Source organism: Synechococcus sp. A15-62 (genome assembly GCF_014280075.1).
Classification (GTDB): Bacteria; Cyanobacteriota; Cyanobacteriia; order PCC-6307; family Cyanobiaceae; genus Parasynechococcus.
Window position 1 is genome coordinate 1,141,364 of the sequence record NZ_CP047950.1, and the last position, 108,378, is coordinate 1,249,741.

Here is a 108,378-nt window from a genome sequence, read left to right on the forward strand (position 1 = left end):
GAAGTCGCGCAGGCCTTGGGCGACGAAATTGCGCACTTCCTGGCGTCTGCTGGCAGGGGAGATGAAGTCGTCAAGAGCCACCAACTCTTCAATGGCGGATTGATAGCGGGAGAGACGGAAGAAGAGGTTCTCCTCATCGCGCCATTCCAACGGCTTGCGGTGGATCGGACAGGAGGGCGACTCCGCCTCGGCCGGATCGTCCTTGTATTCCTCGCAATCGACGCAGTACCAGCCCGTTTGTTTGCCGACAACGATGTCGCCGGATGCCTTGACCCGTTCATAGAACTCCCCCACCAACTCCAGGTGACGCGGGTTGGTGGTGCGCACGAAGCGATCTTCGGAAATTCCCCACTGATTCCACAGATCGCGGTAGCGGCTGCTGACGCGATCGCAGTGGTCTTGGGGGCTCAGCTGCTGACGTTCTGCGGTGCGTTGAATCTTCTGGCCATGCTCATCAACGCCGGTCACGAAGGTCACCTTCTCCCCCAGGAGCCGCTCGAAACGAGCCAGGGCGTCACAGGCCAAGGTGGTGTAGGTGCTGCCCAGGTGGGGACGGTCGTTGACGTAATAGAGCGGAGTCGTAAGGGTGTAGGGCATCAGAAAAGTTCGAACTCCGCTGCACCGCAGCGACGACAGACTCTAACGAGCATGCCCAACACGCTCCACGCCAACCCCCCCTCGCAATGACGCATCGCGACGTGGTGGTTTGGGGTGGTGGTTGCGGGGGCGTCGCTGCTGCACTGCAGAGCGCGAGATCAGGAGCAGAAACGGCACTGTTCACCCCTGGGCGCTGGCTCGGGGGCATGGTGAGTTCGGCAGGAGTTTGCGCGCCGGATGGCCATGAACTGACCTGTTGGCAAACCGGGATCTGGGGCGCCTTTCTGCGGCAGCTGGAGCTTGAGGAGCCGAGCGGGCTTGACCACAACTGGGTGAGTTGTTTCGGATACAGGCCGCAAACGGCCGAACGGATCCTGCAACGCTGGGTGGCAGCCGAGCCCAGGCTGGAGTGGCGTCCCCACTGCCGCTTGGAGCAGGTTCACGGCCAGCAGGGACGCCTCCACTCCCTGGAGATCCTCAGCGTGAAAGGCGTTGAAACTTTCTCAGCCGATGTGTTTGTGGATGGCAGCGACCTGGGAGATCTGCTTGCCCTGTCGTCGGTTCCCTGCCGCTGGGGTTGGGAAGCCAAGGAGATGTGGGATGAACCCAGCGCCCCCGATCAGTCCCGGCTCGAGAGCGACGCATTCTTTGAACAGCAACCGATTCAGTCACCCACCTGGGTGGTGATGGGTCAGTTGCGTGGGGAACTCGCTCCGCAGCGTGCCGCTGGGATCCCGCGGTTTCCATTTGATCGGAGCACCGACAGCTTCGGCCTCGAGAAAACCATCACCTATGGCCGTCTGCCCAGCGGCCTGGTCATGCTGAATTGGCCCCTGGAGGGCAACGACTGGCACAACGGCCTCGATCGATGCCTCAGCGCTGATGGTCAGGTTCGTGCGGAGCTGGACCAGGAGATGCAGCGGCACAGCAAGGATTTCCTGGCGGCGCTGGAGGAATGCAGCGACGGTTGGATCACTGCCGGCAACGCCTTTCCGGGTGAAGACCCCAGCCTGGCGTTGATGCCTTACTGGCGGGAAGGTCGGAGGCTGATGGGTCGATCAACGGTCACGGAACGTGACCTCCTGCCGATGTCCAGAGGAGCCCTGCGGGGACCGCTCCCGATCGATGCCCAGGGACGCTGCACCAGCATCGCTGTGGGCACTTATGCCAATGACCATCACTACCCGGGTGAGGACTGGCCCCTCGCACCGAAAAGTGTGCGTTGGGGTGGACGTTGGAGCGGTACGCCCTTCTGCATCCCCTTCGATGCCTTGATCTCAGACTCGATCCCCAACCTTGTGATGGCGGATAAAGGCTTCAGCGTCAGCCACATGGCCAATGGAGCCACGCGGTTGCAGCCTTTGATCCTCAATCTGGGCCAGGTGGCGGGTCTGGCGGCGGCCATGGCCGTTCGCCAGAGCTGTGACCTTGGCGATCTTGAAGTTGAGTCGATCCAGTCAGCCCTGATCCACGAGCCCAAGGCCCCTGCAGCAGTTCTCCCGATCTGGGACTGGCCGCACTGGCATCCGCACTGGGTCACGGCACAGGAGCAGGGCTTGGCTCAGCCTGAACACCTGGACGCCATGGGCTGCCTTTCAGGTTCTGAGGCCAGCATGCTGATGCCTCCTGGCATGAACCAGGCGCCACACCAGTCCCATGAGGTCGGTCTCAGTGGCGTGCTCACAGGCAACCTCCAGGAGGGCTACCAGCTGCAGACCTCTGAAGGGATCTGGCCTCTGATCACCCTGGAACCGGCGATCCATCACTGGCTATCCGAACAGGATCACTCGGGCCAAACCCTGAACCTCCGCGGCATCAAAAACCCCTGGGGGCCTTGGGTCCGGGTCACCGGGGTTCTGGATCAAGCCAACTGAAGCTGAAGCTCACCGCGTACCGGGTCAGCACGACCCACCTTGAGTTCAAGAACGTCGCCAGGGGAAGGGTCGTCTGCAGAAACACAACCCACCAAATCCATGGCCAGATCGCTCACATGAACCAGGGCCAAGCGATCCTGCGGGCGCAACCAGCGCAGGAACACGGCCGTCCAGACGGTGTTGTGATGCTCGGCGAACCACACCTGCTGCCAGTGACGCTGATCCTCCCGGCTGATCTGAATGGATTGGCGCAATGGATCATCAAGATCGTCAATCACTTCCCCAAGACGCTCTTCATCCATCGGTTCAAGCGCCGACAGCTGGGCAATGATCTGCCGGTGGGCGATGAGATCGGCGTAGCGTCGAATCGGTGACGTCGCCTGCACATAGGCCTCAAGGCCGAGACTGAAATGGGGCATGGCCCGCGTACCCTGCACGCCACGGCTCAAGCAGCGCTTGATCGCCGCATCACGGGCTGGTCCCTCGGGGATTCGATCGAGTTCATCGCTTGAGGGCAGCTCCGCCGCAGGCTGACTGCGGAACGGCAGAGGCAGGTTGTGCTCTTGCCCAAAGCTGGCCACAACAGCACCCATCAGCAGCATCGCTTCACTCACCATTAGGCGCGACGGTGACGGGTCAATCACCTGCAGCGTCAAGGACCCATCGCTGCGGCGGAAGCGCCCTTCAGGCCGGTCAAACATCACGGCTCGTTTGGAGCGTCGCCAGCGCATGCGCTGCATCAACAGTCCCGAAAGATCCGAAAGGGCCTCATCTCCTGGAGGTGCCAACTCGATCAGCTCGTCGCCATCGCCGTACGTGAGGCCATAGCGGGGTCGTATCCAGCTGCGAGCAATCCGTTGCTCCACCACAGCACCATCGGCATCGAGGTGAACAGCCACACTCAGGGCTGCACAGCGCTGCCCAGCTCGAAGGCTGAGGGGACCGGCAGCCAGTTCCAGAGGGAGCATGGGCATCACACCCTCCGCCAGATACAAGCTTGTGGCCCGACGTCTGGCTTCCTGATCCAGGGGGGAGTCAATGTCGATCAGACGGCTGGGATCAGCGATGTGGATCCAGATCCAATTGACGCCATCACGACTCTCCAGCGAGAGCGCATCATCAATTTCGCGGGTGCCTGCATCGTCCAGGCTGTAGGTGGCCAGGTGGGTGAGGTCGATGCGTTGCTCATCCCCAGGCAGTTCTTCTTCCGAAAGAGCAACAAGGCGATTCGCTTCCTCCACCAGATCAGAGGGAAAACGGCGCGACCAGACGCTGCCTCTCAGGCCAATGGGCTCGTTGGGATCGAGCAACTCACGCACGATCAACCACTGCCGCAAATCGGCGGCATCCGATCCAATCGACAACGCTGCCGACCACTGCTGGAGATCAAGATCGGAACCCACCGCAGCGGGATTGTCTTTCAGCAACTGAATCCAGTGGCTGAAGCGCTCATCCCAAACCGGGTCCAGTTCCAGGCGTTCATCGTCGCTGAGGGCTCGCTCAGCTCGAAGTAACGCGAGCTGTCGTTGTTGATGCTGTTGCGCCTGCCGCTCAGCTCGGCGTTGGCGCCGCAGGCTGTCCCTTTCCTCGCGGGGGAGCGGTTGGATCAGACGGTCGCGACGCCAGCGGAACAGCTGTTGGTTCCCATGAAGCCAGGCCCACAACGCTGCCAGCCCAGCGAGGTTGAACGGGGTTAACACCAACTCGCCAAACTCCCAGAGACTTAATCGAGCCAATCCCCCCGGTTGATCCGTTTCCAACAGCTGCCAAGCCTCCACGACGGCCCGTGCTGATGGAGCGCTGTCCTGCACCTGCTCAGGAGCCGGTAAAGCACTGTTCTCGAAGCGATGCTCGGGATCAATGGCAATCAGGTCGCGCAGGGGCAGGCCCTGGTCACGACGTTGACCACCAAAAGAAAGAACCGCCTTACTGCCCTTGATGGACAGAAGACGGCCGAATAGAGGAGAACCCTTGAGAACAACCGCGACGGTGTCTCCGGGTTGGATTGAGTTGTTCAACGCCCGAGGATCAACCTTCGGGGTTCACAAAGGGCAGAAGGGCAACGATGCGGGCACGCTTGACGGCGTTGGTGAGATCGCGCTGCTGCTTGGCGGTGAGGCCGGTGAGGCGACGGGGAAGGATCTTGCCGCGTTCTGTGATGAACTTCTTGAGAAGATCCACATCCTTGTAATCGATGGGATCACCGGGCTTGATCGGCGAAAGACGCTTCTTGAAGAAGGAGCTGGACATGACTCAGGAACGGATGGAGGAAAGACGGACCTGCAAGGTCACTTGATCTCCTTGTGGAGCGTGGACTTGTTGCAGTGGGGACAGAACTTTTTGATCTCCAGCCGTTCGGTGGTGTTCCGGCGGTTCTTTTCCGTCGTGTAGCGAGACACGCCGGGTGAACGCTTGGCGGGATTGGACCGGCATTCGGTGCACTCAAGAGTGATCACGATCCGGACGCCCTTGTTCTTGGCCATAAAGGACGTTGCGCCGCAGGTGCGAAGCGAATTGACAAACATCGAGCTTACCCCCTGACCCGACAGGCCTTGGGCAGCTCTCCAAAGGGGACTTCCTAAGATCGCGCCCTGTCTGGCTTAGATCCGATGCGGGTATCCATCTCCTGGCTGAAGCAGCTGGTCCAGGTGAATGAGTCCGTGGACGATCTCTCCGAGCGTCTGTCGATGGCAGGCTTTGAGGTGGACGACGTTGACGACCTCAGCGCCCAGGCCCAAGGCGTGGTGGTTGGTCATGTGCTGGAGCGGGAGAAACACCCCAACGCCGACAAGCTGAGCGTTTGCAAGGTGGATGTCGGAGCTCAGGATCCCATCCAGATCGTTTGTGGTGCCGGCAACGTTCGTGCCGGGATCCATGTTCCGGTGGCCATGGTCGGAGCCACCCTCCCCGCCGTGGGTTTGACGATCAAAGCCGGCGAGTTGCGGGGTGTAGCCAGCAACGGAATGATCTGCTCCCTGACCGAGCTGGGTCTGACGGAGCAATCCGACGGCATCGCCATTCTGGATGAGCTGGATGAATCGTTGCCGCCCAACGGGTCGCCTGTGGCGCCCCTGCTGGGTCTCGACGACACCGTTCTGGAGCTGGCCATCACCGCCAATCGCCCCGACGGCCTCTCGATGGTGGGTATCGCTCGCGAGGTGGCGGCCTTGACCGGTGGCAGCTTGAGCCTGCCCGAGGTGGATCTGAATCCCAGCACCAATCCGCTGACCACAGAACTGGACGGCTGCTTCTACACGATCACCAGGATTGAGGGTGTGGACGGCTCCAAGCCCTCACCCACCTGGTTGCAGCAGCGCCTTGAGCGAGGTGGCGTGAACAGCGTCAATGCGGTGGTTGACGTCACCAATCTGGTGATGCTCGAACAGGGGCAACCCCTCCACGCCTTTGATGCCGATGCGCTGGAACAACTGACCGGGCAACCGGTGGACGCCAAGAGTTTTGCGGTCCGTTCCGCCCGCGATGGGGAAATCTTCGTCGGTCTGGATGATCAGAAGCGAACCCTCGACAGCCGTGTGCAGGTCGTCACCTGCCATGACCGGCCTGTCGCCGTCGCAGGTGTGATGGGGAGTCTCGAGAGTGGGGTGACCGCCAGTACCCGGAACATCTGGCTGGAATCCGCCCTGTTTGCTCCGCCGAGGGTTCGCCAGTCCGCCCGGGCCTTGGGCTTGCGCACCGATGCCAGCAGCCGGTTCGAAAAAGGGTTGCCTGTGGAAATGACCCTGCCCTGTTCGGCCCGTGCTTCGGCCTTGTTGAGTCAGGAGTTTTCCTGCTCTGAGAGCGGCCGTTGGGTGGGCGGCACCGGTCCTGCAGAAGCGGGACCGGTGCTGTTGCGGCGCAGTGCCCTGCATCACCTGCTTGGCCCCCTCGATGCTGCCGATGGCCCGGAGGATCTGGATGACACCAGCATCGAAAACTGCCTGACAGCCCTCGGTTGCCAGCTCTCAACCCATGAACAGGGGTGGGAGGTGATGGCGCCCCCATCGAGACGGCAAGACCTGCAGCGTGAAGTTGATCTGATCGAGGAAGTGGCTCGTCTTGTTGGTTTCGACCGATTCGGGGCTCATCTGCCGGATCCGCTGGAGCCCGGAGCACTCACACCGCGCCAGCAGGCGGAACGGCGTCTACGGCAGCTGTTATGTGCCACAGGGCTGCAGGAGGTCACCACCCTGTCTCTCGTGCCTGGTTCAGAGAAGGAACAGCGCATCGCCATCAGCAATCCGTTGTTGGCCGACACAAGCCATCTGCGCACCAACCTCTGGGAAGAGCACTTGCAGATCTGTGTTCGCAATCTGAAGGCGTCGCAGCGGGGTTGCTCCGTCTTTGAGATCGGCAACACCTACAGCGGATCCCCGGAGGCCGTCAGCCAGACAGCGGTTCTGGCTGGTGTGATCTGCGGAGATCGACGCCTCTCCACCTGGGCAACCAGTGGCAAACCCCAGGCGCCCAACTATTTCCAGGCCCGTGGCGTTCTCACCCGGGTGATGGAGGCCCTGCAGCTGGAGCTGTCCGACCGTCGCCTGACAGACGACGCACGACTGCATCCAGGTCGGGCCGCCACCCTGGTGTTGGAGGGACGCCCCTTGGGCTGTTTCGGACAACTGCACCCAGCCATAGCTGAGGAGCTCGATCTTCCTGAAGCCACCTATCTGTTCGAACTCGACCTTGCCCGACTGCTGGATGCCGCTACCCGCAGCAACCGCTGGACGCCGTCCTTCAAGCCCTTCCCAACCGTGCCGTTCAGCGAGCGGGATCTTGCCGTCATCGTCGACCGATCCAGTGCCGCTGCCGATCTGATCCAAGCCATCCGCAAGGCGGGCAAACCTCTTCTGGAGCAGGTGGAACTGGTGGATCGCTTTGAGGGCGAGCAGCTGGGCGACAACAAAGTGAGCCAAGCCTTCCGTCTGCGCTACCGCGGCAAGAACGAAACCCTCACCGACGACAAAATTCAGCCCGTTCACGACAAGGTGCGTGCTGCTTTGAGCAAGCAGTTTCAAGCTGAGCTCAGGAGCTGACCCGTTTCAGCAGCGCCAACGACTCAAGGTGCGTTGTCTGGGGGAAGAAGTCCACGGGCTGGAGCACCTCCAGCTCGTAGGAACCTGATGGAGCGAGCAGAGCTTTCAGATCCCGTGCTTGCGTGGCGGGGTCACAGCTGAGGTAGGCCACCACGGCAGGAGGCTGCTCAAGGATGCTGTCCACCACGCGTCGATCCAGACCCCGGCGCGGTGGATCCAACACCAGCGCCTGACAGTCGTCCAGATGCGCAGCGAGGAGGTCTGCCACATCACCGGCATCAAAGGCACAGCGGGAGGAAAGGCCGTTGTGCATGGCATTCAGCCGGGCCTGCTCCACCGAGTCGGAATTGAGTTCCAGACCCTGAACATCAAAACCGGCCTTGGCCAGGGGCAGGGCAATGGTTCCGACGCCGCAATAAGCGTCGACCACCCGTGCGCCGGCGCACTGATTCAAGAGCCAGTCGGTGAGCCGCTGAACGATCCGTTCCGCCTGTGGCGTGTTCACCTGAACAAAGGTGGTGCTGCTGAGGGCGAGCTTGATGCCGCAGAACTGTTCCTCGATGGTGGGGACTCCAGCGAGGCAATGGGTGATGCGACCAAGCACGAGGTTGTTGGCCTTGGGTTGCAGGTTGAGGCAGACCCCTTTCACCTCAGGCCAACGCTCCACCCAGCTCTGAGCGAGATCCTCTAGGCCTCGAAGCTGAGCATGGCTGCTGATCAACGTGATCAACACGTCTCCCGTTGCGCTGGCCAGACGAAGTCCGAGATGGCGCAGACCCTGGGCTTCAAGCAGGTCATGGTCCGCCGGCCACCCCCCTGCATCGAGGTCTTGCTTGAGAGGCTCCACCAACGCGTCCAGGCGTGGATCGAGCACCGGGCAGTGGTTCAGATTGACAATCTTGTGGGTCTTCGGTCGGAAGTAGCCGGCCTTCAGGCGTCCGTTCTGATCCCGCTTTAGAGGGATCAAGGCCCTGTTGCGGTAACCAAAGCAGCGTTCAGCATCAACAAGGGTGGCCGCAGGGGCAACATCAATGCTCCCAATGCGCTGCATGGTCTGTTGAAGCTGCTGGGCTTTCCAACGGGTTTGGGCAGAGTCGTCCAGACGTTGCAGAGTGCAACCACCACAGTCATCGGCAAGGATGCAGGGAGGGCGACGCCGCTCTGCGGAAAACGAGATCTGGTCCACACGACGGCTCAACCAGCGCGACTTCTGACGTTGCTGCAGCTGAACGGTGGCGCGCTCCCCAGGCAAAAGATCAGGAACGACGATCACCCAGTTGTTCCAACGGGCCAGACCCTTGCCCTCGCGATCCAGGTCAACAGCCTCGAGCTCGATCGTGAGCCCGGGCCGCGGTTCAATGCTGTGCGGGCTGTCGACTTTGGTCATGCTCTCGGTTCCCTGCCATTGCAATGGCGTAACACCCGGGCGGAGATGGGTCTGGTGAACGGGTCGAGACCACTAAACTCCACGAAGCCTGCCCAGTTCCATGAGCGTTGTCCGGGATCTCATCCTCCAGGCCGATGACGATCTGCGGTATCCCACCAGCGGAGAACTCCGCACCATGGTGGATTTCCTTGACCAAGGCGCCATGCGCGTTTCTGTGGTCAAGGTTCTGACCGAAAACGAAAAGAAGATCGTCGACGAATCCGCCAAGCAACTGTTTGGTCGCAAACCTGAATACGTCGCACCTGGCGGCAATGCCTATGGTCAGCGCCAGCGGGCCCAGTGCCTGCGCGACTACAGCTGGTATCTGCGTCTGATCACCTACGGAGTGCTGGCCGGCAGCACCGAAATGATCCAGGAGATCGGCCTGGTGGGTGCTCGTGAGATGTACAACAGCCTCGGTGTTCCGATGCCTGGCATGGTCGAAGCGATGAAGTGCATGAAGGAGGCGTCCCTGTCGTTGTTGTCTGAACAGCAGGTGAAGCTCGCGTCTCCATACTTCGACTTCTTGATTCAGGGCATGCAGACGTCGACCTGATTCAGAGAACGACATCAGCAAAGAGCCGGGCCTACAAGCCCGGTTTTTTATTGCCAGCTATCTCAAATAAGATCAGTAACAAGACTCATAACAAGTCCCATACAAGATCAGCAATTCATCTTACGGATCTCAACGAACCAAGGCGAGACCAGGGATGGGTCCTGGAGCAATTCCCATGCGATCAATCCGAGACTCAGCCAGGCTCAAGCAGCAAGGGCAGAAAAACTGTGGATCTGACTGCGTACCTGTGTCTACTGCAGGTACGCCGACTCAAAAATGTTTATATCCACTGGTTTTTGAAGGCTCAACATGCTCCCTGGACTGGCCTTGGACTACAGCAAAAAGCAGCAAACAGTGATTTTTTGCATGAGATCGGAACAGCAGAGGAATTCATGGATGCTGCAAACAAAACAACGCAAGATCTGAATCTTGAGAATTAGCGCTTATCTCAGTCGAGACAAGTTTTAAGTCTTGTTCTGCGTATCACCCAAGATCTGCAATTGTGATGATCAGACTATGCCCGATGGGTTGATTGAGTTGAGCCATGGCCGCGCGATGGATTGAACGACGGTTTGAGCGGCTGATCTGGAAATTCCGGCTAGTCAGCATTGTTCCGGTGGTGTTGAGCCTGCTCGGAAGCGTTGGCTGCTTCGTGATTGGGGCGATCGAAGTCATCAATGCCTTTTTCGTGATCATGCTGCTGTCGTTCACGACCAAGAGCGTTGCCGCCAAGACAATCGCTCAGATGGTTGGAGGGGTTGATTACTTCGTGATCGGCATCGCCCTGCTGATCTTTGGCTATGGCATCTATGAGCTTGTGATTTCAGACCTGGATCCACGCCTTGAGGGTGGGGAAGAGCAGCACACCAACATCCTCTCGGTGAACAGCCTTCAAAGCCTGAAAAACAATCTGTCCAATGTGATTGTCGTGGGCCTGATTGTCGCTGCGTTCAAAAAGACCATTGGCTTCGAGGTGAACAACGCCACCGACCTGTTGGCGCTGTGTGGGTCTGTGGCAATGCTGGCCCTCAGTGCCTGGTTGATTGTTCGTAGCCACGGCACCGAACACGAACACTGACTCAGACAAATCAGGCAAGACTCAATTAGAGTCCAATAAGGCGTCTTAACTGGGATAAGTGATCAACGGTTTCGGTACAACTCGCGCAGCAACCGATAAGCCTCATTGAGTCGCCGCATCGCATCGGTGGAACCACCCGCATCAGGGTGTTCTTCAAGTGCCCGTTGCTTGTAAGCATCCCGGATGGAGCTCAGGGTGACCGAGGTGCCTGCCTGGGTCGACAACCCCAAGAGCTTGAGCGCCCCGTGCACCGTCATCGTTGACTCCAAAGTTTCGAAGGAGGTGACCTGCCGGCTGCGACGGAAGCGGTTCACAAAGCGACGGATCAGGGTCGGCATGCGCTCCGCCAATGAAGACGTGGCAAAGGGATCCTCAAGAGCTCCGGCCACCACCATCACACGTCCCAGCGATGGATCGCCTGACTCCCAGCCGGCACAGAGCGTTTCAACGGCCGCATTCGCAGCCGACCAGGTGAATGGACGCCCATCACTGGCATCGGTGCTGGACCAGACATCACGGGCCAGCCAGGTCATGGCGGCTTCAATCACGGTTGGGCCCGGTGGTTGGCCGTACAAGGACCTCCAGTGTTCTTCAGCAGCAGCACTGGCCTCTCTGAGATCAACGGAATCCACCGTTGAGACAAGCGGCTCGTTCTGTGCAGAATCGCGCTGCTGCGCAGAGCGAAGGGTCGCTTTGAGCTGACTGGTGCGCTTGCTCACGAAGCCCGGCAGATCAATGCCCGAGGCAGCCCCCCCCGTGGGAACCACAGATGCTGAGGTTGGAATCTCTTCAACACCCTGTAGATCGTTGCCCGTTGAGATCAGAACGAGACTGGTGACCTCATCAGATCTGCTTGTTGCTGCTGGTTCAGGATCATCCTTGATGGGTGCGATCTCGGGATCCGATGCCGCATCCCCAGGGTCGAGCAGATCCTGCAGGAGCATTTCAAGCACTCGTCCACGGGAACGTGCTCCGTATTCACCCTTGAGCTGGTCAATCAACGCGACCATGGGCTCTGACATCTCCACAGAGATGCGTTGACGTTTTGAGTCCTCGCCGCTCAAAAGTTCAATCCACCTTCGGGAAGGTTATCGACCCTGAAGCTGGAGCAACCATTGCTGCTGAGAACGAATCACATCGCCATAACGGGGACTGGCCACGGGAATCACGGCAGGAATCCCTGGGGCCGGCTTCAACGTTGCTGGCATCACTGGTGCAGGGTCCACAACAACAGGCTTGGCTTCTGGAGGAGGAGGAGCGCTCTTCGGCCCCACCTTGCGGGATTTGGAGTCTGCAAGTTTCAACTGGGCATCTCGCTGTTGTTGCTTGCGTCGATGAAGCATGGCCAGCTGCTGCACGGGAACGACGCTGAGGAGATGGCCTGGTGTGGCATCAGCTGGATAAACCAGACTCACCTTCACCGCCTTACGGGTGCCTGGCACCAGGTTGAGATCAGCCAGGGCCAGGCTTTCCCCTGAGCGCATGCCCACGTGAACCTCCTGAAGGGCTCGATCCTGAACAATCTGCAGGGATCCACGAAAAGCTGTGAACGTCTTCTTGCCAGAGACCACAGGGTGACTGAGCACCAGTTGATGGGGGCCTGCACCGGAAACATTGAGGGTCACGTCGTAGCGAACCCCATAGGTGCCGACGTTGTTCAGAGCGGAGTCAATCATCCGTGTGGTCAACGGATTGACCTGAACATCGCTGGTGCCGAAGTGATGCCGCTTTGTGCTGGTCAGAGGAACATGCAGTGGACCCTGGTTGAGGTCATGGCTGATCTGAGCCTTGTAGGCATCGCCCAGGGCGACGCCGGCCACCCGGGAGAAAACACGACCCAGCTGGATCTCGCGAATCCGGTTGAGATAAATCCTCCCCGGAGCCAGTCGCCCGGACTGCAGCACCGCGAAGAGATCGGAATCCTGTGCTGATTGCTCGGCCGCAACAACAGCCATCGTGAAAGGACCATTGCTGCGTCCACTCAGCAATCCGTTGGCAATGCCACGGGCAGGAAGCACGGTACGCACCACAACCTTCTGCCCACCTGCCGGGATCACGACCTGTTCGGGTAATTTCCGGTCCAGTTCGCCGCGCAGGAGTTGAACAGCGGTGGCATCGCCAGGTCCTGTGTTCCAAGGACGCTTCCCGAGGGGTTTGACCCCCATCAAACGATTCGGGTGATAGGGCGCTTCAAAACTGTTTTTGACGGAGCCTCGCTCAAAATTGAGCGTGATCGGGCTTGATCCGGGATTCGTCGCGATCAGAGACAGGGTCATCAAGCCCCTGGATCGACTCCCCCCCAACTTGGCTTGGTCTTGGGGGTAATACTTGTGGTGCATATGAACGCCGAATTCACCGTTGAAGGTGTGGGCGGCGTTACGAAGCGGCTGGTTTGACTCTGCGGCGATGGCCGAACCCGAAGCTGTGTTCACCAGGATTCCTGGCCCGGTGACGATCTCCGGTTGATTGGAGTGAAGAACCGGAACGTTGTTGAAGGTGCCGTTGAGAGGTCGAGCTTTTTGACCTGCCATCAGGGCGACATACGCCTCAGCGCTGCGCCGAAGGCCAAACTCAAGACCCGCAAACGAGACGCAAGTCAAGACCAAAATTGGGATTCGCCTGAGACTCATGCGGCTTATGGTTGTGGTGTTCGAAGCAACGTCGACACCACGATGTGGATGCTCTGAATTCTCACCGTAGTTCCACCTTCTGAGACAGCCAAGTGATCGGTGAATCACACCACGCTTGAAAATCGGTCAGCATGCGAGAAGAGCCGACGCTGACATGCTTCCTCCCTTCTGCTGCAGCCCCAGCACCGATCACACGACCCTGCGTCGCCAACATCAGGAACGGAAGATGTCGATGCTGAGGTTCTGGCGTGATAGTGCTGAACGGCAGCTGTCGGCCCTCAATGCCGCCATCCAAACGCTTCAAGATCAGATGGATCGCGACGCTCAGGCGCCCAGCTGAGCAGCTTTCAGCTCGTTCGCGAGGGTGTTCAGGCCGCGTTTAACGCGCCTCTGAACAGTCATTGCCGAAACGTCGAGCTGTTGCGCTGTTTGCCGCAAACTCATTCTATCGAGTACGACCATCTGCAGAGCGCGTTGATCGTCTTTTTCAAGATTGCGGAACAGCTTGTTCACTCTGCTCCAAGCCTCTGAGCGTTCGATCAGATCGATTCCCTCCGGTCGGTCATCAAGGAGGTCGTCATTGAATTCCACCCAGTGCTGCTTGCTGCGGTAGTGGTCCACCGCCAGGGCATCGGCTGCGCTGAGAGGAGTGCCTTCCGGGTTGCGCATCATCTTCGTGGCCCGCTCCTCGACGGCCCTTGGGAGTCGGACCAAACCTGCTCTATCGCGAGGGAATGAAGAATGGCTCCCCGGATGTGCGGCTTGGCGAAGCTTGGAAAGGGTGCCCCCCGCTGCGCCTCATAGCGGTTGTATGCCTTGATCAGGCCGAGACATCCCACTTGCAGGAGATCGTCGCTTTCGAGGCCTGTCTGCTGGGCGTAGTGACGGGCAATGGGTCGAACCAGATGCAAGTTGTCCTGAATTTGTCGGTTCTGACGCTTGAGGCAGGTCTTGTCCAATGAATGCTTGTTGGCTGCATCTCCAGCCTTGGCAGAGAGAGGCACGCCACGGCATCTGTGCCATCACTGAACTTTTCAGCTCTGCCCGCTAACAACGGCTTGAAGCAGAGCTTCTGGCCCCGCATGCTGAATCCATTGCCGATCGGAGACCTCGGTGCTCAACAAGGATCCTGCGAAGCCGAGGGCGTTGACACTGAAGCCACGAATCCCCTCCCTTCCGCGGCGAACCATGGCCATCCACTGGCGTGAGAGCAGCAGGTTGTAAGCCGCGCGAGGGCAGTCGTCGGTGGTGGGGTGCCCCAACCCGAGGTCTGCAGCCAGAGCGAGATACAACTGATGAAGCATCTCGGCCGTCAGTGTTGAACGGATCGGCGCGACCTGTGCACTGTGCAACAGAGGATCCTGATCAGACGTTGTTGTGCCCTCCGCACAGCGCTGGAACCAATCCTCACGAGCACAGATCCGCTCCCCTGCTGAACGCGGTAACAACTGCAGATGTCGATGGGGCTGACTGGCGCCGGCATCAGGCCCACTGTTGAAAAACCACAGCCCCGTCGTCATTGCATCGACCCGGGCGAGGGAGCGCCAATCCTCCATCGATAACCAACCGGTCTGGGGTTGCCAGTCCTGGGTGATCAGCAACATGTGCGTGGTCTGAACGGGATATTTGTTCAGGATCACGACGTGGGACTCACCGATCCGATCAACCTCCAGACGTTGGTCCCAGGGGAGAAACGGATTCGGCTTCGGTCCTGATGCTCGAAGGTGTTTGGGTGTGGCGCTGAGCAGATGGCGTAACTCAAAGCGACTTCCTCCATCCCCCATGAGGTGGGTCAACGAGGTGTCAAGCGGCACCAGCGCCCCGGATGAGGTCGCTGCAACCGTTACCTCGATCGCTTTTTGAAGCAGTTCACTGGTCATGCCATGTCAACCGCGCCAGCGAGGCTCCTGCGTAGTATTTGCCGAGAATGGCATTGAAGGGAAGTCCCTGACGGGCAAGGCTCTGAGCACCGGTTTGACTCATGCTGGCGCCGAGATGGCCATGGGCTTCAGCACTCACTTGCGCGTTCGACGCATAAAGGCTTTCCACAATGCCACCGCTGTAACTGAGGATGATCCCGCGGGTCTCCCGTGTGGCTGAACGACTGGCCGTGGTGGTGCTTTTCTCCCCTGCAAACACCTGCCAACGGGTTGTGTCACCCAGGTGGTACACCGTCGTTGCCGGTCGGGCGAGATGCGCCATCGCGTAGGAGCGGGCTGCAACGGCCTGCGCTTTCAGTGCTTCCCGATGCCATGTGCTGGGCATTTCAGCGCCAACCACTGAAGCCACATAAGTCTCCAGGTCAAGTGAGACCACCGGGAGCCAATCACCTTGGCCTTTAAGCAGGGATACATCGCCTCGATAGTGCTGCTGGTTGATCTGAACAGGTCCACCGGAGCAATGAATCTCAGGCTGAGTGGACGCAGCAAGCCTGTTCAGCAGCTGTTGAGCAGGAATTACAGAGCTGTGCTGGTTGCGGCAGAGCACGTTGGGTCCTGGCCGGAAGGCGGTGATGGGGCTCTGGCTGACCAAACCGACGCGGATCGCCAGGGGCACATGATCAGAACCCGGCGGCACCCTTGGAACAAAACGAGAACCAACAGGTGCGTCGTGATCGAGCAGCGCAAGCAAGCTTGAGCTCGGCTGATCAGACCGCTGGGGGAGTGGCCGAGCCAACCAGCCGATCAACGCAGCCATGAGCAGGCTTCCGAACACGGCCGGGGGCCAGAAATGACGGCGAAAGGGCACCAGAACCGCTCAACAGAGCCTCCAGCCGATGATGCCTGATTTCCGCTAGACGGTCTCTTCTCCGCAGCAAGATCACATGGTCGAAGCAGCCTCAACCACTTGGGTTGGCTTGGCCCTGGTGGTTGGCCCCGGCGGGATCGGATTGGCAGTAGCAGCAGAACTGAAGCGCACCTGCCCTGATCTGAAGGTGCTGACCGCTGGACGTCATGGACCGCCGGCATCCTCACTGCAACTGGACATCGAGAACGACAGTGATCTGGATGGGCTGCGCGCAAGCCTGGAGGCCGAGGGGCTCCCCCTGCGATTGGTGTTCAACTGCAGCGGTCGACTGCACGGTCCTGGGCTGCAACCGGAAAAACGTCTTCAACAGGTCGATCGATCCCAGTTGGAGCAGCAATTCGGCATCAATTCCATGGCTCCGATCCTGCTGGCCAAGGCGATCGAACCTCTGCTGAAGCGCGATCAACCCTTTCATTTCGCCAGCCTCAGCGCTCGCGTGGGAAGCATCGGCGACAACCGAACCGGGGGCTGGTACGGCTACAGGGCAGCCAAGGCGGCTCAGAACCAGCTGCTGCGCTGCCTGAGCATTGAATGGGCCCGCCGCTGGCCGTTGGCCACCGTGAGCCTGTTGCATCCCGGTACTACAGACACAGACCTGTCTCGTCCGTTTCAGAGCTTCGTGGCAGCGGACAAACTTTTCTCTCCAGAACGGGCCGCGCGTCAGCTGGTTGAGGTGTTGCTGCAGCAGACCCCGGAACAATCAGGGGCCTTTCTCGCCTGGGACGGTCAGTCGATCGATTGGTGAGCGTGCTGCTTGAGCTGGTCAAGGCTGACGACCGTGAGGGCGGTGTCTTCCGTGGCCTCCAGGCGGACAAGAGGTGCCACGCCATCCTCGTAGGCCTGCTTCCAGCGCGGTGCACAGACGCACCAGTGGTCCCCTGGTTTCAAGCCTGGGAACTGAAAAGCAGGCATCGGCGTGATCAGGTCATTGCCCTGGGCTTTGCTGTAACTGAGAAATTGCTCGGTCATCACGCAGCAGATGCTGTGCTGGCCGTGATCCGATGGATCTGTTTGACAGAGACCATTGCGATACCAACCCGTCATCGGCTCACAACTGCAACTCTGAAGTGGGTCACCAAGAACGTTCTTGGCCGGCGGAAATTCGGGGCTACTGCTGGACATCTGAGCGCTTAATCGAGGGGGAGTCTGCCCAAGGACTGGCACATTTTGACTTCAGACGGTTGACGAACCCCTGGGGGAGCGGGTTAAAGGTCATTCAGTCATGTCCACTCGATGGATTGGGAGTTCACTGAAGACGCTGCGTTTCTGGCGCTCTGCGATGCGTTTCGCGAGAGCGGCGAGAGCTCGGCGATCGAGTTCCTTGCCAATGGAGAGGGAGCCTTTCATTTCCAGGACCTGGCCCAGAACGCCGCTGGCGAAGGTCTTGATTTGAGCGAGTCCAGTGCCCTGGAATCATTCCAGCAAGAGGTGATCGAAACGATGGAGAAGCTCTGCCAGGACTGAGTCCGGCAGCGCCTCTCCGTCACAAGGAGATCACCCGTAGAAGAAAGCGATCTCCTTGTCCTTCAGACCGTCCCATCCGGCCTCCAGGAGCCTCTGATTGAGGGTGTCCTGGTCGAAATGCTTGGCTCCGGTCTTGACCACCCGATTGCGCATCGATTTCAGAACACCACTTCGAGCGCGCTGACTTTCCAGATCCATCACCTGGTTGTAGAGGGCGAGCATCGCTTCAGGGATTGGACTCCCATCGAGATCCACACCCGCTTTGATGGCGGCATCAACACCGTCCGGTCCGGCAATGGCCATGGTGAGCAGAAACAAGGCGTCTCAGGCTATGGGACGCCACTCAGGGCTCAGGCGCTGAAGTAACGAGCCTGGGAGTGGAGAGCCACCAATGCTGTGGTGCTCTGCTCAGGCTCGAGCTGGTCACTCGCGTCCATGCTCAAGCCGATGCGCTCAGCTCCGAGCCAATCCAGCTGCTGCCTGGAATCAGCCACATTGGGGCAAGCGGGGTAGCCGAAGGAGTACCGGCTGCCGCGGTATCGCTGCGCCAGCACATCCCGCAGGGCCATGCCGTCGGGATCAGCGAAGCCGAGCTCCGAACGAATCCGTGCATGCACCCATTCGGCCATCGCTTCGGCCATCTGCACCGCAAGACCATGGAAGTACAGGTAGTCGCTGTAGCGATCGCCCTTGAACAGCTCCTGAGCCACCACAGAGGCCTTCTGGCCCATGGTCACCGCCTGCATCGGCAGCACATCCGTCGGACGTCCCTCAGCGTCCAGATCGTTGAAGAAATCGGCAATGCAATAGCGGTTGCCAGACCGTTGACGGGGAAGCTCAAAACGCCCGAGTTCCCGCGTGCCGTCGGCATCGAACACCCGAAGGCTGTTGCCATCGCGTCCCACAGGGAAGTAGCCGTAAACCGCCCGGGGGGTCAACAGCGACTCACCCATGCAGCGCTGCATCCACTCCTTCAGCACCGGCTCTGCCTTCTCCGCCAGCATCGCCTCATAGTCGTCTCTGCTCTGCTCCTTGGTTTTTCGGAGCATCCACTGGCCTGCAAAAAGGGCATTGCGGTCGAGGTAGTGGAAGACCTCAGCGATATCGATGTCGGCCTCAGTGATCACCGCAGAGCCGAGGAAGGGAGCCAGCGGTGCGGCTTCAGCGGGAACGGCGTCGGATCGATCTGAACTCACCGGCGGCAGATCCGCTGCCGGAGCATCCGTTGCGGAGGCGGAGGTCTCCTCAGCCTTGTCGGAGGTTGTCGACTCTTCATCCAGGCCAACCCCTTGGGGAGCATCAGCAAGAAAGCCCTTGGGGTTGGTCCAGTTGTCGCTGCGCTTCGCATCCATCAAGGCATCCATGAAGCGCAGATCAGCGAAGGCATCACGGCCGTAGATCACCTTGCCGTCGTACACCTCGCGGCAGTCCTTCTGCACGAAGCGTGGCGTCAGGGCCGCACCGCCGAGGATCACAGGAACATCAATCCCCGCATCGTTGAAGGCTTGAAGGTTGTCCTTCATGAAGGCCGTGGATTTCACCAGCAGACCGCTCATGGCGATGCAATCGGCCTGATGTTCGCGCTGGGCCTCAACGATGGCTTCACAGCTCTGCTTGATGCCGAGGTTGATCACTTCGTAGCCGTTGTTGGTGAGGATGATGTCCACCAGGTTCTTGCCGATGTCATGGACATCGCCCTTCACCGTGGCGATCAGGAACTTGCCCTTGCTAGTGCTCTCGCCCTCGCTTTTTTCCATGTGCGGCTCGAGGTGAGCCACGGCGGATTTCATGGTCTCGGCGCTTTGCAGCACGAAGGGGAGCTGCATTTGGCCGCTGCCGAACAATTCACCCACCACCTTCATGCCATCCAGCAGGAAGGTGTTGATGATCTGCAGAGGGGGATAGGTCTGCAGCGCCTCGTCCAAGGAGGGCTCAAGCCCGATGCGCTCGCCATCAATGATGTGCTGCTTAAGCCGTTCCTCAATCGGCAGATCCGCCAGCGAGGGGCCCGAGGCACGGGCTTCCTTGGTGCTGACTCCCTCGAACAACTTGGTGAGTTCGGTGAGCGGGTCGTAGACGCAGATGCCGTCCTCGAAACGGCGGTTGTCATTGATCAGATCACGACACACCGTCTGGTGGTCATCGCTGATCTTGATCAACGGAAGAATCTTGGCGGGGCTGACGATGGCCGAATCCATGCCGGCTTCACAGCAGTCGTGGAGGAAGACCGAATTCAGCGTGATCCGTGCTGCCGGTGAGAGGCCGAAACTCACATTGCTGACCCCGAGCACCACGTGCACACCGGGAAGGTTCTCCCGGATCATCCGGATGGCATCCACAGTGGCGCGACCATTCAGCCGGTCTTCCTCAATACCAGTGGAAATGGGAAGAGCCAGGGGGTCGTAGAAGATCTCGTGGTCGGGGATGCCGAACTCCAGAGCATCGCGATAGGCCCGCTGGGCGATGGCGAACTTCTTCTCGGCCGTTCTGGCCATCCCTTCTTCGTCGATCGTGCCGACCACCACAGCGGCGCCGTAGCGGCGAGCCAACTCCAAAACCTTGAAGAAGCGCTCGTCACCGTCTTCGTAGTTGGTGGAGTTGAGGATGCACTTGCCCCCGGCCACCTTGAGGCCCGCTTCCATCTTCTGCCACTCGGTGGAATCGAGCATCAGGGGCAGGTTGACGTTGGTGACCAGACGGCTCACCAGCTCGTGCATGTCCCGTTCGCCATCGCGACCGACGTAGTCGACGTTGACGTCGAGCACGTGGGCATTCTCCTTCACCTGGCCCCGTGCCACCGACACCAGACCATCCCAGTCTTCTTCCGCCAGCAGTTCGCGCACCTTGCGGCTACCACTGGCATTGAGCCGCTCACCAATGATCAGGAAGGAGTTGTCCTGGTGGTAAGGCGTGACGCCATAGATCGATGAGGCGGCAGGCTCGTAATTGAGGCTGGGTCGCACATCCTCTGCGCTGGCGCGATCCCAGCGGGAGGGGCGTTCAGCCGGTTTGAGCTCCTGCGCCAGTTCCGCCAGGCTGCCGATGTGGGCGGGGGTGGTACCGCAGCAGCCACCGATCACCTGCACGCCGAGGTCTTCAACGAAGTGCATCAGCTGCATCTTCAGCTCCACCGGCGTGAGTCGGTAATGGGCAACGCCGCCAACGTTTTCCGGCAGACCGGCATTGGGAATGCAGCTGACGGTGAAAGGGGAATGCTCGGAGAGATAGCGAATGTGCTCCTTCATCTGCTCCGGACCGGTGGCGCAGTTCAGGCCGAGGATGTCGATCGGAAACGGTTCAAGGATCGACACCACGGCAGCGATGTCCGTGCCGACGAGCATGGTGCCGGTGGTTTCCATCGTGACCGACACCATCAGAGCCCGCCGCTCACCGGTGGCGGCAAAGGCCTCTTCGATGCCCTGTAGCGCTGCCTTGATCTGCAGCACGTCCTGACAGGTTTCGACGATGAACAGGTCGACGTTGCCGGCGATCAGTCCCTCAGCCTGCTCGCGGAACGAATCCCGCATCGTGTCGAAATCGATGTGGCCGAGGGTGGGCAACTTGGTGGTGGGTCCCATGGAGCCCGCCACGAAGCGGGGCTTTTCAGGGGTGCTGAATTCATCAGCCATTTCCCGGGCCAGCTCCGCAGCCCGCTTGTTGAGCTCGAAGGCCTTGTCTTCCAGGCCGTATTCCGCCAGCACGATCGATGCAGCGCCGAAGGTGTCGGTCTCGATGACATCGCAGCCCACCTCGAGGAACTGGCGATGCACGGCCTTGACAGCATCCGGTTTGGTGACCGCCAGGTTCTCGTTGCAGCCCTCCAGGTCAGGACCACCGAAATCATCAGCGGTGAGCTCCAGCCCCTGAAGGCTGGTGCCTGTGGCGCCATCGAATACCAGCACAGGACGCTGCGGTCCATGCAGGTGGTCGAGAAATGCAGAGGTGGTGACTTGCCGATCTGCCTGCGTCACCATCATCCGTACACCCCCTGAGAGGAACTGATCTTAAGAAAAGCTCAGAGCAAACTTCAGCCGTTTCGATCAGGCAATGGAAATGCGGGTCACCCAGTGCTCATAGGCGGGGTCCCGTCCTTCGGTGATCGCCACCAGCTTGGCTTTCAGCGCATCCATTACAGGACGCTTGGCGTTCAGCACCGTGGATTCGATCTGACGGATCGGCGTAACTTTGGCGGCCGTGCCGGAGAGGAACACTTCATCGGCGATGAACAACTCGGTTTTGTCCACCGGACGTTCAATCACAGGAATGTCCATCGCTTTGGCCAGCTCAATCACGCTGGCGCGGGTGATGCCCTCGAGGATGTCCTGATCCACTCCAGGCGTGATGAGCTGGCCATCACGCACCAGGAACAGGTTCATGCCGCTGGCTTCACTGATCTTGCCGCGACTGTTCAACAGCAAGGCTTCGTCGAAACCACTCTGCACGGCTTCCGTCTTGGCCAGGGAACTGGTGATGTAGGCGCCGGAGATCTTGCCGCGCAGCGGCAGAGAGCGATCCTCCTGGCGGGTCCAGCTGCTGATCCGGCAGCTGACCCCCTCCGGAGACAGGTAATCCCCCAAGGGGAGTCCGTAGATCAGAAAATCGGTCTCGATGTTGTGCAGGCGCGGAGCAATGCCCAGATCGCTGGTGTACACAAAGGGCCGCAGATAGATCGGCTGGTCAGGCTTGTTGGCCTGCAGCATCGCGGTGAGAGCTGAGAGGATCGTCTCCTCACTCAGATCCGTGAGCAGCAACCGGGCGCTCTGGCTGAGACGCCGGGCGTGCCGATCAGCACGGAACAGCAGCATGGTGTTGCTGTTCTGGGGATCGGGAATGGCGCGCATGCCCCCAAAGGCACCGGTGCCGTAGTGCAAGGCATGGGTGGCAATGGAGATCCTGGCCTCCTCGAAGGGAACGCACTGGCCCTGGAACCAGGCATAGGGCAGGAACTGATGCATCACCGTGATGGATCCGATCGCTGAATCTTCTCACCACCGGGCACCGCAACACGGAGAATGGGGCCATGCACCGCCTTGCCACCTGTCCGGGTCTGGACCCACCGGAAGATGTGGTGCTCGTGGAGCAGCCGGGCGCGGATGTGCTGTTCCTCACCAGCGCAGGCACAGACATCAGCTGTCTGGACGCCAGCCTGCCGAGCAACCCGGCCTGGAACGAGCGGATCCGGGCGTTGCCCCTGAGCTGCCTGGAGCACCCAGCGCAGCTGGACCATTACCTCAACACCACCGCCCAGGCGGCGCACTTGATCGTGGTGCGCCTGCTCGGCAGCCGTGGGCACTGGAGCTACGGCCTCGAGCAACTGCAGCGCTGGTGTGCAGACGACACACAGCGGCAACTGCTCGTCCTCGCCGGAACGGCTGATCAGAGCAACGAACTGCATGGGCTGGGCTCCTGCAGTGCTGAACTGGCCGATCAGCTGTCGGCACTGCTGCGGGAAGGGGGCATCGACAACATGGGGCGGTTCCTCGGAGCTCTCGAGGCTCTGCTGGAGGGAACCCCCGTATCACCCGACAGCGTTGCGGTGGTGCCTTGCCCCGATCCGATGGCCTGGGATTGGCGCGCTGAAGCGGGGTCTGCGGTGGGCGTGGTGCTCTATCGGGCCCAGTTTCAGGCCGGAGACCTTGGCCTGGCGGATGCCCTCACGGCCGCCCTGCGGCAAGAGGGGCTGCGGCCCTGTCTGCTCTGGGTCAGCAGCTTGAGAGACCCGGCAGTGCAAGCCGGCGTTCACGACCTGTTGCAGCAGCAAAACGCTGAGCTGGTGATTGCGGGCACGTCCTTTGCCTCGGTGCAGACAGAACAGGCCGGCCTTGGCAGCCCTCTCTGGGATCGGCTCGATCGACCGGTGTTGCAGCTGCTCAGCAGCAGCCGCAGCCGAGCCCAGTGGCTGGAGAGCAGCCAGGGGCTGAATCCGATGGATCTGTCATTGCAGGTGGTGATGCCGGAGCTGGATGCTCGGATCACTACGCGGCCCTGCGGTTTTCGTGACCACCGGCAGACCATTGGCCCCCTGGCCACGGCCATTCCCTGCCTGCAGCCGGATTCATCTGGACTCGCGTGGCTGGCAGAGCACAGCCGTCGCTGGGTGGAGCTGCGACAGACCCCCTGTGTCAAGAGGCGCATCGCGATGGTGCTGGCCAACTATCCCGTTCGCGACGGTCGTGTGGCCAATGGCGTGGGCCTTGATACGCCAGACAGCACGGCGCGGATGCTCCGCTGGCTGGCTGACGCCGGCCATGACCTCGGTTCGGGAGCCTTGCCGGATTCAGGCGATGGCCTGATGCAACAGCTGTTGTCCGGTCGCACCAATGCACCGGAAGGACAGCACCGCCCAGCGCTGGATCATCTGCCCCTCACCACCTATCAGAAGTGGTGGACCAGCGTTCCGGAATCGGCTCGACGCTTGATCGAATCCCGTTGGGGACCTCCAGAAGCGGCCTGCGATCTGGATCCAAACAGGGGCTTTGCCATTCACGGCCTGCGCTTCGGGCATGTGGTGGTGCTGATCCAGCCGGATCGCGGCTACGACGCCGATCAGATCGCCGATCTCCACTCACCGGATCTACCGCCACCGCACAGGTATCTGGCCCAGTACCTCTGGCTGCGCAGCGTGCATCAGACCCAGGTGATGCTGCATGTCGGCAAGCACGGCAGTGCGGAATGGCTGCCGGGCAAGTCAGTGGGGTTGAGCGATGCCTGCGGCCCCGAGCTGGCCCTGGGCCCGATCCCCCACCTTTACCCCTTCATCGTCAACGACCCTGGCGAAGGATCTCAGGCCAAGCGTCGCGGTCACGCCGTGGTGCTGGACCACCTCACACCGCCATTGGGGCGGGCTGGGCTGCACGGACCGCTGCAACGCTTGGAGGGCCTGCTCGATGAACTGGTGGAGGTGCGGCAGCTGGGGGGGAAGCGGGCCCGGGTGCTGGAACAGGCGGTGCATTCCAGCCTGCTGTCCCTCAACTGGCCCGGAATCCCCAGCCGAGAAGCCATTCGCCGCCAACCGGAGCTGCTGGAGACCTGTCTGGACCAGGCGGAGACCTATCTCTGCGAGCTGAAGGAATCGCAGATCCGCACGGGCCTGCATCGGTTCGGTGTAGCGCCATCGGCAGAAGCCGCCGATGAGCTGCTGATCGCCCTGGCCCGCCCCCCCAGGCAGGGGCAACCAGGCTTGCTGCAGGCCATGGCCCTGGAGGCAGAAATGGACTTTGACCCCTGGCAGCAGGACGAAGGCGACAAGCTCTCGGAGGCGGATCAGACCCGCCTGAGGTTGCTGAGTGGCGCGAACTGCCGACGGGTGGGGGATGGTTGCGCCTGGCTGGAGCAGCAGGCCCAGCTGTTGATCCGACGGATCATCCATGGGGAACAGGCCGAAGGACTGGCGGAACCGTTCCGGACCTGGAGCCGGGAGGATCCCTGCCTACAGAACCTGCAGGGCGATCTCTGGCCCCGCTTGAACGGTTGTGCTGCCGCCGAAAAAGAGGCCTTCCTGCGGGGCATTCAGGGGCAGCGCATCGCTGCGGGGCCCTCAGGGGCACCGAGTCGCGGTCGGCCCGATGTGCTGCCCACGGGCCGAAATTTCTATTCCGTCGATCTGCGGGGCTTGCCCACGGAAGCCGCCTGGGACCTGGGGCGACGCTCGGCAGAGCAGTTGCTGGATCTGCATCTGCTGGAGCAGGGGGAACCGCTGCGCCATCTGGCGTTGTCGGTCTGGGGAACAGCCACGATGCGCAATGGCGGAGAAGACATCGCCCAGCTGCTGGCCCTGATCGGTGTTCGACCGGTCTGGGATGGGCCCACCCGAAGGTTGGTGGACCTGGAAGTGATTCCAGCCCGTCTGCTGGGGCGACCGCGGGTGGATGTGGTGCTGCGCATCTCCGGGCTGTTTCGCGATGCCTTTCCCCAGTTGGTGGGCTGGGTGCATCAGGCCCAGTCGATGGTGGCGGCCCTTGATGAACCGGATGAACTGAATCCCCTGGCTGAGCTCACCCGTCAAAGCGGGCCCCAGGGCCGAATTTATGGATCCGCCCCCGGTGCCTACGGAGCCGGACTACAAGCCCTGATCGACAGTGGCGCCTGGGACTCCCGAGCAGACCTTGGCCAGGCCTTCCTGAGTTGGAGCCAATGGTCGTACGACGGTGCCGCCGCCCCCAGCCTTGATCGTTCCGGCCTCGAGCAGGCCCTGGGCAGGGTGCAGGTGGTGCTCCACAACCAGGACAACCGCGAGCACGACCTGCTCGATTCCGACGACTACTACCAGTTCCAGGGGGGCCTTAGTGCAGCGGTGGAAGAGGTGTCAGGAGCACGGCCGCAGCTTTGGTTCGGAGACCATTCCCGCCCCGAACGGCCTCGCCTGCACCGGCTTGAAAAGGAACTCGACAAGGTGATGCGCAGCAGGATGCTCAACCCCCGCTGGATCGAGGGAATGATGCAGCACGGCTACAAAGGTGCCTTCGAAATGGGGGCCAGCCTTGACTACCTGTTTGCTTACGACGCCTCCACCGATCGCGTTCCCGATTGGTGTTACGGCGCGCTGTGCGACCAGTGGCTGAGCCAGACGAAAATCCTCGATTTCCTGGAGGGGAGCAATCCCTGGGTGCTCAGGGACATGGCCGAACGACTGCTGGAGGCCTCGAATCGAGGCCTTTGGACGTCAGCGACGAAAGACCAACTGCTTCACCTGCAACAACTGGTGAACAGCAGCGAAGCCCAGATTGAACGAGGGAGCCCTATTTGTTGAGGTCGCGAACCATCTGACGAAACGGATCGATCGATCCAGGTTTGGAGGACGGCGCAGCGGAACCCTCCTTGGCCACAAGTTCCTCCTTCGGCTTCAACTCTTCTTTGCGGCCGACGGGAGCAGCATCTGCGGGGGCAGGGGTGTTCACACCCGTGATGGCGGTGCCCTTGAGGCGCTTGCTCATCTCCTCGGTGCTCACCTGCGTAGCGAAGGTTTTCTTCACCGGTGTAGGAATGCCCGCGTTGAGGCTGATTGATTCTTCCTTCTTGACCACACCACCGAGGCCTTCGCTGCGTTTCTCCAGCTTCTCGGTTTCTGCAGCCACCTCCATGATCTGTTCCTTCGTGCCGGGGCTTGCAGCCGTGCCGGGGAAGGTGCGGCGAATCGTCTTCGACTCGCGCATGTAGTTCACATCCCCCAGGGAAGAAGAAGCATCAGCATCAAGGAAGAACTCGGCCGGCTTCTCCTTCGCTGGCTTGCGCGGCTGAATCGTGGAGTCGGAATCTGCGGAATCCTTTTTCAGCAGACGATCCAAGAAGCCCATGTCGACCGGAACTGAGATGGAATGAACTTAGCGGCCGCAAAGGTCAAATCCATGGGTATCGGTGCCACACGTACGCAAAAGGCCAAGGTTGCTCAGCTGATGATCGATGGCCTCACAGATCAACGGACTGGCGGACCAGGTTGGTTGCATCTCGTAGTCGTACCAGGCCTCACCACCATCGAACCCGAGCCGGGCTGCCTCATCGATCAGCACGTCATGGCCAAGGCGGTACCGGGCAGGATGGGCCAACACCGCCAGTCCACCGGCGAGATGGATGGCTTTAACCACCGCCTCAGCCCTTAACGGTTCACCGACGACGGAATCCCCACGGTTGTAGGGCTGGAGCGCAGGGTGGTTGAGCTCGAAGCCAAGGGCGAGCACATGAACAAGACACCCCTTCAGCAGTGCACTGATTTCCATGCCACTCCAGACGGTGGGGACATCAACACCGCTGGCGCGCTGCTGATCCAGCCAGGCCTGGATCTCCCGGTGAGCATGGCTGCTGTGGTGATCCGTCACCGCCAGGTGCTTGAGCCCCCGCTCGGTGGCCTGCCGAATTAGGTCCAGCGGTTCAAGGCTGCCGTCACTGCAGACGGTGTGGCAGTGAAAGTTGTGCGTGGTGGGACAGCTCGATGGCCCCACCTGTTCGAGGACGGTTTTGAGCGGGTGGGTCATCTCAACCCTCATCTCAGGCTTTGGCAGAGGCTTCGGCCCGCAGGCGGCGCCAGCGGGCATAGAACTGAATTGACGCTGCCATGAACACCACCAGGGCGACGATGAACCAGGTCGCGGCGCTGGTGGGGAACTGCGTTTTGAACACCACCAGCATCACCACGATCACCAGCAGCAACGTGGGCAGCTCATTCAGGGCACGCAGCTGCTTGCCCGACCAGGCACAGGTGCCGGCATGGAGTTGACCCATCAACCGGTAACAGAACAGGTGGTAAGCCAGCAGGGCAGCCACAAAACCGAGCTTGGCGTGCATCCAGCCCTGTTGAAGCCAGGAGGGCTGGGCAAGCAGCAACCCGATGGCCATCGACACCGCCACAGCCATCCCCGGCGTGGTGATGATGTTGGCGAGGCGTTTCTCCATCAAGGTGTATTGATCGCGAAACGGCTGCTGCAGTTCCGGCGCCAGCTCCTCGGTTTCAACGTGATAGATGAACAGGCGAACCAAATAAAAAAGGCCCGCAAACCACACCACAACCCCAACGATGTGCAGGGTCTTGAACCAGAGGTAGGCCTCGGGCGAAAACGTCATCAACACGACTGATCTGGAGCGACCTTACGCAGGGTTCAGGTAAGCGCGTCAAGAAAATCGCCGGCCCGGCGCTGATGGGCCAACAGAACGTCGGGAGCCATGCGATCCAGGTTGCGGGCCATCATCGCCAGCCGGTATTGGCGCCGGAAAAAGTCCTGATGGCGATGGATGAAGGTCCAGAACAGGCCATCCCAGGTGTCACACCAGTCGCCTTTGCGGTAATCCGACATCTTGCGCACGTAGTTCGAGCCAGAGAGGTAGGGCTTGGTGGTGAAGATGCCACCGTCAGCGAACTGACTCATGCCAAAGACGTTGGGCACCATCACCCAGTCGTAGGCATCCACAAACAGCTCCATGAACCAGGTGTAGATCCGGGTTGGATGGAATCCGCAGAGGAGCATCACATTGCCCAGGAGCATCAGGCGTTCGATGTGATGGCAATACCCGGTCTCCAGGGCATGACGGATGGCGTCATCGATCGGGGCCAGACCCGTGGATGCGGTGTAGAAGGCGGAAGGGATCGGTCGGTCGTCGAAGCCCCAGAAATTGCCGTTGCGCATCTCCACCCCATGGCGCCGGTACATCGCCGCCATGAACTCCCGCCAGCCGACGATCTGACGCAGAAATCCCTCCAAAGAATTGAGGGGGATGTCGCCGGCCTCAGCCCGCTCCAGCATTCGATCCAGCACCTGCTGCGGCGTAAGCAGACCAATGTTGAGCATCGGCGTGAGCACGCTGTGCCACATCACCTGGTGCTGGGTGCTGATCGCATCTTCGTAAGCCCCGAACTGGCGCAGGCGTTGTTCGAGGAATTGATCCAACCAACGGGCTGCATCGCCATGGGTAACGGGGTAATGGAACCCGTCCCAGCTGCCGATGCCGGCCACCCCCTCCCCGATGAGCTGCTGCCGAGCAGCCTCGACGAGGGCCACCGAACCGCTTGAGCGTTCGGCCGGGGGCTCTGGAACAAGGATTCCCTTGGGGAGCTTCTTGCGGTTGTCGGCATCGAAACTCCAGCGGCCACCAACAGGGCCACCATCAGGATCGATCAGCAGATCCAGTCGCTTGCGCTGCATCTCGTAGAAGCGACCCATCAGGGGCTTCTTGCCGGAGGCGAAATGGTCCCCGATGACGGCCTCTGGGGTGAGCAGCATCGGGGTGGCGACGATCTCCAGACCGCAGCCGTGGCGCGATGCGAAGGCGGAGATCCGTCGGGTCAGAACATCGTCCACCGGATCCGCCAGATGAAAGGCCCGGTAGCCCTGATCGAGCAGATCACCGAGAATCGCAGCGGTGCTGGCCGCCTGCCCCTGGAGCACCCGCAACACGGTGAAGCCCTTGGCCTGAAGCATCTCGGCATAGGCATTCATCGAGGCCCGATGCAGAAGCAGGCGCTGCCGATGCACCTGGATCGGCCAGCGGGGATCAGTGCCGAACAGCAGCGGATCTTCGATCAGGGCCACAGCCCGACCCGGCCGAAGCGCGGGATGGTGCTCAAACAGCTGATGGGGAAAAACGAGACTGAGATCCAACGTCAGCTGTCCTCCCCGGCAAGACGGCAGGCACGTCGGCCCAGGGCGGTGGCATAGGCGCGATCCACGGGTCCGCCCATGGGGCTCAGCTGGCCAGCTCGGCAATTCATCACCACTTTTTCGCGATGGCCCTGCTGATCGTTGAGCCGCAACACCAGCTGCCAGTGATTCTTGGCACTGCGCGTGATGCCATCGGCACAGACGGGCCCCGTGCACAGTCCGGGGGACGCCCAGACCGGAGCGGCGAGAAGAAGCACTCCTGCCAGAGCCATGCAGAGATGACGGATCATGCGGAGAGTTCCTGAGGCTGCTCTTCTAAAGCAGCCCTGGCATCAGCGTCGGTTCCTTCGTCGGAAGGATGGAAGAAATCGTGGATGTCGCGGGCCAGCGCCGGACCCACACCAGGGGCCTTGGACAGGGTCTCAATCGATGCCAGCTGGATGGCATCAATCGAATGGAAATGAGCTAGGAGATCCTTGACCCGCTTGGGCCCAACCCCGGGGATGTCCGAGAGGCGTGAACGCTTCATCCGCTCACCACGCTGCTGGCGGTGGAAGCTGACAGCAAAACGGTGGGCTTCATCGCGGAGTCGGCGAAGAAGCACAACCCCGAGCTGATCCGGCTCACTCTCCAGCGGCTGGCTTTCACCGGGGAGAAACACCTCTTCGCGCTGCTTGGCGAGGGAGCAGACGTTGAGATCCTCGTGCAGATCAAGCTCGCGCAGGGCCTCCATCACTGCAGAGAGCTGGCCCTTACCGCCGTCAATCATCACCACATCGGGCCAGTCGTTGAGGCCGTCGGTCTGCAGAGCGCTGCCGCCTTTGTGACGCAGGGCACCCACATCCACCCCTTCCGCCTTCGCCCGGGCCCAGCGCCGAAAACGACGGCGCATGATTTCCGCCATCGCCATGAAGTCGTCGCTGTGGCCAGCGCGGATGCTGCTGCTGCGGATCTTGTACTTGCGGTAGTGCTGCTTGGCGGGCAGTCCGTCGATGAACACCACTTGGGACGCCACGGCATCACTGCCCTGGATGTGACTGATGTCGTACCCCTCGATCCGCCGCGGCGGGGTGGGCAACTCCAGCAGTTGCGCCAGATCCTCCGTGGCCAACGACTGCTTCTCCTGACCTTGCTTGGCACGAAGCAACTCAAACTCCGCGTTGCGCTGCACCAGTTCGATCAGATCGGCTTTCTGCTGGCGCTGAGGGCAGTGGATCTGAACCCGACGCTCCCGCTGTTCCGTGAGCCAGTCCTCCATCAGTTTCTGCTGGGGCAGAGCGTGCTGCACCAACAGCTCGGGGGGCACCTCGACGGAATCCACCTGGCTGTAGTGCTCTTCGATCACCCGTTGCAGGATCAGGCCCGGTTCCAGGCCTGAGGCATCGGCGGTGTAGCCGAGACGACCCACCAACTTGCCAGCGCGCATCTGAAACAGCTGCACGGCTGCCAGGCGTTCGTCGAAGGCAAGGGCCAGCACATCCCGACTCACGGAGGAGTCCGGCAAGCTCATCTTCTGGTCGGCGGTGAGCTGATCCAGGCCCTGAAGTTGATCCCGAACCCGGGCCGCCGATTCATAGTCCATCCGCTCGGCATACCGCTCCATCTGCACTTGAAGCAGCTGCTGCAGTTCATCGCTGCGGCCCTGGAACACCATCGCCACCTTGCGAAGGGTGCGGTGATAGTCCTCCGAGCTGATTTTTTTCTGGCAAACCCCCGGACAGCGCCCGATGCTGTAGTTGAGGCACGTGCGGTCGGGGTACATCGGTCGGGGCCGTTGCCTCAGCGGGAACACCCGCTTCACCAAGAACAGGGTGCGACGCAGCAGGCCGACATCGACATAGGGCCCGTAAAAGCGGTCGAGAGGGCTGCGGAAGCGACGGCGACGGGTGATGAAAATCCTTGGGTAGGCCTCACTCCAGGTGATGCAGAGGTAGGGATATTTCTTGTCGTCCTTCAGCAGCACGTTGAAATGCGGCTGATGGTTCTTGATCAGGTTCGACTCGAGGACGAGGGCCTCCGCCTCGCTGTCGGTGACGATGAACTCAATCTCACAGACCTGGCGTGTCATCAGCCGGATCCGTGGCGACAGATCGTGGCGGCTGCGAAAATAACTGCGCACGCGGCTGCGCAACGCCTTCGACTTGCCGACGTAGAGGATCCGGTCGTCGCCGTCCCGCATCAGATAGCAACCCGGCTCAGCGGGGATCTCCTTCAGGCGGCGTTCAAGACGCTCGGGCTGCGTCAGCAGCGGTGCACCGGAGGCAGCATCCACCGGGCCAGCTCAGCCGCCGTAGTTCCAGCCGGTGCTGGCCAGGTTGAGGGCCTCACCATCGGCGATCAGACGCGCCGTTTTCACTTCTCCCACAAATACGGTGTGGTCACCGTGCTTGATCGAACCCACGAGCTCGCACTCCACACCACCGACGGCATCGGTGAGCAGAGGAAGTCCAAGTTCACCTTCCTCGAAGGGTGCCGCTTCAAAGCGACCGCCGAGCGCCTTCTGGGGCTTGAAAAAAACGGCTGCAAGATCTTTCTGATCGGCCCGCAGGACGTTGAGGGAGAACTTGCCGGTGGCCTCGATGATGGCGTGGCTGCTGCTGTCAGCCCGAACGCCCATCACCACCAAGGGCGGTTCGAACGAGCCCTGGGTCACCCAGCTGGCCGTGAAACCGTTCACCTCATCGCCGTTGCGCACGCCGCAGATGAAGAGTCCATGGGGGATCTTGCGAAGCAGGACCTTCTTGGCGTCGGCGTCGAGGCTCATGGCACAGATGCATTGGCTGAAATCTAAACAGCGATCCGCTGCATAGGATCCGCCCATCGCTGATTCCCGATGCGGGCGCTTTACCCCGGCAGTTTCGACCCTCTCACCAATGGTCATATGGACCTGATCGAGCGGGCGGTGAGCCTGTTTGGCGAGGTGGTGGTTGCGGTGCTCAGCAATCCGAGCAAACGGCCTGCGTTCAGCGTCGACGAACGGATCGAACAGATCCGCACGGCGACGCGCCATCTCTCCGGCGTGGAGGTGATCAGTTTCGATGGCCTCACGGTGAACTGTGCCGTCACCCATCGCGCCGACCTGATCCTCAGGGGCCTGCGAGCGATGAGTGACTTCGAATACGAACTGCAGATCGCCCATACCAACCGCTCGCTGGCCGACGATCTGGAGACGGTGTTCATGGCCACCACAGCACGCCACAGCTTTCTCAGCAGCTCCGTTGTGAAGGAAGTGGCCCGCTTCGGCGGATCGATCGACCACATGGTTCCGCCAGAGGTGGCGAAGGACCTCAACAGGCTCTTTAATTCGGCTTTCCCCGCCAGCTGAGATGAACGACGTCCGGTTCTCCGTTCTCGATCAACTCGATCAGTTGGAGGAAGTTGTGCTGGAGGGCAGTCGGCTGCCGTTCACCGGCGGACGATTGGTCAACGAAACCGATGCCGTTGAGCTGCTGGATGCCGTCCGCGATGAATTGCCGAAGGAGCTGGAGCGGGCCGTCAAGTTGCTGGATCGCCGGGACGAGTTCATCAACACCGCCCGCAGGAACGCCGAAGAGATTGTTGAGCAGGCCCAGCGTCAACGCGAACAGCTGGTGAACAACGCCGCGATCCGCCAGGAAGCGGAACGGCAGGTGAATGAGATGCGTGAACAGGCGCGTCAGCAATGTGAGCAGCTGCTCCAGAAAACGCGACAGCAGGGGGCGACGTTGGAGCAGGAGATGCAAGGCAAGCTGGCGCAGTTAGAGCAGCAGTTCGCCACCCGCCGCCAGCACCTTGAGCAGGAAGCCCTGGAGCGTCGCCAGCAACTGGATCAGGAAGTGATTGAGCTGAAGCGTCAACACGCCGAGCGACTCGAAGCCAGCCGCCAACAGGCTCATCAGCAGATCCAGCAGATCGAAGCCAACGCCGTTGAGCTCAAAAGACAGCACGCTGAACAGCATGAAGCCAATCGCCAGCATGCGCTGCAGGATCTGGAGACCATTCGTCAGGAAGCCCTGCGCCTGCAGAAGGAAGGCCGGGACGAAGCCGAGCGGATTCACAACGATGCGCTGCAGTTCCGCCAGCAGACCCAACAGCAGTGCGAGTCGCTTATCCAACGCAGCCGCCAGGAAGCCGCCGGCGTTCAGGACGGTGCCAACCGTTACGCCGAACAGACCCTGGGTGAGCTGGAGGTGCGCCTCAAGGAAATGGCTCAGGTGGTGATGGCAGGCCGTCAGGAGCTCTCCAAGATCCAGACGATCCGCTCAGCAACTCCTGCCCCCAACGCTGGTGATGACACCAAAACCGTGCCGTTCAGTCGATCCCAGCGGGCAGCGTCCCGGCTGCGCTCCATGCGGGGCAACGGCTGATCCGCTGGCTCGCCAGCAGGATCTGGCCCATCACGGAATTGGGTGCGTACGCCCCGTTGGCAAGCATGCTCACGTACCGCGGGCCATTGGTCGTTTCAAGAATGCCTGAGATCGCCCGAACACCACTGAGGGTGCCGGTCTTGCCCCAGAAATGACCCTCAAGGGACGTGCCCCAGAAATAGTTGCGCAGCGTTCCCCTCTGGCCAGCAATCGCCATCGAGGCCTGGTAGTAGGCCGCCAGGGGATGTTGCGCCATGCGCCACAGCAACACAGACAACGACCGACTGGTGAGCCGGTTGCCTCGGGACAGTCCACTGCCATCCCGGAGCCGAAGTCCCGTCATCGGCACACCCTGGGCTTGCAACCAGCGGGTGGTGGCGAGGGAGGCACGATTCACATCCCAGACATCCGCCGCCTCACGCATCAGCACCTCAGCAGTGAAGTTGTGGCTCTCCGTGTTGGCCAGGCTGAGCAGGGCATGCATCGGCGCGGAATCCTCGCTGTGCAGCACCACACTTGCCCCCCTGCTCCGCGCGAGGGCCGCTTCCCGGGTCTGCTGATCGACCATCTGCAGGCGAATTTGCCCCCCCTGCTGCTGCACGGTGGAATTGAGGATCCGCTGCAGCCGTTGCGCTGGATCCATCACCGCCATGTGGAGGGCATTGCTGGTGAGGGCAAGGCGGGTGATCGGTGCGCCGTAGGCATAGGAGCGATCCGCAGGATCCCAATCGGCAGGCCACCAGCGCTGACGCGGTTCCTCGCGCACCATCAGCTGAACAGGCGCAGAGGAGACGCTGGAGGTGCTGCTGGAGCCGCCCTGGCCAAGAGCCACCATGGCGAACCTCTGGATCTCGGCAATGCTGAGGTCGGGATCACCTTCCCCAACGATTTCCAGAGATCCATCGGGGTGACGCAAGAGCTGCGTCTTCAGACGGAAGTCGGGGCCAAGGCGATCCAGGGCAAAGGCCGTGCTGACCAGTTTCTGATTCGATGCCGGGATCCGGGGTATCCCCCCATTCAGATCAGCCAGCAGCTGCCCGCGTTGATCGAGAACGCTGACGCTCCACAACCGCTCTTCCGTGCCCACCGCTGAGTCCAAGGCCGTCTGCAGGGCCGGGCAAAGCGCACCGCCGCTGAGCATGGCCTGGCCCTGACGTTGAACCACCGGAGGTGGTGCCAAGAGCGGAGGCGCTGCCCTGACGGGCAACTGGGGCGCCAGCACCAGCAGGGAAACCAGGGCAGAGCGAATCAAAGAGGCATCACTCCGCTCACAACACCTTTCAAGCGGTAAAGACGACCCTCCAGTTCAACGGGCACACCCACCTTGAGCTTGGTGCCACCGATCACAACACCGGAGGGTTTGATCTCGGCCTGGGCCTCCATCACAAACCGGGCATGGCGGGGCAGAGCGGTGGCGGGGGCATCTGCGACCACGACCGAACCATCGGGCTGCACCGCCGTCAGGGAATTGGTGACGTCATCCACCGACACCAGGCTCACCCGACCGGCCGGTTGATTGCGGATCACGATGTTGAGTGCTGCTTCCTCCCGAACTGAATTCAGCAGCTGCTCGGGATCAGCGCTGTACAGCCGCACCACATCAACGCTGACTTGCACAGGCTTCACGGCACCCGTGGCCCTGGCGACCGCATTCGAGAGCTTGGGGGACCAGACCACGCCTGCCAGAGCTGCCAGGGCGACGACTCCAGCCACAGCATCGATGGGTGAAAGGGATCGAAGCCTGTTGAGCACCATCGAAGGGGAGCCTGGGTTCGAACCTTAAAGAGAGTCTGAGCCTGGATCAAGCAAGGCGCGGCTCAATTGCGCAGACCATCAAGGAAGCGGTCGACCCCGGAGAGCTGTTGCTTGATGCTGTCGGGATCTTCTCCGGCCAGAAGCGCTGCTGTGGTGTCGGGATCCGGACGGTCAGGCAGCACCTCCAGTTGTCGGTAACCATCGGGATCCTGGCGATAGAGACGCCAGTCATCGGGAAAGCAGCGCATCAACGCACCTCCTTCCAAGGGCTGAAGCCAGTAGGCCTGCTGCCAGCTGGCCACGAAACCCTTGCGGCGCTCCCGGGCCACGCTGCCGATGCCCACGGCGGCGTCTTCGAGACGCCCGTTCAGCATCAGAACCACTCCTGCATGGTTCTCACACAAGGCCTGGAACTCCTCGTAATCCGCTGGGGAGGGGTTCACCGCAAGCAGCAGGCGAGTGTCGGGGGCGTCGCTCTTCGCACGTTTGAGTTGATTGAAATCAAGGATCACCTCCTTGAGGTCCTCCGCATCGCGCCGGGCCAGGGCTGCAGCACCGGCATCGGGCCAAACCATCAACAGATCCTGACCAGCAGCGATCAGTGCACGGGCCAGCCGCACCGCCACCGGGAGCAGGCGCAGGCCCTCAAAGCGGAGGCTTGCGGACCAACGTTGACCATCGCCGGATCCAACGGCCGCCAGGGCGGCTTGCAACATCGCCTCCTCGGCCGCGAGCAGATCCGCGGGGAGGGCGAAACAGGGAGCGTCGGATTGAGTCATCGCAAAATCATGTCAGGAAAATGCCTCGAGCACGGATGCAAAGCGGCCGGGAACGGCGTCGAGATCCCGATCCGACAGCCAGGGACCAAGGGTCAACCGCAGGCCCGACTGACGTTCAGGCCAGGGAATGCCCATGGCCGTGAGCACAGCACTGTCGGCACTGCTGCCACTGCTGCAGGCACTGCCACTGCTGCAGGCCACCCCCGCCGCCGCCAGCCGACGCACCAGATCGCGTCCGGGCAAGGGCTGGCCGTCAGCGCTGGTTGCCAGCAGCGCGATGTGATGCGGCAGACGCTGATCGGGTGACGGTCCGCAGAGCTGAAGCTGGGGTAGCTCCAGCAGGCGTTCGAGCAGTTGATCCCGTTGACGACGGATCTGGGTTGAGCTGCCCGGTGGAACGGGCCGGTTGACGGGGTCAAAGCTGGGGAGGACCATCAGGGCTTCGGCCATGCCGCTCACCAACGCAACCGGTTCGGTGCCGGAGCGCAGGCCGTGCTCCTGGCCACCACCGCCCTGGAGCGGTGAAAGTTCCACACCCGGGGCCCGAATCAGCAGTCCCACGCCCCGGGGGCCTCGGAACTTATGGGCCGAGAGGGTCAGCAGATCAACCCCGAGCCGCTCGAAGGCGAAGCAACCCTGGGGCACAAGCTGGGTCGCATCACTGTGGATGAGGATGCCGCGCTCGCGGCAGGCCCGAGCGATCGTGCTGATGGGTTGGAGTGCACCCACTTCGCCCTGGGCAGCGATCAGGGAAACCAATCGGGTTGGAGCGGACAACAACCGATCGAGCTGGTCGAGTCGCACAACGCCCTGGCCATCAACGGGCCATTCGGCAATGCTCCAGCCCAGGGCTTCGAGTTGGTGCGCGGCAGCGACCACCGCCGGATGCTCCACCGCAGAGATCACCAAACGGCCCGGAGCAAGACCTGCGGCACTGCCAAGCAGGGCGAGGTGCACAGATTCCGTCGCCCCTGAGGTGACGATCAACTGATCAGGGCTGACAGCAAAACGCTCGGCGATGCGCCAACGGGCCCGCTCCAGAGCCTCGGCTGCTGCCAACCCGGCGCCATGAAGGCTGCTGGGGTTGGCCCAGGCCGTCTGCAGCAACTGCTGCATCACCACGATCACCGCCGGCAGGGGCGGTGTCGTGGCAGCAGCATCCAGATAGAGCTCAGGGCGTTCCACGCTCAAACCGCGCCTTGGTGCGCTGCTCCAGGGACTCACTGGCGAGATTGAGCATCGAGTCGAGGGACGTGCTGCTGAGGAAGGCCTGCACCTTCTGCTGCGCTTCATCACGGAGGCAGTGGTCAGGGCGCTGGCATTGATCAACGCAATCCTTCGAGCAATCGAAATCGGCTGCAGCCGTCCGCGCAGGTGGAGCGGCAGTGGCTTCGCTGGTCGACGCCATCGGGGAGCCTGCCGGCACCAGATCGGGCGTCAGCACCCCGTCAAACACCGCTTCGGCAGGTCCCGTCATCAGCACGGAACCGGTGCGATCGCGCCACTCAATCATCAGCGGACCGCCGGGAAGCACCACCTCGGCGCAGTCATCGGCGAGGCCCAGCAACACCGCCGCCACCAGAGTGGCGCAGGCACCGGTGCCGCAGGCCAGGGTCGGGCCTGCACCCCGTTCCCAGACCCGGATCTCCAACCGTTCACGGCTCTGCACCTGGAGGAAATGAACATTGGTTTTGGCCGGGAAGGCCGGATGCACCTCCAGGGCAGCCCCCCAGGCATCGAAGGGAATGCTGGCCAGGTCGTCGACAGGCACCACCACATGGGGATTGCCCATGCCAACGGCCGCCACCTTCAGCTGTTCTCCCTCCAGCAGCAGCACCCCCTGAGGGAGTCCGTCTTCAGGCATCAGGGTTGTGGGGATGCCTTCGGAGGTGAGGAAGGGCGGTCCCATGTCCACCCGCAACTGGCCATCGGCCATCAGTTCAGGGCGAATCATTCCCGCCAGAGTTTCGATGTCCCAGCGGCGGCCGGGGGCATCACCGTCGGTATCGGCCAGGTAGCGGGCCAGGCAGCGAATGCCGTTGCCACACATTTCGGCCTCACTGCCATCGGCATTGAGAATCCTCATCCGCAGTTCTCCATCCGCCTTAGGAGGCAGCGCCAGGATCAAGCCATCGCCACCCACACCGAAGCGCCGATCACAGATGTGCCGTACCCAGGCGGGATCGGGATTGCTGATGGCATCGGGCAGTTGTCCCTGCCGGCCTTCAACGATCAGGAAGTCGTTGCCAAGTCCCTGATATTTGCTGAACTGCAGCATGCGTGGCCGGTATTGCCCCCGAATCCTATGGAGACATCTCCACTCGATCCAAGCCTTCCGGGGGTTCGGTTGCTGCAGAGCTGGATCCGTGAACAGCTTCCCCTCAGCATTGGAGTGGTTGGACAGGAGCCCATCGAGGGGCGTCTGATCTGGCAGGACCCTGAATTTCTGGCAATCGAACGAGCGGGCACCAGCCGGCCTGTACTGATCAACCGGCGTCAGATCAGCGTGATTCGCTCCCTCGGCTGAACACCAGGCATGTGGCACGATCGCAACCTTGCCGAGCGCTGGTTCCGTGAACGCTGCCAACCCTGCCGTCGACGCCAGTGCCCAGACCGGTCGTTACGACCCCACCGCGCTGGAGCAGCGCTGGCGGGAGAGCTGGAAGGCGGATGGGGTGGACACCACTGAAGAAGGTGGTGAGAAGCCCGGATTCTTTGCCCTGTCGATGTTCCCGTATCCCTCGGGAAGCCTGCACATGGGCCATGTCCGCAACTACGTGATCACCGATGTGATCGCCCGGGTGCAACGGATGCGCGGCCATGCCGTGCTGCATCCGATGGGCTGGGATGCCTTCGGACTCCCCGCGGAAAATGCGGCGATCGAACGCAATGTGGATCCGGGCGAGTGGACCGACCGCAACATCGATCAGATGCGGGCGCAGCTGGATCGCCTTGGCCTTTCGATCGATTGGAGCCGCGAGCAGGCGACCTGCCACAGCGACTACTACCGCTGGACCCAGTGGCTGTTCCTTGAACTGCTCGAAGGAGGGCTGGCCTATCGCAAGAACGCCACCGTCAACTGGGATCCCGTCGACCAGACCGTGCTGGCCAATGAGCAGGTGGATGGTGACGGCCGCTCCTGGCGCTCCGGAGCCCTGGTGGAGCAACGCCAGCTGAACCAGTGGTTCCTGCGCATCACCGACTATGCCGAGCCGCTGCTCAACGACCTGGATGCCCTCAAGGGCTGGCCGGAACGGGTGCGCACCATGCAGGCCAACTGGATCGGCCGGTCCGAAGGGGCCGAGATCAGCTTCAACGTTGAAGGGGCAAAGGATCAGACGATCACCGTTTTCACCACCCGCCCCGACACCCTCGCTGGGGCGAGCTATGTGGTGCTGGCACCGGAAAACGAGCTGGTGGACAGCCTCACCAGCGCAGAACAGAAGGAGACGGTCGAAGCCTTCCGCAAGGAGGTGGCTCGTCTCAGCACGATCGAACGCACCAGTGATGACAGGCCCAAACGGGGAGTGCCCATTGGCAGCCATGTGATCAACCCCCTGACGGGGGCGGTGCTGCCGGTGTGGATCGCCGACTACGTACTTGCGGAGTACGGCACGGGCGCCGTGATGGGCGTACCGGCCCACGACCAGCGCGACATCGCCTTTGCCCAGTCGAATGGTCTGCCGATCCAGCAGGTGATCGACGCCGAGGGAGCTGCTGAAGCCATCGCGGCCGGTCAGGCCTGGACGGATGCCGGAACACTGGTCAACTCCGGCAGCTTCGATGGCACCGCCTCCAGCAAAGCCAAGGGCGCCATCACCGGCCACGGCGCCGAGCAGGGTTGGGCCCGCAGCAAGGTCACCTATCGCCTTCGCGACTGGCTGATCTCACGCCAGCGATACTGGGGCTGCCCGATTCCCGTCATCCACTGCGACGACTGCGGTGCTGTTCCGGTGCCGCGTGAGGACCTTCCGGTGGAGCTGCCCCGAGGCATCGATCTCTCGGGCAAGGGCGGTTCGCCCCTGAGCCAGCAGAGCGATTGGGTCAACGTGGCCTGCCCCCGCTGCGGCAAGCCGGCCAAGCGGGAAACCGACACCATGGACACCTTCATGTGTTCCTCCTGGTATTTCCTGCGCTTCGCCGATCACCACAACACCGAGAAACCCTTCAGCAAGGAGGCGGTGAACCGCTGGTTGCCGGTGAAGCAGTACGTGGGTGGCATCGAACACGCGATCCTGCACCTGCTCTATGCACGCTTCTTCACCAAGGCGCTGAAGGATCGCGGCCTGATCGACATCAACGAACCGTTTGAACGGCTCCTCACCCAAGGCATGGTGCAAGGAGTCACCTACCGCAATGCGACAACCGGCAAGTACATCGCTCCAGCGGACGTGGCAGATCCCGAAGATCCACGGGACCCCAACACCGGCGACAAGCTTGAGGTGTTGTTCGAGAAGATGTCGAAGTCGAAGTACAACGGCGTTGACCCCGCGGCGGTGATTGATCGCTACGGCGCGGACACAGCCCGCATGTTCATCTTGTTCAAGGCTCCGCCGGAGAAGGATCTGGAGTGGGATGACGCCGATGTGGAGGGCCAGTTCCGCTTCCTGCAACGGCTTTGGCGCCTTGTTGAGTCCGGTGCTGCCCACATCAACTCCCTCGAGCCGATGCAACGGTCGACCGATTTGAGCGAGGCCGACAGCGACGTTCGCCGGGCGCTGCACCTGGCCATCGAAGCCGTCAGCGAGGATCTCAGTGATGAGATCCAGCTCAACACGGCAATCTCGGAGTTGATGAAGCTCTCCAATGCCATCAGCTCCACGGGCATCGAGGCCCTGAGTGCACCTGTATTGCAAGAAGGACTTTCCGGACTGGTTCGCCTGCTGGCTCCGTTCGCGCCGCATCTGGCGGAAGAGTTCTGGAGCCGTCTGGGGGGAAGCGGCAGCGTGCACCGTCAAAGCTGGCCGGTTCTGGATCCAACGGCTCTGGTGCAGGACAGCGTTGAACTGGTGATCCAGGTGAAGGGCAAGGTGCGGGGCAAGCTGCAGGTTCCTGCGTCCGCCAGCAAGGACGAGCTTGAACGGCTCGCCCTGGCCAGTGATGTGGCCAAAAAATGGTTGGAGGGTGCAGCCCCCCGTCGGGTGATCGTGGTCCCCGGGAAACTCGTGAATCTGGTGCCCTGATCCCAGGCGGGATCAGCCTTTGCTGAAGCGCATCGAGGCGGGCTGACTCCAGTCACCCTGGGCACTGAAGCCGCGCTGGTTGCCGGTGAGATGACGCAGGATCCAGAAAATGGATTCGTCGGTGCCATCGCCGAGAGCCAGGCGGATCTCATCGGCGGAGCGGGCCACACCGTCGGCCAGAATTGCTTCCACACGACCTTGCAGGTCAAGAATGGCCGCCGCAGCCTTCTTGCCGGCCTCCACACCCGGCTGGTGGTAGGCGTTGATGTTCACCAGTTCGCCGTAGAGACCGACGGCACGCTCGAACAGAGCGATCAAGGCGCCAAGACGCCTGGCATCAAAGCGACGCATGCTGATCGTCATGCTCTGGCGCCCACCCTCGGTTAGGGCTGAGCGGGTGCCCTGCAGGAAACCATCGAGGAAGTCACCGGGGCATTCACCACCAATCGTGGGGATATCGCTCACGTCCTCGAGCACCTCGATGAAGGTGGCGAAGAAATTGTCGACACCGTCGCGCAGTTGCTGCACGTAGGCGTGCTGGTCGGTGGAGCCTTTGTTGCCATAAACAGCAATGCCCTGATGCACCACATCACCGTTACGGTCCAGGCGCTTGCCCAGGGATTCCATCACCAGCTGCTGGAGGTAACGGCTGAACACCTCAAGACGATCCCGGTAGGGCAGAACAACCATGTCGCGCTGACCGCGACCACCACCGGCCACGTACCAGGAGGCGGCCATCAGAGCGGCTGGATTGCGGCGCAGATCCGCTGCTCGGGTGGAGGCATCCATCTGGGATGCCCCGGTGAGGAAGTCACGGATGTTGGAGCCAATCAAGGCACCGGGCAGCAGACCCACAGCACTGGTGATGCTGGTGCGGCCTCCCACCCAATCGAACATGTCGAAACGCTTGAGCCAACCTTCCTTCTGGGCCTGCTGATCCAGCTTGCTTTCAAGCATCGTCACGGCAACGGCCTGACCGGCCCACTGACCACCAGCGGCCTCGAGGCGATGGCGAGCCTGCTCCATGCCGAGGTGGGGTTCAGGGGTGCCCCCCGACTTGCTCACCGTCACCACCAACGTGCGGTCAAGACGACCCTCCAACCCTGCCAGGACGTTGCTCATCCCATTGGGATCGACGTTGTCGAAGAAATGGAACGGAAGTCCCTCGCCCGGGTTCTGCAGAGCCTTGATCATCAAAGCGGGACCAAGACCACTGCCGCCAATGCCAATCCAAAGGACATCGGTGAAGGCTTCGCCGTTGGGGGCCTTGATCGTTCCGTTGATCACATCGCGCCCAAAGGCGGCGATCAGGTCAATTTCCCTGGAAATGTGCTGCTGCAGCTCTGAGGAGGGGGCGAGTTCGGGGGTGCGCAGCCAGTAGTGACCCACCTGACGCTGCTCATCGGGATTGGCGATGGCACCAGCTTCCAACTCCTGCATCGCAGCGAAGGCCTTGTCCATCCGAGGCTGCAGCTGCTGCAGGTCGCTCGCATTCACATGCATCCGGCTGATGTCGAGCCAGACGCCCAGATCATCGTGATACCAGCTGAGATCGCAGAACCTCTGCCACTGAATATGAGCGTCGGAAGCGTTGAAATCCGGAAAGCTCATTCCTGGCGGACAATGCAGTCCTGCCGAACGTATCCAGAATCTGACGGGATGCCCATGGGAAAGGACACCACAGCTAGTTTCATGTCATCTTCCGCTGACCCCTTTTCCATCCCCCATGGCTGAGCCATTGCGATGGACAACAGCTCTTGTGACAGCGGTGGCGAGCGCCTGCCTCATGGGTCAGTGGTCACAGCCGATAGCTGAGCCTGGTGATCAGGTGCCTTTTGTGGTGGAAGACAGGCTCGAGCCCACAGACTTCTCCCCCGAAGAACTCAAGCTGCTGCAACGGCGCTTCGGGGTGCACGGTCCCCAGACGCAGCTGGCCCAACTGTTCACCAGCGGAGTTGATCAACTCCAACCCCTGCGCGCATCGACCCTGGATCGCCTGCTTGAGCTGAAACCGGTGATCCTGCGCCAGGCAAAGGCGCATCAGGTGAATCCGATGCTGATCACCGCCGTACTTTTCGACGAAATTCAGCACTCCAAGCCAGGGGAAAGCCTTCCCTTCATCGCCCATTCCGGTCTGGTGAAGACCCATGGACCAGCCCAGATCGGCGTTTCGGAGCTGATCCATCAGAACCGGCTGCCGGCGAACCCAACACAGGAGGAGATCACCTGGGCCCGCAATCAATTGCTAAACCCCGAAATGAACATCACCCTGCTGGCGGCAAAATTCCAGAGGCTGAAGTTGGCACTTGGCTTGCCGAAGAGCTTGATGTTGCAGGCGAGCCGCTCCTACCTGGATGCCAAGGCGATCGCCACCCTCACCTATCTCCACAACGGGAAATTGGATTACCCGGCGCGCGTGTTGGGCTACATGCAGGACCCTGAACTGCACGGGTTGATTTACGGCGGCCGCCAACCGAATCCCGACATCACGGTTTAAACATCCAGGGAGGGGACTTGTCTGCTTAAGCGGCCCAACCCAATCCCTCTTCTCCGCATCCCTCAGTTGAGGGAGATCAGCAGCTCCGCCTCTCCCTCATTGGGGGGATGCGGAAGACCCCATGGCTGTTGTTTCATCGATTCAGCACGGTAGATCGATGAAACAACTCCTTTACCTGCTGGCATTTGGCCTGCTGTTTCCAGCAGCAGCGCTTGCTCAGGTGGACGCCGAAGTGGCAGCCCAATGCAAAGACGCCAGGGATTTCTATGGCTGCGTCAGGGCCTTCGCCACACCAGCCCAGCGCTCAAATGACATTGAGCCTCTTGCCGGCGTGATGGGCCAGGTGGCTGCAGGTCTGATCTCCGGCCCGACCTACCGCAACGCACCAAAAAGCTTCTCCCGGGGCATGATTCCGGCTGGCCTTGTTGAAGGGATCCTGCGAGGCGTTTTGCGCTGAACCGAAGCAGGCCCCAATCACTTGTGACAGCTCGCCCGGAACCGATCGGAGCGGCTGGTGGCTGCGTGTTTGGTTTTGCGTCCGTTCACCCGCTTGCGCCAGAGCTTGAACGACGACGCTTTCATTTGTTGGCGCATCAGTGCGATCACCTGCGGCTCGGAAAGTCCGAATTGAAATTCAATCGCCTCGAAAGGAGTGCGGTCTTCCCAGGCCATTTCAATGATTCGATCGATATCTTCGCTGGGGAGCGTTGTCAACAACCCACTGAACAGGAGGTAGAACGCTAACGACGCCTCAGCTCACGCAGAGGTCCCCAAGGGCGGCGAGTCGCGTCTGCAGTTTCGACCAGTCGAAACTGCGCGGATCACCCCGTTCTCCGCCCAGATCCACATGGCGATGGGTGGTGATCGCCGCCGGCGGCAGATTGAAGGAACGGATCCAACCGGACAAGACCAATGCCAGCGCGTCGTATTGCTGCGTGGTGTAGCCCGAATGGGAGCCATAGGCATTCGCGCCCGATGGGGGAGTTTCCAGGCTCAGGTGCAAGGCGAAGTTGTTGACGGAGCCCTTGACCTTCTTGTTGGTGATCGCCCACTCCCCCAGAAAGGCTGAATAACCCGCGCCGTAGGCCCGACTCAACGGATCCACCAGATCCAGAACGCGGCCATCTTGGCCCACCAACGTGTGGTAACTCACCTGATCTTCATCCCGCGGATGGGGCGTCATGAAGGTGTTCAACGCGGAGCTAAGGGAGTAAACGGTTTCGTGCAGCACCACCACCCTCGGCGTGGCGTCGATCAAGCGGCCGTAGGCGTCCTTGTCGTAACGCTCACCAAAATTGGTGGGATCGATCTTCACGAAGGCTCGCCAGGAACCCGAGCGGGCCTCGAGCTGGTTCAAACGCGACCGTAAAGTGGTATCCACACCCGAACACTGCCGAGCAAGAGGCGATCGCCAGGAGCGCGATTTCGGCGGTAATGGCACCGAGGAGGAGGGGTTGTCCTGCCGTTGGCGACCACGCTCAATCACCACAGGAGAGATCTCCCCTTGATCCATCAACATCCAACCGGTCAGTGCAAGAGCAAAAGCCACCACTGCAGCCCCGCTGATGGCGACCGACCGGTGCTGCTCAACGCGGTTCAACACTCCGCTCAAGCAAAGGCTTAAACGATCTCGAACCATCGATCCCGCAACTGCCGTTGTTCCGTTGTGCACCCAGGATCCCAATCCAACGTCCAATGGTCCACACCCGTGTCAGGAAACAGACGGGTCTCCTTCATCAGGCTTCGGCGTGCGTAGGTGACGTTCACACATTCCTGCTTCTCAAGCAGAACGGAAAGGTCACTGCTTCGTCGCACCCGGTAGCCATTGATCGCCAACAGCTCATCGCCCACCACAAGTCCAGCCCGCTGCCCGGGACTGTCGCGCCGCACCCGCTGAATCAAAGCGGCGCCCTCAGCGTCCTTGAGGGTGAGTCCATGGTCGGGGTGCTTGAGCGGCACAGGGTCCATACGCAGCCCCAGAGCCTCCACGCAATCGATCAGGGGAAGGGCCTCGGGTTGATCCAGCCATTGATCCAGATCCGCTGCAAGATCGGCATCCCATGGAGCCACTGCCGCCTTGATGTGATCACGGCTATAGCCACGGGCCTGACGGCCGGGACCCTGCCACAACTCCCGCAGGATTGCAGCCATGGAGTGGCCCCGCTGGCGCAGGCGCACATCCAGACAGAAAGCCACGGCCGCACCGAGGCGGTAGTAGCTGATCTGGCTGTCCCGCGAGGCTGGCGTCGCTTTGTACAGCTTGATCCACGCCTCACGGGCACTGGCCGCGAGCGACTGGATCGAACAGCCGGGTGACATCAGCACGCTGGACAGCTCCTCACCCAGATCCTTGAGCAGGGTCGGCCGATCCGAACAGCCCGCCAACAGGGGCAGGCTGAGGTCGAAGTAACTGGTGATACCCTCAGCAAACCAGAGGCCTTCGGTGATCACCGCCTGCCCGTAGTCGTAGGGGCGAAGCTCAATGGGTCGCAGCCGCCGCACATTCCACTGGTGCAGGTATTCATGGCCGATCAGCTGCAACAGTTGCCGGTAGCCCTTGGGCTTGGCTAGAGCCGACCAGCTGAACTGCAGAACCGCACTGTGGTCGTGTTCCAGACCGCCATAGCCCTGATCGAGCAGTTGAAGCACCAGCTGGTAGCGGTCCCCCGCCGGAGGAGGGGTTCCCAGCAAGCGACAGGTGGCGCTGCACACCTTCTCAATGTCGCTGATGAAGTTCGGCGGCCAACCCATCGGGGGCGTGCCGATCAGCAGCAGCTCATGGCTCTTGCCCTCCACCATGAAGGGTTCTGCCTGGAACGGCCCCGCATGCAGCGGACTGTCCACGAGGGCATCGAAATCGGTAGCGACCCAGCCCTCAGCGCTGGTCTCCAGCGGCAGATGCACACTCCAGTGCTCCGGAGCCTTAACAACAACGTGATGCGTTGACCAGCGGCAGCCGTCGATGTCCATCGCCACAGCAGCGAGGCAGAGCGACGCGAAATCAGGATCGAGCAACCCGGTGCGGACGGTCAGATCCCGGGCTTCAAGCTGATAGTTGAGGGTGAGCGGGCTCAGATCCGGCAGATCATAGAGCCACTGGTGCGGCGCCATCCGACGCACCGGAAGCTCCTCGCCGTTGGCCAGCAGCTGCAGGCTGTGCAGGTGCTGGACGTGATCACGCACCGTGTACGACCCCGGTGTCCACACCGGCAGTTGGAAGGTCTGCCGTTGGCTCTGCGGTGTCCATTTGATGGACACCGCAATGGTCTGTGTTTGGGGATGGCTCAGATCGAGCCGGACCTGAACCGGTTCGAACACGTCAGTTGGTCTGCAGGATCAGCTCGGCGGAACCCATGCGACCAAGGTGCACCTGGTCGATCGCATGGAGCAGGGCGTAGCGACGGGTCACCCGCTGCAAGCGTTGTTCAAGCCCCGGCTGGCGGCTGATCCGTTGGATGTCGCCATGCATCACGATCGTGCCGTCCTCGCGCTGGGTCCAGCCCAGGGGCATGGCAGAGCCTTGGAACGCGAGCACATCCACGGCATGGGAGTCGTCCGCGAATCCCTTCAATTCGATCGATCGCTTCACCGTGAAGCCCTCATCAGAAAGGGCCTGGACCAGACGCTCGAGGTCGGTGAAGACAGTCGGCAGGATGGAGAGATGGGACATGGACCGGACCCCGCTTTGACAGACCCTAGCCACAACAATCGAGCTGACCAGGCCCCGCTGCAGCTGGGGGTGATGGCATCTGGAAGCGGCAGCAACTTCGAGGCCCTGGTCCAGGCGATTCAGGCGGGGGATCTCAACGCGCGGATCCAGCGGCTGGTGGTGAACAATCCGGGCTGTGGTGCCCAGCAGCGGGCGGAGCGTCTCGGCATTCCCGTATCGGTGCTCGACCATCGCCGGATCAAGGACCGGCACGAGCTGGACGGCGAACTGGTGCGCCTGTTTCGCGCCGACCAGGTGGAGCTGGTGGTGATGGCGGGGTGGATGCGAATCGTCACCGAGGTGCTGGTCAGCGGCTATTCCGATCGTCTGATCAACATCCATCCCTCACTGCTGCCCAGCTTCCGTGGCATGGATGCCATCGGGCAGGCACTACAGGCCGGGGTAAAGGTCACCGGCTGCACGGTGCACATCGTCACCGAGGAACTGGATGCCGGCCCGATCCTGGCCCAGGCCGCCGTTCCCGTTCTTGATGGGGATGACCATGTCAGGCTCGCCCAACGGATTCAGGAACAGGAACACCTGCTTCTTCCCAGGGCATTGGCTGAGCTGAAGCCGACCTGGCGTCAGGGATAGAACGACTGCAGGGGAAGCCCCGTCTCTGGAGCGAGGCCTGCCATCAGATTGAGGCACTGCACGCCCTGCCCGGCCTGACCCTTGATCAGGTTGTCGATGGCACTCATCAACACAAGCTGACCGGTTCGGGTGTCCACTTGAACCGACAGCAACGCACGGTTCGTGTGGCGGGCCCACTTGGTGGCCGGGTAGGTGCCCACCGGCAGAACTTGAACGCAAGGGTGGTGGCGGTAGATCGCCTCCAGAACAGTGGTGCAGTCCTCGGCAGTGAGACCGGGGTCGCGCAGGCGGGCATAGACCGTGGAGAGCAGTCCGCGCACCATCGGCACCAGGTGCGGCGTGAACTGAAGGCGGATGTCCTGACCAGCCACCTCCATCGCCATCTGCTCGATCTCGGACGTGTGGCGATGGCCGATCACGCCGTAGGGCGCGATCGATTCCGAGGCCTCCGCCAGCAGCATCGCCTCCTTCGGCACGCGGCCGCCCCCGGAGGTGCCCGTCTTGGCGTCAATGATGATGCCGCTGGTCTCGATCAGGCCCTGCTTGAGGAAGGGCAGCAGGGGCATCAGGCTGGCGGTGGGGAAGCAACCGGGAGCGGCGACAAGCTTCGCGTCAGCGATGGCGGGGCCGTTCCATTCCGGCAGGCCGTAGACGGCACTGCTGCAGAGCTCAGCGTCCTGACGGTTAAGGGAGCCGGCTTCCTTGGCATACACTTGCAGCCACTGCTCCAGAGAGCGGTAGCGGAAGTCGGCGGAGAGATCCACCACCCGCACACCCCGCTCCAGCAGTTGCGGTGCCAACTGACAGGCCAGGCCGTTGGGGAGGCTCAGAACAGCGAAATCGGAACAGGCCGCGATCCGATCCGGATCCGCCGATTCCACCTTGGGGTCATCCGGCAGCGGCAGGAAGGAACAAACGGAGCTCCAGCGTTGACCAGCACTGCGTTCACCTCCAAGGAAACTCACAGACAATCCGGGGTGGCCCTGGAGCAGGCGGATGGTCTGCAGGCCGCCGTAGCCGGAGGCGCCGATCACAGCAACCCGTCCGCCCTTCACCGTTGCCATCGCTTCAACCGCCGACGTTGTCCTGCCTGCCATTGAACCAACCAGCCAACGATCGATCGTACAGAGATCAATAATGAAGGCATCTCCCAGCGACCAGGCTCCTGAACCCCAGTTCCCTTGACCCCGCGAATGAACCCATCGCATTTGATGCCATCAGCGACGCGCTGGCGGCGATTCGCAGTGGGGAATGCGTTGTCGTGGTGGACGACGAACAACGGGAGAACGAAGGCGATCTGATCTGCGCGGCCCAGTTCGCCACCCCGGAAGCGATCAACTTCATGGCCACCGAGGCACGGGGCCTGATCTGTCTCGCCATGGAGGGGCAGCGGCTGGACGAACTGGATCTACCGCTGATGGTGGACCGCAACACCGATGCCAACGAAACGGCCTTCACCGTGAGCATCGATGCCGGCATCGAGCATGGGGTGACCACCGGAATCTCCGCAGAAGACCGCGCCGCCACGATTCAGGTGGCCCTCAACCCAGCCACGCGGCCAGCGGAACTGCGCCGCCCTGGGCACATCTTTCCCCTGCGCGCCCGCCCCGGCGGCGTGCTGAAACGGGCCGGCCACACCGAAGCCGCCGTGGATCTGGCACAGCTGGCGGGCCTTAGCCCTTCCGGAGTGATCTGTGAAATCCAGAACAGCGATGGCTCCATGGCCCGCTTGCCGGAGCTGCGCAGCTACGCCGATCGCTGGGGGCTGAAGCTGATCAGCATTGCTGACCTGATCCGTTACCGGCTGGAGAACGAGCGCTTCGTTCGCCGCATGGCCCAGGCCCAGATGCCCAGCCGTTTCGGCAATTTTCAGGCAGTGGGCTACCGCAACGAACTGGATGGCTCCGAACACGTTGCCCTGATCAAAGGTGAGCCCAATGCCCTGAGCGAGCCCGTGCTGGTGCGCATGCATTCCGAATGCCTCACCGGAGATGCCTTCGGCTCACTGCGCTGCGATTGCCGGCCCCAGCTGGAGGCGGCCCTGCACCAGATCGAAGCGGAAGGCGAGGGTGTGGTCGTTTATCTGCGCCAGGAAGGGCGGGGCATTGGCCTGATCAACAAGTTGAAGGCCTACAGCCTCCAGGAAGCCGGACTTGACACCGTTGAAGCCAACGAGCGGCTTGGCTTCCCGGCGGATCTGCGCAACTACGGCGTCGGGGCGCAGATCCTCTCCGACCTCGGCATCCACCGGCTGCGGTTGCTCACCAACAACCCCCGCAAGATCGCCGGCCTCGGCGGCTATGGCCTGCAGGTGGAGGAGCGGGTGCCGCTGGTGATGGACCCCGGCGCCCACAACGCCGACTACCTGGCGGCCAAGCGGGAAAAGCTCGGGCATCTGTTCGAATCCGAGAGTCCCTGTGTGGTGCTGGCCCTGGCAGTGAACGTGGGCCCCGAAAGCTGGCCCACCATTCGTCAGGAGGTGGAGGCCATCGCCCAGCGCCATGGCTTCAGCCTTGAGGCCCTGCATGAACCTCGCTTGTTAGCGCTGTGGGATCGACCGCAATTCGTCTGGAAACTGATTCCCGACGGCGCCGATGCAGCCCCCCTGCTCAAGAATCTGGCGGCACTGGCAGCCACCGAACGGGTGGGTCTGATGCGCGTTCCCACCGAGCGGATGGCCCTGCACCCGCCCCAAAACCTTGAACGGGTGGAGCATCAACTCAATGAATTGATCAACCTGGGCAGTGACGGACTGCTTGAAAACGGCCCATCACTGCTGCATTGGACCCGAAGCTGATCAGCCTTCCTGGATCGTCACCTTGTTGATCTTGGAGCCGTTGGCCAGCTTCAGCACCACGTCCATGTTGCCGGTGTGGCCGAACACGGTGTGCACGCCATCGAGGTGAGGCTGGGCCTCATGGCAGATGTAGAACTGCGAGCCGCCGGTGTTGCGACCGGCATGGGCCATGGCCAGGGTGCCGGCCTGGTGCTTCTGCTGGTTGATCTCGCAATCAATCTGGTAGCCGGGGCCACCGGTACCAGCCATGCCGCGGGCTCCTTCACGGCTGTTGGGGCATCCACCCTGGGCCATGAAGCCGGGGATCACGCGGTGAAAGGCCAGACCGTCGTAGAAGCCATCCTTGGCCAGCTTCACGAAGTTGGCGACGGTGTTCGGGGCATCGGCTTCGAACAGCTCGAGCTCGATCAGGCCTGCTTCAGTGTCCATCAAGGCCTTGGTCATGGTGGCGCGAGCAAAATTGGAGTGTAAAGAGACGCCGACCATGCCCGACCTCTCCCAAGCCCGCGTCGGTGTGATCGGCGGCAGCGGTCTCTATTCGATCCCCGGCTTGCGCCAGGTGGAGGAACGCACGGTCGACACACCCTTCGGGGCACCATCCGATCAACTGCGCCTTGGAGAGCTCGAGGGCGTCGACACCGTCTTCCTGGCCCGCCACGGCCAACATCACCATTTGCTTCCCAGTGAAGTGCCCTATCGGGCCAACATCTGGGCGATGCGTTCACTAGGGGTGCGTTGGCTGATCTCGCTCTCGGCGGTGGGGTCGTTGCAGGGGCATCTGCAGCCGCGCGACATGGTCGTGCCCGATCAGTTCATCGACCGCACCCGTGATCGGCCCGCCAGTTTCTTCGGCAACGGCTGCGTGGCCCACGTCAGCCTTGCGGACCCCTTCTGCCCCAATTTGAGTGCCCTATTAGCCGATGCCGCCGAACAGGGGTTGCCGGAGGGTCGACGGCTGCACCGCGGTGGCACCTATCTCTGCATGGAGGGCCCAGCCTTTTCCACCCGGGCCGAAAGCAAGCTGTACCGCTCCTGGGACTGTTCGGTGATCGGGATGACCAATCACACCGAAGCTCGTCTGGCCCGGGAAGCCGAACTGGCCTATGCCTCCCTGAGCATGGTCACCGACTTCGACTGCTGGCATGAGGATCACGACGCCGTCTCGGTGGAGATGGTGATCGGCAACCTTCAGGCCAATGCCTCCGCCACCGAACCGATCCTGAGTGGATTGATGCAGCGGCTCAAGCAGGACCCTCCCGCCTCGCCGGCCCACACAGCCCTCGCCAATGCCCTGATCACCCCCAAAGATCAAGTCCCGGCGCAGACCCGGTGCAACCTCGATCTGTTCACCGCCCCCTATTGGGGACCGTTCGATCAGGCCTCCGCCAGCTGAGCGCCGCAGGCGGCCAAGGCAGGCCGCAGCTGCTGGTCGTGCTGTTGCAGAAGAGCTTTGGCCTGGTCCACCGACAACCCTGCAGCGGCCATCAACAGGGCGAGTTTCACCGATCCGCCTGCCTCCTCCAGCAGCGTCAGCCCCCGCTCCCGCTCCACGCCAGCCAGATCACGCATGATCCGCAGCGACCGGTCCACCAGCTTGCTGTTGCTGGCGGCCACATCCACCATGCGGTTGCCGTAGACCTTGCCCAGCTTCACCATCACGGCGGTGGAGAGGGTGTTCAACGCCAGTTTTGTGGCGGTTCCGGCCTTCATCCGGGTGGATCCCGTCAGCAGCTCAGGGCCTGTGAGCAGGCGGATGTCGATATCGCAGGGCAGAGGGGCCTGCTCCGTCGGAACACAGGCCATGGCGATGGCAAGCGCTCCGATGCTTTTGGCGAACGCCAGCCCACCGCGCACGTAGGGGGTGGTGCCGCCGGCGGCGATGCCCACCAGGCAGTCCTTGGTGCTGAAGCCCCGCTCCTCCAGATCCGCGCGTCCTGCGGCCTCAATGTCCTCAAGCCCTTCGGAGCTGCGCAGCAACGCGGCGGAACCACCGGCGAGTACCCCTTGCACCTGCTGGGGATCACTGCAGAAGGTGGGCGGACATTCCGCGGCATCCAACACCCCCAGCCGTCCGGAGGTGCCGGCACCCAGATAAAAGAGGCGGCCTCCGGCACGGAGGCGATCGGCAACGGCATCAACCGCCTGGGCCAGGGCCGGGGCCACCGCAGCGACGGCTTCCTGGGGGCGACGATCCTCGTCCGCAAACAACTGCACCAGAGCCAGGGTGTCGAGCTGATCGAGGCGTGAACTGCGCTGGTTGCTCTGCTCAGTGAGCAGGTGGCCGCGGTCGCTGGAGGGCTGCAGATCGGGGTCGAACACGGCCATGGCTCAGAGCAGACCCTCCAGGCGCCGACGCAGCTCATCCAGTTCAGGATTCGATTCCGGTTCGGTCTCCAGTCCCTGGCGCGCCGGCTCCGCGGCCTGCTGCTCGGACACCCCGTCATCCGAAACCGGGGAGTCCGAGAGCATGTCGTCCTTCCAGTTGCTCACATCGCGGTTGCTCTGGGGTGGCGCCATGAACAGACGCTCCTCGTCATTGCTTGGCACAAAGCCCGACTCGATCAGCCGGGCCTCGTAGCCGGCCTCACGGCAGAACAGATCCACGTCTTCCCGATCAAGGGCCTCCACCGTCGGAACAGGAAAATCCTGGGCCTCCAGAAGGCCGGCATAACGCTCGGCATCGTCGGGGTTCTCAAATAGCAGAACCACGGTTCGACCGGCGATTTCAAGCGAGTGGATGCCTTCGCTATCCGTACCGGCGTCAAAGAGCAGGACGTGGACGCGCATCAGGAAAACCGTCAGATCAACCGGACCGGAGTCTCACCCATCGTCAACCACCCTGCTCGGATTCGCTCGCCAGTTCCTGAAGACGCCTGTAGAGCGCTCGTTCCGCATCACCCAGATCCGACGGAATCACCACAACGATCTCCACCAACTGGTCACCTCGCTCGTCATCAAGCTGCAGCCCACGCCCCCGCAGCCGCAACAAACGTCCACTGGATGAGCCTGGAGGAACCTGCAGCGTCACAGGTCCATCCAGGGTCGGCACATCCACAGCGCAGCCGAGAGCCGCATCCGGCGGAAACAGCATCAGCTTGTAGAGCACCCGCAAGCCGTCGATCCGAAGCCCGTCGTCGGTCACAACCCGGAGCTGCAGGAAATGATCACGGCCACCGGGGGCAACGCCTTCAAGCCGCAGGCGCCATCCATCTCCCGCAAAGGGAGGCGTGTTCAGCTCGATCACGGTGCCGTCATCGAGCGTCAGTTCCACCACAGTTCCCTGGAGAGCCTGATCCGGGGTGAGATGAACCACCGACTCGAGATCTTCCACGGCACGCACCGGCGGCGGTGGCGGCGGCGCCGACACCGGAGGTTCATGGCCTCTGGTTTCACGGCTGGCGTCATCACCCCGTAAGGATGAATCAGGCTCGTCCTCAACCTCAGCCGGAGAACGACCTGTTGAGCCGCCAAAGATCACATCGAGGTAATCCTCAAAATCAGGGAAGCCCTGGGCAAAGGGATCGGCACCATCCGCTCTGGATCCACCCCCCCGCTGCCAGGCCTCACGCCGGCGGGGATCGCTGAGCACCGCATAGGCCTCATTGACCAACTTGAAGCGCTCTTCAGCAATGGGATCGTTGCTGTTGAGATCGGGATGCCAGCGACGGGCCTCCCGACGAAAGGCCCGTTTGAGTTGCTGATCCGTGCAGTCGGAATCGACCCCCAGCAGAGACCAGTAATCAGGCTCAGCGGTAGATGTCATCGTCCCAAGGTGCAGGGTCACGCCGGCTCAGACCACGGCCACGGTCACCCGGACGGCTGGGGGGACCCCAGGGGTCTTCGTCCCAGTCATCGGCAAACAGCTCATCCTTGAGGGAGCCCAGGGTGTTGCGGATCCCCTGAAGCGGGCTGCCATCGGCCTGACGTTCCGCCGACAGACGACGGTTCAGCCCGAACAACGCCTCTTCAAGACCACTTACGCAGAGATCAAGCTCCTGAAGGTCGTCGTTGGCGATGCAGTCCTGCACGTCACGCATGGCCATTTCAACGGCCCGTTGCTGCCGTTCAGCCCCATAGGGCCCAAGCTCAAGCGACGCATCCCGCAGCCGCCGTTCCGCCTGGGCGAGCAAGGTCTGAGCCCGGTTACGGCGCTCGATCTGGTTGCGTATGCGCCTGTCTTCATCAGCCTTGGCCTCGGCCTCAGCCAGCAGAGCGGTCACATCCTCTTCATTGAGGTTCGAGCCACCCTGGATCGACACCGACTGTTTGCGGCCGGTGGTGCGGTCGGTGGCACTCACCTGCAGCAGGCCATTGGCATCGATGTCGAAAGCCACCTGAACCTGGGGCACCCCCCGCGGCGCCGGTGGGATCCCGGAAAGCCGGAAACGACCGAGGGATTTGTTGTCCGTCGCCATCTGGCGCTCCCCTTGCCAGACATGGATTTCCACGGACGACTGATTGGCCTCCGAGGTGCTGAACACATCGGACTGGCGCACGGGGATCGGCGTGTTGCGGGGAATCAGCACCTTCATCAATCCACCGATCGTTTCCAGTCCCAGCGACAGGGGGGTGACGTCATTGAGCAACAGATCTCTGAGTTCACCCGTGAGAATCCCGGCCTGCACCGCAGCACCGATCGAGACCACCTCATCCGGATTCACCGATTGGCAGGGATCAATCGGCACCAGGGTGCGCACCAATTGCTGAACCATCGGCATCCGCGTAGAGCCACCCACCAGCACGACGTCATCGATGTCGTCTGCTGACCAACCGGAGTCGCGCAGGGCCGCCTGAACCGGACTCAGCAGACGATCCAGCAGATCCGGGCAGAGCCCCTCGAAGGTGGCGCGATCCAACCGGGTTTCGATATGCAGCGGACCATCGCTGCCGGTGGCGATGAAGGGAAGTGAAATCGGGGTGCTGAGCACACCTGAGAGTTCCTGCTTCGCCTTCTCAGCAGCTTCCGTCAACCGCTGCAGAGCCTGACGATCGCGCCGCAGATCAACCTTGTGCTCTTGCTCAAAGGCATCAGCCAGCCAGTTGACGATGCGCTGATCGAAATCGTTGCCGCCGAGCTGCGTGTCGCCGTTCGTCGCCTTGACATCAAAAACTCCATTGGCGATGCGCAGCAGCGACACGTCAAAGGTGCCGCCACCGAGGTCGAAGACCAAGACCCGTTTGACGGCGCTGCGATCAAATCCGTAGGCCAGAGCTGCCGCGGTGGGCTCGTTGAGGATGCGCTCCACCGCGATGCCCGCCAGGCGTCCGGCATCGCGGGTGGCCTGGCGCTGCGCATCATTGAAATAGGCGGGCACGGTCACCACCGCCGCCTCCACCGGTTCACCCAGGTAAGTAGACGCGTCATCCACCAATTTGCGGATGATGCTGGCCACCAGCTCTTCGGGCGCGTATTCACGCTCGGTCACAGGGCAGGGCACCCGAACCTGCCCCTGGTCGTTGGCACGCACCGTGTAAGGAACCGACAGGCTGCTGTCCTCGAGTTCGTCCCAGTCCCGGCCGACGAACCGCTTGAGGTTGGAGAAGGTGTTACGGGGGCTGAGTACCAACTGACGCCGGGCCAGCTGACCCACCAGGAGTTCCTGATCCTTTGTGTAGCCAACAACGGATGGGGTGGTTCGCCCGCCTTCGGCATTGGCGATCACATGGGGACGACCTGCCTCCAGCACAGCGACAACCGAATTGGTGGTCCCCAGATCGATTCCGACGATCCGCCCCATATCCCTGAAAACTTGATCCCCACGCTAACGGCAGGTTCAAACCAGCTCCAGCCCACCGCTTAAGCCGTTCTTAATGAGCAGAAAAGGGTCGGGTCATACGTTGTATGGGCGCGCCCCTGGATGCATGTCCGACCCGGACAGTCGTTACTTGCTCCGAAGCCGTCCACCGGCAGAGAAGTTGGTGGACATCAGTTTCAAAAATCTTTCCATCGCCATGGCCTCGGTCGTGGCGATTGTTCTGTTCTCAATTCTGATCGTTGTGTTCCAGGGGAGCCTGGAATCCATGGCCCGCTACGGCTGGCAGTTCCTGGTCACCTCAGACTGGAATCCGGTGGACGATCAGTACGGGGCTGGGGCGGCCATTTACGGCACCTTGATCACATCACTGCTGGCCTTGTTGATTGCGGTGCCCCTCGGGGTAGGCACAGCCATCTTCATCACCGAGAACATCATCCCCAAGCGGATCCGGGACGTGATCGGCCTGATGGTGGAGCTGCTCGCAGCGATCCCATCGGTGGTTCTGGGCCTCTGGGCCATCTTTGTGATGGAGCCATTCATCCGTCCGGGGCTTGAACTGCTTTATCAACTGTTCAATTGGTTCCCCCTGTTCAGCACCCCGCCGATGGGTCCAGGAACCATTCCTGCGGTGTTGATTCTGGTGGTGATGATCCTGCCGATCATCACGGCGATTTCCCGTGATTGCCTGAATCAGGTTCCTCAGAAACTGCGCCAGGCGGCCTATGGGGTGGGCACAACCCGCTGGGGCGCCATCATCAATGTGATTCTCCCGGCAGCAATTTCCGGAATCATTGGCGGTGTGATGTTGGCCTTGGGCCGCGCCATGGGCGAAACCATGGCCGTGACGATGATCATCGGCAATTCCAACAACTTCAGTATTTCGCTGCTGGCACCCGGCAACACCATCGCGGCGATGCTGGCCAATCAATTTGGTGAAGCGGATGGCTCACAGGTGTCATCTCTGATGTACGCAGCATTTGTGCTGATTGTTCTCACCCTGTGCGTGAATATTTTTGCCCAGTGGATCGTGAAGCGTTTGAGCCTGAAGTACTGACATGACGCAGACGCTCACCCACAACCAAGCCGAGTCAGCCCCTGACCTCAGCTACAAGCCCTTTCAACGCAGAAACATCAGCAGCGGGGCACTCTCGTTTCTGGCGGCACTGTTCGCAGTCATCGCTGTTCTGCCCCTGATCCTGGTGCTGGGTTACGTGCTGGTGCAGGGGGGCAGCAAGATCAGCCTGGCCCTGCTGACGCAACTGCCTCCACCGCCAGGCCTCGAAGAAGGAGGGATCGCCAATGCGATCGTTGGGACCCTGGTGGTGACGGCTGTTGCTGGCCTGATCGCTGTTCCGGTGGGCGTTGGCGGCGGTATTTTTCTTGCTGAATATTCCCGATCTGGATGGTTCGCTCAGTTCATCCGCTTCGGCACCAATGTGCTGGCCGGGGTGCCATCGATCATTGCCGGCGTATTCATCTACGGAACCATCGTCACCAGCCGAATTCTGTTCGGGAACGCCTACAGCGCTGTCGCCGGTGGCATGGCACTGGCGGTGCTGATGCTGCCCACAGTGATCAAAACCACTGATGAAGGCCTGAAGCTGGTGCCCGACGACTTACGGCGTGCTGCCCTGGGGGTGGGCGCATCCCGATTCGTCACCATCATTCGAATCACACTCCCTGCCGCTTTCACACCAATCGCAACCGGCGTGGTCCTTGCTGTCGCCAGAGCAGCAGGGGAAACGGCTCCCCTGATTTTCACAGCCCTGTTCTCCCCGTTCTGGTCTGATCTGCTCACGCATGAAGGGATCTTTTCTCCAATCGCCACCCTCTCGGTGATGATCTACAACTTCGCGATCGAGCCCTACGAATTTCACAACGAACTGGCCTGGGCCGCATCGTTTGTGCTCGTTGTGATGATCCTGGCCCTAAACCTCTTCTCTCGCTGGCTGGCGCGATTTGCTGCCAAATAAATCACTTCTTACGTAAAACCATGACGACTCTTCAACAGCCTCAAGCCACCGAGTCCCACAACACAGACGTCGCCCTTTCCCTGCAGAACGTCACGATCAGCTACGGCAATTTCGAAGCCGTCAAAAACGTCTACTGCGAGATTCCCCGCGGAAAAGTAACAGCCTTCATTGGCCCTTCCGGCTGTGGAAAGTCCACGGTGCTGCGTTCATTGAACCGGATGAACGACCTGATCGAAGGCTGCTCACTCAAGGGAAGCATTCTGTTTGGAGGCGTTGACCTCTATGGACCAAAGATTGATCCCGTGGAAGTGCGCCGCAGAATTGGGATGGTGTTTCAACAACCCAATCCATTCCCGAAGAGCATCTACGAAAACATCGCCTTCGGCGCTCGCATCAACGGCTACACGGGAGACATGGATGAGCTGGTTGAACGGTCCCTCCGCCAGGCGGCGGTTTGGGATGAGTGCAAAGACAAGCTGAATGAGAGCGGTTATTCGTTGTCCGGCGGACAGCAGCAACGCCTTTGCATCGCCCGCACGATCGCAATCCAGCCGGAGGTCATCCTCATGGATGAACCCTGTTCAGCCCTCGACCCAATCTCAACGTTGAAAATCGAGGAGACGATGCATGAGCTCAAGAAGAGCTTCACCATCGTGATCGTCACCCATAACATGCAGCAGGCCGTTCGCGTCAGCGACATGACCGCCTTCTACAACGCAGAAGCCGTTGAAGGGGGAACCGGAAAGGTGGGTTACCTCGTGGAATTCAACGACACCGACAAGATCTTCAACGCCCCCCAACAGCAGGCCACCCAGGACTACGTTTCTGGTCGTTTCGGCTGATCGTCCAGCCGGCCCCGAGCAGGGCCGTGATGGGCATTCCGGCCTCGAAAAAGGCAAAAAAAATCCGGCCCTTACGGACCGGAGAAGCGGAGAGCGAGGGATTCGAACCCTCGATAGAGTTGCCCCTATACAGCATTTCCAGTGCTGCGCCTTCGACCACTCGGCCAGCTCTCCACCGGCTAAATGGGGCAGGTGAGAATGTAGCAGGGCACTGACAGCTAACCTTCATGCGTCCCAGCCACAGGATCACGATTCACTGGCGCCAGGAGGGTCGCACCATCACCCACGACGTCCCTGAAGGGGACTACATCCTCCACAGCTTCGAAGAGCAGGGCGATCGACTTCCCTTCTCCTGCAGAAACGGATGCTGCACGGAGTGCGCCGTTCGTGTGCGGAGCGGCAGCCTCGATCAGCGCGAAGCGATGGGACTGTCGCGGGAGCTGAGGGCCAAGGGCTACGGCCTTCTCTGCGTGGCCCGCGCCATCGGCCCCCTGGAGGCTGAAACCCAGGATGAGGATGAGGTGTACGAGCTCCAGTTCGGACGCCACTTCGGCAAAGGGCGCGTCACCGCTCGCATTCCCCTTGAGGAGGAATGAGCATGCCGGAATCGATCTGCAGCCGTGCCGCCCGCGAGGCCGGTCTCAGCCCAAGCGATCTCGAGCGTCTTGTGGGCGTGGCGCGTTCAGCGGCCGATGCCGGCGGCCAGGAACTGATGCGCCACTACGGGCGCCTGTCATCCATAAAGAACAAAGGCCGCAGCGGCGACCTGGTCACCAATGCTGACCTTGCTGCCGAGCGCATCGTCTTGAAGCTGCTGGCGGAGCAGACCCCCGAGATTGCCGTGCTGGCGGAGGAAAGCGGAGCAGCCGGTCAGCAGGACGGTTTGAGGTGGTGTGTTGACCCCCTTGATGGGACCACAAACTTCGCCCACGGCTATCCCTTCTTTGCCACCTCGATCGGGCTCACCTTCGGCCAGCAGCCTCTTCTCGGCGCCATCGCTGTGCCCTTTCTCAAAGAGATGTATTGGGGGGCACCGGGAATCGGAGCGTTCTGCAACGAGAGCCCCCTTCAGGTGAGCAGCTGCGAACGACTCGAAGACTCACTGTTGGTGACCGGGTTCGCCTACGACCGGCACACCCGACTCGACAACAACTACGCCGAGTTCTGCTGGTTCACCCATCGCACCCACGGCGTGCGCCGGGGGGGTGCTGCAGCGGTGGACCTGGCCTTTGTTGCCGCTGGCCGCCAGGACGGCTACTGGGAACGGGGCCTGTCTCCCTGGGATCTGGCGGCTGGAGTGGCGTTGGTGGATCTGGCCGGTGGAACCGTCACCGGCTACGGCAATCGACCCTTCGACCTCTCCAGTGGCCGGGTCGTTGCCGCTGGCGCCAGCCTCCATGCGGCGATCACCGAAGGGCTTTCTCAGGTGAAACCACTGCCTGGAGCCGCTTTCGGTGCACCCGAGGTCACGGCCATGGGATCCTGAGGCGTGGCCGAGAGGACGTGAGATGGCGCTGCAACCTGCAGCTGGCGCAAAGGATCTGAATCCACGTCAGGTGGAGACCAATCGACAGCTGACGGAACGTCTGGCGTCGGTCTACCGCCTCTGGGGCTACGACGAGGTCTCGCCACCCCGGGTGGAACGCCTGGCGACCCTGATGGCCGGCGGTGCCATCGACAGCTCAGACATTGTTCGTCTTGTGGCCGATGACCCCCTCGGGCTGCGTCCGGAGATGACGGCATCCATCGCCAGAGCTGCCTGCACCCGATTCGCGGATCGTCAGAGACCACTCCGGCTCTGGGCATCCGGCACGGTGTTCCGGACCCGTTCCGCAGATGAGGGGGGGCAGTGCATTGAGGAAAACCTGCAGAGCGGCGTCGAACTGTTCGGCGTCAGCGGCAGCGAAGCGGAGATGGAGCTGCTCAGCCTGCTGATGGCCTCCGTTCAGACCCTGGGGCTGCAGACCAGCCAGAAACCAAGGCTGTTGCTGGGGCACACCGCCCTGATGGATCTGGTGCTCCTTCCATTTAATGGTGCGGTGCGTGATCAGATCCGCACCGCACTAATCGATTTCGATCGTTTGGCCATCGAAAGCTTCGATCTGGCCGACGCTGAGAAGACCAGGCTGCTCTCCTTGATGGACTGCCGGGGCACCCCCGACCAGGTGCTGGCTCATCTCAGCAGTCTCTGCGGGGAACAGCCGGTCTTCGATGAGCTGCGGCGGCTCTGTGCCCATCTCGCCTCGGCAGCTCAGGCTCAGGCAGTGACGATCCAGCTCGATCCAACCTTCCAACCCCATTTCGAGCTCTACACCGGCCTGGTGTTCCAGCTCGTTTGTGATGGCCGCAGTTCACCGGTGGTGATTGCCCGCGGCGGCCGCTACGACGATTTGGTGCGCCGTTGCGGCGCAACGGATGATCGGGCCTTTGGCGCAGGGTTCAGCCTCGCGATCGATCCGATCCGCGAACTGATTTCGGACCTGGATGCTGCCGAACAACAGCAGTCCGATGTTCTCGTTGCTTTTTCAACGGCCTCAAATCTGGAATCCGCGATGGAGCGTCAGCGCAGCTGGCACGAGCAGGGACGCACTGCCGTGATGACTCTTGAACCCTTGGCCTCCAAGCAGGAGGCTGAGCTGCAGGCGATGGCCCAGGGTGGTCTGCAGCTGGATTGGGTCGATCCTTAGGATCCCGCTGTACAGCAGGACCTCCATGGCTCATTCCATCGTCACTGACGTTTGCGAGGGCATCGCTGACTGCGTTGATGCCTGCCCCGTGGCCTGCATTGACCAAGGCAAAGGAAAGAACAAAAAGGGCACCGACTTCTACTGGATCAATTTCGACACCTGCATCGATTGCGGAATCTGCCTGCAGGTGTGTCCCGTTGAGGGGGCCATCGTTGCCGAAGAGCGTCCAGACCTGCAGAAGACGTCCTGAGCTGCAGAAAGGTACGGAGAACCCCCTGAAAAAGCCGTTGAGCCGGGGCAAAACCTGTCTCTAGTGTCTGGTTTTTCGCAGCAAAGGAATGGCGGTGCTGGAGGAACAGGGTCAGATTCAGATCCACACCGAAAACATTTTCCCAATCATCAAGAAGGCCGTTTATTCCGGCCACGAGGTGTTTCTTCGGGAGCTGGTGAGCAATGGCGTCGACGCCATCAGCAAGCGCCGCATGGCCGCCATGGCCGGCGATTGCAGCGAAGGGGATGACGGAGCCATCCGGATCACGGTGGATCGTGAGGCCAAGACCGTCACCATCAGCGACAACGGCATTGGCATGACGGCCGATGAGGTGAAGCGCTACATCAATCAGGTGGCCTTCTCCAGTGCCGAGGATTTCCTGGAGAAGTACAAGCAGGAAAACGACGCCATCATTGGCCACTTCGGCCTGGGTTTCTATTCCAGCTTTATGGTGGCCGAGCGGGTGGAGCTGCTGACCCGTTCAGCCCGGCCCGAGGCTGAGGCCGTGCGCTGGAGCTGTGATGGTTCCCCGAACTTCAGCCTCACTGCCGCCGAAAAGGAGCAGCCCGGCACGGACGTGATCCTTCATCTGATGGAGGACGAGCTCGAATATCTCGAACCGGCCCGGATCCGCACCCTGATCAACACCTACTGCGACTTCATGGCAGTACCGGTGCAGCTGGAAGGGGAAACCATCAACAAGATGGATGCCCCCTGGCGCAAAAGCGCCCGAGATCTGAGTGATCAGGACTACATCGATCTCTATCACTACCTGTATCCCTTCCAGGGCGACCCCCTGCTCTGGGTTCACCTCAACACCGACTATCCCTACAACCTTCAGGGCATTCTTTTCTTCCCCAAGCAGACCGGTCGTGCCGACTGGGAGAAAGGGGAAATCAAGCTGTACTGCAACCAGGTGTTCGTCAGCGATTCAATCAAGGAGGTCGTTCCGCGCTACCTGTTGCCCCTGCGGGGGGTGATCGATTCACCCGACATCCCCCTAAACGTGAGCCGCAGTGCCCTGCAGACCGACCGACGCGTTCGGTCCATCGGCAACTTCGTCGCCAAGAAGGTGTCAGACCGGCTGCGGAACCTGAAAAAGGAGGATCCCAAGGGTTACGCCGAAGCCTGGGATGCCCTGGCACCCTTCGTGAAGATCGGCGCCATGGAGGACGAAAAGTTTGCGGAGCAGGTGTCTGAATTGATCCTGTTCGCCACCACCGCAGCAGCAGAGGAAGGTGACGACGCTGACCCGATCGCCTGCGATGGCCGTGCCTTCACCACCCTGGAGGGATACCGCAGCCGACTGGCCGCGGATCAGAACAAGCGCGTGCTTTACAGCACCGATGACGTCGCCCAGGCTGGAGCGCTCAACCTCTGGACCTCCCAGGGCGCGGAAGTGCTGAAGCTGGAGACGGTGATCGACACCCAGTTCATCCCCTGGCTGGAGAATCGCCATGAGGAACTCACCTTCCAGCGCGTCGACTCTGAACTGGACGAGAGCCTGAAGGACAACGATGCCGAGCTCACCGATCAGGACGGCACCACGGAATCAGACCGACTGCGTGATCTGATCAAAGGGGCCCTGGCCAACGACAAGGTGACCGTTCAGGTGCAGGCCCTGAAAGCCGAAGGAGCACCGCCGGCCATGATTCTTCTGCCGGAACAGATGCGCCGGCTGAACGACATGGGCGCCTTGATGGAACAACGGCTGCCGGGACTTCCCGAGCATCACGTGCTGCTGGTGAACCGGCGTCACCCCCTTGTGGAAGGGATGCTGAAGTTGCGTGCCGGTGGTGTGCTGGTGGGAGCAGCGGAAACATCGCCGACCGCAAGCCTGTCCGAGGATGTGGCCCGCCATCTGTATGACATGGCGCGCCTGGGCGTGGGGGGGCTGGAACCCAATGAACTGGCCGGTTTCCAGACCCGCAGTGCTGAATTAATGGGTGCCTTGATGCAGAGAGGTCTTTGAGCTGAAGACCTTTTGCTAAATTGATTGTTTGGAACTGGTTTTTCAGCTCCAAACAACCTCTCAGTAGAAGGACATCGTCATGTCACGGGTGTGTCAGCTCACCGGTACTCGCGCCAACAACGGCATGGCCGTGAGCCATTCCCACATCCGCACCAAGAAGCTGCAGCAGGCCAACCTGCAGCAGCGTCGCCTCTGGTGGGCGGAAGGCAACCGCTGGGTGAAGCTTCGCGTCACCACCCGCGCCCTGAAAACCATCCAGAAGAAAGGCCTCGGCGCCTACGCCAAGTCTCTGGGCATTAACCTGGCCAAGATCTGAGATCTTGAACGGGTGAATCGGCGGGAATTACTAGTCAAGTCCGGCCTTTTCCTTACAGCTCTGACGCTCACACCCTCGCGGGCTTCGGCCCTCGGGGGTGTTGTTTTGGAAACGGGCACAACCGTGCCCGATTTTGATCTACCCGGATCCAGCCAATCCGAACCCGATCGGAAGCAATGGAGCAGCCGTGATCTGCGCGGCCGCTGGCTCGCGATTTACTTCTACCCAAGAGATTTCACCGGCGGATGCACGATCGAAGCCCGGGGCTTCGAAAGCCTTCACAACGACTTCCTTCAGGCCGGGGCCGAGGTAATCGGCATCAGCGCCGACAGCGTTGATGACCACGAATCCTTCTGTGAAAGCGAAGGATTGAGCTTCCCCCTGCTCTCGGACCCTGACGGAACCGTCAGCAAGGCCTACGGGTCGTGGATGGCGCCGTACTCGCTACGCCACACCTTCCTGATCGATCCGGACGGGGTGCTGCGCGAACGCTGGGTGGCGGTTCGACCCAACGGTCACGCCAGGGAGGTGCTGGATTCGTTGGTGATTTTTCAGTCCAAAGCCGGCGTTTGACAAAAAAGGGCTTTTGCTGAATGGTGGACCGAACGAAGCGTTGTTCGAATAAATGGGTGCGGGTCAGAGTTCGTTTGTAATCCTCTACCACCGCACACCGTTCGACGAATCAAAGGACAAGAACGGGAAAAGAATATGGGTCGACCAGAAAAGCCCTAACGGAATTATTCCAACCCTTCGCAATCTCTTCCGCAGTTGCGAAAAGGGCACCTGGATTGCCTGGAGAAGGGTCGACGAACAGTCGAATGAGGGCACAGAACGGTTTGAGATGGATAACCCTTCGCCGTTCACTCTTTGCCGAATCCCCCTGGAAGATGGACAGATTTCCAGTTTTTATCACATCACATCCAAAGAATGCTTCTGGCCAATTCTTCATACATTCCCGACCTATTTCAATGTCAACAATGCGAACTGGAAGATCTTTGAAGAGGTCAACAAACGTTTCGCAATGGCGGCATGCGCCGAAGCTGCCGAAGGTGCAACGGTTTGGGTGCATGATTACAACCTTTGGTTGGCTCCTGGATACATCCGAGCCGAACGTCCAGACCTGAAGATCGCCTTTTTCCATCACACCCCTTTCCCGGGGAATGATGTTTTCGCCATCCTTCCCTGGCGTGAGCAGATTCTGGAAAGTCTGCTCTGTTGTGATGTCGTCGGCTTTCATATTCCCCGCTACACGGAAAACTTTGCCCGTGCCGCCACAACGCTGGTGGGTGCCAAGCGTGGACCCAAAGTGCCGGTGGACAAGAAGTTCATAGAGGTCGGCACCGCCCTGTCGGAAGGCACGGTCACCAGTCACCTCGAGCACAACGGCCGCACGATTCAGCTGCTCAGCTCTCCGGTGGGCACCTCACCGGATCTGATTCAGGAGTTGTGCTGGAGCCCGTCGGTTGAAAGCCATGGCGAATTGATCGTTCAAGACACCAAAAAAGGCCGAAAACTGATCCTCTCCGCCAGTCGAGTGGATTACACCAAGGGCAACGAAGAGTTGCTGCTGGCCTTTGAACGGCTGTTGGAACGACGCAAAGATCTGCACGGACAAGTGGTGTTGATGCTGGCCTGTGTGGCCGCCGCCAGTGGAATGAAGATCTACGAAGACACCCAACGCTCGATCGAGGAAATGGCCGGTCGAATCAACGGCCGCTTCAGCCAGATCGATTGGGTCCCCATCCGCTTTTCCACCCGTCGGATCCCCTACGACGAAATGATCGCCTGGTTCTGCCATGCAGACGTGTGCTGGATCACGCCGCTGCGGGATGGCCTGAATCTGGTGGCCAAGGAATATGCCGCTGCTCGACGGAACCGTGGCGGCGTACTTGTGCTCTCGGAATTCACCGGAGCCTCGGTCGTACTCGATGGTGCTGTGCTCACCAACCCGTATTCGAATCGACGCATGGATGAGGCCATTGAATCGGCACTGGAAATGGATGAAGACGAACAACGCGACCGCATGAGCCGGATGACCGATGCCGTTGAGAGCTACACCGTCAGCGACTGGGCGGATGAACAGATGTCTGGTCTGTCGCCCTCGACCCCGCAATGAAACTGCGCCGCTGGCTCGCAGGCGGTGCCCTGGCGCTGGTGATGGCCCTGGGAGCCCTGATCGGGTCAGCCTCCTTTCGGGCGGAGGAGGTGAGCATCCTGATGCCGTCATCCTTCACCGATGCCAGTGCTGATCTGGTCAAAGCCTTCAACCGCGAGCATCGCGGCCGGATTCATCTCAGCTTGATCCGAGGTCCGTTGAACACGGAATCGATCTCAGACCTGGCAATCAGCAGTCTTCTGCTCGGCGATGCGCCCTTCGACGCGCTTTTGATGGATGTCACCTGGCTGCCGAAATATGCCGCCGCCGGCTGGCTGGAACCCCTGGATCCCTGGTTTGATCAGGGTGACCAGGAGCAGCTGGTGCAAGGGGCACGTCTGGGCAATGACTACGACGGCCATCTCTACCGCTGGCCCCTGGTGGCCGATGTGGGACTGCTCTACTGGCGCACGGATCTGATGGATCAGCCACCAGCAACGCCCGATGCGCTGGTCGAGGTTGCTGAACGCCTCGTTGAAAGCCAATCCGTTGCCAATGGTTTTGTTTGGCAAGGGCGACAGTACGAAGGCCTGAGCTGCGACTTCCTTGAAGTGCTGCAGGGCTTCGGCGGTGACTGGATGGACACCACCACCAACACCATGCAGCTCGATGCGCCTGCGGCGACGGCCGCGGCAGCCTGGTTGGACGATCTAATCAGCGAAGGCGTCAGCCCCTACGCCGTGACCAATTACGCCGAGGCGGAGTCGCTTCAGGCCTTCAAGGCCGGGGATGCAGCGCTGATGCGCAACTGGCCCTACGCATGGGCTGAACTGCAGAAGGACGACAGCACGGTGAAAGGCAACGTCGGCATCAGCCTGATGGTGGCGCAACCGGGTGAACGTCCCGGAGCAACCCTCGGCAGCTGGGGGCTGAGCCTGATGCGCCAATCGCAGCACCAGGAGGCAGCGGTGGAAGCGATTCGCTACCTCACCAGCGAAACCGCCCAGCGGCAGCGCTTTCTCAACAATGGCTACACACCCATCCAGGCGGATCTGTTCAACGATCCCGAGATGTTGAAGGCCTCTCCAGTGCTGCCGGATCTGCTGGTGGCCTTGAACCATGCGGTGGTTCGTCCACCAACCCCGCTTTATGCCCAGCTGAGCGATGTGGTGCAGCGGGAACTCAATGGGTTGTTCACCGCTGCCGGGTCCGCCGATGAGGCCATGGCCACCACGCAGCAGCGGAGCCAGACCCTGCTGCGTGCTGCGGGAGCCACGCCATGACCATGCTTCTGGCTGCTCCTGCGCTGCTGTTGATCGCGGTGGTGTTCGGCTGGCCGATGCTTCGCTACTCCTGGCTCAGCTTCCACGCTGATTCCGTGCTCACCGGTCTTGAACCGGTGGCCAACGGTGGGGCCAACTGGTTGCGACTGGCGGCTGATCAGCGCTTCTGGCTGGATGCCGGACAAACCGCCCGATTCGCCCTGATCTCGGTGAGTTTTGAGTTGCTGTTGGCCCTGGCCATTGCATTGTTGCTGCATCAACGCTGGCGCGGTCGGGGTGCCGTTCGCGCCCTAACCCTGCTGCCCTGGGCCCTACCCACAACGATGATGGCCTTGGGCTGGCGCTGGATCTTCAACACGCCTTACGGCCCGATCGAGGTGCTGGCACGAAGCCTTGGCCTCGGCTCCCTGGATCTGCTGTCCACCCCATCGATCACCTGGCTGGTGACGGTGTTTGCGGATGTCTGGAAAACAACGCCCTTCATCACGCTGATTCTTCTGGCAGGGCTCCAGAGCATTCCCGACGACCTCTACAGCGCCTTTCGCCTGGAAGGGGGAACGCCCCTTCAGGCACTTCGCAGGGTCACCCTGCCACTGCTGCTCCCCTACATCCTTCTGAGCCTTCTGTTCCGTTTGGCTCAGGCTTTCGGGGTGTTTGATCTGGTCCAGGTGCTCACTGGTGGCGGTCCCGCCGGCAGTACCGAAAGCATCGCCCTGTATGCCTACCTCAACGGCATGCGCTTCCTCGATTTCGGCTACAGCGCCACCGTGATGCTCGCGGGATTTCTGCTGCTCACCGCACTGATTCTGGCGGGCACGTTGCTGCTGAAGAGCGTCGGCCTGTTGAGGCCCCTCGACCGATGACACGTGGATCGATGACACCTGGATTGATGACACAACGTTCCCTCTGGATTGCACTGCTGCTGGTCTGGTCGCTCGGGCCGATGCTTTGGCAGCTGGTGAGTTCCTTCACCACCGCAGATGCTCTGGTCAATGACCAACTGAGCTTCTGGAGCCGTTGGACGCTCAACAACTACCGGGATCTGCTCAGCACCGATCCGCCCTTCTGGCGTTACCTGTTCAACAGCAGCTTGGTGGCTTCCCTCACCACACTGCTCACCTTGATGCTGGCCATCCCAGCCGCCTATGGCATGGCCAAGCTCCCGGATCGGTGGAAGGGAAGCCTTCGGGCTGCGGTGGTGGGCGCCGCTCTGTTCCCTTATGTGCTGCTGTTTCTGGCGCTGCTCGAACTGGCCCGCACCTTTGCCCTGGGCAACAACCTGATCGCCATCGCCATTCCCTACAGCGCTCTGTCAATGCCTCTGGCCCTGCTGCTGCTCACGGCGGCGTTTGAAGCCCTGCCCAACGATCTCGAAGACGCAGCAAAGCTGGAGGGGCTGTCGTTGTGGCAGCGGCTGCGCTGGGTACTGCTCCCCTTGATTGCACCGGCCTCCGCCAGCACGGCAATCCTGGTGTTTCTGTTCGCCTGGAATGAATATCCCGTGGCCCTCACCTGGCTGAGCCGCAGCGATCTGCTCACATTGCCGGTGGCCATGGCCCGAATTGCGGGATCATCAACCTATTCCGTGCCCTATGGCACCTACGCGGCAGCCACCGTGCTCGGCGCCATTCCTCTGCTGATGCTGGTGCTGGTCTTCCAGCGTCAGATCGTCAGTGGACTCACCAACGGAGCCATCAAGGGATGACACTGCAACTTCAGGCCATCAACAAGCGCTTCGGCGAGCGTCAGGTTCTCCACCAGCTCGATCTCGATGTGGCAAGGGGCGAATGCGTCGCTCTGCTTGGGGCCAGCGGCTGTGGGAAAAGCACGGCCTTGCGTCTGATCGCCGGGCTCGATCACCCCGATCAAGGTTCGATTCGCATCAATGATGCGGAGATGGTTGACGTTCCCGCTGAACGTCGCCGGGTGGGGATGGTGTTTCAAAGCTATGCCCTGTTCCCGCATCTGAATGTTTGGGAGAACCTCGAACTGGGGCTGCGCATGCGGGGCGGCAGCGCCGGCGCCCGCGATGAACGAATCCGCAGCGTCCTGGAGGTGTTGCAGCTCAGCGGACAAGCCCGGCAACGACCCTCACAACTGTCCGGCGGCCAGCGCCAGCGCGTCGCCCTAGCCCGAGCCCTGTTGCGAGATCCCCTGGTGTATCTGCTGGATGAGCCGATGAGCAATCTCGATGCCCAGTTACGCGAAGACCTGCGACCTCAACTGCGCCGCCTGATGATCGGCGGTGAACAACCTGTGGTCTATGTCACCCATGACCAGCAGGAGGCGATGGCGCTGGCGGATCGCATCGCTGTGATGCGCGAGGGAAGGATTGAACAGATCGGAACACCCCGCGAGCTGTACCTGCAACCGGCCAGCACCTACGTCGCCCAGTTCATCGGCCGCCCCCAGATGAATCTGCTGCCTGCCAAGAACGGGGTGATCACCGGCATCCGACCGGACGATCTGCGGCTCGACCCCACAGGCTCACCCTGCACGATCCTCAGCCGTGAATGGTTCGGAGCCAGCCAGATGTTGCTGGTGCGCTGCGATCGAGGCGAGCTGCGGCTGGTCTGCTCTGGAGAAACAGCGATCGAAGCTGAACCATGCATCAGTTGGCCCAGTGATTGCGAGCACCGCTTTGATGCCGTCAGCGGCCGTCGTCTGCCGTCAGGTCGGCTGCCATCCGATTAAGAAGCCCACTGTGCGCTGACGCCTGACATCGCAGGGCTTCGGTTAAATCAGGATCCGCTGGACGGTCCACTTCGGCCCGCCAAAGGGTCAGCAGATCATCTACGGAGGGAAGCGACCGCAAGGGAATGCAGGGCACTGAGGCCATGGCAGCGGCGGCCTCCACCTTCGGGTCGTAGCTGAGGGCAGCCATGGGGCTGTTGGCCAGTCGGGCCAGGATCAAGGCATGCAAACGCATCGGCAGCACCAGACGCGCCCGCTGCACCAGATCGGACACAGCCTCCAGGGACTGGGGAACCAGGGTTGAGCTGCGCGCTTTCAATCGCGCCGGCAGCAGACCTTGATCACTCAGGTGCTGCAGCAGGGGTGCGTCCTGATGTTGATGGAACGCAAGCCAAATCACCGGCGCATCCAAGTCGGCACTGAGCCGATCAAGGGCTTCGGTTAAGCGACGCCAGCCCGCATGATCCAACAAAGGTGTCGGACGCCAACTGAGCACGATGGCGTCGCCACCGAGCCAAGGGCGCGCCGGCATCTGCCAGACCGGATCGGCAGCCAGCACCATCGGCAGCTTGGGGGCCCAACGCTGGGCCCAATCAAAGGAGCGCTGATCCCTCCAGCTCGCTGCCTTGCAGAGCGGCAACACCGTGCGAACCAAAAGCCGACTGATCCGCCGCTGCAAGGGTCCAAGGCCCTGCCCCCAGAGAACCACCTCTGCGCCACCTAGACGGGCAACCGTCATCACCAGCAGGTAATAGACAAGGCTGCTGAAGCTGGTGCTGTCCTGCAGCAGGCTCCCCCCACCAAGAACAAGAACATCAGCTCTCAGGGCCGCACGAAGACAGAGCAGCAAGGAACGGCGGTTCACCGTCTGCGCCGCCGGAGCCAAGGCCAGAACGGGAGCTGGATCGCGGGCTGTGATCAACAGCTGCTGCGGCTTGGGAAATGACGCGACCAGCACCTGAAGCAGGGCATCGTCACCGAGGTTTTGCTCTCCGTAGTAGCCGCAAAGCAGCAATACAGGCGCAGTGGGGCGGACCACGGGCAGCAGCCTGTTCACTCCGCGCATTATCAACGGATTCCTAGGATTCAGGGCATGCATGCGTTGTCGCTGGGAACCTGGTGGATCCACGTCACCTCCGTGGTGGAGTGGTGCGTGGCGATCGTGTTGATGCATCGACGTGGGCTGCCGGGCATGGCCTTGGCGATGCTTCCGGCCCTCGTCAGTGCCATGGCTGCCTGCACCTGGCATCTGTTTGACAACAGCGAAGCGCTGCGGGGGCTGGTCACCCTTCAAGCCCTGTTCACCGTGATCGGCAACTGCACCCTGGCCTGGGCGGCCTGGCAGCTCCAACGACGCCGGGTGGTGGACGGAGCCAGTGCTCCATGAGCTTTGATCCCGCACCGCTGTTCGCGGCCTCGCTGATCCCCTATCTGCTGTTTCTCTACTGGCTCCGCAAAAGTGAGGCGCTGCCGCTGATGGCGGAACGGGGCTTTCAGCTCACCCTTCTGTTTGTGGCCGTCACGATTGTTGCCGCCATTGCCGCCCTGCGCTGCTGCTCAGCGGAACTGGTGGAGATTGACTGGTTGCACGGTGGGGCAGAAGCCTTTCTCACCCTCAGCAACACGGTTTTGGTGATCGGACTGTTGTTACCAACCCCCAAAAAAGGGTGAACAACTCTTAAGAGAGGCAGGCAAGGCGTCGCCATCACCGGAAGATGAGGTGTCGCTCATTGGCTCGAATGCTGACCCACCTCTTCGCGATTGCTCCCGCCTCCGTGTCCTGGTCTCCCAAGGTCGCCTTGGTGATGATCCTCTGCAATGTGGTTGCCATCATGGTCGGCAAGGCCACGATCAAGCACCCCAACGTTGGCGCTGCACTCCCCAACGCTTCCTTCTTCGGAGGCATGGGTCATGCAGCCCTGCTCGGCACCACCAGCCTCGGCCACATCATTGGCATCGGCGCCATCCAGGGTCTGGCCGCCCGCGGCGTGCTCTGAAGCACATCTCTTGAGGGAGGAGCCAGTCTCCTCCCTGAAACAACCCTTGGCTCAGAGCAGATACGGCAGCAGCCTCAGGCCGTAACGCTCAAACTTGTAGTGAAACAACAGCTCTGAGAGAGCAGAAGCTTCTGCGGTCGCAGAAAGCCCATGGATCAGACGTTCGAGACGTCGGTCGGCCCTTGGATTGTCAAGGCCCCACCAGGTGCGCCGCGCCAGCCGGCCCGACACCAACCAGCGCCAACTCCGCTGGGCCTTGATCTGTTCTTGGTAGCGACAGGCCATGGTCGTGGCGTCCCCAGGCATCCTCTCAGCGATCAACAGATCGGCCAGTTGATCCGCGCTGTCCATCGCATGGCGGATCCCTTCTCCCCCAAGCAGATTGGCGGAACTGGCCGCATCCCCCACAGCCAGCAGTGCACCGGCCACCAAGGGTTCGGAGCGGGCGATGCTGCTGGACACAGGCCCGCCATGGCGATCCAGCACCGGGCAGGCGCTCAGGCCGCAACGTTGAATCAAGCGCTGAAGGGGCCCAGCCAGGCTGCCGGGGGTCTGACGATCCGCCGGTGGAAGGTGACAGACGCCCACCTTGAGGCGTTGCCCCTGCATGGGGAAGATCCAGCCGTATCCATGGGGGATCCAGTCGGAGCCCAGGAAGAAACTGATCCGATCCCGCCATGCAGCGGCCTGACGATCATCGGCCTGCAGCAACCACTCAACGCCGATGCCCTTCAGCAGCGGATCCTCAGGATTGGGGCTGAGGCCAGCCTGCTGCAGCAGATCTCGGCGCGCACCCGTGGCATCAATCAGCCAGCGCGCTGAGCGCAATGACGTCCGCCCATCGCGTGACTGCAGTTGCACGCTGGCTTGATCGGCCGTGAGCGTGGTCAGCGCAGCCCGGCAACCCTGGATCAACTCCACCCCATGGCGACGCGCCTCCTCCCAGAGCCAGGACCGAAGCCGGCCGAAGTCGAGCACCACCCCCAGATCGCCGGCAGACCACCACTGATGAACCTGACCCGAGGGATCATGCAGCTGCCAGCCCTGCCAGGTGGCGGCAATGGCGTCATCCGGCAAACCCAACCGACGAACAGCGTCGAATGGCAGCGCGCCACTGGAGTAGGCGTGGCGATGGGGATCAGCCAAGCGATCCACCAGGGTGACCTGAGTACCCGCCCGGGCCAGTTGAATCGCCAGGCGAGCACCGGACGGCCCAGCGCCAACGATCAGAACGGACACTGATGCCCCAGTTTCAGGCCTGCAGGGCCTTGATCGAAGCGCTGGCTGGCAGATCACCCGAGCTGTTTCTGAAGCGCTCAAGGATGCGTTCAGCCATCTGCGCAGGAGTCAGGCCGAGAGCCTCCTTGCTCTGCTGCGGCGTGGCGTGATCGACCAGCTGGTCAGGGATGCCAATGCGCAGCATCGACACGTTGATGTCCTGATCCGTCAACGACTCCAGAACCGCTGCACCAAAACCACCCGGCAGGGCTCCCTCCTCCATGGTGACAACACGGGGGATGCGTCGCCCCAGGGGATGGATCAGCGCCTGATCCAGGGGCCTCAGGAAGCGGGCATTGATCACAGTGGTGGAGAGCCCTGCTTCCTCAAGCAGCGTTGCAGTCGCAAGGGCCGGCGCCACCATCGAGCCGTAAGCCACGATCATCAAATCGTCGCCTTCCCGCAGCAGTTCACCGCGGCCGATCGGCAGCGTTTCCCAACCCTCTTCCATTAACGGCACGCCTTCCCCGGAGCCCCGAGGAATCCGCAGCGCCGTGGGCCCGTCGTGCTGCAGGCAGGTCACCAGCATCCGCTGCAGCTCAGCCTCATCCTTCGGCGCCATCACTGTGAAGTTGGGAATGGCCCGCATGTAGCTGATGTCGTACTGACCCTGGTGGGTCGGACCGTCAGCACCAACGATGCCGGCGCGATCAAGCACGAAGGTGACCGGCAACTTCTGAATGCCCACGTCGTGGATCAACTGGTCGTAGGCGCGCTGCAGGAAGGTGCTGTAGATGGCAACGACAGGGCGCAACCCCTCGCAGGCCATGCCCGCCGCCAGGGTGACGGCATGCTGCTCAGCAATGCCGACGTCCACGTACTGGTCAGGAACGGCCTTCTGAAGCAGGTCGAGACCGGTACCGGTAGCCATGGCCGCGGTGATGCCGATCACCCGACTGTTCTGCTCGCAGAGCTTGACCAGGGTCTGCCCAAACACCTTGCTGTAGCTGGGAGGCTTGGGTTTCGATGACGGGATTGCCTTGCCGGTGCCGAGATCAAAGGCCGATTGGGCGTGATAGCCCACCTGATCGGCCTCGGCATAGGGATAGCCCTTGCCCTTCTTGGTGACCACATGCACCAGCACAGGGCCGCCTTCTCGGTGGGCCGCCTGGAAGGTGCGCACCATTTCACCAATGTCATGGCCGTCGATAGGCCCCATGTAGGTGAAGCCCAGCTCCTCGAACACGGCACCCACCTTCGGTACCGCGAGGCGACGCATGCTGCCCTTGAGACGGTTGAGTTCCGCAGGAATCTCGCCACCCATGAAGGGCAGGTGCCGAACGCTCTCCTCAACACTTCCTGAGAGGAACTGCATCGGCGGGCTAAGCCGCGCACGGTTCAGAACGTTCGACAGGGCCCCCACCGGCGGGGAGATCGACATGTCGTTGTCGTTCAGCACCACCAAGAGCGGTGTATTCGGGAGATGTCCGGCGTGGTTGATGGCCTCCAAAGCCATGCCGCCTGTCAGGGCTCCATCACCGATGACGGCAACGCACTTGAACGACTCACCACGGTTGTCCCGCGCCATGGCCATGCCCAGCGCCGCTGAGATGGAGGTGCTGGCGTGGCCCGCTCCGAAGTGGTCGAAGTCGCTCTCAGTGCGCTTGAGGTACCCCGCTACCCCGTGCTGCTGACGCAGGGAATCGAAATCCTTGAACCGACCGGTGATCAATTTGTGGGGGTAGGCCTGATGGCCCACATCCCAGATCACACGGTCCTGGTCGAGATCCAGCGTCTGGTACAGCGCCAGGGTCAGTTCCACAACCCCCAGACCAGGCCCCAGGTGACCACCACTGGTGGACACCACCTGCAGATGCCGCTCACGAATCTGCCGAGCCACATCCTCGAGCTGAGCCGGGCTGAGTCCGTGCAGTTCATTCGGATGCTTCAGATCTCCGAGATGCATGCACTGACAACTCCAATCCGTGCAATCTACGGGAACCAACCCGGATCCTGTCTGGATCGAACCCTTGGAAGAATGGTGAGATGACCGATTACCTGCAGCGGATCCTGCGCGCCCGCGTCTACGACGTGGCGCGGGAAACCCCTTTGGATCCTGCCCCGAATCTGAGCCGCCGCCTGAACAACACGGTCTGGCTGAAGCGTGAGGATCTCCAGCCGGTGTTCTCGTTCAAGCTGCGCGGCGCTTACAACCGCATGGCGCAGCTCAACGCCGACGAGCTCAAGCGGGGTGTGATTGCCTCCAGCGCCGGGAACCACGCCCAGGGCGTCGCCCTGAGTGCCCAGCGGCTCGGCTGTCGGGCGGTAATCGTGATGCCGAGCACCACACCCGAGGTGAAAGTGCGCGCTGTGCGGGCCCTGGGTGGTGACGTGGTTCTCCATGGCGAGACCTACGACGAGTGCTCCGCGGAAGCGCAGCGCCGCTGCAAAGCCGATGGACTCACGTTCATTCACCCCTTCGACGATCCGGAAGTGATCGCAGGCCAGGGCACGATCGGCATGGAGATCATGCGCCAGGCCGAACAGCCACCCAACGCGATCTATGTGGCCGTGGGTGGTGGTGGCCTGATTGCAGGCATCGCCGCCTACGTCAAACGGCTGTGGCCGGAAACGGAGGTGATCGGCGTGGAGCCGGTCGATGCCGATGCCCTGAGCCGCTCCCTCGAGCAGGGCCAGCGGGTGGAACTAGAGCAGGTGGGACTGTTTGCCGATGGCGTCGCCGTGAGAAAGGTGGGCGAACACACCTTTGAGTTGGCCCAGCAGTTCGTCGATCGCATGGTGCGGGTCGACACCGATGCCATCTGCGCCGCGATCAAGGACGTCTTTGAAGACACCCGTTCCATCCTGGAGCCCGCCGGAGCCCTGGCAGTTGCCGGGATGAAACAGGACGTGGCCGAGCGCCATCTGACGGGGCGCCATCTGGTGGCGGTGGCCTGCGGGGCCAACATGAATTTCGACCGCCTGCGCTTCATCGCCGAACGGGCTGAGCTCGGGGAAGAGCGGGAAGCGATGCTGGCCGTGGAGATTCCCGAATCACCCGGCAGCCTGAGGCGGCTCTGCGAACTGCTGCGGGAGCGGAGCCTCACGGAATTCAGCTATCGCATGACCGATGGCGCTTCTGCGCAGATCTTCATCGGTGTGCAGGTGAGCGATGACAACGACCGTGCCTCACTGCTGAGCCAACTGGAGCGTGGGGGCTTTCCCTGCCTCGATCTCAGCGAAAACGAATTTGCCAAGGTTCACTTGCGCCACATGGTGGGGGGTCGTCTGCCGGCTTCAGCGCGCACGGCCTGTGCCGGGGAATGCAAAGAGCTGCTGTACCGCTTCGAATTTCCCGAACGACCGGGCGCCTTGATGAGCTTCGTAGATGCTCTGCACCCCGGCTGGAGCATCAGCATCTTCCACTACAGAAATCACGGTGCTGACGTGGGGCGCATCGTTGTAGGCGTGCTGGTGCCGGAACAGGAGATGCAGGGCTGGACAGAATTCCTCAATGCCCTGGGCTATCGCCACTGGGATGAAACCAACAACCCCGCCTATGGGCTGTTCCTCTGAGTTTCAGGGCGGTAACTTGAGCTCTCTCGAGGGGTTGTGATGACGTCTCCATCCCTGCCCACCCGGCTCGAGGCGATTCTTTATCTCAAGGGTCGGCCCGTGAGCATCGGCGAACTGGCAGAGCTGGCCGACTCCGACCGTCGAAGCGTCGAAGAAGCCCTCGTGGCCCTGACGGCCTCCTACGCCCAGCGCGACAGTGCCCTAGAGATCGTTGAACAGAGCGGTCGCTACGGGCTGCAGCTCAGGCCAGGCATGGGCGATCTGGTCAAAGACCTGCTGCCGGTGAATCTATCCACGGCAACCCTGCGAACCCTCGCCACCATTGCCCTGAAGAAACGCATCCTTCAATCGGATCTTGTGGATCTGCGGGGCTCAGGGGCCTACGACCACATCAAGGAACTGCTGGCGCAGGAATTCATTGAACGGCGTCGTCAGAGCGAGGGGCGGTCCTACTGGCTCACCCTCACCGAAAAATTTCATCGCACCTTCTCCGTGCTTCCTGATCTTGGGGCAACCGATCTGACGGAAGCTGCATAAAGTCGGAGAAGATCAGCCCCCGCCATGGAATCTCTACCCGTCACCCTGCTGCAGGTGCTGGCCCAGACCCTGCAGATCTACTCCCTGGTGCTGATCGTTCGGGTTCTGCTGAGCTGGTTCCCGAACCTGGACTGGGGCAATCCGGTGCTGAGCAGCGTGAGTGCGATCACCGACCCTTACCTCAACGCCTTCAGGGGATTGATCCCACCGCTGGGGGGCATTGACCTCTCCGCAATCCTGGCCTTCCTCGCCCTGAATCTGTTGCAGAGCCTTGTCGGGCAGTCGATCAGCGCCTTCTACATGTCGGGCTCCAGCTGGTGATCACTGCTGGTTAATGCCGCGCTCCAGCGGCAGCAAGTCATCATCGTCAACATCAACGCGAGTTCGGACCGGAGCATTGAATCCTCGGGCACGGGGATTTTTGATCACGAACGGTCCGGGGGTTCCGGCAGGCACTGAGATTCGCAGGGCGAACGCGGAGTGACCGGGGTTCACATCCCCGATCGATCCCACCCGGGTTCTGTTGGGAAGAACGGGTTCACCACTGGCATCCAGGATCCGTGCGTACACATCCGTGTCGATGACGCTGTTCTTGCTTCGGTTCTCAACATCTCCCGTCAGCACATAACAGCTGGCACCCACCGGCCGACTCAGTTCGGGTTGATTGCCAGCATCCAGCTCTCCACAGGGATCCAGGCGAAGCTGACTGAGTTGCAGTTCAGCTGCATCGCAGGGGAGCGCCAGTCCCAGCAGCAAAGGGAGGCTGCACATCAAGGCAAGAAGTCGACGGAGCATCAGGAGATCAACGTTGGTCACCGCTGCCGCCGATGCGCCCGCGGGCAGCCCGGCTCGACAGTTTCTGCAGGTTGGCGTCAGCCACCTCATTCAGGTCATAACCCAGTTCGCTGGCCAACTGAGCCACGTACCAGAGCACATCTCCTAGCTCCAACTTGATGGCTTCGCGGGTGTCGGCATCAAAAACTCCTCCACGATCACGAATCACCTTTTTCACCTTGTCAGCCACTTCTCCGGCTTCACCGGTCAGGCCAAGGGTCGGATAAATGGGATTACGGCCAACATCCGGGTAGGCAGCCGTCTTTCGGGCGGCGTCCTGATAGGAATTCATCTCCATGGGACCGGTTGGGAAACGCCCGGATGGTAGTTTCCGCAGGGATTTTCAGCCGCGATATGGGCCAGTTCGACCTGAACCGACGGACCAAGATCGTGGCCACCATTGGCCCTGCAACGGAGAGTCCGGAGCGGATCAAAGAGCTGGTGAAGGCTGGTGCCACCACCTTCAGGCTGAATTTTTCCCACGGGGACCACAGCGAGCACGCCGCACGCATCGCCACGATCCGTCAGGTTTCTGAGGAACTGGGGCAGACCATCGGCATCCTCCAGGACCTTCAGGGCCCGAAGATTCGGCTCGGGCGGTTCGCTGAGGGGCCGATCACCCTGGCCAACGGCGATCCGTTCACGCTCACCTCACGGCCGGTGAGCTGCGACAAGTCGATCGCAACGGTCACCTACGACAAGCTCGCCGACGAAGTCACCGCCGGCAGTCGGATCCTGCTCGACGACGGCCGTGTGGAGATGAAAGTCGATACCGTCGACAAAGCGCAGCAGACCTTGCATTGCACCGTCACCGTGGGCGGTGTTCTCTCCAATAACAAGGGCGTCAACTTCCCAGACGTTCAACTGTCCGTTCGTGCCCTCACGGACAAGGACAAGACCGACTTGGCCTTTGGCCTCAGTCAGGGGGTGGACTGGGTGGCCCTCAGCTTCGTGCGCAATCCCTCCGACATGGAGGAGATTCGCGGACTGATCCGTGAACAGGGCCATGAAACCCCTGTGGTGGCGAAGATCGAAAAATTTGAGGCCATCGATCAGATCGATTCAATCCTGCCGCTCTGTGACGGCGTGATGGTGGCCCGCGGTGACCTCGGCGTGGAGATGCCGGCCGAGGAAGTGCCGTTGCTGCAGAAGGAACTGATCCGCAAGGCCAACAGCCTGGGCATCCCCATCATCACGGCGACCCAGATGCTGGATTCCATGGCCTCCAGCCCCCGCCCCACCCGTGCCGAAGTCAGCGACGTGGCCAACGCCATCCTGGATGGCACCGACGCCGTGATGCTTTCCAACGAGACCGCTGTGGGGGATTTCCCCGTGGAAGCCGTTCAAACCATGGCCACCATTGCCCGAAGGATCGAGAAGGACTACCCCCAGCGCTCGATCGACAGCCACCTGCCCAGCACCATTCCCAACGCCTTGAGCGGTGCGGTCAGCACCATCGCCAGCCAGCTCAATGCCTCCGCGATTCTTCCCCTCACCCGCAGTGGGGCCACAGCTCGCAACGTCAGCAAGTTCCGGCCAGCGGCACCCATCCTTGCCATCACGCCTGATCGCACCGTCGCCTGTCGCCTGCAGTTGGTGTGGGGCGTGACACCGCTGGTGATTCCCCAGGGCGAACGCACCACGCAGACCTTCCAGGCAGCGATGCTCAAGGCCAAGGAGCTCAACCTGCTGAAGGAGGGTGATCTCGTGGTTCAGTCCGCAGGCACCCACACCGGCGTTTCCGGATCCACGGATCTGGTCAAGGTGAGCATCGTCGGCAACGAAGCAGAGGGGACACTGATCTGAACGACGCCAAACCATGAAGCGGCGCATGCCCGCAACCGAAACGGTGCGGATGGCCCTGTCCACCCTGCGGAGCAACCGCCTGCGCAGCCTGCTCACGATGGTGGGCATCGTGATCGGCAATGCCTCTGTGATCACCCTGGTGGGTGTTGGACGGGGGGCACAGCTACTGGCTGAAGGTCAGTTGAACAACCTCGGGGCCAATGTGCTGTTTGTGGTTCCGGGCAACACAAACGCCAGACGCCAAGGGGTCACCCGACCTAAAACGCTTGTGCTGGAGGACGCCGAAGCCATCGCCTCCCAGGTTCCCAGCGTCAAGCGCGTGGCGCCCGTGATCAACACCAATCAGGTGGTGCAGGCCGGAGCCCGCAGCTCCACGGGTGCGGTCTTCGGCGCGACATCGGAGTTCCTCCCGGTGCGCAGCTTCGAGGTGGCCAAGGGCCGTTTCATCAACGCCAAGGACGTCGCCGGTGCGAAAGCCATTGCCGTGCTTGGCTCTGATCTGCGCATCAAGTTGTTTCCCACTGGCGCAGCCATTGGCCAGCAGGTGCGCATCGGCAATCAGAGCTTTGAGGTGGTCGGTGTGATGGCCCCCAAAGGGGCCGTCTTCGGCAGCAACCAGGATGAAAACACCTACATCCCCATCACCACGATGGTGAACCGGATCACTGGTCGGGATCCGATTTACGGCGTCAGCCTCAACTCCATCAGTGTTGAAGCCAGGGATGAAAACAGCATCAGCGCAGCCAGCTTTCAGATCAACAACCTGCTGAGGCAGCGGCACCGGATTCTTCGGGACGACGATTTCGTGGTGAGATCCCAGAAGGACGCCCTCACCATCGTGAGCACCATCACCGGAGGACTCACCCTGATGCTCGGGGCCATCGGTGGGATCTCCCTTCTGGTGGGAGGCATCGGGATCATGAACATCATGCTGGTGTCCGTCAGCGAACGCACCGAAGAGATCGGTCTGCGCAAAGCCCTGGGGGCCCGCAGCAGTGATGTGCTGCAGCAGTTTCTGGTGGAATCACTTGTTCTCGCCAGCCTGGGCGGCGCCATCGGCACACTGGCTGGTCTTGGAACAGTGAGCCTCGTTGCGGCGGTCACGCCCCTGCCAGCAACGATCGGAGCAACGATGGTGGTGGTCACCGTTGGACTCTCAGGATCCATCGGGCTGTTCTTCGGGGTCGTTCCAGCCCGAAGAGCCGCAAAGCTCGACCCGATTGTTGCCTTGAGAAGCCTTTGATCAAGGCCTCAGAAATGAGGACAATTCCTTTACACTCGTTAACGAATTTTTTCAGCTCATGAATCAGCGCTGGCGCCTTCTTGCCCTCTGGCTGTTGCCAATCGGCGTCGTGTTGCTGATCGGCTGGCAGGTGGTGAGCAATGGAGGCATGAATGGCCTCAGCCAAGACAGCAATGGCACCACCGTCGCTCCTCGCAATGCTGCGGTGGCACGGATGAGCTATGGCCGCTTCCTCGATTACGTCGAGGCCGGTCGAGTCACAGCCGTTGATATCTATGACGGTGGCCGCAACGCCGTGATCGAAGCCGTTGACCCCGACCTCGACAACCGGGTCCAGCGCCTGCGCGTTGATCTTCCTGGTCTGGCCCCTGAGCTGATCAACACGCTGAAGACCGAAGGCATCAGCTTCGACATTCATCCCCCCCGCACAGCACCACCGGCGCTGGGAGTTCTGGGCAATCTGGCCTTCCCGCTTCTGCTGATCGGTGCCCTGATCTTCTTGGCCCGCCGCAACAGCAACATGCCTGGCGGCCCTGGCCAGGCCATGCAATTCGGCAAAAGCAAGGCCCGCTTCATGATGGAAGCGGAGACCGGCGTCATGTTCGATGACGTAGCCGGCGTCACCGAGGCCAAGCAAGAACTGCAGGAAGTGGTCACCTTCCTGAAGCAGCCCGAGCGATTCACCTCCGTTGGTGCTCAGATTCCCCGCGGCCTTCTGCTGGTCGGCCCTCCCGGCACCGGCAAAACCCTGCTTGCCAAGGCCATTGCCGGTGAAGCGGGCGTCCCCTTCTTCTCTCTCTCCGGCTCTGAGTTCGTCGAGATGTTTGTTGGCGTGGGTGCCAGCCGCGTCCGCGATCTGTTCAAGAAGGCCAAAGAGAACAGCCCCTGTTTGATCTTCATCGACGAAATTGATGCCGTTGGCCGCCAGCGCGGTGCCGGCATCGGTGGAGGAAACGACGAACGTGAACAAACGCTCAACCAGCTCCTGACGGAGATGGATGGCTTCGAGGGCAACAGCGGCATCATCATCATTGCCGCCACCAACCGCCCCGACGTTCTGGACTCAGCTTTGATGCGTCCCGGCCGTTTCGACCGTCAGGTCACCGTGGACGCCCCAGACATTAAGGGTCGTCTCGCCATCCTGGACGTCCATTGCCGCAACAAGAAGCTCGAAGAGGAGTTGTCTCTCGAAAGCATCGCCCGCCGCACACCTGGCTTCACCGGTGCAGACCTGGCCAACCTGATGAATGAGGCAGCCATTCTCACCGCCCGCCGCCGCAAGGAAGCCATCGGTTTGAGCGAGATCGACGACGCTGTCGATCGGATCATTGCCGGCATGGAGGGTCGTCCCCTCACCGACGGCCGCAGCAAGCGACTGATCGCTTACCACGAGGTGGGCCATGCCCTGATCGGGACGCTGGTTAAGGACCACGACCCTGTTCAGAAAGTCACCTTGGTTCCCCGCGGTCAGGCCCAGGGCCTGACTTGGTTCTCCCCGGACGAGGAGCAAACCCTCGTCACCCGTGCCCAGCTCAAAGCACGCATCATGGGAGCCCTTGGTGGTCGTGCCGCAGAGGATGTGGTGTTCGGCCATCAGGAAGTCACCACCGGCGCCGGCGGCGACATCCAGCAGGTTGCTTCGATGGCGCGAAACATGGTGACCCGACTCGGCATGAGTGATCTCGGCCCTGTCGCCCTTGAAGGCGGCAGCCAGGAGGTGTTCCTGGGACGCGACTTGATGTCACGCAGTGATGTGTCGGAATCGATCTCCCAACAGATCGATATTCAAGTGCGCAACATGGTGAAGCGCTGTTATGACGAGACCGTGGAGATTGTGGCTGCCAATCGCGAAGCCATGGATCGCCTGGTGGAACTGCTGATCGAAAAGGAAACTATGGATGGCGATGAGTTCAAGGCCGTTGTGGCTGAATTCACCGCTGTTCCTGAGAAAGACCGCACCGTCGTTACCCTGGACTGATTCTTGGTTCAGCAAAAGAAAGCCCCCGTCTGGTTCAGACGGGGGCTTTTTTATGAATTGGATTTGTTCTTTCTTCGCCGACAACGCTCGGAGCAATACACAACCTCATCCCAACAATTTCTCCAAGCTTTGCGCCACTCAAAGGGACGAGCGCAGACCGGACAAATCTTGCTGGGACGGTTGTTTTTATAGCTTCCCTTCTTCAAGCAACAGCCTGAACGGGACGTTTGTCGATCACCGAGTCAATCAAGCCGTAGTTCACTGCCTCGGTGGGTGACATGAAGAAGTCACGATCGGTGTCCTGCTGGATCCGATCAAGGGGTTGCCCAGTCCGATCGGACAGCTCCTTGTTAAGGCGTTCTTTCAGGAAGAGGATTTCGTCTGCCTGAATGCGGATGTCACTGGCTTGACCCTGGGCACCACCCAACGGCTGGTGAATCATGATCCGGGAGTGCTGCAGGCTGCTGCGCTTGCCCTTGGTGCCGGCACAGAGCAGGAAAGCTCCCATGCTTGCGGCGAGGCCGACACACACCGTGTGCACATCCGGTTTGATGTGCTGCATCGTGTCGAAGATGCCGAGGCCGTCGTAGACCGAACCACCGGGCGAGTTGATGTAGAGGTAGATATCTTTCTCGGGGTCCTCAGCTTCGAGGAACAACATCTGGGCCACGATCCGGTTGGCGGAGTCACTGGTGACGGCCTCACCAAGGAAGATGATTCGCTCGCGCAGAAGCCTGGAATAAATGTCAAAGGCCCTTTCTCCCCGGCCCGACTCCTCAATCACAATGGGGATCATCTGAGCATCAGCAGGGTCGAGTAATCCTAACGGCGATGTCTCCGGCGCTAGGGTTTCGGCCATTCATTCTGGACTGCACGTTGGCCGCAAGTCAGACCATTGCCGACAGCAAACGAGCGTTTCATCAGGCCTTTCCCCACGTCATTGCGCCGCTGTACCGCCGCCTTGCTGATGAGCTGCTGGTGGAGCTGCATTTGCTGAGCCATCAAAGCCGATTTGAAGCCAACGAGCTCTTCAGCGTTGGGCTCTGCACAGTGTTTGACACCTTCACCAAGGGCTATCGGCCCGAAGCTCAGACCGACGCACTGTTCAGCGCCCTGTGCAGCAGCAACGGCTTCGACGCAGCAAAGCTGCGCAAAACCAACGCCTCTCTGGTTGACCAGGCCAATGGCAAGGATCCCGAGAGCCTCAGGGATTGGCTGTCATCCCACGCCCTCAAAGAGGGCAACCACTACTCGCGTTTGATGGCCGTTGGATTGATGAGCCTGCTGAAGGCGGCTACAGCGGATGCCACAGGTTCGGACACCGAGGCCATCGTCAAACAGAGCAAAGAATTTGCCGAGGGGCTCGGTTTGCCCACCGATCGCGTTGAGAAGGACTTGACCCTGTTTGGCTCCAACAGCGAACGGATGGATCAGGCCGTTGAGCTTGTGGAAGAGACGATCGCTGCCGAGAAGCGCAAGAAGGAACGTCGTTTGGAAGAGCAGGCTCAACGCACCTCAAGCTGAAGCCGAAGCCATCCGGGCTTTTGCTGCGTCGGTAGTGCCGTCATCTCAAGCTCCAGTTGAGATGCCTGACCAAGCACCCGCGGCCAGCCCGGTCCGAGCCAATCCAACCGGACCAACTGATCCGGTCGTGCTTGAAGCCGAAGCCGCTGTTGGCCCATCCGTTTCAGCGGATTCGGGCCAAGCCTCGGGGCGTCCCCCAGAGTCAGCAGCAACTCCACCTGGCCTTGAAATGGGGGGCTCAACGACCAGCCACCTTGGGGATTCCCCTGAGGATCTAACCAAACATCAGCGTCACGGTCTGAAGGCTGACCTTCCGGAGAGAGCAGTGACCGTTGCACCCATTGAAAACCACGCTGCAACAAGGCGGAGGCAACGGCATCGAGGCTGCGCTTGATCCTGTCGGTTTGATCAGCAGCCAGCATCAACCTGGCTTGAATCGAAGCCTGGAAACGGCCAGCCTCGAGCGCATCGAGCCGTACAAGGACAGGTGCATTGAGAAGAACGTCGCGCACCTCCTTCGGCAATCCGTATCGGCTGTCGAGTTGTTCTGCAAACAGTGAATTTTTGAACAAAGATCCCAGCAGCGGCTGCAGGGAAACGCTGTTGAGCTCCAGATAGGCCGACGGCGGATCGAAGCGAACGAAATTGGCTGAGTGTTCCTTGTGGTGAGGCTGCAGGGATGCGAAGGGACTGGGGGCCACGGGTCCTTGAGCCAACAGACGATCGCCCTGTAGCGCAACACGCAGACAGCCATGGGACACGCTCGCCAAAGCGGGAAAGAGAGAACCGCTGATGGAGGCCAGGCCTGAGGGTTGCCACTGAACGGCCGTTCCGCTGGTCAACCGCTGCAAGCAGCTCTGCTCCAGGGCCGAGGGCTCCCGTCGCTTGAGCGGTGGGAGTTGATCAAAACTGCTGCGGTGCAATTCATCAGCAAACAGCAGATCCAGGGAAGACGAATGCGATACGGCCGGAAGCGCCAGAAGGGGTTCGCCGTCTTCAAGCCAGATCAGCCACCACAGCCCGCGGCCATGACGGGCCCAGCGATCAGGGGCTGCCGAAGGACCAAGCCGCTGCTGCCAGATCCTCGGCACCGGTGCAGAAGGGTCCGCCACAAAGCTCTGAACCAAGCGTGCCCGCTGACTGATCTCAAACAGCTCTGCTGTTCCACGGCGATTCAGGGAAGGCGTCTGCAGGCTGGATATGCCAAGCAGCAGGGCGGGCAAAAAAAAGCACAACCCCAGAAGAAGGGTTGTGCAGGGATGAAGTCCAAGTTGACGTCTGATGGACGCAATCAGGACGACGACTTGGTTGATCCTTGACGGCGTCGACGGTCTCTCCATTCGATCGTTGAGAGATAGATCACGGCAACGCTGACGAAAACAAGAAGCACTGCTGCAGTGACCGCCAGGGTCTGGCTGAGAAGGGGTGCGTCTTGAAGCACAGATTCGATCAGAAGTTCAAGGTGCCGTCACCATTGCGTCCCCAGACGACCATGGCGATGGAAAAACTGAACATGGCGGCCAAGGACGCCCAACCCAGAGTGAACAACATGCTCTTGACCACTTGACTGTCGGGATCCTACCTAGGGTTCGGCACCTTTTCGTCCGCCCGAAGGCAACTGTCATGACCAGCTCCAGCCCCGGTTCATCAGCAGTGCTGGAGCGTCAAGGAACGACCCAGCGTTATCCCGAGGCTCGCGTGATCGTTCTGGACGACGACGTGAACACGTTCCAACACGTGGTGGACTGCCTGCGCAAGATCATTCCGGGCATGAGTGAGGACAAGGCCTGGAACCTCGCCAACAGAATTGATGGACAGGGTTCTGCAGAAGTCTGGTGCGGGCCGCTGGAGCAGGCCGAGCTTTACCACCAGCAGCTTCAGGCCGAAGGCTTAACGATGGCGCCTCTGGAACGCTGCTGAGTCAGGCCGCAGGCTTGCGGCTGGCTTTGGTGAGCCGCAGCAGATCAGCCACCTGCAGACGCTGCAGCTGCTCGTCCATCACGAAACGCACCACACGGCCAGGACACAGGGCCAGTCCCCGAACCTCCGTTCCGTGCACTTCAGCGGTGAGCATGCGGGCCTGGGGGCCGCATGCGTCCTCTAGCGGTCCGCTGATCGCGTGGCGGAGAGCGTCAACTGATTTCAGCATCACAGCCCCGGAGCGCTCTCTCTGGCATAGCCAAAGTGGCTAACTTTCACCAGATCTCGGGTTTTCGTTCAGCTTTGGGCCGGGTCGTCATCACCCACAGCACCTATGTGGACGGCTTGATCCCGTGGCTGAAGGCCCTGTCCCATGAGACGGATATTCAGACGATCACCCCTGCCGTGATCAGCAGGGTGCGTGGACGCAGTCCTGATCTGCAGCTGCGGGTGTCCACCCCGATCACAGGGGGTTACAAGCTGGTGGCCCGCAAGGGCACATCAGCCCAGGAAGTCTTTGTGGTGACGTCGATGAGTCGGCCAGACCTGGAACAGGCAGTCCTGCATCACCGCCCCTGAAGGGGTTGGCCCAACTCGAATCCGGCAGCTCGACAGGCCTCAGGATGACCAACCGCAACGCTGGGATCTCGGGCACAGAGTTCAGCCCAATCGGATCGGAGGAAACATTGGGGAAGGATGGCCCGGCATGCGACTTCAGCGTCATCCGGCAGAAAGGGATCAGCGTCTGCCGCGGGGCTGCCGAAACAACCCACAAGCAGTGCGCTTGCCACCAGGCCGAAAACAGATAAGAAGAAAGAAACCAGCACGGAAGGATGAGTAGTGAAGCGATGCGGAAAAGTGATTCTCAACAACACCGACAGCCAACAAACTCAATGTGAGAACGAAGTGGGTTCCCTCAATCCATGCACAGTTGGATCAACAAGTGACATCAAACGGCGGCATCAATCATTGGAGTCAGACGCAGGAATTTTGAATTCCATGAACAATGCTTCCGCGTCAGCATAATCTTTCTTTTCGCGCAAATAAAAGACCTGAGCTTTCCACCAATCCCAGGTTTCCATCTGGATGAGTTCGTCCAGGCGTGGATCACGCATCGCAGCACTGCAACCAAACAAACGCTAAGGACAGGAAAAGCGCTGACAAGCTTTGTTCACACAGCCGTAAGCATCATCGACTACACAACAGCACAGGGGTAGCCTTGATGGGTGCAGCAATCGAACCATGCCCCTCGAAATTGCCGTCAAACAAGGGCAACAAACAATGGAGAGCATGGGCAGTTTCGACGACCTCGAAGACGCTTTGACCGAGTTCAACGAATTGATCAACCGGCGCAACTGGCACCAGAGCGTGACCACCATCTCGTTGACCGACACCGATAAAAACAAATGCCTTGCTCAATATGCGCTGCAAGAGTTCAACCATTCCGAGACCTAGATCTTCAAGCCGATCAACAGCAAGCGAACCCAAACGAATCTAGAATTCAAGAAATCGAAATTGACAAGATGAACGGCAAGGTCCTGGTAATAGGAATTGGCCTCTTCTTCATTTTATTTTTTGTGATTGAGTCATGGCTGATGAGAAGCCTACCCCACTAGCCAATCAGAAATTTTGCTCAGACAAGTCACCGTTAAGCAATCCACTGAACGCGTCATCATCCGTGCACGGGGACTGAGCCAGAAATTTGATTGGTGCGCATCCAATAGCTCACCAATTGAACACCAAAAGAACTCTCAAGAATTCACGATGGCTCAACTCAGCCCGTAAAACTACGATATGTGCGACTGGTTAAAAAATAGTTAGCCGCAAAGATGGCAGCCAAAGCAAGGTGGAATTGCGACCCAAACGGAATACCCATTCCATTCACCGTAATCCAAGTGTTGACAACAAAGAAAGAAATGTTGCCAACGAGAAGAAGGGCGAACAAGAGCTTCTTCAGAGCATCTGACTGCAAGAGAAGGAGAACGACAGCCCCATAAACGCCAAAAACAAGCCCAAGGTCGGAGTAGCCGTGCAAAATCCTCATCGAGGCATCGGAATGGCTATGGGTGAAGGCGGCTGCAAGAAGGTTCAAAGGGACCAAAGCCGTCACATTAGGTCCTAGAAAATGACGGGAATTGCCCTGCAGCCACATGGCCTGCTGCAACTGCTTGTTCATGGTCCAACCAGTGGCTCAAAGTTGCGCCGATGCAATCATCATGACGGAATCAACCAGGTTCTGCAAGGAAGGTGGGTGCTGTTTGAAAGCCAAAGGCTAGTTGTCGCTGAACGAATAGAGCCTGAAGAGTTCTATTTCTCCTCCCAGAAAACCACCGCAATACGTTGGTCACGACCGTGACAGAAAAAGCTGATCAATCAGATCTGTGGACAAAGTCCATGCAAGTAATTTGTACCTCATAAAAGCCGCATCGATTTCATTAAAAGTGATGCTCCGGTTGATTTACTAAATTGAAAGGCGAGATCAAGGCGCAAGGCTGGTGGTTTCGTTTGCCTCCTCAGATCCGCCCAAGGGTCTAGGCAAGGCCCTGCTCCATGCGCAGTTCAAGCGAAGGAGGCCTTGATCGCACCGGGTGTGGCACCCCACTTGATCGATGTGGGTGTAGACCTCCAACGCTTCTGGAGAAAATTCAGCCCAGACCCTGTTCACGTCCCTGATTGGGGTGAACCACCATGCCGTGCGAGCCCCAGTGGTCGACCTGGAAGAACCAGAAGGGGCGACAAAGTGGGGTTTCGTTTCCGGCTGCATGGCCGGTTTACGTCACCGTCACGACAGTCTCCCCAAGTCGAAAGAGAGTCAGATCAGAGCACTAGAAAAAGGCCGTCACCAACACAGCAGTTCGTTAACCAGCCTAGTCCTGACTCTCACTCTCGAGGGGCCAGATCCTGCGAATGGCGGCAAGTACTGACTCGGCCTCATCGCGACGCTTCGCCACCGTTTCACCCTCGAGCAGCAGCGTCACGTGGCCCAACTTGCGCCCCGGAGTTTCCGGTGACTTGCCATACCAGTGCAGGTGAAGCCCTTGCATGGCTTCAAGCGCCAGTAGCCGCTGGTCCAATGGATCATGGCGTTCGGGGTCCAGGCCCAGCAGGTTGACCATCAAGGCACCGCGGGTTTTGAGCTCGGGATCAGGCACGGGCAGGCCAGCAGCAATGCAGAGCTGCTGATCGAACTGACTGCTGGTGCAGGCCTCGATCGAATAGTGGCCTGAATTGTGGGTTCGGGGGGCGATCTCATTCACCTGCAGGCCAGCTGGTCCATAGAAGAACTCCAGAGCCAACACCCCCACATAGCCGAGCTTCGTCATCAGCGACGCAGCAACGTTGTAGGCCAAGGCCGCTACGGAAGGGTCCACCGGTGCCGGTGCCAGAACCCAGTCACAAACCTGCTGATGCTGATGGGTCTGCACCAGGGGGAAATGGCGGATCCGGCCGCGCTGATCGCGGCTGACCACGAGAGCCAGCTCAAGCTCGTAGTCCACCCAGGATTCCAGCAACCAATCCTCGGCAGGGACGGCTCGCAACAACTGCGACAGGGCATCGATATCGCGCAACACCACCGTGCCCTTGCCGTCATATCCCCCGCGGGAGGCCTTGGCCATCACCGGAAAGGTCCAACCCTGAGGAAGCGCGGGCTGGGCCGGTGAAATCAAACGCAGCGGACACCAAGGCGGGCTCGGGATCGCCAGGTCGTCGAGCAGCTGACGCTGCGACAACTTGTCGACCAGGGGCGAGAGCGCAGCCAGGGATGGCTGGAAACGAACGCCCTGCTGCTCCAGCGGCAGAAGGGCGTCGATATTGACCCACTCGTTCTCGAAGGTGACGCCGTCACAGCCCACCACCAGCTCCCGGGTTCCAGCCACATCCCGCGGATCCGCGGTCACGAGACGCGACGCCAATCCAGCGGCGGGATCCGCTGGATTGGATGTCTGAACGGCGATCGGAACCTCGCGTTGCGCGGCGGCCTGCACAAGCATCCGTGCCAGCTGACCACCTCCCACAACGCCGATCATCGTGTCCGAGCTGATGTCCGCAGCTTGCCACTTTGCAGGGTCAGTGACAGCGTCAGATCAGCGGCCGATCGCCGGCAAAGGCCAACCGAACCATGGTGAACAGCAGCACCATCAGGAACAGGGCCAGGCCAAGGGTGCAGGCGTAGCTGATCTCCAATTCGGCAAAGGCCTGGTCATACACGTAATAAACGATGGTTCGGGTGGCATCCGCAGGACCTCCCTGGGTCATCAGGAACACCTCCTCAAACACCTTCGTGGCCGCTATCGACGACACCACAGCGACCAGGGTCACGTAGGGCCCCATCAAGGGCAGGGTGATGTCGAGATGTTTTCTCCAACCCTCGCTGCCATCCAGCTCCGCCGCCTCATAGAGCTCCTTGGGAATGCCCTGAAGACCCGCCAGGAAGATCACCATGTAGTAGCCCAGTCCTTTCCAGAGGGTCACCAACATCACGGCGGGCAGGGCCAGTTGCGGCGTGGTGAGAAAACCAATCGGGCTGAAGGCATCACCGAGCAGAGCACTCAACCATCCATTTATCAGTCCGTTCTCGGCATAGAGCCAGCGAAAGGCGATGGCTGCAACAACGATCGACACCAGCACCGGCGTATAAAAAGCGCCCCGCAGAAGAGACCGACCGGGCAGCCCCTGGTTCACCAGCACCGCCAACGCCAGCGCCCCCAGAACGATGGGAGGCACCACACCAACCAGGTAGAGAAAGGTGGTGAACAGCACCTGCCGCGCCATTGGGTCCGACAGCAGGCGCTCCAGGTTGGCCAAACCGACAAAACGCAGGGGTTCACTGACATCCAGCCCCGTGGCGGTAAAGCTCATCACCAGAGCCATCAGGGCCGGCACCAGCACCGACAAACTGATCAGCACCACAGCCGGCAGCAGGAACGCCCAGGCCGAAAGAGAGTTGCGCACTGATCTCTCGCGCACAGGACCAGCGACACTGTTGCGAGAGTAGGTGGGTTCCAACGGTTTCATGACCACAATCACCCCGTTGCATCACATCCGCGTTGCGCTGGAGCGCAATCCCTACGAGGTTGTGATTGGAAACGGCGGCCTGGCCAGACTTGGTCAGCAAATCCTGGACGCTGGGGTGCAGGCTAGTCGGCGTGTGCTGGTGGTCAGCAATCCCGATGTCGCCAACCCCTATGGCGATGCCTGCCTGAACAGCCTCAGAGAGGCAGGTTTCAGCGTGGAGCTTTTGGTGATTGACGCCGGCGAACACCAGAAGACGCCCGCCACGGTGGCGGAGATCCACGATGCGGCTTACAACGCCAAGCTCGAACGCAGCTCCTTGATGGTGGCCCTCGGCGGCGGCGTTGTGGGGGACATGACCGGTTTTGCGGCAGCCACCTGGCTGCGCGGCATCCAGGTGGTGCAGGTGCCCACAACCCTGCTGGCCATGGTGGATGCGTCAATCGGGGGTAAGACCGGGGTCAACCATCCCCGCGGCAAAAACCTGATCGGTGCCTTTCACCAGCCGCGGCTGGTGCTGATCGATCCCTCGACCCTCAACACCCTGCCCGAACGCGAGTTCCGGGCCGGCATGGCCGAAGTGATCAAGTACGGAATCCTCGGTGACACGGCGCTGTTCGAGGAACTGGAGGCCTGCCCCAACCCGAGCACGCCCGCTGGGCTTGGATCGGAACGCCTGAGCTCGATCCTGCAGCGATCGGCCGCGGCCAAGGCCCGGGTGGTGGCCGCCGACGAAAAGGAAGGAGGCTTACGAGCGATCCTCAACTACGGCCATACCTTCGGCCATGTGGTGGAGACCCTCTGCGGCTATGGCACCTGGCTGCATGGCGAGGCGGTTGCCATTGGCATGGTGGCCGTGGGTGAACTCGCCGTGCTGCGGGGCAGCTGGAGTCGCGAGGATGCTGAGCGCCAACGCCGGCTGATCGACAGCGCCGGACTCCCCACCGCCTGGCCCGATCTCGCCGCCGATGCGGTTCTGGACAGCTTGCAGGGGGACAAAAAGGTGCGCGACGGTCGCCTGCGCTTCGTGATGCCCACCGGCATCGGATCCGTTGAGATCCGCGATGACGTCAGTCGCGACGAGATCCTCAGCTGCCTTGAGCGCCTGAAAGGCTGAAGCCGCCTTCCGGCAACCCGCGGAGGTAGGTGAGCCAGCGGAACGCACCCAGCCCCGCAGGATCCACCAGGCGAAGCAGGGCTTCGCGGCGTTGCAGGGCTTCCGCCAGCTGTTGGCCCGGTAGCTGCTGCAGCCCATGCAGACGCTGCGCAAGCCCTAGGGCCAGCAGTGCCTCGCCCTGCTTGGCCTGGTCACCCACCAGCCAGCCATTGCGCTGGGCCGCCTCATCAACAACCTCGATGCAGAGGTGGGCCGTGAGGTCCTGCTCACCGGGCTGATCCAAGGGCGACAGCCCCGCCTGCTGAGCGCAAACAGCCATCAAGGTGCCGTCGGAGCGCCGGGCTGTGAAGTAACGCTGGGCCTCCAGGGCGTAATCAATCACCAGCAGCACACCCGCATCCAGGGCGGCGGCGGCCGCCGCGAACCAGTCAGGCAATGCACTGTTCCACTCCGTGGTCCACCCTTCTGGGGCATCGGGGGGCGGCAACTGAATGCCGCCTTGGTTGCAAACACGCCTGATTTCCTGGTGCAAACCATCGGGGAGAGGCCGATGAGTCATTTGCAGGCCACCGTTTGGATTGAGCTCCACCCACTGCTGCTGGAAGGATCCCTCCCGCCAGATCAAGCGCTCCACCGGAAGAGCATCCAACAACTCATGGGCGATCACCACTCCATGAACCGGAGCGCGGCGCAAGTCGTCCAGGGAACACCAGCGCAGCGGCAGATCGTCCGCCTCTTGCAGCAGAGCCTGTTGCCGCCGCCGCATCCCGGGGTTGGCCTCCACCAACACCAATTCGATCCGAGCCAACAGCTCTGGATCAGCACCACGCAACGCAGCGACCAGATCCCGGGCCAGATGACCCTCGCCAGGACCGATTTCCACGATCGACAGGCGTTGATCAGGATCGCTACGGGAAATCGACGTCAGCCAGGCCAGGATCTGAGGAGCCAGAAGGGCTGCGAAATCACTGCCCAACGCTGGGGAGGTGACGAAATCACCCTGGGCACCAATGCGTGCACGGCCTGAGCCGTAATACCCGTGCTCCGGCTCATTCAGAGCCAGATCCATGAACCGGGAAAACGGAACGGCACCCCCCGACTGATGCAGATGCGTTGCCAACCAGTCAGGACAGGACGCAACCATCGGTTCCATTGGAGAGAATGCCGGTCGCTGCAGCAGTTCCATGGGAACACATCACATCCGACATCTGTGGAGCCTTGTCGTGGTGGCTCTGGTCAGCCTGGGTGTTCTGGTGACCCCGGCTGAGGCCTACGACAACCCGGAGCTGCTACCGGATCACCCCACCCCGGTGATCGACCTCGCCAAGGTGTTCAGTGACACCCAGAGAAGCCAGTTGGAGGCATCCCTGGCGGATGTGGAGGAACGCACCGGCTGGAAGATGCGGGTGTTGACCCAGTACGAACGCACACCAGGTCTGGCCATTCGCGAGTTCTGGGGGCTGGATGAAAGCAGCCTGCTGCTCGTGGCCGACCCCCGCGGCGGGAACCTGCTGAACTTCAACGTTGGCGATGCCTATTTCGCGATGATGCCGCGCACCTACTGGGTGGAGCTGCAGACCCGCTACGGCAACCAGTACTACGTGAAGGATCACGGCGAGGACGGAGCCGTGCTGGATGCCCTCAATGCGGTGGAAATCTGTCTGGACCGTGGTGGCTGTCAGGTGGTGCCTGGCCTTCCCCAGGAACAGTGGCTTTGGACGCTGACCACATCGATCTTCGGCGGCTTGATTGCCGGCTTTGCGGCCTACCCACGGAAGGAGGGCGAAACCATTGCCTGGGCCTGGTTGCTGCTGCTCTCACCGCTGTGGGTGATGCTCTTCGGGGTCTTCGGCGTTGCCCCTGTGGTCACACGCACCTCCGAAGTGATGCCCCTGCTGCGTAATGGGGTCGGCTTCCTGGCTGGTGGCATCGCGGCTTATCTAATCGCCCAGGCCACGGTTGGTCGAAAGCTTCAGAACGACGCTGAGGGTTGAGGGGTCTAGACGACCTCGAAATGCCTCTCAGAGCCGGGTGGCGCATTCAATGCGCGACCCGGTGCAGAGTGCCGGGGGAGGAGCGACGAGCGCCTGGCGCTTGATATCACGCAAACGACGCAACTCCGCAAGATTCACGTCATAGAAGGAACGCAGACGCGCATATTTTTTGACGGGTTGGCCGTAATAGCTGCGACCGGCAAGGGTGGGAAAGGACGCCCATTCGGGAGCCAGCATGGCTGCGAGAAGCGGGCTGAGAACACCGGTGTCGGTCAAACCCAAAGCTTTGCGCCGCTGGATCAGGAACAACGCGCCCTGGTCCTGGGCCTCAGGTCCGAAACCGCGCACGCCGATGCTGCGCTGAACCAGATTCCAGGTGAAGGGCATGAACTGGTAGGCCCCAGCAGCTGCACTGGCGTAGCGGGAGCTGTAGATCACCCGGTTGGGATGACGGTCTAGGGAAGGCATCAAACCACCTCCGAACATCACCCGGTAGCCCACATCGAGGCCACCTTTCCAGGTACCTTCCGCGAAGCGGATCGTGTTAAGCATCGCCCGACGTTCGGGCGTGATCACGTAGGGAATCGCCCGGCTGGGCTGGAACTCAGAGGTGTGAATCAACTGCGCCCGCGAGGCGGCGGGCAACAGGCTCGCCCGGGCCGACAGTGGGGAACAGAGGGCAGGCAGAACTCCGACGATCACGGCCGCTTGAAGCGTCTGACGACCGATAAATGCAGAGATAGCCATTAAGAGCGTTCAAAGTACATGCCCTCAGAAGAGGACGATGAGCAGATCAGAAGCGGATGAAATGCTCGGGCGAGAAAAATCTCACTCGCTGTGACTTTCTCGAACCGAAGGCTCAAAGCAATAGGTATATATGCCAGTCAAATAATCGGCCAGGGCATCAACTTGGCAGCAAATTGACGCGACAAGAAGTAGTTTTTTCGTGAAAATCAAATGGTCTGCTCAGCCCAACCCACCAGTGCCAGAGCAGCTTCTTCAGCCCCTGATGCAGAAAGAGGAGCTTCGCTCGGCGCCAGCAATGGCTGGTCCAGCTGCCATGCCCCCGAGTCCAGATCCTGACGCGTAAGGCAGCGGTGCTGACCGTGGCGACGCAGACCATCCATCAACGCCGCCGCTTCAGCGAATCCGCTGCGCTCCACCACGTGCATCCCAACCCCTTGGGCCATCGCCTCGCAGAAGCTGCTGAAACCGGGCTTGCCCAGAAAACGGGAGCAACGGCCCAGCACATCAACGGGACGCAGCCCATCCGGAAGAAGCGTGAGGTTGGGGAGCGCTACCAACTCCGGTGCTTGCGAACCATCTGCTGAAGTCGGCAGCAGGAAATGGTGATTGGGCCAAAGCTGAAACAGATCCCGCGAAAGGGACAAGCCCAGGCCTCCAAATCCCACCAGCACCAGGGGAGCGGCCTGGCCATCAAGGGAAGCCTCAAGATCCGCCGGGATGGGCCGCGGGCTGGCACAGACCAACCCGATCCTCTGTTCAGGCAACCCCCAATTCATGGCGAGGTCAAACGGACATCGCAGCAGGAGATCACCGCAGCGGTAGGCCTCAGCGGCGGCATCGGCCCAGCCTTGGAAAGCAGGGCCCAACGGGCCATAGATGTCATCCCAGCCGAAATTGCTCATCCACACCAGAGGTGCATCGAGGCGCTGGGCCAGGGCGGCCGCGGCCGGGGGAATGTCCCCGATGATCAACACCGGCTGCTCCTGCGACGCCAGCCAAACGGCTTCAGCCTCGATCAGGGCCGGCAGCCGTTGTTCAAGCTGATCCAGGGCACTGAAAGTTGCGGCGCAATCCACACCGAGCGCATCGGCCTGCACCATGCCCACATCCCACTGACAGCACCGTTGCTCAATCGCTGCATCCCCCAACAACAGCTGGAGTAGCGGGGAGGGCAGGCCCGAGCTCATCACCAACGTCCACTCAGGACGCAGGCGGCGCAGCTGCTGCAACACCGCAGCATCGCGAGCCGCATGGCCGAAGCCATGGCTGCTGCTGCAGAGATAGATCAGCACGGCAGCGGAGCATCGATCGGCAACCGCTCCTGATGGATCAGCTCAGCATCGGGGGTGTACCAGCGATGGGCGAGCTGGGTGAGGCGGGAACCCTGGAATTCAGCCCAAGAGAGATGCAGCAGCATCCGCCCCTGCCCATCCACCCCTGAACGAGGCACACAGGCGGCGTTGATCAGAGCGGTTCCATGGCGATGGCGCAACAGCGTCTGGCGTACACCGGAACCGCGCTTGAGGGCATGGTGCATGTGACCGAAGATCACCAGATCGGCGGGTCGGTGCTTGGCCATGCGGTCCAGGGCAAGGGCCAGATCCTGATCCCCCCAGTCCACCGCCGGGGGCTTCCAGTCACGTCCGCAGGGACTGGCGGCATCAGATCCCAAGCCCGAGGGACCGCAGTGGGCCATCACGATCAAGGGCTGATCAGCGGGAACTTCAGCTGCGGCCTGAACGATTCGCTCGGCTGAAGCCTCAAGCGACACCGGACCGTACACCGCCTCCACAGCTTTCGAGAGGTGAAACCCCCCACCAGCACTGCAGGGACGCGCACCCACAACAGTCAACGGAAGCTCCGGCCAATGGATCGAGCGCCAAGCGCAATGGAGATCGCCGAGCACAGCGCGTTGTTGCTCGAGGATGCCGCCACTGCGATCTCGCCCGCGGTCGTGGTTTCCCAGGATCACGGCAACGGGGAAGGGAAGCCGCGTGATCCGGCGCGTCAGCCGCAGATCTCCATCAGCGAGGTCACCAACGAAAAGAACAGCGTCAGGCCTGAGCTGCTGCAGCAGCTGCTCATCCGCGTCGCCCCAGGCGCCGTGCAGATCACCGGCAATGGCAAGGCGCAGGTGCTTCAGAGCGAGTGCCTAGGCTGTGGCCATCCTGCCCCGAACCGGTCCTGATGAGCGCTGACACCGCCGTTGTTGCGGCGATCAACCGGCTCCGCCAGGACCGCAATGCCGTGATCCTGGCGCACTACTACCAGGAACCGGAGATTCAGGACATCGCCGATTTCGTTGGTGACTCCCTAGAGCTGTCGCGAAAGGCCGCCAGCACGGATGCCGATGTGATCGTGTTCTGCGGTGTGCACTTCATGGCGGAGACCGCCAAGATTCTGAGCCCGGAAAAGACGGTGGTGCTGCCGGATCTAGAGGCCGGTTGCTCTCTGGCGGACGACTGCCCCGCTGATGAGTTCGCCCGCTTTCGTGCAGAACACCCCGACCACTTTGTGGTGAGTTACATCAACTGCACGGCAGCGGTGAAGGCGCAAAGCGATCTGATCTGCACCAGCAGCAATGCCGTTGATCTGGTGAACCAACTGCCTGCCGATCAGCCCGTTCTCTTCGCCCCGGATCAGAACCTGGGGCGCTGGGTTCAGCAACAGAGCGGTCGCGAGCTGACCCTCTGGCCAGGACGCTGCATCGTTCATGAGACCTTCAGCGAAGAAGCCGTTCTGGCCCTCAAGCACGAACATCCCACGGCTGAAGTGATCGCCCACCCCGAATGCCAGCAGAACCTGCTGGACCTGGCGGATTTCATTGGATCCACCAGCAAGCTTTTGAATTACGCCGAACAAAGCTCCTGCAACAGCTTCATCGTTCTGACGGAACCAGGGATCCTCCATCAGATGCAGCAACGGGTTCCGGAGAAAACCCTGCTCGACGTGCCAGGGATCGATGGATGCAGCTGCAATGCCTGCCCCTACATGCGGCTCAACACCCTGGAAAAACTGAAGGCATGCCTGGAGACCCTCACGCCTGCGATCGAGATGGATGAACCGATGCGTCTGAAGGCCATGAAACCCATGCAGCGCATGCTTGAGATGAGCCGGTGACGCGCCAACCGATCAAAGAACGACGCGTCATACGAATAAATTTCCATAATGCGAGCCCCGCGATGCATGGCCCCCGTCATCCAGCCCAAGGGCATCAGGGTTCTGACCTTGATGGCGGCGATGTCAGGGACGTTGTGCACCGCAGCGACTGCACAACCGTGGAACCAACCGATTCCTGAACCCGCGACGGAATCCACGGCACAAACCATGCAGTTGGCCAACCAACTGAACCAAGTGGGAGCCAGATTTTTTGGAGCCCATTGGTGCCCCGCCTGCAAAGAGCAGATGAAACTCTTCGGCAAACAGGCCGGACGCCACCTGAACTATGTGGAATGCGGTCTGCCTGACAAATATCCCGACCAGGTCAACCAATGCAGGGATGAGAACATCCGATCCATCCCCACATGGACACGACCCGGATCAGTACGGCTTGAGGGTGTTCAGTCGATCAACACCCTCGAGCGCTGGAGTGGCCTCAGGCCTGAACAGAAGAACTGATCACTTCTTGCGGCAATAGCCAGCGCCAACATTCATCCAGCCGGAAGGGAAAGCTTCACCGTTGGTGAGCCTCATCTCGTAGTAGATGGGAGACGTGCAGGTGGTGCCCAGTGTGTTGACGTAACCCAGAGGGCATTGGTTGTGGCCTTGTGCCTTGGGAATCTTTTTCTGCGCCAGAGCGGAACTGGGCACAGCCAGGACTGAAACAAACAGAGCGCCAGCCAGAAGCTTCATGGCAAACGGGGCAAACGCGCTCAAGGTACGGGGCTTCCAGACTGTTTGCAGCGATCAGCAGCGGAGCTTGATCGAACGCACGCCTGAAGGGTTGTATTGCCGAGCCGCAAAAGCTTGGGTTGATCCGTGGCGTCCAGTACCCCGGGCCCTGATCACCCACGCCCATGCCGACCACGCCCGACCCGGATGCGGGGAGTACTGGGCTGTGGCCTCAAGTGAAGGGGTTCTGCGCCAGAGGCTCGGCAAAGACATCACGCTTCACCCGGTGGCCTACGGCGAAGAACACTGGCTGGGGCAATGCAAGGTGTCGTTTCACAGCGCAGGACACGTGCTTGGTTCAGCGCAGATCCGCCTGGAATCAGAGGGGGAGGTGTGGGTGGTGAGCGGTGATTACAAACGTGATGACGACCCCAGCTGCGAACCCTTTGAACCGGTGCGCTGTGATGTGCTGATCACCGAAGCCACCTTCGGGATGCCGATCTATCGCTGGCAGAGCGGTGAACAGGTGGCCAAGGACATCCATGCCTGGTGGAGCGGTGATCGCAGCAGGCCATCCCTGCTGTTCTGCTACGCCTTCGGCAAAGCCCAACGCTTGCTGGCTGAGCTGAAGGCCATCGGCGTCGAGGAGGAGGTGCTGCTGCACGGCGCCGTTGAGACCGTCACCCGCCACTACCGCGAGGCGGGAGTTCCCATGACCCCCAGCCGTCCCGTCAGCGAACTGACCCGCAAGGATCCGCTCCATGGGCGTTTGATCCTGGCCCCGCCATCGGCCCATCGCTCCAGCTGGATGCGTCGGTTCAAGTCACCACAAACAGCCTTTGCCTCCGGTTGGATGGCCGTGCGCGGAGCGCGCAGACGGCGGGGCTATGAGCGCGGCTTCGTGCTCAGTGATCATGCCGACTGGCCTGGGCTGATCCAGACCGTTCGGGACAGCGGTGCCCGCAAGGTGTACGTCACCCATGGACAGAGTGATGTTCTTGCCCGTTACCTGCGGGAGGTGGAGGGTGTGGATGCGGAGCCGCTGGACACCCTGTTCGAAGGGGAATCGGACTAGAACTTGGCGATGCCGTCCGGCAGCTCGGGGAGGTTGAGGTTTGCTTCGCGACCTTCAATCGCGGCTGTGAGTGATTCGATCATCATGGCGTTGCCGCTGTCTTTGACAGCCTCAAGCGCCTTCTGAAGACGAAGACGACGGTCGGATGGATCATCCGCTGTGCCCGAGCCAGCCACGGGGGTGACGACGGCCGTGGCTGAGGCGGTAGCGCGCACGCTGCTCAGTTGTTGCGCGAGGTTGTCCCAGAGGAGTGCCATCCGGCTGATTCAGGAATCTGTCGCTCAGATCAACACAGGTCTCCGCCGGATTTCCAGCACTGCTCACAAAATGTCTTGTCAGGATGGCGGGGCTTTCCATCCATCCCGTTCCAGCGCGCATGCGGGCCTTTCAGAACCTGTTCAATCAGTTGGATCAGGTCACGGGCACCAAGGCCAAGGTGCAAGCGCTGGTGGATCACTTTCAGGGGGTCGAAGCAGGTGAAGCGGCCTGGGCGTTGACGCTGCTGCTGGGCAAACGCCGCCGGCGGCTGATCACCGGTCGTCGACTCCGCGACATCCTGCGGGACCGCGGCGGTCTTCCGGATTGGCTGATCGACGACTGCTACGGACAGGTGGGCGACTCAGCCGAAACCATCAGCCTGCTCTGGCCTGCCGTGCAAGAGCGTGTCGCAGCAAACGATCCGGGTCTGCCGAGCGGTGATGGGGACATGCACCTCAGCTGGTGGATGGACACACTGCTGCCGGCCATCAGCACCAGAAGCGATGAGGACCAAGCCAATGCGGTGATCTGGCTGTGGCATCGAACCCCGCTCGACCAGCACTTCATCGTCAACAAACTGCTCACGGGAGGGTTCCGTGTCGGCGTGTCGACGGGCCTGATCAGCCGCGCCATCGCCGAGGCGTTTGATCTCGAGGAAAGCCTGGTGGTGCAACGGCTGATGGGAGGCTTTGAGCCCTCGGCCGAGCGCTTCAGGCAACTCACCGCCAGCGCAACCGCAGATGAACACCATTCCAGTGGCACCCCTTACCCCTTTTATCTCGCCAGTCCCCTGGAGCCCGAACGACTGCGGGAGACATCCGCAAACGAATGGCAACTTGAGTGGAAATGGGATGGGATCCGCGGTCAGCTGATCCACCGCGGTTCCGGCGTCTACCTCTGGAGCCGTGGAGAAGAATTGGTCAACGAGAGCTTCCCTGAGCTGGTTGAGGTGGCTCAGGCCTTGCCGTCAGGAAGCGTTCTGGACGGCGAGCTGATCTGCTGGCAACAGGACGCGGCCACGCCACTTGGTTTTGATCAGCTGCAACGACGTCTCGGCCGCAAAACCGTTGGGGCAACATTGAAACGCGACTGCCCGATGCGGTTCATCGCCTACGACCTGCTGGAACATCAGGGCACGGACATTCGCCAGCTGGGATTACGGCAGCGTCAGCAGCATTTAGCTCAGCTGCTGGGCAGCATCGAGCATCCCGAGTCGTGGCGGTTGAAGCAGAGCCCGTCCTGGTCGATCGACACCTGGGGAGAGCTGGAGAAACAACGGAACCTGGCGCGTCAACACAACGCCGAAGGGCTGATGCTCAAACAAGCGGATTCGCCTTATCTCAGCGGGCGCAAACGCGGCAACTGGTGGAAACACAAGCTGGAGCCAATGACCCTCGATGCGGTGCTCCTCTATGCCCAGGCCGGCAGTGGGCGACGCGCCAACCTGTTCACCGATTACACCTTCGGCCTCTGGACCAACGCTAAAGAGCCGCATTTGGTGACCTTCGCCAAGGCTTATTCCGGCCTCAATGATGCCGAAATCCTCGAACTGGACCGCTGGATCCGACGCAACACCCTGCAGCGCTTCGGGCCAGCACGGTCCCTGAAAACCGAGCTGGTGTTTGAAATCGGATTTGAGGGCATCCACTCCTCAAAACGCCATAAATCAGGCATCGCCGTGCGTTTTCCGCGCATCCTGCGCTGGCGACGCGACAAACCCGCCGATGAAGCGGATTCACTCCAGACCGCGATGGCATTGATCGAGAACCGCTGATGGCACCTTCAAAAAAGAGTGCAAAAGCGGAAGCAAAGGCCAAACCATCAACCAACGACCCTCGCTTGAACCCGATTCATGCATGGTTCGCGCAAAGGAACTGGACACCACTGCCGTTTCAGCAGCAGACCTGGAGCGCCTATCTGGCGGGGCGGAATGGGTTGATCCAAGTGCCCACAGGGTCTGGCAAAACCTTCGCCGCCGTGATGGGACCGATCGCGCGGATGTTGGCGGAGGAGCAGCCGTTGAAGGGAATACGTCTGCTCTACATCACGCCCTTGCGGGCCCTCAGCCGCGACTTGTCGCTGGCGATCCGCGAGCCGATCGAGGCGATGGGCTGGCCGATTCGGGTGGGCATCCGCAATGGCGACAGCAGCAGCAGCGAACGCACCAAACAGCTCAAGGCACCACCACAGATTCTGGTGACGACTCCGGAGTCCCTCGCCCTGCTGCTGAGCAATGCCAAGGCCGAAGAGCTGTTTGGCCAACTCGAGACGGTGATCCTCGATGAATGGCACGAGTTGATGGGCAGCAAACGGGGCAGCCAGACGGAGCTGTGCCTGAGCTGGTTGCGGCAGCTGCGTCCCCAGCTCCAGACCTGGGCCATCAGTGCCACCATCGGCAACATCGAGCAGGCGGCGCGCCATGCCCTGGGGACGGCAGGCGAACCGCAGCTGATCGGGGGCGCGCCAGCCCGCAGCACGGAGATTCAGAGCATCCTCCCGGACACGATCGATGGCTTCCCCTGGGCCGGACATCTCGGTTTGCGGATGTACGAGGAGCTGGTGGCCCGCCTCAACCCCGGCATCAGCACCTTGCTGTTCACCAACACACGCAATCAGTCGGAGCGTTGGCACCAGTGTCTGCGCTTCGCCTGCCCGGAAATGGAGGAGGGATTGGCCCTGCACCACAGCGCCATTGATCGCAGCGAGCGGGAAGCGATCGAAGCCTCCGTGAAAGCCGGCAGCATTCGTTGGGTGGTCTGCACCAGCTCTCTGGATCTCGGGGTGGACTTCCAGCCCGTGGAACAGGTGGTGCAGATCGGGAGCCCCAAGAATCTGGCGCGGCTGCTGCAGCGGGCAGGCCGGTCAGCGCACTTGCCCGGCGGAACATCCCAGGTGCTGTTCATGCCCACCAATGCCCTTGAACTGCTCGAACTCAGTGCCGTGCGGCGGGGGTTGGCGGAGGGTCTGGTGGAACAACGCAAGCCGCCGAAAGCCCCTCTTGATGTTCTGCTGCAGCACCTCACGGGGTTGGCCTGCGGCCCTTGCTTTAATCCTGAGCAAACGTTGCAGACCGTGCGGAGCTGTGCGGCCTACGCCGATCTGAGTCAGGAGGACTGGGACTGGTGCATGCTGTTTCTCGAGCAGGGCGGAGAGTGCCTGGGGGCCTATCCCCGCTACCGCAAGCTCGAATGGGAGGAGATAAGCCAGCGCTACCGGGTCCGAGAAAAAGCCATCGCCCGGCTGCACCGTCTCAACGTCGGAACAATCACGGCCGCACCGGCGATCACGGTGCGGTTTGTGCGTGGTGCCGTTCTCGGCCATGTGGAGGAGACCTTCATCAGCCAGCTCAAGCCGAAGGATGTGTTCTTCTTCTCCGGCCGCCAGCTGGAATTCGTGCGGCTGCGGGACATGACCGCTTACGTGAAAGTGAGCACCAAGAAAACGCGCACGGTGCCTGCCTGGGCAGGGGGACAGATGGCCCTCTCCGATCTGCTGACCCATCACCTACGTCTCGAGGTGGACCGTGCCAGCCGGGGTGATCTCGACAACGCTGAACTGCAGGCTCTGAAACCCCTGTTTGATCGACAACAGGACATCTCGGTGCTGCCGACGGTTGGTCAGCTGTTGATTGAAACCTGTCGCACCCGCGAAGGCACGCACCTGTTTGCCTACCCCTTTGAAGGACGGTTCGTGCATGAGGGCATCGGCTTCCTCTGGGCGTCGCGGCTCACCCGTCTGGAGCGGGGCACGATCACGGTGTCGGTCAACGACTACGGCTTTGAGCTGTTGGCACCGAAGAGCTACCCCATGGCGGAGCTGCTGGAAGACCACATCGATCTGCTACTCGATCGGCAACAACTGGAGCGGGATCTGAAGAACGCACTGAATCTTTCCGAGCTGCAACGGCGACGATTCCGCGCCATCGCCCAGATCGCTGGTCTGATGAACCGCGGCTTCCCTGGATCGAGCAAAAGCACCGGCCAACTTCAGATCAGTGCCTCGCTGCTCTTCGATGTGTTCAGCCGCCATGAGCCGAACAATCGCTTGCTGCTCCAGGCCCAACAGGAAGTGCTCGATGACCAGTTGGAGATCTCACGTCTGGAGGCTGCCTTGGAACGCGCCGCAAGCCAGGAATGGCTCCACGTTGAAACCCCTCGCCCCAGCCCGCTGGCCTTTCCGCTGCTGGTGGAACGGCTCAACAACAGGATGAGCAATGAATCCGTTTTGGAGCGGGTTCAGCGAATGAAGGACGAAGCCATCCGCAAAGAGGGTTGAGCCAGGATTGGCGTATTGCAACAACACCATGGGGCGTTGGTTCACGGTTCTGGGTCACAGCGCCCTGTTGTTTGGCCTGGCTGTTGTTGAGCCAGGTTTAAGCCGAGCCGATGGATCGGCACGCAGGTCAATCTCCACAGCAGCATTCACAACAGAAGAGCAGTTAGCAGAACGAAATTGGCATGCCTTTTGGAACAACCACCTGGGGACATGGAAGGGAAGCTGGACGCGATACACACCGGAAGGAGACGTCAAAGAAAGCTTCGCCAGCACACGCGAATTCACCGCCAACTCAGCCACGACGGAGATCGTTCAAAACAATCGCCACCGCTATGCGGACGGTCGCTCAAGACACAAGCAATGGTCCTACAACGTCAAAGATCACAATCAACGTGATGGTTTTGCTCATCCAGCCAGCATTCCCATGCGCGGCCTTGCTCTCGACAATGGTGCCGCTGCCTGGTTGATCCCGTCGTTGGAGCCAAACCAGTTCACACCCTTTGAGCTGTTTCTGATGGATGGCGATCGTCGCCACAGCGTGGGAGTGCTCTACGGGAAAGATAGGGCGTTACTTCGCACCGCTTCGATCAGAGAACAACGGGGCAACGCCCCAACCGATGGTTGGACAAACGCCATCGATCAGGTGAATCCCTGGCATCCCGTCGGCCAATGGCAAGGGCAAGGGCGACAGATTCTCAAGGATTTATCGCGCTTGCCCGCCAGCCCCACGTTCTGGCAATGGATGCCCCCCGGAGAATCGGATCAATCCAATCACTACCTTCCGGATCACATCATCCTGCGTTGTCCAAAACGCATCACTCCGATGCAGCCCTTTTCCATTCAGGTGATCTGGATGTTGCGCGACGATGCGATGCAGACCATCACAGCGGAATACGACAAGGATTTAGAGCTGATCGACGTGACACACCAAAGCCTCAGTCCCGGGACGCTTCCGAATTGAGATCCAACTGGATCACCCTTAAAGTTCCAAACCTGCAGAGATCAGAAACGTTGGCAAAGCTTGGCGAGATCAAACTCAAACAGATTCCCCAACTGAACACGGCCAACAGCTCACCGTTGATTCGAAAACACAAGGAGGTTCTGAATCTGATGATGAGAACGCTCTCGCTCGATACCTACGGCCTCACCTGGGCTCAGTTCGTCAAAGGTTTTGGTTGTGGCGGCTTGGCCGTTTGGCTGCTGATGCGCTGATATCAGCCATGGCGTACGGGCCTTCCACCCCGTCGCAGCGACTCCAGCATTCCCTTTTCTAAGGCCGTCAGTTTTGGGGCCGGCTCATTCAACGCAGCTTCCGCCCGTGTCTTGGCGGCAGCAATGAATCGATCAGTTTTATCTCCAGAATCAAAGGCCAAGGTGTCTCAGCAAGAACCACCAAAGGTATGAAGCGGCATTAGTTCAGGCTCGGGACTTAAGGAAGATCACTGAACCATGAGATGCGGCAGCGAACTCCTTTCAACAATTCCCTCGATTGCACAATCGTTGCTATCGGTTGGAGGTTGCAGCAACCCGATGAGCCGTTACCCCGTCTTCTATTGCTCTCCAGCGGCCGTTGACGCTGGCTTCAGGCCTGTTGAAGCGGCGGATGCCTACGAGGCTGAACAGATCGTGCAGCGCGAGCACCCCGGTGCAGTCACGGCCTCTCTGAGCGAACGGGTCACCAACGAAGAGGAAATCCGCCGATTGTTTGTGGCCTGGCTCGAAAAAGTCTGAACAGCTGAAGTCAGCGAGGGGTGCATGGGACGCAATCCGTTGTCGGTCACACCCCCCAGCTGGCTGGACATCCACGCCGACAGCTACAAGCAGCTGCTGAACCGCACCGCGGTCACGATCACCAAGCGCGCCAGAAAGCGTGGAGCCGCGTATCAGGTGAAGGAGGCCATCGATGCCATCCATGCAGCCTTTCAGCGTTGTGATGGCACGGACCCCTACGACGGACAGGCGTTGGACCATTGCCTTCATGATGGGCAGCGCAGTCCGACCGTTTCCCCGGTGAGCAGCACCACCACTGCGAGCTTTGAGATTCTCAGCCGGCAGACCAAGGAAGCCAAAGGAGAGAAAGACGCCGAGGAGTTCATCGCCCACTGCCGTGCTGTCGTCGCCCATGCCGACTCGGCGTCGACGGCACGGCCATGAGCAGCGCCAAGAAGCTTTTCCTGGTGGTGCTGGGGGGGCGTTGCAAGGGCTGCCACGTGGAGCAACACGATGTGCGCTGGGTCGTGGGCGAAACCATCGACGCAACGTTGCCAGCCCTACGCAAGGAATGGATCGGCCTTCGCCGTGGCCTGCACATCGACAGCTACCGCTGCATCGACC

The 108,378-nt window shown here is 61.1% G+C and carries 117 protein-coding genes, 1 tRNA gene and 1 other RNA gene (2 of these 119 only partly in view); 58 read left to right on the forward strand and 61 right to left on the reverse strand.

Features of this window, described 5'->3' with window-relative positions; genetic code table 11:
- On the reverse strand, nt 1–597 hold the beginning of the coding sequence (locus tag SynA1562_RS06430; RefSeq protein WP_186495229.1) for a methionine--tRNA ligase. The gene continues 948 nt to the left of window position 1, outside the view; only the first 597 of its 1,545 coding nucleotides appear in the window; the start codon lies at nt 595–597; the stop codon falls past the left edge of the window.
- Nucleotides 598–683: 86 nt separating this feature from the next.
- Between SynA1562_RS06430 and SynA1562_RS06435 the strand changes: the two genes are divergently transcribed.
- A complete protein-coding gene (locus tag SynA1562_RS06435) occupies nt 684–2,471 on the forward strand; it encodes an FAD-dependent oxidoreductase (RefSeq protein WP_186495230.1) in 1,788 nt (595 codons plus the stop codon).
- On the opposite strand, the gene SynA1562_RS06440 is transcribed toward SynA1562_RS06435, so the two are convergent.
- From SynA1562_RS06440 to rpmG, 3 genes are read right to left on the reverse strand one after another with little or no spacing between them, the layout of a single operon-like run.
- On the reverse strand, nt 2,459–4,489 hold the full coding sequence (locus SynA1562_RS06440; protein ID WP_186495231.1) for a ribonuclease catalytic domain-containing protein: 2,031 nt from the start codon (nt 4,487–4,489) through the stop codon (nt 2,459–2,461). The genes SynA1562_RS06435 and SynA1562_RS06440 overlap by 13 nt on opposite strands.
- Nucleotides 4,490–4,499: 10 nt before the next feature.
- Nucleotides 4,500–4,721 carry a 30S ribosomal protein S18 gene (gene rpsR, locus SynA1562_RS06445; RefSeq protein WP_006041316.1) on the reverse strand — a complete coding sequence of 74 codons (222 nt, stop codon included), beginning with the start codon at nt 4,719–4,721 and terminating at the stop codon, nt 4,500–4,502.
- Nucleotides 4,722–4,759: 38 nt separating this feature from the next.
- A complete protein-coding gene (rpmG, locus tag SynA1562_RS06450) occupies nt 4,760–4,954 on the reverse strand; it encodes a 50S ribosomal protein L33 (protein ID WP_006851071.1) in 195 nt (64 codons plus the stop codon).
- A 126-nt stretch (nt 4,955–5,080) separates the two neighbouring features.
- On the opposite strand from rpmG, the gene pheT reads away from it, so the two are divergent.
- Nucleotides 5,081–7,504, forward strand: a complete 2,424-nt coding sequence (gene pheT / locus SynA1562_RS06455) for a phenylalanine--tRNA ligase subunit beta (protein ID WP_186495232.1) — start codon at nt 5,081–5,083, stop codon at nt 7,502–7,504.
- Here the strand turns inward: pheT and rlmD are convergent.
- A complete protein-coding gene (gene rlmD, locus SynA1562_RS06460) occupies nt 7,494–8,891 on the reverse strand; it encodes a 23S rRNA (uracil(1939)-C(5))-methyltransferase RlmD (protein ID WP_186493202.1) in 1,398 nt (465 codons plus the stop codon). The genes pheT and rlmD overlap by 11 nt on opposite strands.
- Before the next feature lie 100 nt (nt 8,892–8,991).
- On the opposite strand from rlmD, the gene apcD reads away from it, so the two are divergent.
- The 3 genes from apcD (at nt 8,992) to SynA1562_RS06475 (ending at nt 10,564) form a co-directional block, all read left to right on the forward strand.
- Complete coding sequence (gene apcD / locus SynA1562_RS06465) at nt 8,992–9,486, forward strand: allophycocyanin subunit alpha-B (RefSeq protein ID WP_186493203.1); 495 nt, start codon at nt 8,992–8,994, stop codon at nt 9,484–9,486.
- Nucleotides 9,487–9,713: 227 nt separating this feature from the next.
- Nucleotides 9,714–9,926: a hypothetical protein gene (locus SynA1562_RS06470; RefSeq protein ID WP_186493204.1), complete on the forward strand. Its 213-nt coding sequence runs from the start codon at nt 9,714–9,716 to the stop codon at nt 9,924–9,926.
- 104 nt (nt 9,927–10,030) lie between these two features.
- Nucleotides 10,031–10,564, forward strand: coding sequence for a YqhA family protein (locus SynA1562_RS06475; RefSeq protein ID WP_255445571.1), 534 nt, complete (start codon nt 10,031–10,033; stop codon nt 10,562–10,564).
- A gap of 62 nt (nt 10,565–10,626) precedes the next feature.
- Here the strand turns inward: SynA1562_RS06475 and SynA1562_RS06480 are convergent, their stop codons facing one another.
- Together SynA1562_RS06480 and SynA1562_RS06485 are read right to left on the reverse strand one after the other, a co-directional pair.
- Nucleotides 10,627–11,574, reverse strand: a complete 948-nt coding sequence (locus SynA1562_RS06480) for a molecular chaperone DnaJ (RefSeq protein WP_186493205.1) — start codon at nt 11,572–11,574, stop codon at nt 10,627–10,629.
- Nucleotides 11,575–11,652: 78 nt separating this feature from the next.
- Entirely contained in the window at nt 11,653–13,194 is a 1,542-nt protein-coding gene (locus tag SynA1562_RS06485; RefSeq protein WP_186493206.1) for a DUF3370 family protein, read from the reverse strand.
- Between the two features lie 154 nt (nt 13,195–13,348).
- On the opposite strand from SynA1562_RS06485, the gene SynA1562_RS06490 reads away from it, so the two are divergent.
- Nucleotides 13,349–13,534 (forward strand): hypothetical protein, encoded by a 186-nt coding sequence (locus SynA1562_RS06490; protein WP_186493207.1) that lies wholly within the window; start codon nt 13,349–13,351, stop codon nt 13,532–13,534.
- Here the strand turns inward: SynA1562_RS06490 and SynA1562_RS06495 are convergent.
- The 4 genes from SynA1562_RS06495 to SynA1562_RS06510 are packed head-to-tail and all read right to left on the reverse strand — an operon-like array spanning nt 13,519 to nt 15,942.
- On the reverse strand, nt 13,519–13,863 hold the full coding sequence (locus tag SynA1562_RS06495; protein ID WP_186493208.1) for an RNA polymerase sigma factor: 345 nt from the start codon (nt 13,861–13,863) through the stop codon (nt 13,519–13,521). The two genes, SynA1562_RS06490 and SynA1562_RS06495, sit on opposite strands and share 16 nt — an antisense overlap.
- Nucleotides 13,863–14,198, reverse strand: coding sequence for a sigma-70 family RNA polymerase sigma factor (locus SynA1562_RS06500; protein WP_186493209.1), 336 nt, complete (start codon nt 14,196–14,198; stop codon nt 13,863–13,865). Before SynA1562_RS06500 ends, SynA1562_RS06495 begins: the two co-directional genes overlap by 1 nt.
- 30 nt (nt 14,199–14,228) lie before the next feature.
- Nucleotides 14,229–15,074, reverse strand: a complete 846-nt coding sequence (locus SynA1562_RS06505; RefSeq protein ID WP_186493210.1) for a DUF4922 domain-containing protein — start codon at nt 15,072–15,074, stop codon at nt 14,229–14,231.
- Nucleotides 15,064–15,942 carry a SpoIID/LytB domain-containing protein gene (locus tag SynA1562_RS06510; RefSeq protein WP_255445572.1) on the reverse strand — a complete coding sequence of 293 codons (879 nt, stop codon included), beginning with the start codon at nt 15,940–15,942 and terminating at the stop codon, nt 15,064–15,066. The genes SynA1562_RS06505 and SynA1562_RS06510 overlap by 11 nt, the downstream gene beginning before the upstream one ends.
- Before the next feature lie 76 nt (nt 15,943–16,018).
- Between SynA1562_RS06510 and SynA1562_RS06515 the strand changes: the two genes are divergently transcribed.
- Nucleotides 16,019–16,747: an SDR family NAD(P)-dependent oxidoreductase gene (locus tag SynA1562_RS06515; protein ID WP_186493211.1), complete on the forward strand. Its 729-nt coding sequence runs from the start codon at nt 16,019–16,021 to the stop codon at nt 16,745–16,747.
- On the opposite strand, the gene SynA1562_RS06520 is transcribed toward SynA1562_RS06515, so the two are convergent.
- A complete protein-coding gene (locus tag SynA1562_RS06520; RefSeq protein ID WP_186493212.1) occupies nt 16,729–17,124 on the reverse strand; it encodes a DUF2237 family protein in 396 nt (131 codons plus the stop codon). The two genes, SynA1562_RS06515 and SynA1562_RS06520, sit on opposite strands and share 19 nt — an antisense overlap.
- A gap of 111 nt (nt 17,125–17,235) precedes the next feature.
- Between SynA1562_RS06520 and SynA1562_RS06525 the strand changes: the two genes are divergently transcribed.
- The gene (locus SynA1562_RS06525; protein WP_186493213.1) at nt 17,236–17,466 is read left to right on the forward strand and encodes a hypothetical protein; all 231 of its coding nucleotides are present in this window, start codon (nt 17,236–17,238) and stop codon (nt 17,464–17,466) included.
- A gap of 30 nt (nt 17,467–17,496) precedes the next feature.
- Here SynA1562_RS06525 and SynA1562_RS06530 read toward each other — a convergent pair whose 3' ends face one another.
- The 3 genes from SynA1562_RS06530 to SynA1562_RS06540 all read right to left on the reverse strand — a co-directional run bounded on the left by SynA1562_RS06530 (nt 17,497) and on the right by SynA1562_RS06540 (nt 22,421).
- A complete protein-coding gene (locus tag SynA1562_RS06530; protein WP_186495339.1) occupies nt 17,497–17,769 on the reverse strand; it encodes a DUF4090 family protein in 273 nt (90 codons plus the stop codon).
- A 47-nt stretch (nt 17,770–17,816) separates the two neighbouring features.
- Nucleotides 17,817–21,443, reverse strand: a complete 3,627-nt coding sequence (gene metH, locus SynA1562_RS06535) for a methionine synthase (RefSeq protein ID WP_186493214.1) — start codon at nt 21,441–21,443, stop codon at nt 17,817–17,819.
- Nucleotides 21,444–21,506: 63 nt separating this feature from the next.
- Nucleotides 21,507–22,421 (reverse strand): branched-chain amino acid transaminase, encoded by a 915-nt coding sequence (locus SynA1562_RS06540; RefSeq protein WP_186493215.1) that lies wholly within the window; start codon nt 22,419–22,421, stop codon nt 21,507–21,509.
- 65 nt (nt 22,422–22,486) lie between these two features.
- Here SynA1562_RS06540 and cobN point away from each other — a divergent pair, with 65 nt between their 5' ends.
- Nucleotides 22,487–26,215, forward strand: a complete 3,729-nt coding sequence (gene cobN, locus SynA1562_RS06545) for a cobaltochelatase subunit CobN (protein WP_186493216.1) — start codon at nt 22,487–22,489, stop codon at nt 26,213–26,215.
- Here cobN and SynA1562_RS06550 read toward each other — a convergent pair.
- From SynA1562_RS06550 to SynA1562_RS06580, 7 genes are read right to left on the reverse strand one after another with little or no spacing between them, the layout of a single operon-like run.
- The gene (locus SynA1562_RS06550) at nt 26,205–26,759 is read right to left on the reverse strand and encodes a hypothetical protein (RefSeq protein ID WP_186493217.1); all 555 of its coding nucleotides are present in this window, start codon (nt 26,757–26,759) and stop codon (nt 26,205–26,207) included. The genes cobN and SynA1562_RS06550 overlap by 11 nt on opposite strands.
- Nucleotides 26,760–26,786: 27 nt before the next feature.
- Nucleotides 26,787–27,434 (reverse strand): PHP domain-containing protein, encoded by a 648-nt coding sequence (locus SynA1562_RS06555; RefSeq protein ID WP_186493218.1) that lies wholly within the window; start codon nt 27,432–27,434, stop codon nt 26,787–26,789.
- A gap of 13 nt (nt 27,435–27,447) precedes the next feature.
- On the reverse strand, nt 27,448–28,020 hold the full coding sequence (gene hemJ, locus SynA1562_RS06560) for a protoporphyrinogen oxidase HemJ (protein WP_011364332.1): 573 nt from the start codon (nt 28,018–28,020) through the stop codon (nt 27,448–27,450).
- A 35-nt stretch (nt 28,021–28,055) separates the two neighbouring features.
- Entirely contained in the window at nt 28,056–29,552 is a 1,497-nt protein-coding gene (locus SynA1562_RS06565) for a cryptochrome/photolyase family protein (RefSeq protein ID WP_186493219.1), read from the reverse strand.
- A 2-nt stretch (nt 29,553–29,554) separates the two neighbouring features.
- On the reverse strand, nt 29,555–29,842 hold the full coding sequence (locus tag SynA1562_RS06570) for a hypothetical protein (protein WP_186493220.1): 288 nt from the start codon (nt 29,840–29,842) through the stop codon (nt 29,555–29,557).
- Nucleotides 29,839–31,824 (reverse strand): excinuclease ABC subunit UvrC, encoded by a 1,986-nt coding sequence (gene uvrC / locus SynA1562_RS06575; RefSeq protein ID WP_186493221.1) that lies wholly within the window; start codon nt 31,822–31,824, stop codon nt 29,839–29,841. The genes SynA1562_RS06570 and uvrC overlap by 4 nt, the downstream gene beginning before the upstream one ends.
- A 9-nt stretch (nt 31,825–31,833) precedes the next feature.
- Nucleotides 31,834–32,316, reverse strand: a complete 483-nt coding sequence (locus tag SynA1562_RS06580; protein ID WP_115009275.1) for a flavin reductase family protein — start codon at nt 32,314–32,316, stop codon at nt 31,834–31,836.
- Between the two features lie 69 nt (nt 32,317–32,385).
- Between SynA1562_RS06580 and coaD the strand changes: the two genes are divergently transcribed.
- Both coaD and SynA1562_RS06590 read left to right on the forward strand, forming a co-directional pair.
- Nucleotides 32,386–32,877, forward strand: a complete 492-nt coding sequence (coaD, locus tag SynA1562_RS06585) for a pantetheine-phosphate adenylyltransferase (protein WP_186493222.1) — start codon at nt 32,386–32,388, stop codon at nt 32,875–32,877.
- Nucleotide 32,878: 1 nt separating this feature from the next.
- Nucleotides 32,879–33,898 (forward strand): hypothetical protein, encoded by a 1,020-nt coding sequence (locus SynA1562_RS06590; RefSeq protein ID WP_186493223.1) that lies wholly within the window; start codon nt 32,879–32,881, stop codon nt 33,896–33,898.
- On the opposite strand, the gene dacB is transcribed toward SynA1562_RS06590, so the two are convergent.
- The 5 genes from dacB to dapF form a co-directional block, all read right to left on the reverse strand.
- Nucleotides 33,843–35,150 carry a D-alanyl-D-alanine carboxypeptidase/D-alanyl-D-alanine-endopeptidase gene (dacB, locus tag SynA1562_RS06595; protein WP_186493224.1) on the reverse strand — a complete coding sequence of 436 codons (1,308 nt, stop codon included), beginning with the start codon at nt 35,148–35,150 and terminating at the stop codon, nt 33,843–33,845. The genes SynA1562_RS06590 and dacB overlap by 56 nt on opposite strands.
- A complete protein-coding gene (locus tag SynA1562_RS06600) occupies nt 35,147–35,653 on the reverse strand; it encodes a DUF4330 domain-containing protein (RefSeq protein WP_186493225.1) in 507 nt (168 codons plus the stop codon). Before SynA1562_RS06600 ends, dacB begins: the two co-directional genes overlap by 4 nt.
- 62 nt (nt 35,654–35,715) lie before the next feature.
- A complete protein-coding gene (locus SynA1562_RS06605) occupies nt 35,716–36,432 on the reverse strand; it encodes a DUF1995 family protein (protein WP_186493226.1) in 717 nt (238 codons plus the stop codon).
- Between the two features lie 12 nt (nt 36,433–36,444).
- Nucleotides 36,445–37,617 carry a cysteine desulfurase family protein gene (locus SynA1562_RS06610; protein ID WP_186493227.1) on the reverse strand — a complete coding sequence of 391 codons (1,173 nt, stop codon included), beginning with the start codon at nt 37,615–37,617 and terminating at the stop codon, nt 36,445–36,447.
- Nucleotides 37,604–38,710, reverse strand: a complete 1,107-nt coding sequence (gene dapF, locus SynA1562_RS06615) for a diaminopimelate epimerase (RefSeq protein WP_186493228.1) — start codon at nt 38,708–38,710, stop codon at nt 37,604–37,606. The genes SynA1562_RS06610 and dapF overlap by 14 nt, the downstream gene beginning before the upstream one ends.
- A gap of 27 nt (nt 38,711–38,737) precedes the next feature.
- On the opposite strand from dapF, the gene SynA1562_RS06620 reads away from it, so the two are divergent.
- Both SynA1562_RS06620 and leuS read left to right on the forward strand, forming a co-directional pair.
- Nucleotides 38,738–38,959 carry a hypothetical protein gene (locus SynA1562_RS06620; RefSeq protein WP_186493229.1) on the forward strand — a complete coding sequence of 74 codons (222 nt, stop codon included), beginning with the start codon at nt 38,738–38,740 and terminating at the stop codon, nt 38,957–38,959.
- A gap of 46 nt (nt 38,960–39,005) precedes the next feature.
- Nucleotides 39,006–41,615, forward strand: coding sequence for a leucine--tRNA ligase (gene leuS / locus SynA1562_RS06625; RefSeq protein WP_186493230.1), 2,610 nt, complete (start codon nt 39,006–39,008; stop codon nt 41,613–41,615).
- A 12-nt stretch (nt 41,616–41,627) separates the two neighbouring features.
- On the opposite strand, the gene SynA1562_RS06630 is transcribed toward leuS, so the two are convergent.
- Nucleotides 41,628–43,226: a glucose-6-phosphate isomerase gene (locus SynA1562_RS06630; protein ID WP_186493231.1), complete on the reverse strand. Its 1,599-nt coding sequence runs from the start codon at nt 43,224–43,226 to the stop codon at nt 41,628–41,630.
- 115 nt (nt 43,227–43,341) lie between these two features.
- On the opposite strand from SynA1562_RS06630, the gene SynA1562_RS06635 reads away from it, so the two are divergent.
- Nucleotides 43,342–44,112: a helicase DnaB gene (locus tag SynA1562_RS06635; protein ID WP_186493232.1), complete on the forward strand. Its 771-nt coding sequence runs from the start codon at nt 43,342–43,344 to the stop codon at nt 44,110–44,112.
- A gap of 157 nt (nt 44,113–44,269) precedes the next feature.
- On the forward strand, nt 44,270–44,569 hold the full coding sequence (locus tag SynA1562_RS06640) for a hypothetical protein (protein WP_255445573.1): 300 nt from the start codon (nt 44,270–44,272) through the stop codon (nt 44,567–44,569).
- A gap of 17 nt (nt 44,570–44,586) precedes the next feature.
- Here the strand turns inward: SynA1562_RS06640 and SynA1562_RS06645 are convergent, their stop codons facing one another.
- The 4 genes from SynA1562_RS06645 to SynA1562_RS06660 are packed head-to-tail and all read right to left on the reverse strand — an operon-like array spanning nt 44,587 to nt 47,782.
- On the reverse strand, nt 44,587–44,826 hold the full coding sequence (locus SynA1562_RS06645; RefSeq protein ID WP_186493234.1) for a TIGR03643 family protein: 240 nt from the start codon (nt 44,824–44,826) through the stop codon (nt 44,587–44,589).
- A gap of 37 nt (nt 44,827–44,863) precedes the next feature.
- Nucleotides 44,864–45,751 carry an N-acetylmuramoyl-L-alanine amidase gene (locus SynA1562_RS06650; RefSeq protein WP_186493235.1) on the reverse strand — a complete coding sequence of 296 codons (888 nt, stop codon included), beginning with the start codon at nt 45,749–45,751 and terminating at the stop codon, nt 44,864–44,866.
- The gene (locus tag SynA1562_RS06655) at nt 45,733–47,430 is read right to left on the reverse strand and encodes a M61 family metallopeptidase (protein WP_186493236.1); all 1,698 of its coding nucleotides are present in this window, start codon (nt 47,428–47,430) and stop codon (nt 45,733–45,735) included. The genes SynA1562_RS06650 and SynA1562_RS06655 overlap by 19 nt, the downstream gene beginning before the upstream one ends.
- 1 nt (nt 47,431) lies before the next feature.
- On the reverse strand, nt 47,432–47,782 hold the full coding sequence (locus SynA1562_RS06660) for a DUF1257 domain-containing protein (RefSeq protein ID WP_186493237.1): 351 nt from the start codon (nt 47,780–47,782) through the stop codon (nt 47,432–47,434).
- Nucleotides 47,783–47,854: 72 nt separating this feature from the next.
- Here SynA1562_RS06660 and purN point away from each other — a divergent pair, with 72 nt between their 5' ends.
- A complete protein-coding gene (gene purN, locus SynA1562_RS06665; RefSeq protein WP_222929796.1) occupies nt 47,855–48,415 on the forward strand; it encodes a phosphoribosylglycinamide formyltransferase in 561 nt (186 codons plus the stop codon).
- Here purN and argC read toward each other — a convergent pair.
- The gene (gene argC / locus SynA1562_RS06670; protein WP_186495340.1) at nt 48,406–49,479 is read right to left on the reverse strand and encodes an N-acetyl-gamma-glutamyl-phosphate reductase; all 1,074 of its coding nucleotides are present in this window, start codon (nt 49,477–49,479) and stop codon (nt 48,406–48,408) included. The two genes, purN and argC, sit on opposite strands and share 10 nt — an antisense overlap.
- Before the next feature lie 137 nt (nt 49,480–49,616).
- On the opposite strand from argC, the gene ribBA reads away from it, so the two are divergent.
- On the forward strand, nt 49,617–51,212 hold the full coding sequence (gene ribBA / locus SynA1562_RS06675) for a bifunctional 3,4-dihydroxy-2-butanone-4-phosphate synthase/GTP cyclohydrolase II (RefSeq protein WP_186495341.1): 1,596 nt from the start codon (nt 49,617–49,619) through the stop codon (nt 51,210–51,212).
- Here the strand turns inward: ribBA and SynA1562_RS06680 are convergent, their stop codons facing one another.
- The gene (locus SynA1562_RS06680; protein ID WP_114989232.1) at nt 51,213–51,656 is read right to left on the reverse strand and encodes a peptidylprolyl isomerase; all 444 of its coding nucleotides are present in this window, start codon (nt 51,654–51,656) and stop codon (nt 51,213–51,215) included.
- Between SynA1562_RS06680 and mtnP the strand changes: the two genes are divergently transcribed.
- Complete coding sequence (mtnP, locus tag SynA1562_RS06685; protein WP_370593165.1) at nt 51,655–52,605, forward strand: S-methyl-5'-thioadenosine phosphorylase; 951 nt, start codon at nt 51,655–51,657, stop codon at nt 52,603–52,605. The two genes, SynA1562_RS06680 and mtnP, sit on opposite strands and share 2 nt — an antisense overlap.
- On the opposite strand, the gene murQ is transcribed toward mtnP, so the two are convergent.
- From murQ to dnaK, 4 genes are read right to left on the reverse strand one after another with little or no spacing between them, the layout of a single operon-like run.
- Entirely contained in the window at nt 52,587–53,537 is a 951-nt protein-coding gene (murQ, locus tag SynA1562_RS06690) for an N-acetylmuramic acid 6-phosphate etherase (RefSeq protein WP_186493240.1), read from the reverse strand. The genes mtnP and murQ overlap by 19 nt on opposite strands.
- Nucleotides 53,538–53,540: 3 nt before the next feature.
- Nucleotides 53,541–53,999, reverse strand: a complete 459-nt coding sequence (locus tag SynA1562_RS06695) for a DUF3110 domain-containing protein (RefSeq protein ID WP_186493241.1) — start codon at nt 53,997–53,999, stop codon at nt 53,541–53,543.
- A 43-nt stretch (nt 54,000–54,042) separates the two neighbouring features.
- The gene (locus SynA1562_RS06700) at nt 54,043–54,975 is read right to left on the reverse strand and encodes a DnaJ domain-containing protein (RefSeq protein ID WP_186493242.1); all 933 of its coding nucleotides are present in this window, start codon (nt 54,973–54,975) and stop codon (nt 54,043–54,045) included.
- On the reverse strand, nt 54,959–56,950 hold the full coding sequence (gene dnaK / locus SynA1562_RS06705; RefSeq protein WP_186493243.1) for a molecular chaperone DnaK: 1,992 nt from the start codon (nt 56,948–56,950) through the stop codon (nt 54,959–54,961). Before dnaK ends, SynA1562_RS06700 begins: the two co-directional genes overlap by 17 nt.
- Nucleotides 56,951–57,074: 124 nt before the next feature.
- Here dnaK and pstC point away from each other — a divergent pair, with 124 nt between their 5' ends.
- From pstC to pstB, 3 genes are read left to right on the forward strand one after another with little or no spacing between them, the layout of a single operon-like run.
- Entirely contained in the window at nt 57,075–58,022 is a 948-nt protein-coding gene (pstC, locus tag SynA1562_RS06710; protein WP_186493244.1) for a phosphate ABC transporter permease subunit PstC, read from the forward strand.
- A gap of 1 nt (nt 58,023) precedes the next feature.
- Nucleotides 58,024–58,941, forward strand: coding sequence for a phosphate ABC transporter permease PstA (gene pstA, locus SynA1562_RS06715; protein ID WP_186493245.1), 918 nt, complete (start codon nt 58,024–58,026; stop codon nt 58,939–58,941).
- Nucleotides 58,942–58,961: 20 nt separating this feature from the next.
- Nucleotides 58,962–59,783 (forward strand): phosphate ABC transporter ATP-binding protein PstB, encoded by an 822-nt coding sequence (gene pstB, locus SynA1562_RS06720; RefSeq protein ID WP_186493246.1) that lies wholly within the window; start codon nt 58,962–58,964, stop codon nt 59,781–59,783.
- Nucleotides 59,784–59,870: 87 nt separating this feature from the next.
- Here pstB and SynA1562_RS06725 read toward each other — a convergent pair.
- Nucleotides 59,871–59,957 (reverse strand) — tRNA-Ser (locus SynA1562_RS06725).
- 53 nt (nt 59,958–60,010) lie between these two features.
- Between SynA1562_RS06725 and SynA1562_RS06730 the strand changes: the two genes are divergently transcribed.
- The 12 genes from SynA1562_RS06730 to SynA1562_RS06785 all read left to right on the forward strand — a co-directional run bounded on the left by SynA1562_RS06730 (nt 60,011) and on the right by SynA1562_RS06785 (nt 71,101).
- The gene (locus tag SynA1562_RS06730) at nt 60,011–60,379 is read left to right on the forward strand and encodes a 2Fe-2S iron-sulfur cluster-binding protein (RefSeq protein WP_186493247.1); all 369 of its coding nucleotides are present in this window, start codon (nt 60,011–60,013) and stop codon (nt 60,377–60,379) included.
- 2 nt (nt 60,380–60,381) lie between these two features.
- On the forward strand, nt 60,382–61,269 hold the full coding sequence (locus SynA1562_RS06735; RefSeq protein ID WP_186495342.1) for an inositol monophosphatase family protein: 888 nt from the start codon (nt 60,382–60,384) through the stop codon (nt 61,267–61,269).
- Nucleotides 61,270–61,291: 22 nt separating this feature from the next.
- Nucleotides 61,292–62,470, forward strand: coding sequence for an ATP phosphoribosyltransferase regulatory subunit (locus SynA1562_RS06740; protein WP_186493248.1), 1,179 nt, complete (start codon nt 61,292–61,294; stop codon nt 62,468–62,470).
- A 25-nt stretch (nt 62,471–62,495) separates the two neighbouring features.
- Complete coding sequence (locus SynA1562_RS06745) at nt 62,496–62,720, forward strand: ferredoxin family protein (RefSeq protein WP_186493249.1); 225 nt, start codon at nt 62,496–62,498, stop codon at nt 62,718–62,720.
- 88 nt (nt 62,721–62,808) lie between these two features.
- On the forward strand, nt 62,809–64,713 hold the full coding sequence (htpG, locus tag SynA1562_RS06750) for a molecular chaperone HtpG (protein WP_186493250.1): 1,905 nt from the start codon (nt 62,809–62,811) through the stop codon (nt 64,711–64,713).
- A 79-nt stretch (nt 64,714–64,792) separates the two neighbouring features.
- Complete coding sequence (gene rpmB, locus SynA1562_RS06755) at nt 64,793–65,029, forward strand: 50S ribosomal protein L28 (protein WP_006850205.1); 237 nt, start codon at nt 64,793–64,795, stop codon at nt 65,027–65,029.
- A gap of 12 nt (nt 65,030–65,041) precedes the next feature.
- Nucleotides 65,042–65,602, forward strand: a complete 561-nt coding sequence (locus tag SynA1562_RS06760; protein ID WP_186493251.1) for a peroxiredoxin — start codon at nt 65,042–65,044, stop codon at nt 65,600–65,602.
- A 52-nt stretch (nt 65,603–65,654) separates the two neighbouring features.
- Entirely contained in the window at nt 65,655–67,145 is a 1,491-nt protein-coding gene (gene ggpS / locus SynA1562_RS06765) for a glucosylglycerol-phosphate synthase (RefSeq protein ID WP_186493252.1), read from the forward strand.
- On the forward strand, nt 67,142–68,407 hold the full coding sequence (locus SynA1562_RS06770) for an ABC transporter substrate-binding protein (protein ID WP_186493253.1): 1,266 nt from the start codon (nt 67,142–67,144) through the stop codon (nt 68,405–68,407). The genes ggpS and SynA1562_RS06770 overlap by 4 nt, the downstream gene beginning before the upstream one ends.
- Complete coding sequence (locus tag SynA1562_RS06775) at nt 68,404–69,270, forward strand: carbohydrate ABC transporter permease (RefSeq protein WP_186493254.1); 867 nt, start codon at nt 68,404–68,406, stop codon at nt 69,268–69,270. The genes SynA1562_RS06770 and SynA1562_RS06775 overlap by 4 nt, the downstream gene beginning before the upstream one ends.
- Nucleotides 69,271–69,296: 26 nt before the next feature.
- A complete protein-coding gene (locus SynA1562_RS06780) occupies nt 69,297–70,112 on the forward strand; it encodes a carbohydrate ABC transporter permease (RefSeq protein WP_186493255.1) in 816 nt (271 codons plus the stop codon).
- Entirely contained in the window at nt 70,109–71,101 is a 993-nt protein-coding gene (locus SynA1562_RS06785; RefSeq protein ID WP_186493256.1) for an ABC transporter ATP-binding protein, read from the forward strand. The genes SynA1562_RS06780 and SynA1562_RS06785 overlap by 4 nt, the downstream gene beginning before the upstream one ends.
- Here SynA1562_RS06785 and csaB read toward each other — a convergent pair.
- A complete protein-coding gene (csaB, locus tag SynA1562_RS06790) occupies nt 71,058–72,140 on the reverse strand; it encodes a polysaccharide pyruvyl transferase CsaB (RefSeq protein WP_186495343.1) in 1,083 nt (360 codons plus the stop codon). The genes SynA1562_RS06785 and csaB overlap by 44 nt on opposite strands.
- A gap of 54 nt (nt 72,141–72,194) precedes the next feature.
- Here csaB and SynA1562_RS06795 point away from each other — a divergent pair, with 54 nt between their 5' ends.
- From SynA1562_RS06795 to psaK, 3 genes are all read left to right on the forward strand, one after another.
- On the forward strand, nt 72,195–72,488 hold the full coding sequence (locus SynA1562_RS06795; RefSeq protein ID WP_186493257.1) for a DUF2499 domain-containing protein: 294 nt from the start codon (nt 72,195–72,197) through the stop codon (nt 72,486–72,488).
- Nucleotides 72,485–72,772, forward strand: coding sequence for a DUF3593 domain-containing protein (locus SynA1562_RS06800; protein WP_186493258.1), 288 nt, complete (start codon nt 72,485–72,487; stop codon nt 72,770–72,772). The genes SynA1562_RS06795 and SynA1562_RS06800 overlap by 4 nt, the downstream gene beginning before the upstream one ends.
- A 68-nt stretch (nt 72,773–72,840) precedes the next feature.
- Nucleotides 72,841–73,098, forward strand: a complete 258-nt coding sequence (gene psaK, locus SynA1562_RS06805) for a photosystem I reaction center subunit PsaK (protein ID WP_041434789.1) — start codon at nt 72,841–72,843, stop codon at nt 73,096–73,098.
- A gap of 51 nt (nt 73,099–73,149) precedes the next feature.
- Here psaK and SynA1562_RS06810 read toward each other — a convergent pair whose 3' ends face one another.
- Together SynA1562_RS06810 and dxs are read right to left on the reverse strand one after the other, a co-directional pair.
- Nucleotides 73,150–74,337, reverse strand: coding sequence for an NAD(P)/FAD-dependent oxidoreductase (locus SynA1562_RS06810; protein WP_186493259.1), 1,188 nt, complete (start codon nt 74,335–74,337; stop codon nt 73,150–73,152).
- A 13-nt stretch (nt 74,338–74,350) separates the two neighbouring features.
- Nucleotides 74,351–76,282, reverse strand: a complete 1,932-nt coding sequence (gene dxs, locus SynA1562_RS06815) for a 1-deoxy-D-xylulose-5-phosphate synthase (RefSeq protein WP_186493260.1) — start codon at nt 76,280–76,282, stop codon at nt 74,351–74,353.
- A gap of 80 nt (nt 76,283–76,362) precedes the next feature.
- Here dxs and ilvA point away from each other — a divergent pair, with 80 nt between their 5' ends.
- Genes ilvA through SynA1562_RS06830 form a run of 3 tightly spaced genes read left to right on the forward strand, consistent with a single transcriptional unit; the run spans nt 76,363 to nt 78,750 of the window.
- Nucleotides 76,363–77,892, forward strand: coding sequence for a threonine ammonia-lyase, biosynthetic (gene ilvA / locus SynA1562_RS06820; protein WP_186493261.1), 1,530 nt, complete (start codon nt 76,363–76,365; stop codon nt 77,890–77,892).
- 39 nt (nt 77,893–77,931) lie between these two features.
- Nucleotides 77,932–78,429, forward strand: a complete 498-nt coding sequence (gene scpB / locus SynA1562_RS06825) for an SMC-Scp complex subunit ScpB (RefSeq protein ID WP_186493262.1) — start codon at nt 77,932–77,934, stop codon at nt 78,427–78,429.
- A gap of 24 nt (nt 78,430–78,453) precedes the next feature.
- Nucleotides 78,454–78,750, forward strand: a complete 297-nt coding sequence (locus SynA1562_RS06830; RefSeq protein WP_186493263.1) for a YggT family protein — start codon at nt 78,454–78,456, stop codon at nt 78,748–78,750.
- Here the strand turns inward: SynA1562_RS06830 and SynA1562_RS06835 are convergent, their stop codons facing one another.
- On the reverse strand, nt 78,751–79,224 hold the full coding sequence (locus SynA1562_RS06835) for a hypothetical protein (RefSeq protein ID WP_186493264.1): 474 nt from the start codon (nt 79,222–79,224) through the stop codon (nt 78,751–78,753).
- Between the two features lie 7 nt (nt 79,225–79,231).
- A complete protein-coding gene (locus tag SynA1562_RS06840) occupies nt 79,232–79,561 on the reverse strand; it encodes a nucleoside triphosphate pyrophosphohydrolase family protein (RefSeq protein ID WP_006850816.1) in 330 nt (109 codons plus the stop codon).
- Between the two features lie 56 nt (nt 79,562–79,617).
- On the opposite strand from SynA1562_RS06840, the gene pyk reads away from it, so the two are divergent.
- Genes pyk through ftsH form a run of 3 tightly spaced genes read left to right on the forward strand, consistent with a single transcriptional unit; the run spans nt 79,618 to nt 84,290 of the window.
- The gene (gene pyk / locus SynA1562_RS06845) at nt 79,618–81,069 is read left to right on the forward strand and encodes a pyruvate kinase (protein WP_186493265.1); all 1,452 of its coding nucleotides are present in this window, start codon (nt 79,618–79,620) and stop codon (nt 81,067–81,069) included.
- Between the two features lie 13 nt (nt 81,070–81,082).
- Nucleotides 81,083–82,312: an ABC transporter permease gene (locus SynA1562_RS06850; RefSeq protein WP_186493266.1), complete on the forward strand. Its 1,230-nt coding sequence runs from the start codon at nt 81,083–81,085 to the stop codon at nt 82,310–82,312.
- Nucleotides 82,313–82,370: 58 nt separating this feature from the next.
- Nucleotides 82,371–84,290 carry an ATP-dependent zinc metalloprotease FtsH gene (gene ftsH / locus SynA1562_RS06855; RefSeq protein WP_186493267.1) on the forward strand — a complete coding sequence of 640 codons (1,920 nt, stop codon included), beginning with the start codon at nt 82,371–82,373 and terminating at the stop codon, nt 84,288–84,290.
- A 50-nt stretch (nt 84,291–84,340) separates the two neighbouring features.
- Here the strand turns inward: ftsH and SynA1562_RS06860 are convergent, their stop codons facing one another.
- Both SynA1562_RS06860 and clpP read right to left on the reverse strand, forming a co-directional pair.
- Complete coding sequence (locus tag SynA1562_RS06860) at nt 84,341–84,496, reverse strand: DUF2256 domain-containing protein (protein WP_186493268.1); 156 nt, start codon at nt 84,494–84,496, stop codon at nt 84,341–84,343.
- On the reverse strand, nt 84,493–85,086 hold the full coding sequence (gene clpP, locus SynA1562_RS06865; protein ID WP_025362250.1) for an ATP-dependent Clp endopeptidase proteolytic subunit ClpP: 594 nt from the start codon (nt 85,084–85,086) through the stop codon (nt 84,493–84,495). The genes SynA1562_RS06860 and clpP overlap by 4 nt, the downstream gene beginning before the upstream one ends.
- An 80-nt stretch (nt 85,087–85,166) precedes the next feature.
- On the opposite strand from clpP, the gene psb29 reads away from it, so the two are divergent.
- Nucleotides 85,167–85,814: a photosystem II biogenesis protein Psp29 gene (gene psb29, locus SynA1562_RS06870; protein ID WP_186493269.1), complete on the forward strand. Its 648-nt coding sequence runs from the start codon at nt 85,167–85,169 to the stop codon at nt 85,812–85,814.
- Here the strand turns inward: psb29 and SynA1562_RS06875 are convergent.
- Nucleotides 85,796–87,037: a hypothetical protein gene (locus SynA1562_RS06875; RefSeq protein WP_186493270.1), complete on the reverse strand. Its 1,242-nt coding sequence runs from the start codon at nt 87,035–87,037 to the stop codon at nt 85,796–85,798. The genes psb29 and SynA1562_RS06875 overlap by 19 nt on opposite strands.
- A gap of 226 nt (nt 87,038–87,263) precedes the next feature.
- Nucleotides 87,264–87,365, reverse strand: a complete 102-nt coding sequence (petN, locus tag SynA1562_RS06880; RefSeq protein WP_011364412.1) for a cytochrome b6-f complex subunit PetN — start codon at nt 87,363–87,365, stop codon at nt 87,264–87,266.
- A gap of 72 nt (nt 87,366–87,437) precedes the next feature.
- Here petN and clpS point away from each other — a divergent pair, with 72 nt between their 5' ends.
- On the forward strand, nt 87,438–87,734 hold the full coding sequence (gene clpS / locus SynA1562_RS06885) for an ATP-dependent Clp protease adapter ClpS (protein ID WP_186493271.1): 297 nt from the start codon (nt 87,438–87,440) through the stop codon (nt 87,732–87,734).
- Nucleotide 87,735: 1 nt separating this feature from the next.
- Here the strand turns inward: clpS and SynA1562_RS06890 are convergent, their stop codons facing one another.
- Nucleotides 87,736–87,963: a hypothetical protein gene (locus tag SynA1562_RS06890; protein WP_011364414.1), complete on the reverse strand. Its 228-nt coding sequence runs from the start codon at nt 87,961–87,963 to the stop codon at nt 87,736–87,738.
- Nucleotides 87,964–88,037: 74 nt separating this feature from the next.
- Here SynA1562_RS06890 and SynA1562_RS06895 point away from each other — a divergent pair, with 74 nt between their 5' ends.
- Entirely contained in the window at nt 88,038–88,313 is a 276-nt protein-coding gene (locus SynA1562_RS06895; RefSeq protein WP_186493272.1) for a DUF2103 domain-containing protein, read from the forward strand.
- On the opposite strand, the gene SynA1562_RS06900 is transcribed toward SynA1562_RS06895, so the two are convergent.
- Both SynA1562_RS06900 and SynA1562_RS06905 read right to left on the reverse strand, forming a co-directional pair.
- Nucleotides 88,301–88,525 carry a hypothetical protein gene (locus tag SynA1562_RS06900; RefSeq protein WP_186493273.1) on the reverse strand — a complete coding sequence of 75 codons (225 nt, stop codon included), beginning with the start codon at nt 88,523–88,525 and terminating at the stop codon, nt 88,301–88,303. The genes SynA1562_RS06895 and SynA1562_RS06900 overlap by 13 nt on opposite strands.
- A gap of 171 nt (nt 88,526–88,696) precedes the next feature.
- Nucleotides 88,697–88,849 carry a hypothetical protein gene (locus tag SynA1562_RS06905; protein WP_170950607.1) on the reverse strand — a complete coding sequence of 51 codons (153 nt, stop codon included), beginning with the start codon at nt 88,847–88,849 and terminating at the stop codon, nt 88,697–88,699.
- A gap of 127 nt (nt 88,850–88,976) precedes the next feature.
- Here SynA1562_RS06905 and SynA1562_RS06910 point away from each other — a divergent pair, with 127 nt between their 5' ends.
- Entirely contained in the window at nt 88,977–89,189 is a 213-nt protein-coding gene (locus SynA1562_RS06910) for a hypothetical protein (RefSeq protein WP_186493274.1), read from the forward strand.
- A gap of 319 nt (nt 89,190–89,508) precedes the next feature.
- Here SynA1562_RS06910 and SynA1562_RS06915 read toward each other — a convergent pair whose 3' ends face one another.
- From SynA1562_RS06915 to SynA1562_RS06930, 4 genes are all read right to left on the reverse strand, one after another.
- Complete coding sequence (locus SynA1562_RS06915) at nt 89,509–89,910, reverse strand: hypothetical protein (protein WP_255445574.1); 402 nt, start codon at nt 89,908–89,910, stop codon at nt 89,509–89,511.
- Between the two features lie 500 nt (nt 89,911–90,410).
- A non-coding RNA gene (gene ssrS / locus SynA1562_RS06920) (6S RNA) lies at nt 90,411–90,594 on the reverse strand.
- A gap of 7 nt (nt 90,595–90,601) precedes the next feature.
- Nucleotides 90,602–91,762 carry a 5-(carboxyamino)imidazole ribonucleotide synthase gene (locus SynA1562_RS06925; RefSeq protein ID WP_186493275.1) on the reverse strand — a complete coding sequence of 387 codons (1,161 nt, stop codon included), beginning with the start codon at nt 91,760–91,762 and terminating at the stop codon, nt 90,602–90,604.
- A 52-nt stretch (nt 91,763–91,814) separates the two neighbouring features.
- Nucleotides 91,815–92,687 (reverse strand): carbohydrate ABC transporter permease, encoded by an 873-nt coding sequence (locus SynA1562_RS06930; RefSeq protein ID WP_186495345.1) that lies wholly within the window; start codon nt 92,685–92,687, stop codon nt 91,815–91,817.
- Nucleotides 92,688–92,748: 61 nt separating this feature from the next.
- Here SynA1562_RS06930 and aroB point away from each other — a divergent pair, with 61 nt between their 5' ends.
- Nucleotides 92,749–93,864, forward strand: coding sequence for a 3-dehydroquinate synthase (gene aroB / locus SynA1562_RS06935; protein WP_186493276.1), 1,116 nt, complete (start codon nt 92,749–92,751; stop codon nt 93,862–93,864).
- Here the strand turns inward: aroB and SynA1562_RS06940 are convergent.
- On the reverse strand, nt 93,836–95,050 hold the full coding sequence (locus SynA1562_RS06940; RefSeq protein WP_186493277.1) for a class I SAM-dependent methyltransferase: 1,215 nt from the start codon (nt 95,048–95,050) through the stop codon (nt 93,836–93,838). The two genes, aroB and SynA1562_RS06940, sit on opposite strands and share 29 nt — an antisense overlap.
- Between SynA1562_RS06940 and SynA1562_RS06945 the strand changes: the two genes are divergently transcribed.
- Nucleotides 95,049–95,858, forward strand: a complete 810-nt coding sequence (locus tag SynA1562_RS06945; protein WP_186493278.1) for a TPM domain-containing protein — start codon at nt 95,049–95,051, stop codon at nt 95,856–95,858. The genes SynA1562_RS06940 and SynA1562_RS06945 overlap by 2 nt on opposite strands.
- A 27-nt stretch (nt 95,859–95,885) precedes the next feature.
- Here SynA1562_RS06945 and SynA1562_RS06950 read toward each other — a convergent pair whose 3' ends face one another.
- The 3 genes from SynA1562_RS06950 to SynA1562_RS06960 form a co-directional block, all read right to left on the reverse strand.
- On the reverse strand, nt 95,886–96,605 hold the full coding sequence (locus SynA1562_RS06950; RefSeq protein ID WP_186493279.1) for a glycoside hydrolase family 104 protein: 720 nt from the start codon (nt 96,603–96,605) through the stop codon (nt 95,886–95,888).
- 206 nt (nt 96,606–96,811) lie between these two features.
- Complete coding sequence (locus tag SynA1562_RS06955) at nt 96,812–97,897, reverse strand: hypothetical protein (RefSeq protein ID WP_186493280.1); 1,086 nt, start codon at nt 97,895–97,897, stop codon at nt 96,812–96,814.
- Complete coding sequence (locus SynA1562_RS06960; protein WP_186495346.1) at nt 97,891–98,739, reverse strand: TIGR04168 family protein; 849 nt, start codon at nt 98,737–98,739, stop codon at nt 97,891–97,893. Before SynA1562_RS06960 ends, SynA1562_RS06955 begins: the two co-directional genes overlap by 7 nt.
- A 53-nt stretch (nt 98,740–98,792) precedes the next feature.
- Here SynA1562_RS06960 and nadA point away from each other — a divergent pair, with 53 nt between their 5' ends.
- Entirely contained in the window at nt 98,793–99,725 is a 933-nt protein-coding gene (gene nadA / locus SynA1562_RS06965) for a quinolinate synthase NadA (RefSeq protein WP_186493281.1), read from the forward strand.
- Nucleotides 99,726–99,791: 66 nt separating this feature from the next.
- Complete coding sequence (locus tag SynA1562_RS06970) at nt 99,792–100,223, forward strand: hypothetical protein (protein ID WP_186493282.1); 432 nt, start codon at nt 99,792–99,794, stop codon at nt 100,221–100,223.
- On the opposite strand, the gene SynA1562_RS06975 is transcribed toward SynA1562_RS06970, so the two are convergent.
- Nucleotides 100,224–100,457: a hypothetical protein gene (locus SynA1562_RS06975; protein WP_186493283.1), complete on the reverse strand. Its 234-nt coding sequence runs from the start codon at nt 100,455–100,457 to the stop codon at nt 100,224–100,226. It abuts the gene before it with no gap.
- A 67-nt stretch (nt 100,458–100,524) separates the two neighbouring features.
- Between SynA1562_RS06975 and SynA1562_RS06980 the strand changes: the two genes are divergently transcribed.
- Nucleotides 100,525–101,511 (forward strand): ligase-associated DNA damage response exonuclease, encoded by a 987-nt coding sequence (locus tag SynA1562_RS06980; RefSeq protein ID WP_186493284.1) that lies wholly within the window; start codon nt 100,525–100,527, stop codon nt 101,509–101,511.
- Here the strand turns inward: SynA1562_RS06980 and SynA1562_RS06985 are convergent.
- A complete protein-coding gene (locus SynA1562_RS06985; RefSeq protein ID WP_186493285.1) occupies nt 101,508–101,768 on the reverse strand; it encodes a hypothetical protein in 261 nt (86 codons plus the stop codon). The genes SynA1562_RS06980 and SynA1562_RS06985 overlap by 4 nt on opposite strands.
- Before the next feature lie 119 nt (nt 101,769–101,887).
- Between SynA1562_RS06985 and SynA1562_RS06990 the strand changes: the two genes are divergently transcribed.
- From SynA1562_RS06990 to SynA1562_RS07020, 7 genes are all read left to right on the forward strand, one after another.
- Entirely contained in the window at nt 101,888–103,543 is a 1,656-nt protein-coding gene (locus tag SynA1562_RS06990; protein WP_186495347.1) for an ATP-dependent DNA ligase, read from the forward strand.
- Complete coding sequence (locus tag SynA1562_RS06995) at nt 103,543–106,044, forward strand: ligase-associated DNA damage response DEXH box helicase (RefSeq protein WP_186493286.1); 2,502 nt, start codon at nt 103,543–103,545, stop codon at nt 106,042–106,044. Before SynA1562_RS06990 ends, SynA1562_RS06995 begins: the two co-directional genes overlap by 1 nt.
- Before the next feature lie 28 nt (nt 106,045–106,072).
- On the forward strand, nt 106,073–107,005 hold the full coding sequence (locus tag SynA1562_RS07000) for a DUF3598 family protein (protein ID WP_186493287.1): 933 nt from the start codon (nt 106,073–106,075) through the stop codon (nt 107,003–107,005).
- A 50-nt stretch (nt 107,006–107,055) separates the two neighbouring features.
- Complete coding sequence (locus SynA1562_RS07005) at nt 107,056–107,256, forward strand: hypothetical protein (RefSeq protein ID WP_186493288.1); 201 nt, start codon at nt 107,056–107,058, stop codon at nt 107,254–107,256.
- A gap of 318 nt (nt 107,257–107,574) precedes the next feature.
- The gene (locus SynA1562_RS07010) at nt 107,575–107,775 is read left to right on the forward strand and encodes a hypothetical protein (protein WP_255445576.1); all 201 of its coding nucleotides are present in this window, start codon (nt 107,575–107,577) and stop codon (nt 107,773–107,775) included.
- A gap of 24 nt (nt 107,776–107,799) precedes the next feature.
- On the forward strand, nt 107,800–108,198 hold the full coding sequence (locus SynA1562_RS07015; protein ID WP_186493290.1) for a hypothetical protein: 399 nt from the start codon (nt 107,800–107,802) through the stop codon (nt 108,196–108,198).
- Nucleotides 108,195–108,378 carry the 5' end (the start) of a DUF1543 domain-containing protein gene (locus SynA1562_RS07020; RefSeq protein WP_186493291.1) on the forward strand. 362 nt of this gene lie beyond the right edge of the window, so only the first 184 of its 546 coding nucleotides appear in the window; its start codon is at nt 108,195–108,197; the stop codon falls past the right edge of the window. The genes SynA1562_RS07015 and SynA1562_RS07020 overlap by 4 nt, the downstream gene beginning before the upstream one ends.

What these genes read in the sequence shown, in the direction of transcription:
- SynA1562_RS06435 (WP_186495230.1), top strand. Translation starts at nt 684, where the DNA reads ATGACGCATCGCGACGTGGTGGTTTGGGGTGGTGGTTGCGGGGGCGTC.
- rpsR (WP_006041316.1), bottom strand. Translation starts at nt 4,721, where the DNA reads ATGTCCAGCTCCTTCTTCAAGAAGCGTCTTTCGCCGATCAAGCCCGGT.
- rpmG (WP_006851071.1), bottom strand. Translation starts at nt 4,954, where the DNA reads ATGGCCAAGAACAAGGGCGTCCGGATCGTGATCACTCTTGAGTGCACC.
- pheT (WP_186495232.1), top strand. Translation starts at nt 5,081, where the DNA reads ATGCGGGTATCCATCTCCTGGCTGAAGCAGCTGGTCCAGGTGAATGAG.
- rlmD (WP_186493202.1), bottom strand. Translation starts at nt 8,891, where the DNA reads ATGACCAAAGTCGACAGCCCGCACAGCATTGAACCGCGGCCCGGGCTC.
- apcD (WP_186493203.1), top strand. Translation starts at nt 8,992, where the DNA reads ATGAGCGTTGTCCGGGATCTCATCCTCCAGGCCGATGACGATCTGCGG.
- SynA1562_RS06475 (WP_255445571.1), top strand. Translation starts at nt 10,031, where the DNA reads ATGGCCGCGCGATGGATTGAACGACGGTTTGAGCGGCTGATCTGGAAA.
- SynA1562_RS06480 (WP_186493205.1), bottom strand. Translation starts at nt 11,574, where the DNA reads ATGGTCGCGTTGATTGACCAGCTCAAGGGTGAATACGGAGCACGTTCC.
- SynA1562_RS06485 (WP_186493206.1), bottom strand. Translation starts at nt 13,194, where the DNA reads ATGAGTCTCAGGCGAATCCCAATTTTGGTCTTGACTTGCGTCTCGTTT.
- SynA1562_RS06490 (WP_186493207.1), top strand. Translation starts at nt 13,349, where the DNA reads ATGCTTCCTCCCTTCTGCTGCAGCCCCAGCACCGATCACACGACCCTG.
- SynA1562_RS06495 (WP_186493208.1), bottom strand. Translation starts at nt 13,863, where the DNA reads ATGCGCAACCCGGAAGGCACTCCTCTCAGCGCAGCCGATGCCCTGGCG.
- SynA1562_RS06505 (WP_186493210.1), bottom strand. Translation starts at nt 15,074, where the DNA reads ATGACCAGTGAACTGCTTCAAAAAGCGATCGAGGTAACGGTTGCAGCG.
- SynA1562_RS06515 (WP_186493211.1), top strand. Translation starts at nt 16,019, where the DNA reads ATGGTCGAAGCAGCCTCAACCACTTGGGTTGGCTTGGCCCTGGTGGTT.
- SynA1562_RS06520 (WP_186493212.1), bottom strand. Translation starts at nt 17,124, where the DNA reads ATGTCCAGCAGTAGCCCCGAATTTCCGCCGGCCAAGAACGTTCTTGGT.
- SynA1562_RS06525 (WP_186493213.1), top strand. Translation starts at nt 17,236, where the DNA reads ATGGATTGGGAGTTCACTGAAGACGCTGCGTTTCTGGCGCTCTGCGAT.
- SynA1562_RS06530 (WP_186495339.1), bottom strand. Translation starts at nt 17,769, where the DNA reads ATGGCCATTGCCGGACCGGACGGTGTTGATGCCGCCATCAAAGCGGGT.
- metH (WP_186493214.1), bottom strand. Translation starts at nt 21,443, where the DNA reads ATGATGGTGACGCAGGCAGATCGGCAAGTCACCACCTCTGCATTTCTC.
- SynA1562_RS06540 (WP_186493215.1), bottom strand. Translation starts at nt 22,421, where the DNA reads ATGCATCAGTTCCTGCCCTATGCCTGGTTCCAGGGCCAGTGCGTTCCC.
- cobN (WP_186493216.1), top strand. Translation starts at nt 22,487, where the DNA reads ATGCACCGCCTTGCCACCTGTCCGGGTCTGGACCCACCGGAAGATGTG.
- SynA1562_RS06550 (WP_186493217.1), bottom strand. Translation starts at nt 26,759, where the DNA reads ATGGGCTTCTTGGATCGTCTGCTGAAAAAGGATTCCGCAGATTCCGAC.
- SynA1562_RS06555 (WP_186493218.1), bottom strand. Translation starts at nt 27,434, where the DNA reads ATGACCCACCCGCTCAAAACCGTCCTCGAACAGGTGGGGCCATCGAGC.
- hemJ (WP_011364332.1), bottom strand. Translation starts at nt 28,020, where the DNA reads ATGACGTTTTCGCCCGAGGCCTACCTCTGGTTCAAGACCCTGCACATC.
- SynA1562_RS06570 (WP_186493220.1), bottom strand. Translation starts at nt 29,842, where the DNA reads ATGATCCGTCATCTCTGCATGGCTCTGGCAGGAGTGCTTCTTCTCGCC.
- SynA1562_RS06580 (WP_115009275.1), bottom strand. Translation starts at nt 32,316, where the DNA reads ATGAGCCTCGACGCCGACGCCAAGAAGGTCCTGCTTCGCAAGATCCCC.
- coaD (WP_186493222.1), top strand. Translation starts at nt 32,386, where the DNA reads ATGCGGGCGCTTTACCCCGGCAGTTTCGACCCTCTCACCAATGGTCAT.
- SynA1562_RS06590 (WP_186493223.1), top strand. Translation starts at nt 32,879, where the DNA reads ATGAACGACGTCCGGTTCTCCGTTCTCGATCAACTCGATCAGTTGGAG.
- SynA1562_RS06600 (WP_186493225.1), bottom strand. Translation starts at nt 35,653, where the DNA reads ATGGTGCTCAACAGGCTTCGATCCCTTTCACCCATCGATGCTGTGGCT.
- SynA1562_RS06605 (WP_186493226.1), bottom strand. Translation starts at nt 36,432, where the DNA reads ATGACTCAATCCGACGCTCCCTGTTTCGCCCTCCCCGCGGATCTGCTC.
- dapF (WP_186493228.1), bottom strand. Translation starts at nt 38,710, where the DNA reads ATGCTGCAGTTCAGCAAATATCAGGGACTTGGCAACGACTTCCTGATC.
- SynA1562_RS06620 (WP_186493229.1), top strand. Translation starts at nt 38,738, where the DNA reads ATGGAGACATCTCCACTCGATCCAAGCCTTCCGGGGGTTCGGTTGCTG.
- SynA1562_RS06630 (WP_186493231.1), bottom strand. Translation starts at nt 43,226, where the DNA reads ATGAGCTTTCCGGATTTCAACGCTTCCGACGCTCATATTCAGTGGCAG.
- SynA1562_RS06635 (WP_186493232.1), top strand. Translation starts at nt 43,342, where the DNA reads ATGGCTGAGCCATTGCGATGGACAACAGCTCTTGTGACAGCGGTGGCG.
- SynA1562_RS06640 (WP_255445573.1), top strand. Translation starts at nt 44,270, where the DNA reads ATGAAACAACTCCTTTACCTGCTGGCATTTGGCCTGCTGTTTCCAGCA.
- SynA1562_RS06650 (WP_186493235.1), bottom strand. Translation starts at nt 45,751, where the DNA reads ATGGTTCGAGATCGTTTAAGCCTTTGCTTGAGCGGAGTGTTGAACCGC.
- SynA1562_RS06660 (WP_186493237.1), bottom strand. Translation starts at nt 47,782, where the DNA reads ATGTCCCATCTCTCCATCCTGCCGACTGTCTTCACCGACCTCGAGCGT.
- purN (WP_222929796.1), top strand. Translation starts at nt 47,855, where the DNA reads ATGGCATCTGGAAGCGGCAGCAACTTCGAGGCCCTGGTCCAGGCGATT.
- argC (WP_186495340.1), bottom strand. Translation starts at nt 49,479, where the DNA reads ATGGCAACGGTGAAGGGCGGACGGGTTGCTGTGATCGGCGCCTCCGGC.
- mtnP (WP_370593165.1), top strand. Translation starts at nt 51,655, where the DNA reads ATGGTGGCGCGAGCAAAATTGGAGTGTAAAGAGACGCCGACCATGCCC.
- SynA1562_RS06680 (WP_114989232.1), bottom strand. Translation starts at nt 51,656, where the DNA reads ATGACCAAGGCCTTGATGGACACTGAAGCAGGCCTGATCGAGCTCGAG.
- murQ (WP_186493240.1), bottom strand. Translation starts at nt 53,537, where the DNA reads ATGGCCGTGTTCGACCCCGATCTGCAGCCCTCCAGCGACCGCGGCCAC.
- SynA1562_RS06695 (WP_186493241.1), bottom strand. Translation starts at nt 53,999, where the DNA reads ATGCGCGTCCACGTCCTGCTCTTTGACGCCGGTACGGATAGCGAAGGC.
- SynA1562_RS06700 (WP_186493242.1), bottom strand. Translation starts at nt 54,975, where the DNA reads ATGACATCTACCGCTGAGCCTGATTACTGGTCTCTGCTGGGGGTCGAT.
- dnaK (WP_186493243.1), bottom strand. Translation starts at nt 56,950, where the DNA reads ATGGGGCGGATCGTCGGAATCGATCTGGGGACCACCAATTCGGTTGTC.
- pstC (WP_186493244.1), top strand. Translation starts at nt 57,075, where the DNA reads ATGTCCGACCCGGACAGTCGTTACTTGCTCCGAAGCCGTCCACCGGCA.
- pstA (WP_186493245.1), top strand. Translation starts at nt 58,024, where the DNA reads ATGACGCAGACGCTCACCCACAACCAAGCCGAGTCAGCCCCTGACCTC.
- pstB (WP_186493246.1), top strand. Translation starts at nt 58,962, where the DNA reads ATGACGACTCTTCAACAGCCTCAAGCCACCGAGTCCCACAACACAGAC.
- SynA1562_RS06730 (WP_186493247.1), top strand. Translation starts at nt 60,011, where the DNA reads ATGCGTCCCAGCCACAGGATCACGATTCACTGGCGCCAGGAGGGTCGC.
- SynA1562_RS06735 (WP_186495342.1), top strand. Translation starts at nt 60,382, where the DNA reads ATGCCGGAATCGATCTGCAGCCGTGCCGCCCGCGAGGCCGGTCTCAGC.
- SynA1562_RS06740 (WP_186493248.1), top strand. Translation starts at nt 61,292, where the DNA reads ATGGCGCTGCAACCTGCAGCTGGCGCAAAGGATCTGAATCCACGTCAG.
- SynA1562_RS06745 (WP_186493249.1), top strand. Translation starts at nt 62,496, where the DNA reads ATGGCTCATTCCATCGTCACTGACGTTTGCGAGGGCATCGCTGACTGC.
- htpG (WP_186493250.1), top strand. Translation starts at nt 62,809, where the DNA reads ATGGCGGTGCTGGAGGAACAGGGTCAGATTCAGATCCACACCGAAAAC.
- rpmB (WP_006850205.1), top strand. Translation starts at nt 64,793, where the DNA reads ATGTCACGGGTGTGTCAGCTCACCGGTACTCGCGCCAACAACGGCATG.
- ggpS (WP_186493252.1), top strand. Translation starts at nt 65,655, where the DNA reads ATGGGTGCGGGTCAGAGTTCGTTTGTAATCCTCTACCACCGCACACCG.
- SynA1562_RS06770 (WP_186493253.1), top strand. Translation starts at nt 67,142, where the DNA reads ATGAAACTGCGCCGCTGGCTCGCAGGCGGTGCCCTGGCGCTGGTGATG.
- SynA1562_RS06775 (WP_186493254.1), top strand. Translation starts at nt 68,404, where the DNA reads ATGACCATGCTTCTGGCTGCTCCTGCGCTGCTGTTGATCGCGGTGGTG.
- SynA1562_RS06780 (WP_186493255.1), top strand. Translation starts at nt 69,297, where the DNA reads ATGACACAACGTTCCCTCTGGATTGCACTGCTGCTGGTCTGGTCGCTC.
- SynA1562_RS06785 (WP_186493256.1), top strand. Translation starts at nt 70,109, where the DNA reads ATGACACTGCAACTTCAGGCCATCAACAAGCGCTTCGGCGAGCGTCAG.
- SynA1562_RS06795 (WP_186493257.1), top strand. Translation starts at nt 72,195, where the DNA reads ATGCATGCGTTGTCGCTGGGAACCTGGTGGATCCACGTCACCTCCGTG.
- SynA1562_RS06800 (WP_186493258.1), top strand. Translation starts at nt 72,485, where the DNA reads ATGAGCTTTGATCCCGCACCGCTGTTCGCGGCCTCGCTGATCCCCTAT.
- psaK (WP_041434789.1), top strand. Translation starts at nt 72,841, where the DNA reads ATGCTGACCCACCTCTTCGCGATTGCTCCCGCCTCCGTGTCCTGGTCT.
- dxs (WP_186493260.1), bottom strand. Translation starts at nt 76,282, where the DNA reads ATGCATCTCGGAGATCTGAAGCATCCGAATGAACTGCACGGACTCAGC.
- ilvA (WP_186493261.1), top strand. Translation starts at nt 76,363, where the DNA reads ATGACCGATTACCTGCAGCGGATCCTGCGCGCCCGCGTCTACGACGTG.
- scpB (WP_186493262.1), top strand. Translation starts at nt 77,932, where the DNA reads ATGACGTCTCCATCCCTGCCCACCCGGCTCGAGGCGATTCTTTATCTC.
- SynA1562_RS06830 (WP_186493263.1), top strand. Translation starts at nt 78,454, where the DNA reads ATGGAATCTCTACCCGTCACCCTGCTGCAGGTGCTGGCCCAGACCCTG.
- SynA1562_RS06835 (WP_186493264.1), bottom strand. Translation starts at nt 79,224, where the DNA reads ATGCTCCGTCGACTTCTTGCCTTGATGTGCAGCCTCCCTTTGCTGCTG.
- SynA1562_RS06840 (WP_006850816.1), bottom strand. Translation starts at nt 79,561, where the DNA reads ATGGAGATGAATTCCTATCAGGACGCCGCCCGAAAGACGGCTGCCTAC.
- pyk (WP_186493265.1), top strand. Translation starts at nt 79,618, where the DNA reads ATGGGCCAGTTCGACCTGAACCGACGGACCAAGATCGTGGCCACCATT.
- SynA1562_RS06850 (WP_186493266.1), top strand. Translation starts at nt 81,083, where the DNA reads ATGAAGCGGCGCATGCCCGCAACCGAAACGGTGCGGATGGCCCTGTCC.
- ftsH (WP_186493267.1), top strand. Translation starts at nt 82,371, where the DNA reads ATGAATCAGCGCTGGCGCCTTCTTGCCCTCTGGCTGTTGCCAATCGGC.
- clpP (WP_025362250.1), bottom strand. Translation starts at nt 85,086, where the DNA reads ATGATCCCCATTGTGATTGAGGAGTCGGGCCGGGGAGAAAGGGCCTTT.
- petN (WP_011364412.1), bottom strand. Translation starts at nt 87,365, where the DNA reads ATGTTGTTCACTCTGGGTTGGGCGTCCTTGGCCGCCATGTTCAGTTTT.
- clpS (WP_186493271.1), top strand. Translation starts at nt 87,438, where the DNA reads ATGACCAGCTCCAGCCCCGGTTCATCAGCAGTGCTGGAGCGTCAAGGA.
- SynA1562_RS06890 (WP_011364414.1), bottom strand. Translation starts at nt 87,963, where the DNA reads ATGCTGAAATCAGTTGACGCTCTCCGCCACGCGATCAGCGGACCGCTA.
- SynA1562_RS06905 (WP_170950607.1), bottom strand. Translation starts at nt 88,849, where the DNA reads ATGCGTGATCCACGCCTGGACGAACTCATCCAGATGGAAACCTGGGAT.
- SynA1562_RS06910 (WP_186493274.1), top strand. Translation starts at nt 88,977, where the DNA reads ATGCCCCTCGAAATTGCCGTCAAACAAGGGCAACAAACAATGGAGAGC.
- SynA1562_RS06915 (WP_255445574.1), bottom strand. Translation starts at nt 89,910, where the DNA reads ATGAACAAGCAGTTGCAGCAGGCCATGTGGCTGCAGGGCAATTCCCGT.
- SynA1562_RS06925 (WP_186493275.1), bottom strand. Translation starts at nt 91,762, where the DNA reads ATGATCGGCGTTGTGGGAGGTGGTCAGCTGGCACGGATGCTTGTGCAG.
- aroB (WP_186493276.1), top strand. Translation starts at nt 92,749, where the DNA reads ATGACCACAATCACCCCGTTGCATCACATCCGCGTTGCGCTGGAGCGC.
- SynA1562_RS06945 (WP_186493278.1), top strand. Translation starts at nt 95,049, where the DNA reads ATGGGAACACATCACATCCGACATCTGTGGAGCCTTGTCGTGGTGGCT.
- SynA1562_RS06940 (WP_186493277.1), bottom strand. Translation starts at nt 95,050, where the DNA reads ATGGAACTGCTGCAGCGACCGGCATTCTCTCCAATGGAACCGATGGTT.
- SynA1562_RS06950 (WP_186493279.1), bottom strand. Translation starts at nt 96,605, where the DNA reads ATGGCTATCTCTGCATTTATCGGTCGTCAGACGCTTCAAGCGGCCGTG.
- nadA (WP_186493281.1), top strand. Translation starts at nt 98,793, where the DNA reads ATGAGCGCTGACACCGCCGTTGTTGCGGCGATCAACCGGCTCCGCCAG.
- SynA1562_RS06970 (WP_186493282.1), top strand. Translation starts at nt 99,792, where the DNA reads ATGGCCCCCGTCATCCAGCCCAAGGGCATCAGGGTTCTGACCTTGATG.
- SynA1562_RS06975 (WP_186493283.1), bottom strand. Translation starts at nt 100,457, where the DNA reads ATGAAGCTTCTGGCTGGCGCTCTGTTTGTTTCAGTCCTGGCTGTGCCC.
- SynA1562_RS06985 (WP_186493285.1), bottom strand. Translation starts at nt 101,768, where the DNA reads ATGGCACTCCTCTGGGACAACCTCGCGCAACAACTGAGCAGCGTGCGC.
- SynA1562_RS06990 (WP_186495347.1), top strand. Translation starts at nt 101,888, where the DNA reads ATGCGGGCCTTTCAGAACCTGTTCAATCAGTTGGATCAGGTCACGGGC.
- SynA1562_RS06995 (WP_186493286.1), top strand. Translation starts at nt 103,543, where the DNA reads ATGGCACCTTCAAAAAAGAGTGCAAAAGCGGAAGCAAAGGCCAAACCA.
- SynA1562_RS07000 (WP_186493287.1), top strand. Translation starts at nt 106,073, where the DNA reads ATGGGGCGTTGGTTCACGGTTCTGGGTCACAGCGCCCTGTTGTTTGGC.
- SynA1562_RS07010 (WP_255445576.1), top strand. Translation starts at nt 107,575, where the DNA reads ATGAGCCGTTACCCCGTCTTCTATTGCTCTCCAGCGGCCGTTGACGCT.
- SynA1562_RS07015 (WP_186493290.1), top strand. Translation starts at nt 107,800, where the DNA reads ATGGGACGCAATCCGTTGTCGGTCACACCCCCCAGCTGGCTGGACATC.